This is a genomic window from Thalassotalea profundi (assembly GCF_014653195.1).
Classification (GTDB): Bacteria; Pseudomonadota; Gammaproteobacteria; order Enterobacterales; family Alteromonadaceae; genus Thalassotalea_B; species Thalassotalea_B profundi.
Window position 1 is genome coordinate 1 of record NZ_BNAH01000011.1, and the last position, 115,343, is coordinate 115,343.

General features: G+C 36.8%; 96 protein-coding genes and 2 pseudogenes (1 of these 98 running past the window's edge). 28 read left to right on the forward strand and 70 right to left on the reverse strand.

Annotation, left to right across the window (positions count from 1 at the left end):
* Nucleotides 1-90: 90 nt before the first annotated feature.
* Nucleotides 91-1,098: an alpha/beta hydrolase family protein gene (locus tag IE155_RS13185; RefSeq protein ID WP_189378716.1), complete on the reverse strand. Its 1,008-nt coding sequence runs from the start codon at nt 1,096-1,098 to the stop codon at nt 91-93.
* 300 nt (nt 1,099-1,398) lie between these two features.
* On the opposite strand from IE155_RS13185, the pseudogene IE155_RS13190 reads away from it, so the two are divergent.
* A pseudogene (locus IE155_RS13190) lies at nt 1,399-1,563 on the forward strand (tyrosine-type recombinase/integrase); the annotation flags it as partial.
* A gap of 48 nt (nt 1,564-1,611) precedes the next feature.
* Entirely contained in the window at nt 1,612-2,286 is a 675-nt protein-coding gene (locus IE155_RS13195) for a DUF2982 domain-containing protein (RefSeq protein ID WP_189378717.1), read from the forward strand.
* Nucleotides 2,287-2,362: 76 nt separating this feature from the next.
* Here the strand turns inward: IE155_RS13195 and fre are convergent, their stop codons facing one another.
* The 5 genes from fre to trxA all read right to left on the reverse strand — a co-directional run bounded on the left by fre (nt 2,363) and on the right by trxA (nt 7,300).
* Nucleotides 2,363-3,055: an NAD(P)H-flavin reductase gene (fre, locus tag IE155_RS13200; protein ID WP_189378718.1), complete on the reverse strand. Its 693-nt coding sequence runs from the start codon at nt 3,053-3,055 to the stop codon at nt 2,363-2,365.
* Nucleotides 3,056-3,125: 70 nt separating this feature from the next.
* Complete coding sequence (ubiD, locus tag IE155_RS13205) at nt 3,126-4,610, reverse strand: 4-hydroxy-3-polyprenylbenzoate decarboxylase (RefSeq protein ID WP_189378719.1); 1,485 nt, start codon at nt 4,608-4,610, stop codon at nt 3,126-3,128.
* A gap of 56 nt (nt 4,611-4,666) precedes the next feature.
* Nucleotides 4,667-5,416: a substrate-binding periplasmic protein gene (locus IE155_RS13210; RefSeq protein ID WP_189378720.1), complete on the reverse strand. Its 750-nt coding sequence runs from the start codon at nt 5,414-5,416 to the stop codon at nt 4,667-4,669.
* Between the two features lie 102 nt (nt 5,417-5,518).
* A complete protein-coding gene (gene rho / locus IE155_RS13215) occupies nt 5,519-6,778 on the reverse strand; it encodes a transcription termination factor Rho (RefSeq protein WP_189378721.1) in 1,260 nt (419 codons plus the stop codon).
* Nucleotides 6,779-6,973: 195 nt separating this feature from the next.
* On the reverse strand, nt 6,974-7,300 hold the full coding sequence (gene trxA / locus IE155_RS13220; RefSeq protein ID WP_189378722.1) for a thioredoxin TrxA: 327 nt from the start codon (nt 7,298-7,300) through the stop codon (nt 6,974-6,976).
* A gap of 188 nt (nt 7,301-7,488) precedes the next feature.
* On the opposite strand from trxA, the gene rhlB reads away from it, so the two are divergent.
* Both rhlB and IE155_RS13230 read left to right on the forward strand, forming a co-directional pair.
* Complete coding sequence (gene rhlB, locus IE155_RS13225; RefSeq protein ID WP_189378723.1) at nt 7,489-8,742, forward strand: ATP-dependent RNA helicase RhlB; 1,254 nt, start codon at nt 7,489-7,491, stop codon at nt 8,740-8,742.
* Between the two features lie 20 nt (nt 8,743-8,762).
* Nucleotides 8,763-10,283 (forward strand): Ppx/GppA phosphatase family protein, encoded by a 1,521-nt coding sequence (locus tag IE155_RS13230; RefSeq protein WP_189378724.1) that lies wholly within the window; start codon nt 8,763-8,765, stop codon nt 10,281-10,283.
* A gap of 73 nt (nt 10,284-10,356) precedes the next feature.
* On the opposite strand, the gene hemB is transcribed toward IE155_RS13230, so the two are convergent.
* From hemB to tatA, 6 genes are read right to left on the reverse strand one after another with little or no spacing between them, the layout of a single operon-like run.
* Complete coding sequence (gene hemB / locus IE155_RS13235; protein ID WP_189378725.1) at nt 10,357-11,373, reverse strand: porphobilinogen synthase; 1,017 nt, start codon at nt 11,371-11,373, stop codon at nt 10,357-10,359.
* A 12-nt stretch (nt 11,374-11,385) separates the two neighbouring features.
* A complete protein-coding gene (locus tag IE155_RS13240; protein ID WP_189378726.1) occupies nt 11,386-13,227 on the reverse strand; it encodes a sensor domain-containing diguanylate cyclase in 1,842 nt (613 codons plus the stop codon).
* Nucleotides 13,224-14,015, reverse strand: coding sequence for a TatD family hydrolase (locus tag IE155_RS13245; protein WP_189378727.1), 792 nt, complete (start codon nt 14,013-14,015; stop codon nt 13,224-13,226). Before IE155_RS13245 ends, IE155_RS13240 begins: the two co-directional genes overlap by 4 nt.
* Nucleotides 14,016-14,059: 44 nt before the next feature.
* Nucleotides 14,060-14,815, reverse strand: a complete 756-nt coding sequence (tatC, locus tag IE155_RS13250) for a twin-arginine translocase subunit TatC (RefSeq protein ID WP_189378728.1) — start codon at nt 14,813-14,815, stop codon at nt 14,060-14,062.
* A complete protein-coding gene (gene tatB / locus IE155_RS13255) occupies nt 14,815-15,159 on the reverse strand; it encodes a Sec-independent protein translocase protein TatB (protein ID WP_189378729.1) in 345 nt (114 codons plus the stop codon). Before tatB ends, tatC begins: the two co-directional genes overlap by 1 nt.
* A gap of 3 nt (nt 15,160-15,162) precedes the next feature.
* On the reverse strand, nt 15,163-15,384 hold the full coding sequence (gene tatA / locus IE155_RS13260) for a Sec-independent protein translocase subunit TatA (RefSeq protein WP_189378730.1): 222 nt from the start codon (nt 15,382-15,384) through the stop codon (nt 15,163-15,165).
* 45 nt (nt 15,385-15,429) lie between these two features.
* On the opposite strand from tatA, the gene IE155_RS13265 reads away from it, so the two are divergent.
* Nucleotides 15,430-16,527: a hypothetical protein gene (locus IE155_RS13265; RefSeq protein WP_189378731.1), complete on the forward strand. Its 1,098-nt coding sequence runs from the start codon at nt 15,430-15,432 to the stop codon at nt 16,525-16,527.
* 41 nt (nt 16,528-16,568) lie between these two features.
* On the opposite strand, the gene IE155_RS13270 is transcribed toward IE155_RS13265, so the two are convergent.
* The 6 genes from IE155_RS13270 to ftsY all read right to left on the reverse strand — a co-directional run bounded on the left by IE155_RS13270 (nt 16,569) and on the right by ftsY (nt 23,556).
* Nucleotides 16,569-16,841 (reverse strand): putative quinol monooxygenase, encoded by a 273-nt coding sequence (locus tag IE155_RS13270; RefSeq protein WP_189378732.1) that lies wholly within the window; start codon nt 16,839-16,841, stop codon nt 16,569-16,571.
* A 31-nt stretch (nt 16,842-16,872) separates the two neighbouring features.
* A complete protein-coding gene (locus IE155_RS13275; protein WP_189378733.1) occupies nt 16,873-19,494 on the reverse strand; it encodes a bifunctional diguanylate cyclase/phosphodiesterase in 2,622 nt (873 codons plus the stop codon).
* A 234-nt stretch (nt 19,495-19,728) separates the two neighbouring features.
* The gene (gene rpoH, locus IE155_RS13280) at nt 19,729-20,592 is read right to left on the reverse strand and encodes an RNA polymerase sigma factor RpoH (RefSeq protein ID WP_189378734.1); all 864 of its coding nucleotides are present in this window, start codon (nt 20,590-20,592) and stop codon (nt 19,729-19,731) included.
* Between the two features lie 227 nt (nt 20,593-20,819).
* The gene (gene ftsX / locus IE155_RS13285; RefSeq protein WP_189378735.1) at nt 20,820-21,788 is read right to left on the reverse strand and encodes a permease-like cell division protein FtsX; all 969 of its coding nucleotides are present in this window, start codon (nt 21,786-21,788) and stop codon (nt 20,820-20,822) included.
* Nucleotides 21,781-22,479, reverse strand: a complete 699-nt coding sequence (gene ftsE / locus IE155_RS13290; RefSeq protein WP_189378736.1) for a cell division ATP-binding protein FtsE — start codon at nt 22,477-22,479, stop codon at nt 21,781-21,783. The genes ftsX and ftsE overlap by 8 nt, the downstream gene beginning before the upstream one ends.
* Nucleotides 22,480-22,503: 24 nt before the next feature.
* Nucleotides 22,504-23,556, reverse strand: a complete 1,053-nt coding sequence (gene ftsY, locus IE155_RS13295; RefSeq protein ID WP_506054834.1) for a signal recognition particle-docking protein FtsY — start codon at nt 23,554-23,556, stop codon at nt 22,504-22,506.
* Nucleotides 23,557-23,820: 264 nt separating this feature from the next.
* Between ftsY and rsmD the strand changes: the two genes are divergently transcribed.
* Nucleotides 23,821-24,420 carry a 16S rRNA (guanine(966)-N(2))-methyltransferase RsmD gene (rsmD, locus tag IE155_RS13300; protein WP_189378737.1) on the forward strand — a complete coding sequence of 200 codons (600 nt, stop codon included), beginning with the start codon at nt 23,821-23,823 and terminating at the stop codon, nt 24,418-24,420.
* Here rsmD and IE155_RS13305 read toward each other — a convergent pair.
* From IE155_RS13305 to IE155_RS13325, 5 genes are all read right to left on the reverse strand, one after another.
* Nucleotides 24,417-24,938 (reverse strand): GNAT family N-acetyltransferase, encoded by a 522-nt coding sequence (locus tag IE155_RS13305; RefSeq protein ID WP_229817309.1) that lies wholly within the window; start codon nt 24,936-24,938, stop codon nt 24,417-24,419. The two genes, rsmD and IE155_RS13305, sit on opposite strands and share 4 nt — an antisense overlap.
* Before the next feature lie 72 nt (nt 24,939-25,010).
* Entirely contained in the window at nt 25,011-26,582 is a 1,572-nt protein-coding gene (locus IE155_RS13310) for a serine hydrolase (RefSeq protein ID WP_189378739.1), read from the reverse strand.
* 128 nt (nt 26,583-26,710) lie between these two features.
* Nucleotides 26,711-27,307: a YjaG family protein gene (locus tag IE155_RS13315; RefSeq protein ID WP_189378740.1), complete on the reverse strand. Its 597-nt coding sequence runs from the start codon at nt 27,305-27,307 to the stop codon at nt 26,711-26,713.
* A 69-nt stretch (nt 27,308-27,376) separates the two neighbouring features.
* Nucleotides 27,377-28,876 carry a coiled-coil domain-containing protein gene (locus tag IE155_RS13320; RefSeq protein WP_189378741.1) on the reverse strand — a complete coding sequence of 500 codons (1,500 nt, stop codon included), beginning with the start codon at nt 28,874-28,876 and terminating at the stop codon, nt 27,377-27,379.
* A gap of 220 nt (nt 28,877-29,096) precedes the next feature.
* Nucleotides 29,097-29,852 (reverse strand): SapC family protein, encoded by a 756-nt coding sequence (locus tag IE155_RS13325; RefSeq protein ID WP_189378742.1) that lies wholly within the window; start codon nt 29,850-29,852, stop codon nt 29,097-29,099.
* Between the two features lie 224 nt (nt 29,853-30,076).
* On the opposite strand from IE155_RS13325, the gene IE155_RS13330 reads away from it, so the two are divergent.
* Together IE155_RS13330 and IE155_RS13335 are read left to right on the forward strand one after the other, a co-directional pair.
* Nucleotides 30,077-30,409: a hypothetical protein gene (locus tag IE155_RS13330; protein WP_189378743.1), complete on the forward strand. Its 333-nt coding sequence runs from the start codon at nt 30,077-30,079 to the stop codon at nt 30,407-30,409.
* Between the two features lie 32 nt (nt 30,410-30,441).
* Nucleotides 30,442-30,783 (forward strand): hypothetical protein, encoded by a 342-nt coding sequence (locus IE155_RS13335; RefSeq protein WP_189378744.1) that lies wholly within the window; start codon nt 30,442-30,444, stop codon nt 30,781-30,783.
* A 35-nt stretch (nt 30,784-30,818) separates the two neighbouring features.
* On the opposite strand, the gene IE155_RS13340 is transcribed toward IE155_RS13335, so the two are convergent.
* From IE155_RS13340 to IE155_RS13375, 8 genes are all read right to left on the reverse strand, one after another.
* Nucleotides 30,819-31,664 carry an MBL fold metallo-hydrolase gene (locus tag IE155_RS13340; protein ID WP_189378745.1) on the reverse strand — a complete coding sequence of 282 codons (846 nt, stop codon included), beginning with the start codon at nt 31,662-31,664 and terminating at the stop codon, nt 30,819-30,821.
* A gap of 79 nt (nt 31,665-31,743) precedes the next feature.
* Nucleotides 31,744-32,517, reverse strand: a complete 774-nt coding sequence (locus IE155_RS13345) for a sulfite exporter TauE/SafE family protein (RefSeq protein ID WP_189378746.1) — start codon at nt 32,515-32,517, stop codon at nt 31,744-31,746.
* Nucleotides 32,518-32,747: 230 nt separating this feature from the next.
* Nucleotides 32,748-33,710 carry a sugar kinase gene (locus IE155_RS13350; protein WP_189378747.1) on the reverse strand — a complete coding sequence of 321 codons (963 nt, stop codon included), beginning with the start codon at nt 33,708-33,710 and terminating at the stop codon, nt 32,748-32,750.
* A gap of 66 nt (nt 33,711-33,776) precedes the next feature.
* Nucleotides 33,777-35,075 (reverse strand): MFS transporter, encoded by a 1,299-nt coding sequence (locus IE155_RS13355; protein ID WP_189378748.1) that lies wholly within the window; start codon nt 35,073-35,075, stop codon nt 33,777-33,779.
* 1 nt (nt 35,076) lies between these two features.
* A complete protein-coding gene (locus IE155_RS13360) occupies nt 35,077-35,472 on the reverse strand; it encodes a cupin domain-containing protein (protein ID WP_229817310.1) in 396 nt (131 codons plus the stop codon).
* A 30-nt stretch (nt 35,473-35,502) separates the two neighbouring features.
* A complete protein-coding gene (locus IE155_RS13365; protein ID WP_189378848.1) occupies nt 35,503-37,719 on the reverse strand; it encodes a heparinase II/III domain-containing protein in 2,217 nt (738 codons plus the stop codon).
* 34 nt (nt 37,720-37,753) lie between these two features.
* Nucleotides 37,754-40,024 (reverse strand): polysaccharide lyase 6 family protein, encoded by a 2,271-nt coding sequence (locus tag IE155_RS13370; RefSeq protein ID WP_189378749.1) that lies wholly within the window; start codon nt 40,022-40,024, stop codon nt 37,754-37,756.
* A 99-nt stretch (nt 40,025-40,123) separates the two neighbouring features.
* Nucleotides 40,124-40,360: a hypothetical protein gene (locus IE155_RS13375; protein WP_189378750.1), complete on the reverse strand. Its 237-nt coding sequence runs from the start codon at nt 40,358-40,360 to the stop codon at nt 40,124-40,126.
* 312 nt (nt 40,361-40,672) lie between these two features.
* Between IE155_RS13375 and IE155_RS13380 the strand changes: the two genes are divergently transcribed.
* The gene (locus tag IE155_RS13380) at nt 40,673-41,419 is read left to right on the forward strand and encodes a FadR/GntR family transcriptional regulator (protein WP_189378751.1); all 747 of its coding nucleotides are present in this window, start codon (nt 40,673-40,675) and stop codon (nt 41,417-41,419) included.
* Between the two features lie 402 nt (nt 41,420-41,821).
* Here IE155_RS13380 and IE155_RS13385 read toward each other — a convergent pair whose 3' ends face one another.
* On the reverse strand, nt 41,822-42,700 hold the full coding sequence (locus IE155_RS13385) for an NAD(P)-dependent oxidoreductase (RefSeq protein ID WP_189378752.1): 879 nt from the start codon (nt 42,698-42,700) through the stop codon (nt 41,822-41,824).
* Nucleotides 42,701-43,181: 481 nt separating this feature from the next.
* Nucleotides 43,182-43,985: a crotonase/enoyl-CoA hydratase family protein gene (locus IE155_RS13390; RefSeq protein ID WP_189378753.1), complete on the reverse strand. Its 804-nt coding sequence runs from the start codon at nt 43,983-43,985 to the stop codon at nt 43,182-43,184.
* Nucleotides 43,986-44,138: 153 nt separating this feature from the next.
* On the opposite strand from IE155_RS13390, the pseudogene IE155_RS13395 reads away from it, so the two are divergent.
* Both IE155_RS13395 and IE155_RS13400 read left to right on the forward strand, forming a co-directional pair.
* A pseudogene (locus IE155_RS13395) lies at nt 44,139-44,651 on the forward strand (peroxiredoxin); the annotation flags it as partial.
* Nucleotides 44,652-44,847: 196 nt separating this feature from the next.
* Nucleotides 44,848-45,537 carry a 3-keto-disaccharide hydrolase gene (locus IE155_RS13400; RefSeq protein WP_189378755.1) on the forward strand — a complete coding sequence of 230 codons (690 nt, stop codon included), beginning with the start codon at nt 44,848-44,850 and terminating at the stop codon, nt 45,535-45,537.
* Between the two features lie 38 nt (nt 45,538-45,575).
* Here the strand turns inward: IE155_RS13400 and IE155_RS13405 are convergent, their stop codons facing one another.
* On the reverse strand, nt 45,576-46,574 hold the full coding sequence (locus IE155_RS13405; RefSeq protein WP_189378756.1) for an AraC family transcriptional regulator: 999 nt from the start codon (nt 46,572-46,574) through the stop codon (nt 45,576-45,578).
* Nucleotides 46,575-46,583: 9 nt separating this feature from the next.
* Nucleotides 46,584-47,483 (reverse strand): GGDEF domain-containing protein, encoded by a 900-nt coding sequence (locus IE155_RS13410; protein ID WP_189378757.1) that lies wholly within the window; start codon nt 47,481-47,483, stop codon nt 46,584-46,586.
* A 300-nt stretch (nt 47,484-47,783) separates the two neighbouring features.
* On the opposite strand from IE155_RS13410, the gene IE155_RS13415 reads away from it, so the two are divergent.
* The 10 genes from IE155_RS13415 (at nt 47,784) to IE155_RS13460 (ending at nt 59,828) form a co-directional block, all read left to right on the forward strand.
* A complete protein-coding gene (locus IE155_RS13415; protein WP_189378758.1) occupies nt 47,784-50,477 on the forward strand; it encodes a TonB-dependent receptor in 2,694 nt (897 codons plus the stop codon).
* Between the two features lie 76 nt (nt 50,478-50,553).
* Nucleotides 50,554-51,528 carry a purple acid phosphatase family protein gene (locus tag IE155_RS13420; protein ID WP_189378759.1) on the forward strand — a complete coding sequence of 325 codons (975 nt, stop codon included), beginning with the start codon at nt 50,554-50,556 and terminating at the stop codon, nt 51,526-51,528.
* Between the two features lie 2 nt (nt 51,529-51,530).
* Nucleotides 51,531-52,583: a phytase gene (locus tag IE155_RS13425; RefSeq protein ID WP_189378760.1), complete on the forward strand. Its 1,053-nt coding sequence runs from the start codon at nt 51,531-51,533 to the stop codon at nt 52,581-52,583.
* Between the two features lie 980 nt (nt 52,584-53,563).
* Entirely contained in the window at nt 53,564-53,869 is a 306-nt protein-coding gene (locus IE155_RS13430) for a hypothetical protein (RefSeq protein WP_189378761.1), read from the forward strand.
* A gap of 36 nt (nt 53,870-53,905) precedes the next feature.
* Nucleotides 53,906-54,202 carry a hypothetical protein gene (locus tag IE155_RS13435; RefSeq protein WP_189378762.1) on the forward strand — a complete coding sequence of 99 codons (297 nt, stop codon included), beginning with the start codon at nt 53,906-53,908 and terminating at the stop codon, nt 54,200-54,202.
* Nucleotides 54,203-54,395: 193 nt separating this feature from the next.
* Nucleotides 54,396-55,328: an extracellular catalytic domain type 1 short-chain-length polyhydroxyalkanoate depolymerase gene (locus tag IE155_RS13440; protein ID WP_189378763.1), complete on the forward strand. Its 933-nt coding sequence runs from the start codon at nt 54,396-54,398 to the stop codon at nt 55,326-55,328.
* A gap of 183 nt (nt 55,329-55,511) precedes the next feature.
* Entirely contained in the window at nt 55,512-57,788 is a 2,277-nt protein-coding gene (locus tag IE155_RS13445; RefSeq protein ID WP_189378764.1) for a TonB-dependent receptor, read from the forward strand.
* Nucleotides 57,789-57,899: 111 nt separating this feature from the next.
* Complete coding sequence (locus IE155_RS13450; RefSeq protein ID WP_189378765.1) at nt 57,900-58,565, forward strand: response regulator transcription factor; 666 nt, start codon at nt 57,900-57,902, stop codon at nt 58,563-58,565.
* Between the two features lie 105 nt (nt 58,566-58,670).
* A complete protein-coding gene (locus tag IE155_RS13455) occupies nt 58,671-59,453 on the forward strand; it encodes a 3-hydroxybutyrate dehydrogenase (protein ID WP_189378766.1) in 783 nt (260 codons plus the stop codon).
* A 9-nt stretch (nt 59,454-59,462) separates the two neighbouring features.
* Nucleotides 59,463-59,828 carry a carboxymuconolactone decarboxylase family protein gene (locus tag IE155_RS13460; protein ID WP_189378767.1) on the forward strand — a complete coding sequence of 122 codons (366 nt, stop codon included), beginning with the start codon at nt 59,463-59,465 and terminating at the stop codon, nt 59,826-59,828.
* Between the two features lie 159 nt (nt 59,829-59,987).
* Here IE155_RS13460 and IE155_RS13465 read toward each other — a convergent pair whose 3' ends face one another.
* Together IE155_RS13465 and IE155_RS13470 are read right to left on the reverse strand one after the other, a co-directional pair.
* Complete coding sequence (locus tag IE155_RS13465; RefSeq protein WP_189378768.1) at nt 59,988-60,926, reverse strand: alpha/beta hydrolase; 939 nt, start codon at nt 60,924-60,926, stop codon at nt 59,988-59,990.
* On the reverse strand, nt 60,914-62,107 hold the full coding sequence (locus IE155_RS13470) for an MFS transporter (protein ID WP_189378769.1): 1,194 nt from the start codon (nt 62,105-62,107) through the stop codon (nt 60,914-60,916). The genes IE155_RS13465 and IE155_RS13470 overlap by 13 nt, the downstream gene beginning before the upstream one ends.
* A 234-nt stretch (nt 62,108-62,341) precedes the next feature.
* On the opposite strand from IE155_RS13470, the gene IE155_RS13475 reads away from it, so the two are divergent.
* Nucleotides 62,342-65,803 (forward strand): hybrid sensor histidine kinase/response regulator, encoded by a 3,462-nt coding sequence (locus tag IE155_RS13475; RefSeq protein ID WP_373295374.1) that lies wholly within the window; start codon nt 62,342-62,344, stop codon nt 65,801-65,803.
* 8 nt (nt 65,804-65,811) lie between these two features.
* Here the strand turns inward: IE155_RS13475 and IE155_RS13480 are convergent, their stop codons facing one another.
* From IE155_RS13480 to IE155_RS13500, 5 genes are all read right to left on the reverse strand, one after another.
* The gene (locus IE155_RS13480) at nt 65,812-67,005 is read right to left on the reverse strand and encodes a trans-sulfuration enzyme family protein (protein ID WP_189378771.1); all 1,194 of its coding nucleotides are present in this window, start codon (nt 67,003-67,005) and stop codon (nt 65,812-65,814) included.
* The gene (locus IE155_RS13485) at nt 66,995-68,470 is read right to left on the reverse strand and encodes a Na+/H+ antiporter NhaC family protein (RefSeq protein ID WP_189378772.1); all 1,476 of its coding nucleotides are present in this window, start codon (nt 68,468-68,470) and stop codon (nt 66,995-66,997) included. Before IE155_RS13485 ends, IE155_RS13480 begins: the two co-directional genes overlap by 11 nt.
* Entirely contained in the window at nt 68,463-70,448 is a 1,986-nt protein-coding gene (locus IE155_RS13490; RefSeq protein WP_189378773.1) for a glycoside hydrolase family 97 protein, read from the reverse strand. Before IE155_RS13490 ends, IE155_RS13485 begins: the two co-directional genes overlap by 8 nt.
* A 163-nt stretch (nt 70,449-70,611) precedes the next feature.
* Nucleotides 70,612-72,654 carry a hypothetical protein gene (locus IE155_RS13495; RefSeq protein WP_229817313.1) on the reverse strand — a complete coding sequence of 681 codons (2,043 nt, stop codon included), beginning with the start codon at nt 72,652-72,654 and terminating at the stop codon, nt 70,612-70,614.
* 158 nt (nt 72,655-72,812) lie between these two features.
* Nucleotides 72,813-73,721 (reverse strand): AraC family transcriptional regulator, encoded by a 909-nt coding sequence (locus IE155_RS13500; protein WP_189378774.1) that lies wholly within the window; start codon nt 73,719-73,721, stop codon nt 72,813-72,815.
* A 309-nt stretch (nt 73,722-74,030) separates the two neighbouring features.
* Here IE155_RS13500 and IE155_RS13505 point away from each other — a divergent pair, with 309 nt between their 5' ends.
* The 5 genes from IE155_RS13505 to IE155_RS13525 all read left to right on the forward strand — a co-directional run bounded on the left by IE155_RS13505 (nt 74,031) and on the right by IE155_RS13525 (nt 82,882).
* Nucleotides 74,031-76,811, forward strand: a complete 2,781-nt coding sequence (locus IE155_RS13505) for a TonB-dependent receptor (protein ID WP_189378775.1) — start codon at nt 74,031-74,033, stop codon at nt 76,809-76,811.
* Between the two features lie 159 nt (nt 76,812-76,970).
* Nucleotides 76,971-77,840: a hypothetical protein gene (locus IE155_RS13510; RefSeq protein WP_229817315.1), complete on the forward strand. Its 870-nt coding sequence runs from the start codon at nt 76,971-76,973 to the stop codon at nt 77,838-77,840.
* A 3-nt stretch (nt 77,841-77,843) separates the two neighbouring features.
* Nucleotides 77,844-79,064: a hypothetical protein gene (locus tag IE155_RS13515; RefSeq protein ID WP_189378777.1), complete on the forward strand. Its 1,221-nt coding sequence runs from the start codon at nt 77,844-77,846 to the stop codon at nt 79,062-79,064.
* Between the two features lie 138 nt (nt 79,065-79,202).
* Nucleotides 79,203-81,725: a TonB-dependent receptor gene (locus tag IE155_RS13520; protein ID WP_189378778.1), complete on the forward strand. Its 2,523-nt coding sequence runs from the start codon at nt 79,203-79,205 to the stop codon at nt 81,723-81,725.
* Nucleotides 81,726-81,793: 68 nt separating this feature from the next.
* Nucleotides 81,794-82,882: a tyrosine-protein phosphatase gene (locus tag IE155_RS13525; RefSeq protein ID WP_189378779.1), complete on the forward strand. Its 1,089-nt coding sequence runs from the start codon at nt 81,794-81,796 to the stop codon at nt 82,880-82,882.
* A 122-nt stretch (nt 82,883-83,004) separates the two neighbouring features.
* Here the strand turns inward: IE155_RS13525 and IE155_RS18170 are convergent, their stop codons facing one another.
* The 20 genes from IE155_RS18170 to IE155_RS13625 form a co-directional block, all read right to left on the reverse strand.
* Nucleotides 83,005-83,316, reverse strand: a complete 312-nt coding sequence (locus IE155_RS18170; protein WP_189378780.1) for a DUF3325 domain-containing protein — start codon at nt 83,314-83,316, stop codon at nt 83,005-83,007.
* A gap of 1 nt (nt 83,317) precedes the next feature.
* Complete coding sequence (locus tag IE155_RS13535; RefSeq protein ID WP_229817316.1) at nt 83,318-84,919, reverse strand: PepSY-associated TM helix domain-containing protein; 1,602 nt, start codon at nt 84,917-84,919, stop codon at nt 83,318-83,320.
* Nucleotides 84,919-85,212, reverse strand: a complete 294-nt coding sequence (locus tag IE155_RS13540) for a hypothetical protein (protein ID WP_189378781.1) — start codon at nt 85,210-85,212, stop codon at nt 84,919-84,921. Before IE155_RS13540 ends, IE155_RS13535 begins: the two co-directional genes overlap by 1 nt.
* Before the next feature lie 67 nt (nt 85,213-85,279).
* On the reverse strand, nt 85,280-87,424 hold the full coding sequence (locus IE155_RS13545; protein WP_189378782.1) for a TonB-dependent receptor domain-containing protein: 2,145 nt from the start codon (nt 87,422-87,424) through the stop codon (nt 85,280-85,282).
* A gap of 82 nt (nt 87,425-87,506) precedes the next feature.
* Entirely contained in the window at nt 87,507-88,844 is a 1,338-nt protein-coding gene (locus IE155_RS13550) for a sensor histidine kinase (protein WP_189378783.1), read from the reverse strand.
* The gene (locus tag IE155_RS13555; protein ID WP_189378784.1) at nt 88,841-89,527 is read right to left on the reverse strand and encodes a response regulator transcription factor; all 687 of its coding nucleotides are present in this window, start codon (nt 89,525-89,527) and stop codon (nt 88,841-88,843) included. Before IE155_RS13555 ends, IE155_RS13550 begins: the two co-directional genes overlap by 4 nt.
* A gap of 69 nt (nt 89,528-89,596) precedes the next feature.
* Nucleotides 89,597-89,902: a S24 family peptidase gene (locus tag IE155_RS13560; protein WP_189378785.1), complete on the reverse strand. Its 306-nt coding sequence runs from the start codon at nt 89,900-89,902 to the stop codon at nt 89,597-89,599.
* A gap of 18 nt (nt 89,903-89,920) precedes the next feature.
* Entirely contained in the window at nt 89,921-90,088 is a 168-nt protein-coding gene (locus IE155_RS13565) for a hypothetical protein (protein WP_189378786.1), read from the reverse strand.
* 36 nt (nt 90,089-90,124) lie between these two features.
* On the reverse strand, nt 90,125-90,559 hold the full coding sequence (locus IE155_RS13570; RefSeq protein WP_189378787.1) for a DUF2753 family protein: 435 nt from the start codon (nt 90,557-90,559) through the stop codon (nt 90,125-90,127).
* Between the two features lie 416 nt (nt 90,560-90,975).
* Nucleotides 90,976-91,575, reverse strand: coding sequence for a YceI family protein (locus IE155_RS13575; RefSeq protein ID WP_189378788.1), 600 nt, complete (start codon nt 91,573-91,575; stop codon nt 90,976-90,978).
* Between the two features lie 125 nt (nt 91,576-91,700).
* Nucleotides 91,701-92,258 carry a TnsA endonuclease N-terminal domain-containing protein gene (locus IE155_RS13580; protein ID WP_189378789.1) on the reverse strand — a complete coding sequence of 186 codons (558 nt, stop codon included), beginning with the start codon at nt 92,256-92,258 and terminating at the stop codon, nt 91,701-91,703.
* Between the two features lie 292 nt (nt 92,259-92,550).
* Complete coding sequence (locus IE155_RS13585; RefSeq protein WP_189378790.1) at nt 92,551-92,895, reverse strand: helix-turn-helix transcriptional regulator; 345 nt, start codon at nt 92,893-92,895, stop codon at nt 92,551-92,553.
* 228 nt (nt 92,896-93,123) lie between these two features.
* The gene (locus IE155_RS13590; RefSeq protein ID WP_189378791.1) at nt 93,124-93,276 is read right to left on the reverse strand and encodes a hypothetical protein; all 153 of its coding nucleotides are present in this window, start codon (nt 93,274-93,276) and stop codon (nt 93,124-93,126) included.
* Entirely contained in the window at nt 93,269-94,738 is a 1,470-nt protein-coding gene (locus IE155_RS13595) for an anti-phage dCTP deaminase (protein ID WP_189378792.1), read from the reverse strand. The genes IE155_RS13590 and IE155_RS13595 overlap by 8 nt, the downstream gene beginning before the upstream one ends.
* 12 nt (nt 94,739-94,750) lie before the next feature.
* Entirely contained in the window at nt 94,751-96,232 is a 1,482-nt protein-coding gene (locus IE155_RS13600) for a type I restriction-modification system subunit M (protein WP_189378793.1), read from the reverse strand.
* A gap of 91 nt (nt 96,233-96,323) precedes the next feature.
* On the reverse strand, nt 96,324-97,859 hold the full coding sequence (locus IE155_RS13605) for a restriction endonuclease subunit S (RefSeq protein ID WP_189378794.1): 1,536 nt from the start codon (nt 97,857-97,859) through the stop codon (nt 96,324-96,326).
* Nucleotides 97,859-100,699 carry a type I restriction endonuclease subunit R gene (locus tag IE155_RS13610; protein WP_229817320.1) on the reverse strand — a complete coding sequence of 947 codons (2,841 nt, stop codon included), beginning with the start codon at nt 100,697-100,699 and terminating at the stop codon, nt 97,859-97,861. The genes IE155_RS13605 and IE155_RS13610 overlap by 1 nt, the downstream gene beginning before the upstream one ends.
* 11 nt (nt 100,700-100,710) lie before the next feature.
* Nucleotides 100,711-101,655 (reverse strand): DUF5655 domain-containing protein, encoded by a 945-nt coding sequence (locus tag IE155_RS13615; protein ID WP_189378795.1) that lies wholly within the window; start codon nt 101,653-101,655, stop codon nt 100,711-100,713.
* A 424-nt stretch (nt 101,656-102,079) separates the two neighbouring features.
* Nucleotides 102,080-103,912, reverse strand: coding sequence for a glutamine--fructose-6-phosphate transaminase (isomerizing) (gene glmS / locus IE155_RS13620; protein ID WP_189378796.1), 1,833 nt, complete (start codon nt 103,910-103,912; stop codon nt 102,080-102,082).
* 18 nt (nt 103,913-103,930) lie between these two features.
* Complete coding sequence (locus IE155_RS13625; RefSeq protein WP_189378797.1) at nt 103,931-104,692, reverse strand: DeoR/GlpR family DNA-binding transcription regulator; 762 nt, start codon at nt 104,690-104,692, stop codon at nt 103,931-103,933.
* Between the two features lie 238 nt (nt 104,693-104,930).
* Between IE155_RS13625 and IE155_RS13630 the strand changes: the two genes are divergently transcribed.
* Complete coding sequence (locus IE155_RS13630; protein WP_189378798.1) at nt 104,931-106,565, forward strand: methyl-accepting chemotaxis protein; 1,635 nt, start codon at nt 104,931-104,933, stop codon at nt 106,563-106,565.
* A 28-nt stretch (nt 106,566-106,593) separates the two neighbouring features.
* On the opposite strand, the gene IE155_RS13635 is transcribed toward IE155_RS13630, so the two are convergent.
* The 8 genes from IE155_RS13635 to atpG all read right to left on the reverse strand — a co-directional run.
* Nucleotides 106,594-107,346, reverse strand: a complete 753-nt coding sequence (locus tag IE155_RS13635; RefSeq protein ID WP_189378799.1) for a substrate-binding periplasmic protein — start codon at nt 107,344-107,346, stop codon at nt 106,594-106,596.
* A complete protein-coding gene (glmU, locus tag IE155_RS13640; protein ID WP_189378800.1) occupies nt 107,346-108,707 on the reverse strand; it encodes a bifunctional UDP-N-acetylglucosamine diphosphorylase/glucosamine-1-phosphate N-acetyltransferase GlmU in 1,362 nt (453 codons plus the stop codon). The genes IE155_RS13635 and glmU overlap by 1 nt, the downstream gene beginning before the upstream one ends.
* Nucleotides 108,708-108,805: 98 nt before the next feature.
* A complete protein-coding gene (locus tag IE155_RS13645) occupies nt 108,806-109,546 on the reverse strand; it encodes a hypothetical protein (RefSeq protein WP_189378801.1) in 741 nt (246 codons plus the stop codon).
* Between the two features lie 94 nt (nt 109,547-109,640).
* Complete coding sequence (locus IE155_RS13650) at nt 109,641-111,533, reverse strand: alkaline phosphatase family protein (RefSeq protein ID WP_189378802.1); 1,893 nt, start codon at nt 111,531-111,533, stop codon at nt 109,641-109,643.
* A gap of 29 nt (nt 111,534-111,562) precedes the next feature.
* Nucleotides 111,563-113,143 carry an alkaline phosphatase gene (locus IE155_RS13655; protein ID WP_189378803.1) on the reverse strand — a complete coding sequence of 527 codons (1,581 nt, stop codon included), beginning with the start codon at nt 113,141-113,143 and terminating at the stop codon, nt 111,563-111,565.
* 220 nt (nt 113,144-113,363) lie between these two features.
* The gene (locus tag IE155_RS13660; protein ID WP_189378804.1) at nt 113,364-113,783 is read right to left on the reverse strand and encodes a F0F1 ATP synthase subunit epsilon; all 420 of its coding nucleotides are present in this window, start codon (nt 113,781-113,783) and stop codon (nt 113,364-113,366) included.
* A gap of 69 nt (nt 113,784-113,852) precedes the next feature.
* Nucleotides 113,853-115,238, reverse strand: coding sequence for a F0F1 ATP synthase subunit beta (gene atpD / locus IE155_RS13665; RefSeq protein ID WP_189378805.1), 1,386 nt, complete (start codon nt 115,236-115,238; stop codon nt 113,853-113,855).
* Nucleotides 115,239-115,295: 57 nt separating this feature from the next.
* A protein-coding gene (gene atpG / locus IE155_RS13670; protein WP_189378806.1) for a F0F1 ATP synthase subunit gamma crosses the window boundary here: on the reverse strand, nt 115,296-115,343 show its end. It continues 813 nt past the right edge of the window; 48 of the gene's 861 nt are visible here — the last part of the coding sequence; its start codon lies beyond the right edge, outside the window; the stop codon is at nt 115,296-115,298.

Genomic DNA, 115,343 nt, shown 5'->3' on the forward strand with positions numbered 1-115,343 from the left:
TAAATTCAATGGTGAGAGATGGTGTCTATTGGGATCCAAAAATGAATTAAATATTAGTGTTTGACACCATAGTCACTTGTTAGAAGTTTTTTATAGATACTCTCGAAACCAACTAACAAGCTCTTCATTCGCTTTTTCTTTGTTTTTTATTAAACCGTGATCATCTTTGGGATAGATAACAAGTTTGTGAGGAATACTATTTTTAGCTAGCGCACTTGCTAGTTCAATAGAGTTATTAACTGATACTTTTTTATCATCTTCTCCATGTAAAAGTAAAATGGGGATATTCGGCGATAATTCACTAACCCAATTTAATACTGAACGTTTCTCTAATTCTGCTACTTTATTTTTACCATAGTCAGTGATTCTTTTAGTGTATACCTTTTCCATAGCTGGACGAAAATCGAGCTCTTTTAACAAATCAGTTGCACCAGCAATTGTTGCTATTGCCTTTATTTTACTTGTTTCTTTTAAAACTAAGTGAGTTTGCATACCTCCACGACTAAAGCCATACATGCCAATACGTTTCTCATCAGCACCTTTAATTTTAGGAATGTAATCTAGTAGTGCAATGACATCATTAACGTCTTTTCCACCAAACTCATCAAGTAAAACGCCTTTTGTACGAGATAATCTATATTGACTTCCAATAATCACAAACCCTTCGTTTGCGATAGGAAATAAGTTATGCATCATTGAACCAAATACTACTGAACCATAGCTACCATTGCCACCTCGGTTGTATATTAAAACAGGTAGCTTCTTTTTATTTGATTTGGGCTTAATGACATAACCTGAGACTTCTAGGTCGTCAACGTTGTACTTAAATGTTATACAAGAAAGGTTGTTTTTATACTGATTAAATTTTTCCTCTCCAAACATAGAGTCAAAAGCTGCCATTCCCTTTAATAGTTTTTCTTCAGATTTAATTCTTTTTTGTCGCTTCTCTTTAATAAAACCACGCCATGTGGCGTAGTCTTTGAATATGTGATTAAAGCAGTTTTTTTGATCCTTTATACTTTCGTCATTTATCAAATTTGATGCTTGGGTAGCAAATGATGAAAAAACTAACGTACAGATTAATAGATATTTGTTCACATCAACTCCATTTCGATGATTGAAACTTCTAACAGCTTAATAGGCGGTTACGAGACGCCTTTCTGCAACTGCGAACTAACCACCTAATTTATTTTATTACACTCAAGATTACTCGAATAAACACTAAATTACAAAACCTTATACAATAGATAGTAATTTTACATTTGCGTGAAAGAAGGCAATTTGCCGCCTTTCTTGTGGAAAGACGGATTTAAGCTAAACTGTATTAATATACAGTTTAATGTGTATAAAAAGGACTTTTATATGAAATCACCATTTTTGCTCTAAAAGAGCATCTTACATACGCTACGCCACTCTTTTGCTACGCATTTGTTGCAACGTGGTGCTGATATTCGTACAGTACAAGAACAATTAGGTCATAGTGATATTCGTACCACACAAATTTATACCCATGTTATTGAACATGGTGCGAACGGTGTTCGAAGCCCGCTATCTGACTTATAACAACTTAACTTTACAACTCAACCCTTTACATTTTTTGGATGTTAACTGATGAGCCCGCTTCCTGAAATATTGATTAGTCCCAATACTAAGCGAAATGGCATGACACTTACTGTATTTAGTGTGTTAGCCTTTTTCTTGTTATTAACGCTTGGACAAATATTTTGGCATACGGCTAAGTTGCCGCTTATATTTTTAATATTAGTGTCTTTTGTCGGTTTAGTACTCGGTATAGTTAAGCTTATGGAGCCCGAGTATAGTTTTAAGTTAGATCCTATCGCTTTCAATTTTATTCATCGAAAAGGTGCTTGGTCGCTACCTTGGGCGGTAATAAAAAACGCACGGCCGGTAAAAAATGTAAGTGGTATAGATACCGAAGAATTGGGCTATATTGGCTTGTCGGTCACTCACATCAGTGAGATTGCTTCACGTATTCCACCTAGGTTAGCTAATCATTTAATACATGAACAACGGCCTATTTTACTTTATTGCGTGTCGCGTGGATTGTTATCAATCGAGGAGGCAGTGGTAAATTTCAATGAGTTTGTTGTTGATCAGCATTCATTAAAAGGCCCTGTTGCAGGATTCTTACATCAATGCACTTTGTTGCATGGTGTTTTCGGGGCGCATTTATTTATTCCTCAAACTGATATTGATCGTTCTATGGATGAATTTTCACGTTTACTACTTGATTGTAAAGCAAGTCACCACCGATATAAAACCTAACCTTAATTCGGTATAACTAAAAAAGCCTTAGCTCATTTTCACAAACTAAGGCTTTTACTATGCTTGCTATTTCAGCTTATATAAACGCGAAGGCATCTGCATACATATGATCAATTAATGCGCCTTTACTGACAAAATCGGTACGCACAATGCCTACCATATCGAAACGCCCAGCTAAATAAATATCATAAGACGATAAATCAGTAATATCATTCATAACAACTTGGTGAACAATTCCTGTTTTTCCTTGCCAGTTATCCGTTGCATTTTCAATGACAAGGTTAAACTCGCCATCAATTAACTTACTAATGGTTTCTTGTGTTTTTGTTATTTCATAGCCCGCGCTTTCTTCACGCAATCCCCAATAAACAACAACTTTACGCTTTGAGCCTTGTAATGCTAACTGTTCAAAAATAGATTTAATATAAGAAAAACCTGTACCGCCAGCGATAAGCAGTAATGGGCGATCATTATCTCTTAAAAATGCTTGCCCTAATGGTATTTCAATTTGTACTTGTTGAGACGATTGCATGCGCTCTATGACTTGCATAGGGTAACTATCAGCACCAAAAGCGCCTATTTGCAACTCAATATATTCAGCGTCGGGGGCACTGGCAATAGAAAATGCGCGCTTGTCATCTTCAGACATCATAAAATTTAAATATTGGCCAGGTAAATAATCAACCTTATGTTCAGGCTTTAATAAAACCTTATATACAAACTCCGTTAACGGTTCTAACGAATGTACCTGACAATTAATAATGCTCATTACTTACTCTTACCTTTAAAACTCGGTGTTCAATGCCAAAGCCGACTATTTTATCACGAATATTTTTGTACTACCCAATAATATTCAACTCATCCCAAATATCATCTATTTGTTGTTTAATATTATCATCCATTACTATCGGCTCTCCCCATTCACGAGTCGTTTCGCCAGGCCACTTATTGGTTGCATCCAAGCCCATTTTCGACCCTAAACCAGAAACCGGAGAGGCAAAGTCTAAGTAGTCGATAGGCGTATTTTCAATTAATACGGTGTCCCTACTAGGGTCCATACGCGTGGTCATTGCCCAAATAACATCTTTCCAATCACGTGCATTAACGTCATCGTCACACACGATAACAAATTTGGTATACATGAACTGGCGTAAAAAAGACCAAACCCCCATCATTACGCGTTTAGCATGACCAGCATATTGCTTTTTAATGGTAACAACAGCTAACCGATATGAGCAACCTTCTGGCGGCAAATAAAAGTCCTGAATTTCAGGAAATTGCTTTTGCAAAATAGGGACGAATACTTCATTTAAAGCAACGCCTAAAATTGCAGGTTCATCAGGTGGACGTCCGGTATAAGTGCTATGATAAATAGGATCTTTACGGTGAGTAATATGTGTTACGGTAAATACAGGGAAGTTATCAACTTCATTATAATAACCCGTATGGTCGCCATACGGACCTTCTGGCGCAACTTCATCAGGATCAATATACCCTTCCAAAATAATCTCTGCGGTAGCAGGCACTTCCAAGTCATTACTAATACATTTAGCCACTTCGGTTTTTGCACCACGTAGTAAACCAGCAAAAGCATACTCCGACAATGTATCAGGCACAGGTGTTACTGCGCCTAAAATGGTGGCTGGATCCGCGCCTAACGCTACCGATACGGGGTATTTTTCACCGGGGTTTGTTTTTTTAAACTCTTGAAAATCTAACGCGCCACCACGATGCGACAGCCAACGCATTATCACTTTGTTTTTACTTAACACTTGTTGGCGATAAATACCTAAGTTTTGTCTTTCTTTGTGCGGGCCTTTAGTTACTGTTAGTCCCCATGTAATAAGAGGGGCAACATCACCCGGCCAGCAGGTTTGAATAGGTAGTTTAGCTAAGTCAACATCGTCACCAGTGATAACATCTTGCTGACATAGCGGTTTTTTTATCACCTTAACTGGCATATTTAGTACTTGCTTATAAACCGGTATTTTACCTAATGCGTCGCGAAAACCTTTTGGTGGTTCAGGCTCTTTCAGCATGGCTAATAATTTACCTACATCACGTAATGCGGCTACATCGGTTTGGCCCATCGCTAAGGCCACACGCTCAGGCGTACCAAATAAATTCGTAAGTACAGGCACACTGTGCGCTTTACCATTTTCATCTATCGGGTTTTCAAAGAGCAATGCTGGGCCTTCTTGACGCAAAGTACGATCACTAATTTCAGTCATCGCTAAATGAGTCGAGATGGGTTGCTTAATACGTTTTAGTTGCCCTAACTTTTCAAGTTGAGCAATAAAATCTCTTAAATCATTGTATTTCATATTAGAATTTGACCAAAAATTTGTCTGGCATTATAGCGTGTGTTATTTAAATAGAACTAGTTGATACCAAGATCTATCAATTTTTTTCTTTCACTGATTACTTGATTATATCCGTCTCGCGCTTTTTCTACGAGCGCATCGTCCGTTAACTGACTAAAAGCCATAAAGAGATTAATTGCAGGCATATCTAGCTTATAAACAGGTACTATGTTTTTACAATTTAACGCATGTTCAAGGCACGACTCTTTAAACGTTGATTTGTTCGCCGGAAATAAATCAATTCGCTTGGCGTTTAATAGCATTATATTTTGCATGCCTTTAACCGTAACGGATAAATTTTTAAAATTATTTCTATTAAGGTATTGAAATACCGCACTATCACGAATCGTACCAATGCGATACTCTTTAAGCTCTTCAAGTGTGGTTTGCTGATTAACATGACTATCAACTGAGCCATATAAGTAATACTCTAAAGCCATTATTTCACCAACCCACTTAAATTCGTTGGTTCTTTTCGGCGTTTTTGCCAGCGAATAAATTAAAACGTTAGGCTCATTAAGTGCTACTCGATAAGCTCTTGCCCAAGGCATTATTTCAATCTCATAAGAGATATTTGCAGCGTTTAACACCTGCTCAACAAGTGTGGTTGCCGGGCCAATAATTTTGCCATTTTCAGAATACTGTAACGGATAGCTTTCTTCTGTCACCACTTTAATTTTAATGACATCAGAAGTTGATTGTGTTTCTGCATTGCAGAGTATATGAGTGAATAAGAAGAACAAACCAATGATAGAATAATACCTCACCTTGCCTCCTTTTATTTTCAACTTACTATTAACTTAAAGATAAATGACTAAAGATCAAAAAGCCAGCAAGTGCTGGCTAGTATGAATCAATATATTAAAAAGTTATTGACGCTTCATTGAATCAAAAAATTCATCATTTGTTTTTGTCATGGCAAGTTTATCTATCATAAACTCCATGGCGTCAATTTCACCCATATCATGAACAATTTTACGCAAAATCCACATTTTTTGTAATTCATCAGGCTTAGTTATTAACTCTTCACGACGCGTACCACTACGGTTAAAGTGAATAGCAGGGAATACACGTTTCTCTGCCACTTTACGAGACAAGTGTAATTCCATGTTACCGGTACCTTTAAATTCTTCATAGATAACTTCATCCATTTTAGAACCGGTATCTACTAACGCTGTTGCAATAATAGTTAAACTGCCACCTTCTTCAATATTACGTGCGGCACCAAAAAAACGCTTCGGACGATGTAATGCATTAGCGTCTACACCACCGGTTAATATTTTACCTGATGACGGTATAACCGTATTATATGCACGAGCTAAACGTGTAATCGAATCTAATAAAATAACCACATCTTTTTTATGTTCAACTAAACGTTTAGCTTTTTCAATGACCATTTCAGCTACTTGCACATGTCGGTTTGCTGGCTCATCAAACGTAGAGGCAACAACCTCACCTTTAACTAAGCGCTGCATTTCGGTTACTTCTTCTGGTCGCTCATCAATAAGTAAAACCATAAGTTCACATTCAGGGTGATTATGGGCAATACTTTGCGCAATATTTTGCAGTAATAAGGTTTTACCGGCTTTTGGTGGAGCAACAATTAGTCCTCGTTGCCCTTTACCAATAGGTGATGCTAAATCTAGAACACGCGCGGTAATATCTTCAGTAGAACCATTACCACGTTCCATCACCATGCGTTCATTCGGATGAATTGGCGTTAAGTTTTCAAATAAAATTTTGTTACGCGCATTTTCAGGTTTGTCGAAATTGACTTCATTAACTTTTAATAGAGCAAAATAACGTTCGCCATCTTTCGGCGGGCGAATTTTACCGTTAACCGTATCACCCGTTCGCATACTAAAGCGTCGAATTTGGCTAGGTGATACATATATATCATCAGGTCCAGCCAAGTAAGAAGAATCTGCCGAGCGTAAAAATCCAAAGCCATCTTGAAGGATTTCTAATACGCCGCCACCAAAAATATCTTCACCGCTTTTGGCGTGAGCTTTTAATATGGCAAAAATAATATCTTGTTTACGGTTACGAGCTAAATGCTCAAGTTTCATAGTTTCAGCAAGCTTAATTAACTCGCTAATGGATTTTTGTTTTAATTCGGTAAGATTCATAGTAGAGGTTCTTTAACTATTTTACGTTGTTATGCATTGCCAACATGGCATTTTTGAACGAAAGAGTTGAGTTGAATATAGAAATGTTATTTTCTGTTGAAAGTTAAACTTAACATTAAAAATGACGCTCGTAAAGTCACAGCGGATTATTAATGCCATTAAATACAAAAAGGCCCGTATTACGGACCTTAATATTTAAAGGTGATTATCTAAAAACTCTTTTAACTGTGTTTTAGATAATGCCCCAACTTTAGTGTCGATCACTGCACCGTCTTTAAATAACAATAACGTTGGAATACCACGAATACCATATTTAGGCGGAGTGCCGTCATTTTGATCGATGTTTAATTTACCAACAGTTACTTTATCAGCATATTCTTCAGCAACATCGTTTAACAAAGGTGCTATCATTTTACATGGGCCACACCACTCAGCCCAAAAATCAACTAACACTAACCCCGATGCAGATAATACATCAGCTTCAAAACTGTCATCTGTTAATTGAACAATCTTATCGCTCATTTTATTCTCCGTTAATAATGGCTCTTCGCCAATTGAAAGAAATTATACCTACATCATTTTTAATTACCAATAGAGAAGCTAATATTTATTGATATACCTCATAGCTAAAACTAAGATAGTGCTACCTAATTGCCTTGAACTAGAAGATACTAATTCTTATTAACATCGTAACCTGTTAAGCTAGCGCCATGAATAATACACATTTAACTGAGATCAAGTTCAAAGAGCTTAATTTAGCACCTCAAGTGGTTGCTGGATTAGATGCCATGGGCTTTGAAAATTGCACGTCAATTCAAGCAAAATCGCTACCTGTTCTACTAGAAGGCAAAGATATTGCCGGACAAGCCCAAACAGGTGAAGGCAAAACAATTGCCTTTTTAGCAGCAACTTTCCATCACTTACTTCAAAAACCTAACCCTGAAAATAAACAGCCTAGAGCGCTGATTATGGCTCCAACACGTGAATTAGCCGTTCAAATTCACCGTGATGCTATCGAAATGGCAAAAAGCACAGGATTAAAATTAGGCGTTGTCTATGGCGGTGAAGGCTACGACAGCCAACGCCAAGAGCTTGAAAACGGCGTTGATATTCTTATTGGTACTTGCGGCCGATTAATCGACTACCTCAAGCAAGGAGCATACAACCTCAACAGTATTGAAGTGGTGGTGCTTGATGAAGCCGATCGCATGTTCGATTTAGGGTTTATTAAAGATATTCGTTATATGTTCCGCCGTATGCCGCAAGCAAGTGAACGCTTAAGCATGTTATTTTCTGCCACTTTATCTTTCCGCGTTAAAGAACTTGCATTTGAACACATGAATGACCCTGTAAGTGTAGAAGTAGCCCCTGAACAAAAAACTAATTTACGTATCTCAGAAGAGTTATTTTATCCGTCTAATGAAGACAAGATGACACTTTTGCAAACACTCATTGAAGAAGAGTGGCCCGATAAAGCCATTGTTTTTGCTAATACCAAACATAGTTGTGAAAATGTACATGCTCATTTAATGGCTGACGGTATACGTGTTGGCTTACTTACTGGTGATGTGCCACAGAAAAAACGTTTAAAAGTGCTTGAACAATTTACCAACGGCGAACTTGATATATTAGTTGCCACTGATGTAGCTGCCCGAGGTTTGCATATTCCTTTAGTTACTCATGTATTCAATTACGATTTACCGGACGACTGTGAAGATTATGTGCATCGAATAGGCCGAACTGGCCGTGCTGGTGAAACAGGTCATGCGATCAGTTTCGCCTGTGAAGAATATGTATTTAACTTACCTGCAGTTGAAGAGTATATTTCTCATTCGCTACCTGTGAGTAAGTATAATCAAGACGCACTACTGACTGATTTACCTAAACCCAAACCTAGACAGCGACGTCGTCCGCATAATGCAGGCAACCGCAAGCCTAGTGGCAATAGACAGCGTCGTAATTAATTTAGGAATACTCATTATTAATGTCTGCCGTCATAGAAAATAGTACTTCACCTTTATATGCGGTCATCGATTTAGGATCGAACAGTTTTCATATGCTCATAACGCGACAACTCGCCAATAGTGTGCAAGTTGTCGATAAAGTTAAACGTAAAGTGCGTTTAGCCTCTGGATTAGATCAAAATAACCTACTCAATGAGGCCGCTATTGCTCGTGGACTAGAATGTCTCAGTTTTTTTGCAGAGCGACTACAAGATATTCCCTCTGAAAATATTCGGGTTGTGGCTACTGCTACTGTTAGGCTTGCCACCAATAGAGACACCTTTATTCATGCTGCAAATAAAGTGCTTGGCCATGAAATTACTTTGCTAAGCGGCATACAAGAAGCTGAAAATATTTATTTGGGTGTAGCGCATACTAGCTATTCAGCTAAAGATAAACTGGTATTAGATATTGGTGGTGCAAGCACAGAATTAATTATTGGTAGTGGCTTTACTATTAAACACGCTGTAAGTGTTGATATAGGTTGTGTCACGTTCAATAAATTGTTTTTTGTTGATGGAAAAATCACAAAAAGCAATATTAGCAAAGCCACAGACCATGCAAAAAAAGCATTAGCACCTCATTTAGCTCATTATAAAAAATTGGGCTGGCAAGCGGTTTTAGGGGGGTCAGGCACGATACAAGCATTAGCTGAAATACTAATGTTCGAAAAAAAGCCAGCACTAATAACTCTAGGTTTTTTACATAAAATAAAAGCAGAACTTCAGAAATTTCAACAAGTAGACGACATTAACATTGGTGGTTTAACGAGTGAGAGAGTACCTGTATTTGCCAGTGGCTTGTCGATATTAATTGCTCTATTTGAATCACTCCATATTGACCAATTGCAACTATCTAGCGGTGCATTACGTGAAGGGTTGTTATATGAAATGTTACCTAATAGCCGTAACATAGCGATTCGTACTCGTACCGTAAATGGCCTTTCATTAAAGTTTCATATAGATACTGAGCATGCACAACGAATTCAAACACAAGTTTCTACATTATTAAATAGTTTTGCTCCAGTTTGGCAGCTTGTCGATAAAAACCACATTCAACTATTAAATGCAGCCACATCATTACACGAAATAGGCTTGTTATTAGAATATAAACGACATCAACAACACGGCGCTTATTTACTGAACAATGCAGATATTCCAGGATTTGAACAAGCAGAACGACAATTTATTGCCGCGCTAGTGAAGCTTTATAAAGGCGGAATTGACGTTGCTCTTCTAAAATCGTTATCAATCATGAGTTTTACTCATGCGTGTTATTATTTAGTAATATTGCGCTTAGCAATTATTTTATGCCGCCGCCGACAAGACGATGTTCTGCCAGACTATCAAATCAAAGTTGATGAAAATACCATTTACCTTTGCTTACCTGAATTATGGCTAAAACAACACCCACTTATTGCTGATGAACTACTTCAAGAAAATAAAGAGCTGAAGAAAATAGGCTTCAATTTAACTATTTATTGTGAGTCTAAACACGCCTAATTTGATTATTTCAGTTTATCAATAGGGTTGTAGCAGCAAACTGTACAACCCACAAATGCGATTGGGTAAACAGTTATTCTTCTTTTAACCAACGAGCTACTTGCTTAGCAAAATACGTTAAAATTCCGTCAGCTCCGGCACGTTTGAACGCCAATAAACTTTCCATTATACAAGGTTTTTCAGCCAACCAGCCATTTTGTATAGCCGCCATGTGCATGGCATATTCACCACTTACTTGATATGCATAGGTTGGTACCTGAAAGGTATCTTTAACACGACGAACAATATCTAAATAAGGCATTCCTGGTTTTACCATTACCATGTCAGCCCCCTCATAAATATCTTGTGATATTTCGTGTAACGCCTCATCACTATTAGCGGGGTCCATTTGATAAGAAAATTTGTTTCCGCCTTTAATATTCCCAGACGAACCTACGGCATCTCTAAATGGTCCATAATAACTAGACGCGTATTTAGCTGAATACGCAAGAATTCGAGTGTTTACAAAGCCGTGTGCTTCTAACTCTTGACGAATAGCACCCACTCTTCCATCCATCATATCCGATGGAGCTACGACATCTGCACCCGCTTGAGCATGAGATAATGCCTGTTTTACTAATATATCTTTAGTAATTTCGTTAAGTACATAACCTTCGTCTTTGCCTTCGGTACCAATAATTCCATCTTGTCCATGGGTAGTGAATGGATCTAAAGCAACGTCCGTTATTACCCCAAGTTCAGGAAAATTTGCTTTTAACGCTTTAACAGCACGCTGAGCTAAACCGTCTGGATTATATGCTTCTTCTGCTAATAATGATTTTTTATCCGCAGGTGTCACTGGAAAAATTGCTACCGCTGGAATCCCTAATTCGACTAACTCTTTCGCTTCTTCAAGCAATAAATCAATGCTTAGACGTTCAACATTAGGCATAGATTCTACCGCTTCACGCTGATTTTCACCTTCTAAGACAAATACCGGATAGATAAGGTCGTTAACCGTTAATTGGTTTTCTGCCATTAATCTTCTAGAAAAATCGTCACGGCGCATTCGGCGGAGGCGACGTGCTGGATATTGACCAAACTGGCTCATAATAAATTACTCCTACTCAGTTTCGAGTGTATTTAAATCAAAAACGATAACCCGATCACGGCCTTGATTTTTGGCTTGATAAAGCGCCTTATCTGCTGCTAAAAACAAATCTTCTGGGGTTAAGTCTTTTTGTTGTTTATAAGTGCTAACACCGCAACTAATTGATAAATTTATTGTTTTATCAGACACTGTAAATACCTGATCTTGAACTGCAGCACGAAGCTCTTCAGCGATAGCAATTGCACCTTCAGTGTCTGTTTCGGGCAGAATCAAACAAAATTCTTCTCCTCCGTAGCGACAACCAACATCAGTACTACGGCGTAAGCCTTCTTTAATAATTTTAGCGAGTATAATTAAACAATTATCGCCAGCAATATGGCCGTAGGTATCGTTAACACTTTTAAAATGATCGATATCGATAACCACAATACTCAATGGTGTTAAATTACGACGACTACGACGAAATTCAGCGAGCAGTTTTTGATCATAATAACGACGGTTATATAACCCTGTTAAATCATCAAGGGTATTCTTTTCTGCGAGTTCTCGATTAGCTTCTTCAAGCTCTTGTAGCGCAATATTTAATTCTAACGTTCGCTCTTGCACTCTAACTTCAAGTTGTTCTTGTGTTTCTTGTTGTAATGTCAAAAGCTCTTCTTGTGCTTGACGAGAGAGCATTTCGTTTTCAAGCGATTCTTTTTGAGCTCGTTCACTATCTAAGTTTTGATAATAGTATTGTCTACTCAGCACAAAGGTAATAAGAAATCCATGTAACCAATATGAAATGATGTATAGCGTAGTATTAAAGCCATACCAAGATGTTGTAGCAAGATTTGTTAATAAAAAAACAAGTTGAGAGAAGATAACTATAGTAAAGAGTAATGCAAGTCGCTGTTTATGCTTTATCAAAAATACACCAACACCAATCAATGCGGCGGCAATAACAACATCAATGAGCTTACTGATAACAAGATTAGTATTTAATGTGAATAACATACTTAAGGGTAAGTATGAAAAAAGTAACCAACCGCACACTCTAAGAAGTTTATTTAAGGTCTTAGAATAATTTTTTAAATCAAATAGCTCACGAGTAAACCACATCAATAAAATGGCTGAAAATGAGGTAAGTAGTGGTATTTCTAATCCTCTAAATTCCGACATTTCAGGGAAAAAGCTATATAAGTTAATACCTAATAAGACAGAAAGTGACATAGCTTGTACGGTAAAATAGGCACACAGAATTAATAACCATTTACTTCCATTTGCAGCAAATAACATCAACATAACCAATGCTAATGTAAACATACCACCAATTGCGATACCAGTAACATACTGGCTAGTACTTAAGCTTTCTACAAATTCATTAGAATTTACTATATCAAGATGTATTTTAGAGGCGCCATCAGAATTTGCAGTTAAATATACTCGCCAGGTTTCTTTAGCAGGGATACGCAACCGAGCACTTGATAAGCCATTATAATGAGGGGTAATTGTTGTTGTTTTAATGGTATTACCGTAACCATGCTCATAGAGCATCATGTCTTTTAATTGCAGGTCATTATTTAGCATTATATAAAAATTAGCTTCTTGCTCGCTGCTATTGGTTATATCTATCGCTAGCCAGTTTGTACCGTTGCTTAATATTAAGGGAGACTCTTGTGGGGTCCAAGCTTCTTTAGGTAGATTAAAGACTTGATGAATATTTACCTGAGAAAATTGTGATGACAGCATTGAATATTCACTGGATACCGTAACATCCGGAGTAACAACAATATCGTAAGTAACCGCAAAGGATCGAAATGCCAAAATTTGTAGACACAAAAATAATAAGCCATTGATATAGTTTTTATTCATATAGCCGCATTCCAATTAAATACCTTCTCAGTATTTTGTTTAGTATGATGCTGTATTTCTTCTTCACTATAACCTGTTAATTCAGCTAACTTTTTTACGATTATAGGTAAGTAACAGGGCTCATTACGACTACTCTTAGGTCGAGGTTTTATATTACGAGGTGTTAAATAAGGTGCGTCAGTTTCAATCATTAATTGAGACAATGGGATATGGCGTACTATTTCTTGGAGTTCTTGTCCTCGACGCTCATCACATAACCATCCCGTAATACCAATATACATACCCGCATCCAAGCAGGTCATTAACTCTTTTTTATTGCCAGTAAAACAATGTGATACCATTGCTGGGACCTTATCCAAATATGGTCTAAGTATGGCGAACCATTGTTCAAAAGCATCACGTTGATGTAAAAATAATGGTAAGGATAGTTGGTTGGCTAATGAGACTTGTTGCCTAAAAACCTGTACTTGATTTTCTGGGGTCGAAAAATTGCGATTGTAGTCTAATCCACATTCACCAATAGCTTTAACATGAACTGATTCCGATAATTGGATAAGCGCTTCAATATAATTAGCTGAAACACTATCAGCATCATGAGGGTGTACACCGACAGTACAGTGTAAGAACTTGGGAAATTGCGCGCATAATGCTAGAGCTTTCTGACTTTCAGCAACTGATGTACCTGTCACCAACATACCGGTCACCTGCTCAGCTTCTGCTCTTTCAATAACTAAACTACGATCTTTATCAAAGCGGCTGTTAGTAAAGTTTACGCCTATATCAATCAAGCAACTCACTCTCTATTTAAGACGATTCCGGTTATCGATAAAACTTAATTTGCCGTATCAGTATCATCAATATCGTCAGTTTCTTTTTCCCCAAAATTCATTGAAGCAATAAATACACCTACTTCAAACAAAATTAGCATAGGTATCGCTAATAACGTTTGTGAAATTATATCGGGGGGAGTTAATAACATGCCTATAACGAAAGCGCCCACAACGATATAAGGCCGTTTTGCTTTTAAGCTTTTCGGATCAGTAAACCCTGTCCAACACATTAAAATAATGGCAATTGGGATTTCAAAAGCGATACCAAAAGCAAAAAACAATTTTAAAACAAAATCTAGATAACTTGAAATGTCAGTTGCAATGGAAACACCTTGGGGTGCGACAGAGGTAAAAAATGAAAAAATTAAAGGAAATACCACAAAATAGCTAAAAGCAATACCAGCATAAAACAGAAAGGTACTGCCAAACATCAACGGCGCAACTAAGCGTTTTTCTTTTCGATAGAGCCCAGGAGCAATAAAAGACCAAACCTGATATAGAATAAAAGGCATTGCAAGAAATATAGCTAAAACGATCGTTAACTTAAAGGGGGCAAAAAATGATGAGGCAACATCGGTTGCTATCATCTGCCCACCCTCTGGCATGGTTGCTAACAAAGGCTCTGAAACATATTCATAGATATCATTAGCAAAGTAGATCATTGAACAGAAAATAACTAAAACAGAGAGCACGGCTTTTAACAGACGTGAACGCAACTCAAGTAAATGATCAAATAAAGTATGTGTTGCTTGTGTCATTAATTATTTTCTTTATTTTCAATTGTATTGGCAGTGGTTGTTTCCGTTGTTTTCATATACGGTTTGGTTACTTGTTCCGCCGCTTCTTTTAACGACTTCACCGATTCTGCTACTTCAGGAGACAAATTTTCCATGTTGACTTGTTCTGCTTTTTTTAGGTTTGCATGAAGTTCTTGAATGCGTAATTCTTCATTCAATTCATTTTTTACACTATCACTAAAGCGTCTAACATTACCTATCCATCCACGAACAGTTCGTATTGCAACAGGCAATCTCTCAGGACCTAAAACAATAAGACCAATTATTGCAATTAATAATAGCTCCCAAAAGCCAATATCAAACATAAATTAAACTTTATCTTTTTCTTCAGTAGTTGAAGCAACTTTCTCTTCTACTGATTTTTTTTCATCAATCGCTGCTGATTTTTCGTTCTCATCACTAATCGAATTTTTGAACCCTTTCACTGCACTGCCTAAGTCACTGCCTAAGTTGCGTAGTTTTTTTGTTCCAAATAACAACACTATAATGACGGCAACAATTAATAATTGCCAAATACCTATTCCGCCCATCGAAAAAACTCCTATAATCTAAGTACGTTCATTATAAAGTTTTGTTTGAAAAAAGCATCACTTACCGTATTAAAAGATAAGGACATTGTGAGATTGATTGATCTGCTTCATAGTCGCCTCATAAAAATTACAATTTTTACGCTTTTATTTGTTAGCTTATGTACCGCTGTACGTGCAGATTGCCTATTTATGCATGAAGATGCATCCTTTGAACAAAATAACCACAATTTAGCACAAACAAATCAACAAGAGCTCAAACAAGAAAATAAAGGACAAAAAACACCAGAAAAGAAACAATGGGTAGAAACATTTCATAACTCAGTGTCAAATGGTGTTTATCAATCTGCTGTATGGTTTGACAATTTTTTTACTGATCAAGATTGCCAACAACAAAAACCCAGTACTAATGCAAGAATTCGCTTAGAGTGGGCACCTAAGGCAAGAGACTTACAAGAATTTAAGGCGCGCTTTCGTATTAAAGTTAATCTTCCGCATTTTAGTAATAAAATGGATCTTGTGTTATCGGATGATGACGAAGACTCTCAAAATCAGCTTCCGCTTGAAAGTATGAACACTCAACCTCAAACAGAGAAAGAGCACTTTGCTGCAGCGGTACGCTATGTACATATTAAAAATAGTCAGCAATATACAGATACTCGTTTGGGCATTTCCGGTGGGGATATTTTTACACGCTTTCGATTTGTTAAACGCTATACAGGTGAAGATAATCATAGCCTTAAAATAGAGCCTTCTATTTACTATTTTCTTCAAGATGGCTGGGGCAGTAAATTGTTATTAGAATACGACTATCAGCTTTCTAAAAAATCTCAATTAAGATTTAACTATAGTACTCATGTTTCTCAATCGTTTAGTGGTGTTCGCTGGAAACATGGGGTGTATAAACTTAATCAAATAAACAATACCACTGCGTCATTATTGGGCTTACAGGTTGAAGGAGAACGAAATGGTGAGCGTGGCTTTATTGTTGATAAATACACTTTAAGTTATCGATACCGGTTTAATGCTTATAAAGAATGGTTATATTTTGAAGTAGAACCTTTTGTTGAATGGCCAGAAGAAGATAATTATCACACCATACCGGGAATTGCTTTACGCGTTGAGGGTTTTTTCTATAAAAACTAATCCGAATTTTTAAATTAACATGCCTTCGCTTTATATTTAAGTTAAGTCACTTCATATTCATCAATATTAAAGACTTCTACTAACGAAAATACATCACTTTCGGGACCTGTATTCCTAAATACTTCCAACGCATTTTTAGATGTCCATTTTTCAAAGATATTCACACGGTTTTCATCAACTGGATCAGCTGAGACAGAAAAGTCCTCACATGCGCTATTTTGTCGCGCTAATAATATAGCGGGAATTGATTTTTCAATAAACTCATTACGTGAGTCAGGTTTTAATATCAACTTGCCTGTGACTAAAATTGCCATTGATGCCTCTATTTACTATACGCCCAGCTTGTTAAGCCCTCGCTTGCGGTTTAAGTTGCTGAACATTGCTCTTATTAACAATCTTCTCAGGACGACTAATATGATACCCCTGTCCAAAATCACAACCAACTGTCATCAATTTCTGTAAAACCTCTTCCGACTCTATTCCTTCTGCGACTAAACGATAACCGAACTTGCCGCCTAACTCATGTAGCGCTTTTACTAAAGAAAGATTCTTATCATTGCCATTTAGCGTACGAATAAAACTGCGATCTAGTTTAATAAACTCAAATGGATAATTATGTAAAAAGTTAAATGATGATTGACCTGCACCATAGTCATCAAGTGCCAACTTAACCCCAAGTTCTTTTAATTTACGTAAGCCTTTAAGCGCTAACTCATTATTTTTGCTAAATGCTGATTCATTAAACTCTAAAATTAATCGCTCTGGCTCTACAGTATGATCTTTAATTAACCCAATTAACTTATTCAATTGATTAGCTTGTGTTAAATGTCGGCCAGAGAGATTCACACCAATAAATGCATTTTGATGTTCATCTTCATCATCAAGCCAACTTTTAAGTTGAGAGCACACTTGTGAAATAACCCATGTTTCTATATCTAATATCATGCCGGTTTCTTCCGCCATATATAGAAACTCACTAGGGGTGAGAATACCTTTTGTTGGATGCTTCCAGCGTAATAAAGCTTCAAAGCCAATAGTATTCGTAAGCATTAAATCTGAAATTTGCTGATAATGTAGCTCAAACTGCTCTTCTTTAATTGCAATACGTAATTCCTGCTCTAAGGTCATACTGGCAATTAATTGCTCCCGCATACTTTCATCAAAAAACACATAACGACCACGGCCTAAGCTTTTAGCTTGATACATTGCGGCATCAGCATCACGCAATATTTCATTCGAGTCTTTATAGTGTTGACTACAAAGGGCAATTCCAATGCTCGCATTAGAATATAAACAGTGACCGTCCAATTCAAACGGCTTACTTACCGCATTAATAATACGGCTAGCAACTTCTTCGACGTCATCTTGAGATTGCAACGAATCGAGTAAAATAACAAATTCATCTCCACCCAAGCGCGCTAAAATATCATTATCACGAACACATTCTGATAATCGATTTGCTATTTCAATTAAAAAGTTATCGCCCGCAAGGTGTCCTAACGTATCATTAATTATTTTAAACCGATCTAAATCAATAAAAAGCACCGCAAAGCGATTATTTGGATGACGCTTTAAATGACGTTGCGCAAATGCTAATCGGTCTGAAAACATGGCTCGATTAGGTAATTTAGTAAGGGCATCATGATGCGCTTCATAATAAAGCTGTTCTTCTGCTTTTTTCCGTTCCTCTATTTGCATACGCAAATTTAAATTACTTGCTTGAAGCTCTTCTGTGCGCTGACTAACAATCTTTTCTAATTCAGACTTACTACGTTGAATATTATCTTGTGCCGTTTTACGAAGAATAGCGGTAGCAATGTGCTGACCAACAAAGCGGATAATTTTCAAGTCGCTTAGTTGATAAGCCTCTGAGTCATGATAATGTTGTATCGCTAACACGCCAATTATTTTTCCACGATCAATTAGCGGCGCACCCAACCAAGCTTTAGGTAGTTTTTCAAGGGGATATTTTAAATTAAACGCTTGTTGCTCAAACTCGCCATCATCGCCTAGTGTATGTATTTTCCCTTGGCTAATTAATAAGGGTTTCCCTGTTTTTACTGCTAGTTCTGTTAAACCTGTTGCAAATCGACGGGGCTGAGGGTGAGCAATTTTTTCATCGTGATAATAAGTAAAATGTACCATGTCACCTTTTTCAGATAACAAAGCAATATATAAATTTTTTGCCGGTAATAACGTTTCTATTTGACCATGAATAGTGCGGTAAAACAGGTTAATATCTTCCGACATTGCTGTTAATTCTGAAATTGCCAGTAATGCTTTATGTACCTTAACCACTTTCTGACGCTCTGCAATTTCAAGCTGTAAACGGTGGTTAGTTTCAGTTAATTTTTGTGTACGCTGCCTAATATTTTGTTCTAATAGTTCTCGACTAGTTACTCTGTCTATTGCCGTGACTATATGTTCACCAATAAATTCAAGTAATTGGCAATCCCGGTCATCAAAATAAAGTTTACTGTCATAGCTCTGCAGGGCAATAACACCAATAACCTGATGCCCGCGTTTCAGTGGCACTCCTAACCAGTCAACACAAGCTGAACCATAAAGTACAATTTTTCCTGCCTTAGCTAAGGCCATACGCTCAGCAGAGCTGCAATGCATAGCTTCAGCATTTTCAAACACAATCCCTGTTAAGGTTTGATGCCAATTTTGAGAATCAATTTGCTCAACCAACCTTGAGTTTTCAGTACTATTACAGTAAGTAAGCGTTAACTTTCTTGATTGATTGAGAAGGGCGATATGGAAAGCGTCAGTGATAAATAAATTTTCTATTACCGCATTTAAGGCAGGGTAAAACGAATCCATATCGGTTACTGTACTGGCTAATTCAGACAGTTGCAGCAATCCCGATTGCATTGTTTTAACTTCTCTATACTTTTTTAGTAATGATTTAAGCTTCGGCAACTGCCTTATCGCTTGAGTATCATTTTTTGCCCTTACTTCCATTAAGGCTAAACCATTTATTATGTATTGTTATTTTTGTGCCCGTAGTCTAACAAAATATAAACAGTTATCCAGTACTTTTGCACAATAAACAGTCAACTTTTCAGGTGATAATAAATCAACTGTAAACAAAGTGAGACTGGTAAGGGTATAAGAGGCGTTTGTCTGTCTATTTACAATAAAAATGCCAGCAAGTGCTGGCATTTTATTTAGTGTTCAAATTTAATTAATGATTAACTAAACAGCAATCACCCCTTTCAATTTATTAAGGGCATTTTTCTCTAACTGGCGTACACGCTCTGCAGAAATATCATATTTATTTGCGAGCTCTTGTAACGTACTCTTTTCGTCATCTAACCAGCGTGTTTTAATAATATCTTGGCTACGATCATCTAAACTTATCATCGCATTCGCTAGTTGTTGATTGGCATGAGACTCCCAATTCTGATCTTCAATATCTATGGCGATATCAGATTGTTTATCTTCTAAGTATTGTGCCGGAGAAAAGTTACTTGCACTAGCGTTATCATCATCATCAGAAGAAAGTTCAAATGCTTGATCTTGGTTTGTCATTCGTGACTCCATCTCAAGTACATCTTTCTCACTAACACCTAACGACTCAGCTACTGTGCTCACTTCTTCATTGCTAAACCAACCTAAACGCTTTTTATTTTTACGTAAATTAAAAAATAATTTACGCTGTGCTTTGGTTGTTGCAACTTTAACAATACGCCAATTTCTTAAAACATATTCATGAATTTCTGCTTTTATCCAATGTACAGCAAATGAAACAAGACGCACACCCACTTCAGGGTTAAAACGTTTTACAGCCTTCATTAAGCCAACATTACCTTCTTGGATAAGATCCGCTTGTGGTAAACCATAACCGGCATAACCTTTCGCTACATGTATAACAAAGCGTAAATGCGACATAATCAACTCTTGTGCTGAGCTTAGGTCGTCTTCTTCGTATAAACGAGTAGCAAGCTCATGCTCACGTTCAGCAGAAAGCATTGGAATGCTATAAGCCGATTGCATATATGCTTCAATGCTGCCGCTTTGTGGAACCGTAAGCGCCATCGATTGCATTGTATTACTCATCTAAAAACTCCTCTTTATATCTGCTCATGATTATAACATAAATTTTTATACTTCACGAACTTTGATGGCAAACCTTACCCTAGTAGAAAGGGCTAAACAACCTCTGCTTTCATTTTTTATTTTATTTTTTTAATGTAAATAATTATATGAGCAAGATTTACTTGAAGAAACAAGTTTTTAGGGGTAATTGCAACAAAATATGAATATTTAATGACGCAATAAAATAATCAGTCCGCTGTTGGTTCAATAGCCCGAATATGCTTTCTTACCGAGATGTAGCTACCAGCTAAACCAAGTAAAATAGCCATGGCGATAAGCAGAATTAATTCATTAAAGTTCAAACTCTCTAATTCGAAATTACTTTGGTATAGCTCAGTAAGTTCAATGATGGCCCCTGAAAAGTAATAGGCCAGAAGTGTTACTGATAAACTTGCAATTAAGCCTCCTAAAATGCCATACCAAACTCCAGCATAAAGGAAAGGTCTCTGAATAAAGGCATCGGTTGCCCCTACTAATTTCATAACAGCTATTGCCTCTTTTTGATTAAGTATCGCTAATCGAATGGTGTTGCCAATAATAAGCACCACCGATAGACATAATAAAATACCTAACCCAAAAACAACATTTTCTATTAGTTTAGTGATAGCTTCTAAGCGTGTAAGCCATTCTAAATCAAGTTTTCCTTGTTCTACCTCTCGTTCTTTCACTATTTTTTGTAATAACTCTTCAGCGGCTAAGACTTGGCTAGAGCGTTCAGTTGGCGTCACTAAAACAGTGGCAGGTAATGGGTTTTTATCAAGATAATTTAAGGCTTCACCAAAACCGGACAAGGCTCTGAACTCTTTCAGGGCCTCTTCTGCAGAGATATATTCCACATGATTAATTTCTGGATACAGGCGTAGCCGCTGTACTAACTGTTGAGCCTCTTTATCGGTTACCGACAGTTTTAAAAATAAACTAATTTCAGACGCGGAGCCCCAATGCTCTGAGATACTATTCGCATTTTTTACAAAGACATGTAACGTTGCTGGCAATGTTAAACTAATGCCCAAGACAAGAATGGTCATCATTGAAGTAAACGGAGTACGCCAAAGGTCACCTAAACTACCAACCGCCTGCTGTATATGACGTGTGATACGACCGAATACCTTATCAATAAGACTTCGCTTTAATTTTTGCTCTGGATGATTAAACATAATCACCACCTGGAGTACGCATGCCTTCAATCAAGCCGTCATTAATCATACTGCCTTGCTTTAAGGTTAATGTACGATACCGTAATCGTGCAATTAGGCCTAAGTCATGCGTAGCAATTAAAACGGCCACCCCCATATCATTAAACTCCTCAAATAAACGAATAATTTCTAATGATAATTTAGGGTCCAAGTTACCCGTAGGTTCATCGGCCAGTAAAATAGGGGGTTTATTCACTATAGCACGAGCAATTCCAACGCGTTGTTGTTCACCACCTGAAAGCATACTCGGGAAACTTTTTAATTTATTACCTAAATGTACTTTATCAAGTGCTGCCTCAACACGCTTTTTAGTTTCTTTGTGACTATAACCTTCAATAATTAAGGGTAAGGCGACATTATCAAATACCGTACGATCCATTAGTAAGTTATGATTTTGAAAAATCATGCCTATCCCACGACGCACATAGGGTATTTGTGGGTATGTTACTTCGGATAAACTTTTTCCATTAATGTGAATACTGCCGCTAGTCGATGTTTCCATTAAACTCATCAGCTTTAATAATGTACTTTTACCTGCACCTGAATGCCCAGTAAGGAAAGCCATTTCCCCTGCAGCAAGACTAAAGCTAACATTGTTCAGAGCGATTACACCACCTGAATAGGCTTTACTCACATTATTAAAACGGATCATAAGTTAATTAGAATACCTTTATCACTATTTATGTTCATCACTAAATAAAGCATCGATAAAATCATCACCATTAAATGGACGTAAATCATCAATACCTTCACCCACACCTAAATATCGAATGGGGATACCATACTTATCTGCAATAGCAAAAACAACTCCACCTTTAGCGGTTCCATCTAACTTGGTTAGTGTTAATCCAGTCAAACCTACAGCTTCATTAAATAGTTGAGTTTGACTTAAAGCATTTTGGCCTGTTCCTGCATCGAGTGTTAACATGATTTCATGCGGTGCATTTTCATCTTGTTTTTTCATCACTCTAACCACTTTTTTCAGCTCTTCCATTAAGTGGCCTTTATTTTGTAACCGACCAGCGGTATCTGCAATTAGTACGTCTATCCCACGTGCTTTAGCGGCACTTATTGCATCAAAAATTACAGAAGCACTATCGGCCCCTGTATGCTGAGCAATAACAGGAATGTTGTTACGCTCACCCCAAACCTGTAACTGTTCTACTGCTGCCGCTCTAAAGGTATCACCTGCGGCAAGCATTACTGATTTACCTTCACTTTGGTATTGTTTTGCTAATTTACCAATCGTTGTGGTTTTACCTACACCATTAACACCAACCATTAAGATAACAAAAGGAGTTTGGCTCTGTGTTATTTCTAATGGTGCACTAACAGGTTCAATGACTTGTTTCAGCTCACTTTTCAGTAAGTCATATAACGCCTCAGCATTTTTTAGTTGATTACGCGAAGCTGATTGCGTTAAAGAATTAATAATTTTTGTCGTTGTTTCGACACCGACATCAGCTAAAAGCAAATGCGTTTCTAATTCTTCAAATAGCTCGTCATCTATTTTTTTGTCACGAAAAAGATCAAATAAGCCGCCACCTAAATTCTGGCGAGTTTTACTTAACCCTTGCTTTAGGCGAGAGAAAAAGCCTTTTTTGGGCTCTGGCTCTGGCTCTGGCTCTGGCTCTGGCTCTGGCTCTGGCTCTGGCTCTGGCTCTGGCTCTGGCTCTGGCTCTGGCTCTGGCTCTGGCTCTGGCTCTGGCTCTGGCTCNGAAGTCATCATCTTGAGGTGATTTTTTCTCAACTATTTCTATATTTTCAATAGATTGAGATGGCTCTTCAATTAATGATTCATCAGCTGTTTGCTCTTTAGTTTTTTCTTTTTGGCCACCTAAACCTAACCAAGAAAACATACCTTTCTTTTTTGACATACTCACAATTTCTTTTATTTGCGCAGATTAATGATAGTAATTGCGCGGTAAACAAGGATAGAATTACTTATATAGTAACACCTAAAATGCCGACAAAAAACAAAAGCCTTTAGCAAATGCACAAAGCCAAAAAACAGCAAACAAAATCAAGCAAAAACCAAACTAAAATCGGAGCTATTCGTATCATTTCGGGTAAGTATCGAGGGCGAAAGCTTCCCGTATTAATGGCCGAAGGGCTAAGACCCACAACAGATAGAGTCAAAGAAACGTTGTTCAATTGGTTAATGCCGTATATAAATGCCAGTAATTGTTTAGATTGTTTTGCTGGTGCTGGCAGTTTAGGTTTTGAAGCCTTGTCACGCGGCGCTAGTAATGTCACGTTAATAGAATTAGACAGATCTGCCGCAAAGCAACTGAACGACAATAAAAAATTACTTAATGCTCAAAACCTTAATGTGATAAATACCAATTCACTTCAATATTTAGCTCAACCAGCACCTATGAATTACGATATTGTTTTTATTGACCCGCCATTTCATCAGGGACTAGCAGAAGAAGCTTGCTCCCTAGTTAATAATGGTTGGCTTAATAAAAATGCATTAATTTATTTAGAAGTAGAAAGTAGCGGAACGGCTTTATCACTCCCTGAAAATTGGGATTTGTTAAAAGAAAAGATAGCAGGACAGGTTGCTTACCGTTTATATCAAGCAACCTAAATTTTGCTCAATAACTCAAAATAGCGGCATTTAGGCTCATTTTCATACAATTGCATTGTTTTTAATTGTTTAAATCCTATGCTTTCAAGTAAACCAATAGAGCTAATATTATTAAGGCTAGTAACCGCGGCAATTTTATCTATTTTAAGCTGCTGTTGTGCATATTCTAGTACGGCATTTACGGCTTCCTTAGCATAGCCTTTACGCCAGAACGCTGGTAAGTATGCATAGCCAATATCAGGCAATGTTAATTCAGGCCTTTTTAATAAGCCACACATTCCAATCAACATATTATTTTCAATGAGTTCAACTGCGTACAGTCCAAAGCCATGTGTTTTATAGCTCATTATTGGCCCTGCATTTAAGTACTCAATTGCATCTGCAACCGAGCGTACTCCTTTATCGGTAATATTTTCGATAAAAGAAGGCTCATTAAGTAATTTTACAATAAATTCAGCATCTTGATGAGAAAACCGTCTTATAACCAGTCTTGGTGTTTGGCAAACAATCATCATCATTTTTCCCTCATAATTTACTGTAAATTGATAAAATGGCTTGGAAAAAACCAAGCCATTTATTGCAACAACGGCTTACTTTTTAGGTGTTAATTTAAGATCATGAAAGTCAAAGCTAAAATCTGTTAAGTTAGAAACAGCTTTCATTGTTACGTAGTTAATAGACCCATCGACATCTAAATTGAAATTTACAAAAGCATCCGCTTCTAAAGTACGATCATCCCAACGAACAATAAACGTATTATGTTGATAGTGCTCTAAGGTGCCTCTCAATTCGAGGGTTTTAGTAAAGCTCATATAAAGCTGACCATCTACTTCCTCAATGGCTATATCACCGTACCAATCATCTTGATAAAGCTGTGCATAGTCTTCAAGAGGTAACGAAGGCTTTGAATTTTCGTCAATATTTGCCTTGGCGTCAGCTAAACGCTTACTTTCTTGAGCTAAACGTTTATCTCTACTTACTTGATAATGTGCTACCCAATCTTTTTTAGGCAGATTCAGATACTCATTTAAAATTTGATCTGCAATTGCATTAAAAGCATACCCTGATTGTTGATTAGTCAAAATGACCATACCTAGGTTTTCTTCAGGTACTAAAACAACTTTAGATACCATTCCTAAAATACCTCCTGTGTGATAAACCAATTTAACACCATGGTAGTCTTTCATAAACCAACCTAGTCCATACGCAAGAAAGTGTGTTTTATCTCTTTCAGTTGCTAACGCAGATACAGGTAATAAGGTACGTGCTTGCCATAATTCAGCGCTTTGCGTGGCACTAAATAAACGTTTTTCTTTATGTTCAGCTTTAGCATAAGCCCCTTGATTCAACATCGCTGTGATCCATTTACTCATATCATTTACACTTGAAGCCACTGAGCCTGCTGATGAAAACTTTTCAAGGAAATTACCACCCACAACATTTAATTTCCCGTTAAGTGGCACATGTGCACGAGCAACATTTGTATTGCTTTTATCAATTAAAGAAAACTTAGCTTTAGTATTGTTCATTGCTAACGGTTTAAATATATTTTCAGTAATATTTTCTTGCCATGATTTACCGGTAATACGCGCAATTATCTCGCCAGCCAAAATATACATTAAATTGTCGTAAGCAAATTCACTGCGAAAACTACTTGCTTCGGGCAAATATTTAATCCCTTTTATTATCTCTGCCATGGTATGGCTTGTTTCCGGCCAGATCATCAAATCGCCAGCACCTAAACCTAAACCACTATTGTGTGACAGCAAGTCGATAATAGTGAATTCACGAGTGACATAGGCATCAGGCATTTGAAATTCAGGAATTATATCGATTACACGGGTACGCCAAGTCAACTTACCTTGATCAACAAGTTGTGCAATTAATGCCGCGGTCATCGCTTTAGTATTAGAAGCGACACCAAACAAAGTATCTGCATTAACTTTCAGATCTTTACCATGCTCTATAACACCAAAGCCTTGATTGAGTATAAGTTCTCCATCTTTTACTATAGCAACGGCCACACCTGGCACTTGAAATGTGCTCATAGTGCGTGTAACCGTTTCTTTTATCGTCTCTAATTTGGTATCACTAGGGCCTGCATTAACAAATATTGCTATAGACCATAAAATACTGGCAACAATTAAATGAGTGGGTTTCATTGAGGTTCCTAATTTTTATGCTTTTGTATGTTATAAATGAACATGATCTAAGAAGTTATCATTTACCCAAAACAGCATTAATTAAGTTTACTAAGTCAGGTAAAAAATACATTAAGTCGAAAATTAATTTAAAATTCAATACCTAAGTTAGATATTCCTTCAGATAATGCTATTTTTTTGATTTTTTCGCAGGTTTGTTTATTTTCACTGGAGTCCTTAATAAGATCAAATAATTCATTTTGCATTTCTTTTTCCCACACCATTAACGGATGCTGGTCAATCATTTCATCAGTAATTTCGGTATCATCTTCAGGAAATTCTTGAGCTATCATTAATTCAATATAAAAGCTCACGCTGTTATACGACAGTCTTGAAACCGCACTAAAGCCTTCATCGTTTTCATTATCTTGCATCGCTTGCAAAAGTGACATTAGAGCCATAGAAGTATCTAATGCAGGATATACGCCAAAAGAGTCAAAAGATTCTGGATCCGGAATTTGTTCTTCAAGTTTGGTCAATTGTGCTTGATAGTTAATTTTAATTTTTTGAGACTTATCTAAACGCTGCCAAATTAAGTCAAGTTGGTTACGCAATATAGTTGAATTACCAAATTCAGAGGCCTGCGAAAACATTTGATAATTAGGCAGCATACGCTCAATTAAAACAGCACCAAATGCTATTTTTTGCCAAAGAGAAAGCTTGTTTACGGGTAGATGTATTGTCACTTATATTTCCAATCACTTTGATATAGGTTTAAATTTAATGAGTTTTGCAATGCCTTTGACACAAAAGTACTATTCATTTTGCTGAGCCAATTGCTTTTGAGCATATTCAAATCGTAATCGATATTCCGTTAATTTAGTTTCTAATTCAGCAATTTCAGTAGTTAATTTTTCATTAAGTGCGTTATTTTCATCTCGTAGGTACTTAATTGTTTCACGCGCTTGAGCATATTCAGACTCTTGCTTATCTCTATTATCAACAAAGCGTTGTTGGACACTACTCACTTTCTCACTTGACGCTTTCAACTCTTTATTTAATTGAATTATTTGATTTTTCTGCTGTTCATTTTCTGTCTCAAGTTCAGACAAGCTAGCGGCTATTGTTTTATTATGCTGTTCAAGTTCATCATGCTCATGTGCATTAGCAGCTAACTGCTGTTGTAGATCATTATTATCTTTAGTTAACGTTTGAATACGCTCACGTTCCAATTTTATAGTCTTCGTTTGAGCTTCTAACTCTTGTTCAACACTTTCCAATTTAGATTGCAGTTTTTTCGTTAGTGCCTCACTCTGTCCAAGAGATTCTGCCGCCGTTTTATATTGAGTCAGTTGTTCACTTAATTGACTCATTTTATTTTCGTTGTCTTTTTCTATCTGCGCTTGTTTCTCTTTCAACGACTCAAATGCTTTTGTTTCAACTATTAGTTTTTCTTGCAACGACTTGATTAAAGTTTCATCTTCGCGATTTTTAGTTTCTAAGGTTGAATTTCTCGTTTTTTCTTCATTTACTTCTATAGCTAATGTTTCGACTCGCGCCTTCTCTCCCTTTAACTCTTTAGATAGATCTTCTAACTGAGTTGATAAGGTTTCACATTGCTTGGCAAATTGTATTGCTTGCGTTTGATGCTCTGAAACAGAGTTAGTTGTTGACGCTATTTTGCTGGCAAATTCAGACTTTGCATGAGCCTGCTCAGCCAAAGCATTGTTGAGTTGATCTCTTAATTCGGAAATTTGCTGATTTTGAACGTTTAATGTGGCCGCTTTTGCTTGATCCGTTTTAATTAAGTTTTCTTTAACTTTAGTTAATTGTTCAATTTCTGATGTCAGCGTAGTTAATTGCTGACGTTGTACTTCAAGTGTCTGACTTTGCTCTTGCTCTTTTAAGGTTAGCTTTTTAACTGTGTCAGTTAGCGAGCTATTCTCTTTCAGTTTTTCTTTTAAAACTGACTCTGTATCCGTTAATTTTGCACCATTTAAATCTGTTATATTTTTTAATTCATTTTGCTGGCGGATATTTTCTTGTTGTAATGTGTCGATGAGCATTTGTTGCTCTTTAATCGTCGCTTCAGATTGAGCCTGAGTAAGTGCTATATGTTTAAGTTGTTCACTATTGGTATTTTTAACGGTGATAAAATGCGGGTGTTGTTCTACTTCGTCGATGGTTATTTCTTTATTCTGATGAGACGAACGAACAAGTTCAGCGACCTTTTCTTCTATTTGCACATAGATTTCACCCGCTAAGCTTTGAATACTCTCTTCAATACTGTCTGTGACTTTCTTCTGATCAGCCATATTATCCCCTAATTTAAATACAGCAATAAGATAAACTAGCACAGCTAAGGTGTACTGTTAAATTATATTAAACCAAGTTATTGGTAAATAAACACACTAATAACCTCAATTTTAAGCTACGTTAAGCACGTTTATTTATTCACCTTTAAATTTAGTTTACAAAAAAGGGCTAAAATAGCCCTTTTTACTTAACATTTAATTTACTTTATTTTAAAGCGAATTATTTAGTCTCTTCTACTGGTCTAAAGTGAATACCACTTACTTTAGCTGGATTATCGCTAGTATTACGTAATTGTGCTAAACGATTTACTTGACCAACTGAGACTAACATTGCATGAATTGGGATAAATAATCCACGCTTATGAAAGTCCATTACTTTTTCTTCAGGTAATGCCTGAAGCTTTTTCTCATCGATACCGTATAAACCTACTAACTTTTTATTTTCACCTGTATTCAGTGAAAGTTGTAGTTCCAACTCCATAAGTAATTCATTTTCTAGAAGTACTTTTAAAAAGTTTTCTGTATTAATTTCATCTTCGTAAACACGACCTAATGATTCATGCACGCTTTTTAATAACTCAGTTTCATTACCATCGGCATCAAATAATGCATCGTCTTTATCTTCACCAACAAACGGGCTATCTAAATCAATACAAGCTGTTAATGTTTTTTCTTTTTCAGGATCTAATCCTAACGTAAAAGGGACTAATGAAATGCTTTGAGGGACATAAATAGCATTCCACTTATCTTCGCCGTAATATAAGTTTTCGCCAGCTTCTAAGCCTAACATTGCAACAGAGCGATAGCGTGATGAATCAGGATCTTTTACAATAACAATAGGGTAACTTGTGGCAGCTTGAGCAAATTCACGTGCAGTTACAGGAACGATATGCTGATTTTCAACATGTGCTAAGTTACGTTTTTTAGCAAGTTTTAGATTTTGATGTTGCTCTTTTTTTACTGGTACAATATTCATAAAAGGTCTCGAGTTTTCTGAACTGCGCTTATCGTTATTTTGCAGTCGTTATTTTTTAGTTAAGTAAGTTATGGTGACATTAATAATAGCTTTCAATGGTTCATCCATAAAAAAGTGCTAATTAATCACTACAAAAGCTTGAATGAATTATTGTATATTAAAATTAATTAATAACAATCAATACTATAGTACGTTTAATTCTATAAATTATTAAAGGAAATAAAATGCAACGAACATCATTTCTATTCACCATTTTACTTCCTTTATTACTAATTGGTTTATTATTTTCTTACCCTGTAAGCAGCAAGCCTAAAACAACGACTCTCTTTGCTAAAACCCCAGAAGGATTTATTAAAGCTAAAATTAAAAATGAAACATTTGAAGAATTAGCTTGTTACATTGCCATAGATGGCTTTAAAAAAAAGTTCCGCTTATCTGGAAACATGGAATCTAAATGGGTTGCTGCCACAGATAAACGTTTTGCTTATACGAGTTTCAGTACTTGGTGTGATTATATTGAGTTTTACCCCCAATATAAAAAATATAAACTGGGTTAATACTCGCTAATAAACATGCTAAAGGAGTGGTTTTGTTAATAAAATATATATCACCGATAAAGTTTTTTACTCCTATTCTTATAGGACTTTCCTTATATAACTTTCAAACTTGCGCTGAAAGTAAAAATACGACTAATATTAGCGCCATTATTTCTAAGAAAGAATTTCTATCTTATAAAGATGTTGGTGAGTTTATCGATAACGCACCCAAAGTAACCATTGAAGTTCCTGCTGAAGAAAGTGATATTAAAGAGTATGGTGCGGGCGTAGTTAAAACAATAACGGGCTCTGACTGCGATAGAGACGGCACCATGGATGATAATCAAAAGTGTAATGCGGTATACCTTAAGTTATGGTTAAAATATCAACGCTAGACATTTAATTAAAACGGTCAATTAACAATACATATTTATACACCATGTTCTTTTTGAAGCGTTTTTGTGATCATAAATTCAAAAAAACTTGCAGAAAAGGCTTTAAACTCTTTACTAATTTTTATTAACTCCTCATCTTTTACTATGTCGTCTTTTGTTTGACCTTGATTATGCAACCATTCAATGCGCTGATACCATAAGTTAGCATTGTGTTTAAAGGTAGCAAGCTCTGATTTTGTTGACGAAAAGTGACCATGTGCCGTTACAATTTTCGTTGCATCATTAGCAAGAGAAAGCGCTTTATCAAGAACGCGATTCAAACCTTTGCTTCCAGCAAAAAAAGCATGAGGGTAGGCGTTATGCATATAAGTATCCCCCATAAAAATAACATTACTCTTTTTAAAGTGAATTAAAATATCGTGACTAGAGTGAGACGGAATATGCACAAGTTCAATTTTTTCATTGCCTATATCAATTGAATACGTTTCTTGAAAAGATACAAACTGAGTTGGCTCATGTTTATCATTTTCAGCGTGCACAACAATCACGGCACCTAATTCTGTATAGAAGCTATTGGCGCCACTGTGGTCAATGTGGTTGTGGGAATTAATTACATACTTTATTGGCTTTCCGGTAATGTCAGCTACCGCCTTAGCGAATACAGCATTATTTCCTCTCCCCGCAACAGGATCAATTAACAAAGCGGACTTTTCGCCAATAAATACACCAATATTAGTATTTGAGTTTATTGACTTTAGCACAAATAAGTTCTCTGCTAGTTTTTGGCTACTAAAGTTAGAAAGGGTTTGAAAAGAATTGGCACTTAATGTGGTCGCCCAACAAAGAATAAAAGAAAAGACGAGAATATTTATTGGTTTCATAGCGTACTCCTTTACAGATTTATTCGTTACAGTATTAATCAAATATAAGTGGTTATCTTTAACATAAATGTAACAAACTTTAACCTTGTTTATAAAAAAATACCACTGACATAAAAAGACCAATAGTTACAATAAAATAGCGTAAATGAATTTGTGATAAACGATAGGCGACTGACGCCCCAATATATCCACCAATAACTGCTGCACCTCCTAATAACATAAGGTATTTTAATGATATGCTCCCCCCGATAATATACACACACACGGCAACTGCAGTTAAAATAGCTGACAATATATTTTTTAAGCCATTCATGCCATGTAAATTTGTTTGTCCAATAAAACCCAATACAGCCAAGATAATAATACCTAGACCACCATTAAAGTAGCCGCCATAAACAGAGGTACACAAGAGTATAAATGTCACGCTTGCTCTATAACTCCATGATTCCTGTGTTTGCTTGCCTGTAGTGTTATGTTCTATTGGATGAGACTTAATGAGTGATGGGCCAATGATAAAAGCAAGCGTAGCAAATAAAATCAACCAAGGTATTAGCTGTGAAAATAGTCGTTCACCCGACATTAATAATATAAGCGCACCAACAATACCTCCAGCAATTGCTAATATCGTAAGTTGAAAAAAACTAAAGTTTGCAGGTAATTCAATATCTTTTCTAAAACGCCAAGCGCTGGCAATATAGCCTGGAAGCAATGCTGCGGTTCCTGTCGCATTGGCAATCACAGGGGGTACTCCAACAAAAATTAATGCTGGTAAAGTAATAAAACTCCCCCCGCCAGCTATAGCATTGAGTAATCCGCCAATAAAACCTGCTAGCGCAATAATGAACCAGTCCATTAGTATTTCAACACCCCTTATTTTTTATTTTCACGTGTTACTAAAATATACCTAAGCAATATTAAACTTATGCTTAAAATGATAAATATTTCAGCATTTACGAGTGTTATACACAAAGGAACGCTTGTAAAGAAATGTAGGAAGTTACAATATTGAAATGATAAACACCGTTATTATTCGGACAGTTAACGGTGTTTTTTTATTTGAAATGCCCTTAACCTGATCTCAGGTTAAGGTAATTGTTTTTCGATAAATTGCGTAAATGCAACCTTAGGCACAATAGCACCTTGGTGCTGTATAACAAAACCAGCAGCTTGAGATGCTATTTTTAATGCTGAATCAATATCTTGCTTGTTGATTCTAGCACCTAAATACGCACCATTAAACGAATCTCCTGCTGACGTTGTATCAACAACATTCGTCACTGGAATTACCGAAAACTGGTATTGTTTACCTTGGTGATAACATAAAATTTCTGCCTCACCATTTTTAATAACTAGCTCTTCAAAGTTAAATTGCTGACAAAAATTGTACACCTCATCAGCCGTTTTAATACCATATAATTGTTGAAAGTCATCAACGCCAGGTAATGCTATATCTGAAAGAGAAAATGCTTTTTCAAACTGTTCTTTTGCTTGCTCTGGAGTCTCCCACATACGTGCACGATAATTTGGATCAAACACAATGCTAACGCCAGCAGATTTAAGCTGAGCTAGCATTTTCCAAAATAATGGGCGATCGCTAGCAGTAATCACAGCAAGTGAGATCCCTGAAAAAAAGAACATATCTCCTTCAGCAAGTTTCCCAATAACGTCTTGAGTGATAAATGGCATTACTTCTTTAGCAGCTGAATTTTCACGCCAATAGTTAAAAGTTCTTTCACCAGTTTCATCTGTTTCAATGGCATATAACCCTGGTATTTTATTATCAGACTGAAACACAAAGTCACAACCAATATGCTCTTCTTTTAAAAAGTTGAGCATATCAACACTAAATTTGTCGTGACCTACTGCCGAAACAAAATGAGCATTCAATGCAGGAAACGTACGTTTCAAATAGATAGCGGTATTCAACACATCACCCGCAAATGCCTGTTTTAAAATCTTTGATGATGTATCGTTTTGTGAAGAGTTAAGCGCTTTATCAACCCTTAACTCAATCATGCATTCACCGAATACATAAATATTACTCATTTATCAAACCTTATTAGCTCTAATTCAATTTATCTTTTTACCATATTTACAGTAAATATTACCACGTTACTTTTTAGCTTTTAATGGTTCTATTTTTGGAATAAGCACCCAAACAGATAGCATAGCAATAACAGCTAATGAAGCACCGATAACAAAAGCAGGTGTGTAGTTACCATCAGCCGTTAAATAAGGTACCAAGGCAGTTAACCCTAATGCGCCCAGTTTAGCCGCCATACCAGCAAAACCTGATAATGTACCAACTGCTTTTTTGCCATATAAATCGCTAGGTAATGTTTGCACATTGCCAATAGCCGTTTGAAAACCAAATAAGATTACTGCCATAATAATAACTGCGGTAGTTGGACCGCCAGGGTTAGCCATTGCCAATAAAGCCGGTAACATAATTAAGCAACCCAGAGTAATCGTCAGCTTACGCGTTTTATCCGTATTCCAGCCTGATTTAATCCGGTTCTGTGCAAGCAAGCCACCAAACCAAGCACCAAACATAGCGCCAACATATGGCACCCAACCATAGATACCAATTGATTTAACATCCATAGCATACACTTCGTTTAGGTAAATAGGGATCCAGAAAACAAATAACCACCAAATAGGATCTATTGCTGCCGAGGCAATAATAACCCCCCAGCTTTGCTTACGAGACAATAGCTCCCCCGTTGATGGGTTATATTCATCATCATCACATAGATCTGTCGAATCAGTCGTTCTTTGACCTGTTAAAATATATTCACGCTCTTCATCAGTGATCCAAGGGTGTGTTTTCGGTGGCGCTTTAACCAAAATTATCCACGGAATAAGCCATAACAAACCCACTAAACCGATAACAACAAAAACCATTTGCCAGCTAAAGAATACGGTTAAGTATGCAATCAAAGGAATTGCAACAATACCACCAATAGCAGCGCCAGAGTTAAAAATACCTTGAGCTAATGCACGTTCTTTAGTTGGAAACCAGTCTGCATTACTTTTAGCAGCGCCTGGCCAATTCCCCGCTTCAGCCACACCTAAAATAGCACGAAAAATACTAAAACTAAGCACGCCTTGTGCAAGTGCATGGGCAGCAGTAGCGAGCGACCAAATACCAATTGATAAAACAAAACCTAAACGTGTTCCAACCCAATCAAATATTTTTCCAAATATAGCTTGACCAAAAGCGTAAGAGAGGATGAATACAATAGAAATATTGGCATAGATTTGTTTACGCTCTAATGCAGATTTATCTGGAAATAACTCTTCAACAATGTCAGGCCAAAGCACACTAAGCGCAGATCGATCTATATAGTTAATCACGGTTGCTATTGCAATTAATGCAATAACCCACCAACGTAGATTTTTTACTTTCATGTTATTTCCCTACTGGCTTGCTGTTGAGTTTTTCAAGATCAAGATTCTCGAATGTGCCCGGCGGTACAAAATCTTCGCGCGGAGGACTAAAAGTATCAATTAAAATACCACCGGTTGTACAAGTAGCACCATGATCGGCAAAAGGAGGGATCAAACAGCTGTCACCAGCCTTCATCACCGTTGTAACACCATTAATATTAAAGTGAAATTCACCTTCAACTACGTAAGTGACTTGAGAATGTCTATGGGAATGATTATAGCCAATGGCTCCTTTTTCAAACCAAATTTTTACAGCCATTAACTCATGGTTAAAACCTAACATTTGACGTTTTAAGCCACCACCTATATCTTCAATTTCTGTTTCATTACCAAATAAAAAATGTTCACTTTGACTCATGACTTACCCTTACTCTGTATTCTTAAAAAATTAAATGTCGAACAATTTAAAACGGCCATCAAATTGATATGTAGAGCCATTAAACGAAAATCTATTTACATGCTTATCTTTAATATTTTGCTGAGCGTTATACGCTAATATATATCGCTTGTTATTCGTTAAAGTAATTTCTATTACATCAATATTTTCAATTTTTTGATGAGAAAGTTTATTAACTTTACTGACGGCTTCCAGTGTAAATTCTTTTGATGGATTGTATTCACCGTGAGGCTCTATAAGGCTAACGAATGTATGATTTTTCGCATTAGCTTTACGGTTTATAAACGCATTTTCATTACGTAAATTAAACAATGGATCATTTGCACCTATTTGGCTAAAAATAATTGATGTGTCGCCATCCATAATAGAAGAACTGGTATAAAAGCGACCATTATCATTTAACCAGGTAATTTGTGATAAACCCGCTTTAGGTTTTGCCTGCGCTTTTAACCATAAATGTTGATAGCCATTATCTTTACCTAGTACAGGTAAATTAGTTAACTGAGTATCTAATTCAAAATTCGTACTAATTAAATGTCCTTTATAATGCACAGGTAAGTCATATTGATGTTTATTCTTTGATTGAACATCAAAAACATCAACAACAAAAGACAACTCTGGCGCTTCATTATTTTTAGTAGGAAGGTTAATTAATGCCATAGTACGCTTTAAAGAAACACCTTTATAGGCAGTATCAATTTTGGCAGAGCTCATCACAACATGGTCATTTTTATCAAAAAATAATAACTCTGGATGATTAGCGTTTCCTTTTTTTACATTAGCATTAAAGTGTGAGGTTTCATCCACAACAACCGTATTATGTGCAACAGTTTGCTTAGCCCAACTTTTATTTTCAGGCAAATAGCGCCCACCAAACTTTGCTTCAACATTCAAGAATCGAGCAGCACCGTAGTCTGAAACAATTTCTTCGCCCCGATCGTAAAGCTGCCAAGTTAATTTATCAAAATGACCATGACCTAAGCCTTGCGCTGCAGGCTTGAATAATACGGCTTGCTCACCATTTACATTTTGACGCATTATAACTAATGCACCTTGTTTACCGTCATTCCCATCACCAAAGGCAACTGATTTAAACTGATAAGGCTGTGTTAGTTTATTATCTAGTGCTTGAGCAACTTTTAATCCGTCACCGGTAAGCAAGATTTGATTTTGCTGTTTCGCAATATCAAGTAACCCAGCGTCATTTGTTAAACCATAGGCAACAGCCACACCATTGACGAGTTCAATGGTATCAATACCTTTACTTTTAATAGCATCATTAATTGGGAAGAACAGCTTGTTATAGCTTAATTGTATGGTGGTATCGATTGCTTTTAAAACAATACCATCTCGATATTCAAAAATTTTTCTTTCTGGTTGATTAGTTTGAATGGCTTTTGCAAAAACCACAAAAGGCATTAACGCATAACGTTGATAATAAGGGCCTTCATTGTAATAACCTTGAGGTGAAAACAGTTCATCAAGTTGCTTTAAAAAACCACCTTTTCCTGACTTGTCTAAGCCATATAAGGCTTGTTCAACCCATTCTAATTCACCGAGTACATAACCTGTCATACCAACAGCCGCAGTAGTCCAAGTACCGTGATTATGAACTTTATTAAACGTTTCAGGTGAGTCTACTGATAAAAATTTTGCAATAGGTCGGAACAAACCTTCCTCTATCGTTGTTTTTTCCCCTGCGCTTAATGATGGTAAAATTAAGTCATAAGCTTGGCTGGTGTAAACTAACCAAACAGCCTCGTTCAGACTTTGCCAAAAAAGCTTGCCCGGGTTTTGTTTACCAATTTTTCTTTTAGGGTGAGGCGGCAAAGTAGGGTACAACTGTGCGTATTCAAGTAGCATATCACGCACATAGTTTGCATAACGTTTATCTTGAGTTATTTGATAAACAATGCCCGCATCATACATCAATTGATAATTCTTTTTATGGCGTTCATGTGTATAACCACCGCCACCATCTTTAGGTACAGGCACATCTACTGGTAATAATATTTGTTCATCCAGCATAGCCTTTTGTGCTAAATAAGCCTGCTGGAATAATCCATTACTTTCTACCGCTGCGCGCATAGACGTCACATCATCACTAGTAATATCTAAATTGGGATGCTGAGCAAAAACGTGGTGACTTGATAAGCCTAAACACACTAATAAAAATGCATTGCGTATTTTTTTTGTCACACTTTTCATAATAAAAATAAACAAAGTAAATTCCTTAATTCGGTTATTTCGAGTGATACTGATTATTACTAATATCAGCGGTATGAGGCCCTATCGCCTTAAGTTCTACAGCCGTTGGTTTATCAGTATTAATAAATTTATTGGCATTGATATGAGTAATTGGTTCACCCACAGTATGCTCAACTCGAATAATATTACTTGCTTCAAAAGTATTATTTTTAATGTTACTCACCTGAGTTCCATGAATAAAAACACTAGCACCAGCTTTATTTCGATTACCATTACCCACATTCGCTAATGTGTTATTTATCATCGATAAATGTGGTCCAAATGTGCTTTCATCGGTACCACCGCGATAAAGTTTAACTAAGGCTCCTTCAACATTTTCAAATGAATTATCGATTAATGTGACATATTCTGCGTTATAGATACCTAAATCTTCAATCTCCTTATCTAAACGTAAAATATCTCCGGTGATCGTTGTAAATTTATTGTTGATTAACCGTATATCATCAGCAAATGCACCTTTGCCTGAATCGAAAAAATGAAATGAATGATTAATGTCTAACCCTTGCACTACACTGTTTTTCATTACAAAGCGGTAATTATCGATCATGCCCCATTTTTGAGTACGTATTAGGCTATTCCCATGAGAGTCAGGGCTTTGACTGCCATCTAATAATAAACCTTCAAGTGCTAAACTACCGCCGTTAGCAATTTCAAATAATGACGTGCGTTGAAAGCTAATTTTAGCTGAACCTTGGTTTTTTGCTTTAATAGTTAAGGTTTTATCAATAGAAATAAGTTTGCTTACTTGATAATGACCATCATTTAACACAATAACATCGCCATCATTAGCCTGTTTTATCGCTGTAAAAAGAGTACCTTCCTTGGCGTCGATAATATGTATTGCACCAGATGAAAATTCAGTAGTGGTCGCGCGTTTGGCATACCAACTTGGACCTGTTTTATCTTTACTAATAGGTGTAAGAGAGCGACTTACACCATATTTTTCTTGTTCTTTCTTAGTAGGGTATAATAAACCATTTTCAGCGCGTTTAACTTCTATATTTTGTTGAGCTATACCTGCAGCTAACTCTCCAACAACTTGAGTGTTAGCAATATTGTTAGTGACCTTAATACCACTAACATCATCAAATAATGTAAAAGGTTGTTGTTTGTTGTCGTTAACAATTATATTGCCTTTCATTTGACTATTGATAGGTATAGCGCTTCGCTCTTCATCACTACCAGCAGCTAATTGTATATGCGATACATTATATAAGCTGTTATTTTCGATAATCGCATCATCAACTTGGTGGTAACGATTAATTGACGAATTAGGCACACCATTCATCACGGTAAAGCCACTGCCAAATCGGTATCCCGTTAAGCCTTCCATATAATTGTTAGTGATACGTTGATGCTTATTAATAACGCGGATCCCACCGGTGTGGTCAACACCATTGCCAAAAAACACATTATCTTTCACAACATTATGATTACCATGTCTCAGTGTTAATGTTCCGCGAGATTCAAAAAACACGTTATTCATGATGTTATTTCTGCCTGACTTGACCGAAATAATTTCCACTTCGCCATCACAGCGATCAAAGTAATTATTTTCTACACGAGTGAAAGAGTCAGTTAATGAATAATGACTCGTGCCAATACGTAAGGTTTCACCACCATTTGAACCAAATACCGGACGAGGACCAAAATAGTTATGATCAATTAAGTGATGATTATTTTGACTTTCTTTGCTGTCTAATCGCACCGCCATCGTCACGCCTTTATTACGTTTCCCAACTAAATAGCTATGATCAAAACGGTTATGCTGACCATATAAAGCCACCCAGTAATCAGACTCTTGTTTGTCTGGGTTATTAAAATTATCAATAACAACTTCAGACACTCGCGAATGAAACGCTAAATTTTTCTTGTTTTGGCGAAAAGATATAACAGCACTACTTGGGCTATAGCCATTTTTAAATACCAAGCCCGATACAATTAAATGCTTACCGGCTAAACGTAAGTTTGACTGACCAGAAAGTATGACTTTCCCTTTAGTTTGTGCTGTTAACGTGATTGGAGCTGTTTGAGTACCTTCAGCTTTAAATAAAATTTCAAAATCTTGCCATACGCCGTTGGCAAGTACGATTTGATCACCAGGCTGAACCTGTTTCATAGCCTCTTTATAGGCTTTTGGGGAATCAACTAACCATTCTTTGGCAACAGTATTGTTGCAAACTAAAAGTGTTAAGAGCAACAGCGTTGTACTAATTCGTTGAGTGAGTTCTTTAATTTGATACATAATAAACTTCTTTAAAATTTGATAGACACAAACGGGATTTTCTTTACATCTGTATTAGAAAATCCAAGGAAATCGCCAAAATTTTCTGCAGGAATGGCATCAAAAATAAGTAGCAGTGTACTTATGTTCATCCAATGAGTTTATTGTTAAACCGCGTACTTCGCGAATTTCAACCACTTCATTTTTACTGCTTTTGACTGATAATTTACTCATCTGTACTTCAAATGCATGTGCAGGTATAGTTGCCATAACAGCAAATGCCGAACCAAGCACAATAGCCTTTGATGACGAATTACACGTCATATTTATAGCGCTATTAAGTTTACTTAATCTCACAGTATCTCCCCCAAGATTGTTTTATATGTTTACCGAACTGAATATATAAATTTTATTGTACGGTACTTGACTCAAATTTAACCAATTGTTATTACCGATGTCAACCGTTTTGTTTTACCAATTGTTTGTATGGATGTTTTAATCTTCATTACCAATGGTTTGACATAAATAGTTTTTGTGATAATAATGTGGATATTAAGTAAGCATTTAAACAGTTAATAGAGTAGGCCTTTTAGAATTTATTTTGCCTTGATTGGTATTACTCGTTATTATAGCTACGTTACCAATATAGGCTCTATCCAAGGAAAAATCATGAGTAATCGCCGATTGTTTTGGCAAATAGTCGAAAAAATTGAATCGTCAATAAATCGTGCTGAATATCCAGCAGGTAGTCGCTTGCCCCCTGAACGTGAATTAGCTGAAAAACTTAACGTAAGTCGCCCAACTATCCGTGAAGCAATTATCGCGCTTGAAGTGCGTGGAAGGGTTGAAGTTAAAACAGGCTCAGGTGTTTATGTTTTAGAATCAAAAAATAATAATTCATCATCAACTCAGGTTAATGCCTTTGAAGTTACGCAAGCTAGAGCGTTAATTGAAGGCGAAGTTGCTGCAATGGCTGCAACGACAATAACAGATGATGAGTTAGCACAGCTAAAACAAACTCTTATTGCGATGGAAAATAATACGCATATTGAAAAAGCCGACAAAGAATTTCACCAAATTATAGCCAATGCAACACGCAACAGTGCCATGATTCTATCAGTAGAAAATTTATGGGCTCTCAGATCTTCGACTTCTGAGATCATTAATGATTATGCTAATGTTTGTAATAAAGACAACGCACAAACTATTGCAGAGCATAGTGCCATTTATGAAGCATTAAAGTCGAAAGACTCTACTCAAGCAAGAATTGCAATGCATCAACATTTTAATCGCTTAATTAATACGCTTTTTGATGCGGCAGAAGCTAGAGCTCTTGAAGAAATTCGTCGTAACAATAGTGAAAAACGCGGTTTGTACTCTTTAGAGAACATCTTAAAAACCAGTGCGTCTAATTAAGCTAAAGTCATTTATGTAAAGTTGAATGTTTTTGAGCATCCAACTTTACATAGCTCAATATATAAACTATTTATCAATTCCTCTTATTAATTCAAGCATTACCTTATTAGCACCTAGTTTTTAGCTGGAACTATATACCTCACTGTTCTTTCTCAGCTCTGGCATCCTTGATAATTGCTCCTTACATCATTCTATTTACGTGCATCCATGCTCTAATACTTCGCTCTAACTCGTATTATTAAAGTAAGTCCATTAATGGTCAACATCGTCGCTCCTTGCCATCCATGGCATCGCGCCATACCGTTCTTCCTGAACATAAAAAAGCCTCTCAAGTGAGAGGCTAATTATAAATTCCCGTCAGAGAATTCTTTCTAACTCATACAGCGTGTATTTTGTCTTTATTTACTTCGTTAATTTAAGGAAGTAGTCAAAAATTTCTGGAACGTTACCTTGGCCCATGCCTGCATCTACAGCAGCTTGAAGGTTTGCTGATGTACCTTCTGCGATTTGAGCACGTGTATTAAGGTCTTTAACCATCTCAAGAAAATAACCTAGATCTTTATTTGCATTACCAATTGAGAAACCTAAATCACTAACACCATCTACCGCATAATTTTTACAGAATTGCATAAACGGCGAATTTGATGGACCTGTCGACATAATATTGAAAAGTTGTTGACGATCTACTCCAGCAAGCTCGGCAACAGCAAAAGCTTGTGACATAGCAGTTACTGTAGTCATACCCATAAAGTTATTAATTAACTTAGTTGTGTGACCTGCACCTAATGCACCAAGATAGAATACATTTTCGCCTTGTAATTCAAGAATAGGTTTAACTTTCTCAAAAGTAGCCTGATCACCAGATGCCATAATATTAAGTAAACCATCTTTTGCGTGAGCTGGGGTACGACCTAATGGAGCATCAATCATTCCTGCACCTTTTTTGGCGAGATCTGCTCCAATTTTTCGTGTAGAAGCAGGAATTGATGTACCAAAATCAATTAATACAGCACCTTCTTTTATGCCCGCTAAAATACCATCTTCAGCATAAACTAATTTTTCAACAATAGTAGAAGTAGTAAGGCACAGCATCACAATATCGCTTGCAGCAGCAAGCTCTTTTGCCGAAGTCGCTTCAGTAGCGCCGCGAGCAACAACAGCTGCAACAGCATCTTTGTTTAGGTCCATTACAATTGGCTCAAAGCCTTTCTTTTGTATGTTTTCAACCATGTTACTACCCATAAGGCCAAGGCCGATGAAACCTATAGTAGGTTTTGTCATATCTAACTCCTAAATATTATTGCTGTATATTTATCTGAAAAATAAAAAATCACCTATGGCTCAGATTAATGCCTGACATCAGTAACTCATTACACTACGTTTTTTGTAAACCAACTTAGTTAAAAAGCCCCGAACAACTAGCGACATACGTCTGCTTCTTCTGTAGAAGAATTTACCTGTTAATAGAACAGGCATTTACCAATAACTAATAAAATATTACTTATATTCTTATATGCTTTGTACAAGCAGGTTATCACCTAACCAACCTGTCTAACAAAATGTTAAATAAGTAACAACCAATTGTCAACCAATTATTTAATATTGGTATTACAATAATAAGTTGCAGTGAGATGTAAACGTGATAATGAAGATAATTGAGACAATAAAACTCCTTAATAAAAATATTTTTTATTAATTAAAACAATATGTAAGATGTGTTTTTAAGAAATTTTATGGCGTACTAAATAAGGGAAAAACACATTTATTTAAATTTTCTCTTTTTAAAAGGTTTTGTTTTTTCAGGATTTAATTGGTTGTAGGTTTTAATTTTTTGGTTTTTACCAAAAAGAATACGTATTTGATAATAAGACTCTCTAAACAATGCCATGCCTGGTGAAGAAAACCAACTTTTGTTATAAAGCTTTTTACACCCAGCAATACTGTCAGGCGACTGACTAATCAACGACGTAATTAATGATTGTGCAACCTGTTCAGGCTTTTCATCAACATGACTCACTAAACCTAAGGTATAAGCTTCCATCCCTGAAATTATTTTAGCCGTCATCGCTAACTCTTTTACTGTAGCTAGATTAAGTTTTTCTCTAAAGGCCAATGTTCCTCCCATATCAGGGATCAAACCCCAACGACCTTCCATAATAGAAAACTCCGCATTAGGTTGTGCAATAGCAAAATCAGCCCCCATCGCTATTTGTAAACCTCCACCCCAGCATTTGCCTTTAATGACAGCTATTACGGGTACAGGTAGTTCTCTCCACCCTGTTGAAACTCGTTGAGCTAAATTAGCTTGCCAAGGGAAAAACTTAAATAACAAACGCATTGCATGAAGAGGAGACGAGAACACAGACTTTACATCTAAACCAGAGCAAAAATTCTCACCCTCGGCTGTTAATACAACTGCACGTATATCCCTATTCTTTTTAAGTTGTTTAATTGTTTTATTAATAGCAACAAACATTGCCATATCTATTGCATTCAACTTTTCAGGGCGTGCTAACTTTACATAAGCAATATTATTTTCTATTAATAGTTTAACTCTGTTATCCATATTACATATACCAAGTGGTTAGACCAGAAGACAAGTTAACTAAAAATTGATTAAAATGATAGTTTAGTCTCATATCTAATGGCAAAAATCAGTTCTAAATATTAGACTACAAACCAGACTATCCATTAAACACACATTTACATAGAGGTCATTATGATTAAAAGAGTTCCAAAAGTTACTTTTAAAACCCGTGTTCGCAATGAAGCCCTAGGTGGATCTAATCCATTTGAGTGGAAAGACTTAACCACTGATGAAATCTTTGCCAACAAAAACGTTATTGTTTTTTCTTTACCTGGTGCATTTACACCTACCTGCTCTACATCTCATTTACCAAGATATGAAGAGTTATATGAAGAATTCACGAAATTAGGTGTTGATAAAATCGTGTGTATCTCAGTAAATGATGCATTCGTTATGTATCAATGGGGTAAAAGCCAGAATGCACAGAATGTATTCTTACTACCTGATGGTAATGGCGAATTTACACGTAAAATGGGCATGTTAGTGGATAAATCAAACTTAGGTTTTGGTATGCGTAGCTGGCGCTACTCTATGTATGTTGAAGATGGTGAAGTTAAACAAGCATTCTTAGAAGAGGGCTTTGAAGATAATTGTCCTACAGATCCATTCGATTCTTCTGATGCAGATACTATGTTAGCTTACCTTAAAAATAAATAATTCCCTCCCAGCGTTTAATGATTAATTGAACGCTGTTTTTTCCTTTTAGCTATCACGCTGATTTTGTTGCATTTACAACCGAATAAATATTAACATTTTCTTTACTTATTTTTTATAGTTTAAAGTATTCTGCCTACTTTTATTGCAGCGAAAAAATAAAATATTAAAAATCGGGGAACTACACATGGCAAAGTTTATTTATATCCTGCTATTTTCATCAATAGCATTTTCGTCTATAGCGCAAGATAATCAATTAACATCGGCAGAAAAATCTGAAGGGTGGCAATTGCTATTTAATGGCAAAGATATGTCTCAATGGCGAAATTTTAAAGCATCAAGCATCAATGAAAAATGGGTGATTAAAAACAATGCTATGTATCTTTCAGCGAAAGGTGGCGGCGATTTAATGACAAAAAAAGCATTTAAAAACTTTGAACTCACACTTGATTGGCAAATATCAATCGGTGGCAATAGTGGTATTTTTATTCTTGCCGATGAACTAGGCGAAAAAATTTACTCTCATGCAATAGAAGTGCAAATATTAGATAACGAAAGGCACAGTGACAATAAATACAAAACCCATCTTTCTGGCTCAGTTTATGACTTAATTGGGTCGCCTGCTGCTTCACATAAAATTGCAGGGGAATGGAACAATGTCAGAATATTATTAAAAAACAAGGCACTAAAAGTATGGCAAAACGATGTATTAACTGCCGACATCCATATTCATAGTGATTCATGGAATGACCTTGTTTCAGCAAGTAAATTTAAAAATTGGTCTGGCTTTGCCAAAGCTGAATTAGGGCATATTGGCCTGCAAGACCATGACGACCCTGTGGCATTTAAAAATATAAAAATTAGAGAAATTAACTAAGGCCCAGTTGCTTCACTTAGCAAACAAAAACATAAAATTTACTTAAGCCTTAATTGACTGGGCGTAAGCCCAGTCCAGCGTTTAACCGCTCGACGAAAGTTTGGAATATCATTAAACTTCATTTTCATCGCGCTTTCTTCATTATTCAATCCTTGAAGTTGTAACCAATAAACCGCTTGTTGTTTTCTTAATTGATCTTGTAGCTCTTGGAAGCTACAACCATGTTGTTTTAATTTTCGTTTAAATGTTGCAGGGCTCAAAGCAAATAACTTAGCTGTTTCCTGTAAGGTATGAGAGTACTTGTGCCTTAAACAAAAGCATACAGCTTCTAAAAAACCTTGTTGTGGCCCAAGCTTAAGTTGATGAATAGCATGAGTTTTCAAACTATTACTATGATAGGGAAAGGGTTCTTTTAACCACTTTTTATCAAAACTAATACTCAATATAGGTTGAGAAAAACAAATGCGTTGCCCTAAATTCTCTTCATACTCTTGAATATAACTTGGGCAAGGATATGGAAAGTTGAAATGAAAAGGAATGCGTTTACCAAAAATTAATTTACTCGCTGACACTAAAGCGGTGCTGTAAGCCTCAATTAAAAACTTAAATTGTTCCCCACACCCTAACGCGTCATTAAGAATTAAGTGACACTTATTATTATCCTGATAAATATGACCATAAATAAACGGGCAAATTTTAAGATGAAATAGGCTCAGTAATTTTAATGCTTCACCGAGATTTCTACTATGTTGAACTGCATTCGAAATAGCTCCGTAATTACTAGGAAAAATTCGTCTACCTAACTGAAATGCACAGTCATAACCGGGCATTAACTGCTGTGCTTGATTAACTAACTTTAATAATTGCTGAGCAGTTAATGTGGCAGTTCCTGACTTTATATCTTCATAAAAAATACCTGTGCTACGCAATAGCTTATGACGATCAACACCATGGGAAATAGCTAAATCAATAAGACTTGCCGCTAGCTGATGCGCTGGAAAAAATTTTTCATCACAACATAGATATTGGCGAAGCATAAGCCTTATTTAACCTTCTTTGCACAAGTCGAGCTGTCGATTAACTCGGCCAATAATACTGTCAACTTTATCTCCAGATTGAGCAATATCTGCGGCAAACGTTAGCGTATGATAAACCGCGTTCCCTTTACTCTTTGTTTTGAATGCTAAATGCTTTACTGCCGCACGAATTTGCTCTGCAATTTCATTCGCTAATTCAAGATCTGTGTCGAGTAATAATAAAATAAAACGGTCTCCTGCATATCGACATGCAAGATCAGATTGACGTAAGTTCATAAGAATTAATTCAGATATTTCTCTAAGTAACCGGTCGCCTTCACTCACGCCATACAAACGATTAAATAAATCAAAATCATCCATATCTAACATCACAATAGAAAAATTCGCAGTTTCTGGCGATTTAAGTAAGTTGGCTATTTGTCCACGCATATAATCAGCACGATAAAGTTTAGTAATAAAATCAACTTGATCATGTTCACGCAAACTCACTTCACGACGTTGTAGTTGAGTGTTTAAAATCAACTGTTCCTGATGCCATAGGTATAAGCCCCAAGTCATTACCACCATACCCATTAATGCGGGTATAGACTCAATCATACTTAACCAAGCACTCGCGTCGGCATAGTGAACAAATTCATCGAACATATCTAACAAGGCAGAAAACATATAACAACTTAAGCCAAGCGTAAGTAAACGAGTAACACGACCTGGCGGACGGCTCACTAGTAAGAAAAATACCCAAACTAAGGTTAAAACCGCAATACCACCTTCGCCAACCACATCCAGCCAAGAAATGTCGGCCCACGCTTTTAAGTCTCCCAAACCAAAACTTAATGAAAAGGCAATACTGACCACACCAAATACTATCGAGATCAAATGGTTGTGTTGTGCTAACAAAGAAAAATTCATAACAATTACTGTTTCGAAAAAGTTGATGATATATCAAGCAACTTATTGTCAAAGGGTCATTTTGGCTCAGTGATATGACAATAAAATGAATTTATCGCTAATTAAACGGCTAAAAAAGTAAAATACCAGCTATTTTTACTGACCGTCTTGGGGGTCAAATTAGCTCAATCGACACAAAATTTTAGTTATATGTATGCAATTAAGTTCAATTTGGGTGGCTACAAAATTCGCTGTCATAAAAGAGTCATTTTCTCCTCTTAGTCTTGCCACAACTTTATTATTTAAGATGAGAAACGGACAATGAAAATGGTTAAAAATAAACTTGCACTTGCATGCCTTGTTGGTTCTATCAGTTACCCTTTATTCGCTCAAGAACAAGGTAGTGTTCAGGGGCAACTGAGTAACAAAAGCCATAATAGCTACTTTTCAGGCGCACAAATTCAAATTAAAGAACTAGGTATCACTACAACGTCAAAACGTAATGGTACATTTAGGTTCAATAATGTTCCTGAAGGTCGTTATACCTTAATAGTGCAATACTTAGGTGCACCAACAGTTGAAAAAACAATAGAAGTAAAGCCCGGCCAAACATTAGAACAAGCTATTATTTTAAGTACACAACAAGACTCAATGGAAAATATTGTTGTGTATGGTCAACGTTCTGGACAAGCAAGTGCCATTAACCAACAACGAACGTCAGACAGCATAAAGTCAATTGTATCTGCCGACGCTATCGGCCAATTTCCTGATCAAAATGCTGCCGAAGCGTTACAACGCTTACCTGGCCTTTCAATAGAGCGAGACCAAGGTGAAGGGCGTTTTGTCGGTATTAGAGGTATAGATCCAAACCTAAATAACGTTACTATTAATGGCTTAAACGTACCGTCTCCTGAAGGCGGTGTACGTTCGGTAGCGCTTGACGTGTTGCCATCTGAATTAATCCAAGGTTTAGCTGTATCAAAATCAGTTACCTCAGACATGGATGCCGATGCAATAGGTGGCTCTATTGAAGTGATAAGTTTAAGTGCATTTGATAAAAAAGAAACCAGTGCAAGCCTCACAGTACAAGCGAGTCAAAATCAACTACGAGATGAAACAAGTCCTAAAATTTCAGGTAGCTATAGCCAACTTATTACAGACACTGTTGGTGTAGCAGCAGCGCTTTCATATTACGATCGTGATTTTGGTTCTGACAATATAGAATCAAATGGCGATGATGAAATAGAACAGCGCTTTTATAGCATTAATCGTGAACGTATCGGTGGCGCTGTGAATATTGACATACGCCCTAACTTCAATAATCAGTACTACATTCGTAGCCTATATAGCAAATTCTTAGATGATGAGTTTCGTCAAGCCAATACCTTTACTTTCGATGGTGACGATTCTGAAATAGAACGCGGTAGTAAAGATCGAGCAGAAAGCCAAACCATATTGTCGATTACCGCAGGCGGCGAGCATCAATTAAAAGACTGGTTAATTGAATATCAATTAGGCTATTCAAAAGCTAATGAAGATGAACCCAACTCCCTTTATTACACCTTTGTAGGTGAAGAAATGGCAATAAGCTCTGATATGCAAGGTCAAATACCAAGCATAGTTCAAGACAGTAATGCCATGGACTTAGCAAGCTACGAATTAGATGAAATTAGTTTTGAAGATAATTTCTCCGAAGATATAGAAACCAGTGTTAAAGCCGACTTTACTCGCTTTACTTATTGGAATGGCAATGCGGTTGAACTTAAGTTTGGTGGTAAATACCGAGCTCGTGAAAAACAATCTGACGCCAGTATTTTTATTTATGACGGCGACTTTGATGGTATTGACCCCACAATGTTTGCTACCTCAACCCCAGATTGGAGTTTAGGTGATTTTGGTCCAGGGTTAAATCGTAGCGAAATGCGTAGTCATTTTAATCAACATCGTAATACCTTAGAGCTAGCAGAATTAGATTCAGAGTTAGAATCAAACGGCGCCTCTTATACTAATAACGAAGACATTTTAGCCTTGTACTTTATGACTAAAATTGAAATAGACCAACTAAGAATTGTTGCCGGTTTACGTTATGAAGACACCTCTTTTGATACTACAGGTATGCGCGTTGAGCTTATCGAAAACGAGCAAACAGATATTGAAGAAGTGGTAAACACCAACTGGACAGGTAAAAAAGATTATAACTACTTATTACCTAGCCTTAATGTTCGTTACCAATTCAACGAGCAACTTATTGGCCGTTTTGCTTACACTCAAACCATTTCTCGTCCTAAATTTGAAGATGCCGCTGCGTTCCAAATTGTAGAGTCGAAAACAGAAGAAGATGACGGCGAATTTATCACTGAACGTCAAGCTGAAGTAGGTAACCCGAACCTTAATCCTTATGAAGCTGATAATATTGATTTTTCTTTAGAATATTACCCAGGTGACATTGGTGTGTTATCTGCCGGATATTTCCACAAAGATATAGATAACTTCGTCATTATTGCTGATGTAGCCGGCACAGAAAGCTGGAATGGTTTTGAAGAAGTAATGCAACCTATTAATGGTGAGTCAGCAAGTGTTAGCGGTTTCGAATTTTCATGGGTTAAAGCTTTTGACAACGGATTTTTAATCTCAAGCAACGCAACATTGTCTGATTCAGATGCCACCACCATGTTAGATGGTGAACAATTTAAAACAAGCTTACCAAATCAGTCTGACAAAATAGGTAACGTTACCCTAGGTTATGAAAGCGAAGCACTGAGCTTACGCTTAACACTTTCTTATAAAAGTAAAAACTTAGAAGAAATTGACGGTGACTTAATCCGTATGGAAGATGCACATCAACAAGTTGATTTTATGGGTAAATATTTCTTAAACCCAAATATGTATGTCTACTTGAATGCCATCAATCTTAATGATGAACCTTATTATCATTACTTTGACCAACCTAATAACAACGCTCAGTACGAAAAATATGGCCGTACAGTAGAGTTAGGATTTAATTGGAAGCTTTAGAAAAGTAAACAACTATAAACGCCATAACTTATTGGGGTTAACTTAATAAGTTATGGCTAATTTAACGGAGTTAGTCATGTTTAAATACACGACATTAATCATTAATTTACTCTTCTTAAGTGCTATCTGTTCAGCTGAACAAATTCATGACGAGAGTTTTTATCAAAAAAATCAAATAGAAAATGCTATTCAATTACCAGAAAGTATAAACTTTTTGGTGCTGGGTGATTGGGGCAGAAACGGACATTATGATCAACTAACCGTGGCAAAATGGATGGATATTGCCATGCAAAAATTCGATGGCGACTTTATTGTCACGACCGGCGATAATTTTTATTCCAATGGCATAGCCTCAGTTAACGATCCTTATTGGCAAACATCTTTTGAAGATATATACCGTGGTCCTCACTTATTTGAAGACTGGTATGCCACTTTAGGTAATCATGACTACCGCGGAAACTGGCAAGCTCAAATAGACTATAGCAATATAAGTCGCCGTTGGAATATGCCCGCGCCTTATTACGCAAAAAGCTTCACTTTAGATGACGGTGAAACGGTGCAAATGTTATTTATTGATACTAATCCGCTCAACCCTGAATACAAAAATCGCCCTAAGTATGCAGCAACCCAAATACCCGATGCAGATAAACAATTGGCTTGGATAGAAAGCCAACTACAAGCATCAGATGCTAAATGGAAGATTGTTATTGGTCATCATCCACTTTATTCAAGTGGAAAACGTTACGGAAAAACAGATGGAATACGTGGCGTATTAGAGCCCATATTCGAAAAACATAAGGTCACGGCCTACTTTGCAGGGCATGAACATGACTTACAACACAATCAACCAGAGAACACCACAGTAGCACATTTCGTTTCTGGTGCTGGCTCTGAAATTAGAACCGTTGCACAACGTGAATTTACTAAATTTGCCGCCGCTATTTCAGGTTTTATTGCGGTATCGGTAAATTCAAACGCACTTTTAGTTCAAATGATAAGTGGCGAAGGCAAAGTGCTATATCACACCAAAATTATGCAGGAGTTAAACTAACAATGAACAATGTACACAAACTATTAGTATCATCATTACTAATAATATTAGCCGGCTGTGAGAATACACACGCCCCAAGAGAGTCAATAACAGACGTTTTATATCCGCACGTTGAAACACAACCTGTAGACACCTCGGGCGATGCCGCTGACGACCCTGCAATTTGGATTAATCAACAAACGCCTGAAAAAAGCTTAGTGCTAGGTACCGATAAAAAACAAGGCCTTAATGTTTATAATTTAAAAGGCGAGATACTCCAACAATTAGCCATAGGCCGACTTAATAACGTTGATATACGTTACGGTATTAACCTTGACGGACAAACGATTGACCTTGCTGCTGCCAGTAATCGCAGCAATAACAGCATCAGTTTATTTTCAATAAGCAAACAAGGAAAAGTCAGCCATTTAAACGATATTATGACAACGTTACCAGAAGTTTATGGCTTATGTATGTATCGTGATAATAATGATAACCAATATGTATTTATCAACGATAAAGATGGACGCTTTCAGCAATACCAAGTCATTATTGAAAAGGAAGCCCTTAGCGGAAAACTTGTCAGAGAGTTTGCACTTAATAGCCAGCCTGAAGGTTGTGTTGCAGATGATTTAACAGGACAACTATATATGGGAGAAGAAGCCGCAGGTATTTGGACAACACCAGCGAACCCACAAGCAAGTGAGCTGAAAAAAATTGCTAATTTAGGTGAATTTTTAACGGCTGATGTTGAAGGTATGGGGCTTTACTATTATCAACAAAAGCCTTATTTAGTGGTTTCGAGTCAAGGCAGTAATAGCTATGCCGTATACGATTTAACCGATAACTATAAAGCGATTGGTCATTTTAGAATTGGTACTGACTTAAGCACACAAGTAGATGAAGTCTCTGAAACCGACGGACTCGAAGTAACATCAGTCGCCTTAGGCTCACAATGGCCTGACGGTTTATTAGTGGCACAAGATGGATATAACCAATTACCAGATGCAACACAAAACTTTAAACTGGTATCAGGCACGGGCTTACGTCAACTTATTGAAAAATGGACGAAGTAATCACTTAACTTTATTTCCATATAAGTAAACGAACCAAATAGCCTATAACGCGGCACGCCTTTAAAGGCGTGCTGCTTTTTATTAGGTTTTCATAATACATTGAAAATATGTACATTTATTTGGGCTACCTACGCCAGAGTGCTCTCTTCACACTCTATATTTTTAGAGAAAATCTCTACCAAACTAAAAATAAACGGTATGAAAAATATAAGGGTTGGTATAGATTATTGTATATTCAAGTAGATGGAATTACTGAGAAATCTACATAATAAATTGTTAAAGCGGGAAAAGAGTTTCTGTTTATTGAGTAATGTAAACATAACAAAAAAACAAACAATGAAAGTTATATGAAGTGTCCTCACTGTATGTTAAAAATTAGCGTGTTTTCTAAAGCCATGAATCGCTTCGGTACGCAGAAGAAGTGTCCACATTGATCAAAAATGCTGAATTGTCTCTAAATTATAAAATGGCAGCGATTCTATTCATTCCGACGATAGCATTATCAATTTTTATTATAAACCCCTTAGTAGCTGATCTAGGTTTTTTCGGTTCACTAATTTCAGGGGTTTTATATGGATTTATTATTTCGTTCTCTATGGAGTTGAGGCGTATGAATTAACCTATAAGGGTTTCCAAGTCGGATAAAGGGGAGTGTAAAATTATGAGTATTTTATTGATAGTGGTTATTATGACTAGCATCTGGGTTTTGATTGATGCTAAAACTATAGGCGTAAAAAAGGGCAGATAAAGGGGGTGCGCGATTTAGGTCCTTTAGGTTGGTTTGTTGTTTGCCTTGACTTATGGATTGTTTCTTTTCCATACTATCTGGCAAAACGTGGAGAATACAAGCGTATTAATAAGGTAAATAGTGACACTTAAAAACATACAAGCCAATTAAGCAGGGCACATTTTAGCCACTTAATAAGGCGCTAGATGTACAAATGTAGATTTAAGCTAATAAGAATAAAAAGGATTTTAACATGTTAAACTTTATAATTTTTCTAGTTATAATAATAAATGTAAGCTCAATTTATTATTATCGAAACTATTCTAATGAAGATGAAAAAACGGCATTCTTTAGTGGTGTTTTTACATTATCTCTTTTACCCGTTGTAGTGAAAGGCCTATTTTTAAGTGCCACTAACATTCAAAATATCTATGGTGACTTAAGTGGATATTCTTGGATATATTTTATTGTGTTTTTTACAACTTTATATTCAGCAATATATGTTTCTAAAGTGTTGGTAGCAAAAATATCAAATAAATTTTTTAATAAGTCAAACTAACAAGAACATCAAAATAACAGCTGGGAGTTTTTAATAATGGCACTTTTTTCGATTTCTCTCGGAGCCGTTTTCTTTTTAATATCTATCGCCTGGTTTGGATTCGTAGCTTTGTCTTCCCAAGTAGAAAACTCAGGATTCGCTTTTGGTTTTATTTTGGGTGTGTTTCCAGCGTTACTTGGTATGTTACTTATAGTTCCTAGTTCACTGTATAGGGCTATTTTTGTATTTACACAGAAACCAAAACAAACTTCGAAAGATAAAGTTACTTTAATAGCTGGGCTGTTAATCACATTCCTTTATAGTGTTGCTCTTATTAAGCTAATTTCCACATAACATGAGACTATCGCGTCAATAGTTAATTTTTAACCATTGGCACTTCACATTTAATTAAGCCGACTCTTTACCAATTTTATGCACTAATTTTCCTTTTAACTTTCTAATAGTTACCGTTAGCACTAAAGTACCATACTGCTATCAGCTAGATTACGTCATGCTAATAACACTAACTTAACCTTTAGGAAGTTCTATGCGCCTACTTTCAACAACACTACTCCTAACGTTGTTTTCTACTTTGTATTTACACTCTCAGTACGCTTTTGCTGATTTTACAAATTTGAACGACTTTGGTGAAAACCCTGGTGAACTAACAGCTAGTTATTATGCCAATAGCAAGACAAGTGACAATGTGGTGGTGCTGTTACATGGGTGTGTACAAAACGGTGAAACACTGGCCAAACAAAGTGGTTTTTTAGGGCTAGCGAAAGCACATAACTTCACGATTTTACTACCTCAACAAAGCGAAAATAATAATATAAAAACTTGTTTTAATTGGTTTTCTCCCCAAGACACCACCAAAGATCAAGGTGAAAGCTTGTCTTTAATTAATATGGTCAAGCATGTAAAAAATAAGATGAAAGCCAATAATGTTTATATTGTTGGCTTATCTGCCGGTGGCGCTATGGCAAGTGCCATGCTGGTTAACTATCCTGAACTATTCAAGTCTGGCGCAATAATCGCAGGTGTACCTTATCCTTGTGCAGATAATTTAATTAAAGCTATTTCTTGTATGCGCAGCGGCCCTTCTCAATCGCCCGAAGAATTAACGAAATTAGTTAAACAAATTAATAGCGCCTCTTCACATTGGCCAACATTAACGATTTGGACCGGGAAAGAAGACAAAGTTGTTAATGCACATAATTCAATAGCACTCGCTCAACATTGGGCGATGCTAAGTAAAGCCAATGAAAATCCTGTCACTGAAACTAAAGAGTTATACCAAATCAGTCGTTGGAATGATGAAAAAAATAATACGCTCGTTGAGTTAATTGAAATTGAAACAATGGGACATGGCATGCCGGTAAATCCTCAAAAAGATAATGGCGGTTCCGAGGCTCCGTTTGTGCTAAAAGGGCCAGTAAGTGCCGCATTAAACATCATTAAATATTGGGATTTACAGTAATAACCACAAATAAAAACTTAAAATAAAGCATTTAAATCAAAAGCTTAAAGATAATAACACTCGTATACTACTATAGTACAAATTATCTTTTTACAAAATTACTATAGAGTTCTTGCATACCAATAAGATCAAAAATTAATACTAAAGCAACACTATAATAATTAATGAAAAGTGGGGAAATTTATGAAATCACGCATCAATAAAGTTAGCGGTATCGCAATTGCGGTAGCAACAGCACTAACTAGCAATATATCTATCGCACAAGAAACTACAGAAACCGCTAATACTGGACTAGAGCGCATTGAAGTGACTGCTCGTAAGTCTGTTGAAAGCTTACAAGAAGTGCCAGTAGCCGTTACCTCAATTAGTGCTGACGAACTTTCTGAAAAAGGTATCAGTGTTATTACAGAGGTACAGCAATTCTCTCCTAACACCACATTACAAAGCAGTCGTGGTACTAACTCAACGATTACGGCGTTTATCCGTGGTGTTGGTCAGCAAGATCCTTTATGGGGTTATGAAGCAGGCGTCGGTATTTATATTAACGATGTCTACGTGGCTAGACCTCAAGGCGCGGTGCTAGACTTATTAGATATTGAACGTGTTGAAGTACTACGTGGCCCACAAGGTACGCTTTATGGTAAAAACACCATTGGTGGCGCAATTAAGTATGTAACAAAAGCCATGTCTGGCGACGGTGAATTTAAAATACAAGGTACTGTGGGTAGCTACGGTCAAAAAGACTTAAAACTAACAGGTCAGTTCCCACTTATCGAAGATAAACTTTTTGTTGGCTTTGGTGTGGCAAGCCTAGAGCGTGATGGGTTTGGCGAATTCTTAATTTCGGCAATACCTGGAGAAGATAAAGAAAACTACAATAAAGACTTAACCGCAAGCCGTATAACGCTAGAGTATCATGCGACTGACGATTTATTTTTCAGCCTAAATTGGGATAAAACAAAAGATAAGTCTAATTCAAAAGGTGGTTACAGATTACTGCCTAGTATATTAACTGATGCGCCAGTGCCTGATAGCGTATTTGACTCGTATACCAGCTTACCTACATGGAACGAAGTAGAACTTGAAGGTATTAGTTTTACCGCAAACTGGAGTGTGTCAGACAATACCACATTAAAATATGTGTATTCAGCGCGCGAAAGCTACTCGCCCACAAACATTGATTTTGACAACACTGCATTACAGATTTTTGACGTACCGGCTATTTATGATGATGAACAAAGCACGCATGAATTACAGCTAAACAACTATGGTGACAACTATAAGTTTGTTTCGGGTCTTTACTATTACGATGGTGAGTCTTGTGGACAATTCCAAGCAATTTTAACTGTGTTAGGAAATACCGCATTCGGCGCTCCTGGGTTAACTAGGGAAACAGGAGGTTGTAGTGACTCACAAAGTACCGCTGCTTATGCACAATTAAGCTATGACCTATCGGATAAGTGGTCTGTTACCGCAGGTGCTCGTTATACAAAAGATAAAAAACAAGCCAATGTATATAACGGTCTTGTTTTTGATGTTGTATATCCTGAATCAGGTTGGGTTTCTGGTTATGTAAGACCTGACGGTCAGTTAGTACCAACGGTGCTTGATGCTGAAGATGATTGGTCTAAATTTACCCCTCGTATCGGCGTTGAATATCAAGCAAGTGACGATTTAATGTTCTTTACCAGTTTTGCACAAGGCTTTAAGTCGGGAACCTTTAACCCAAGAGCAACCACTACCGAGCCAGCAGCAAACCCTGAAGATGTAGATTCTTTCGAATTAGGTATGAAAAGTGAATGGTTAGAAAATCGTTTACGTGCAAACGTTACTTTATTTTCGTTAGATCATAAAGATCGCCAATATATTTCAGTATTACCCGGCGCAACTACAGCTGATCTTAACCAACGTTTAGGTAATATTGGTTCGTCTGAAGGCCAAGGTGTTGAAGCTGAATTCACTTATCTAGCGACAGACAACTTAATGCTATCAGCTAACATTGGTTATATTGATTCAAGCTTTAAAGAAGTGTTTGATACTGACCCAGTAACAGGCGTGCAATTTGATAAATCAGACAGATTTTCCATCTCTAATACGCCTGAATATACTTATAACTTAGGGGCTAACTATACCATAGAGTCGGACATTGGTGATTTTATTCTAAATGCTAGTTACTACTATCGTGACGACTATGTATTATTTGAAGAAGACAGCTTATTAACACAAGACGGCTATGGTTTAGCGAATGTCAGTGTTAAATGGTACAGCACCGAAGGTAATTGGAGTGCTAGCTTACACGTTAAAAACTTAACAGATGAAGAGTATATGATCGGCGGTTATCAATTTGTTGCACCACAAGCTGACGGTAGTTACTTACCAGGTTTAGGCGGAGATAACACCTTAATTGGTTATTTCGGTGACCCTAGAACAGTTTCATTAACTGTGGGTTATCAGTTTTAATTAAATTGAGTATAAAAGAAATTAATTAGCAATTTCGCTAAGTTGACAAAAAGAGCTGGCATTAGTCGGCTCTTTTTTTCATACTGGTTTGTCACTGTTTGAGGAGTAGTTATGTCGAACGCAAAAGTTATTATTGCTGATGATCATCCGTTGTTTCGTACCGCATTAAAACAAGCCATTGTTGAATGCATTGAAGATGCTGGCACACTTGAAGCTGATAACTTCAACGAGTTACTTTCAAGCATCGAAGAAAACCCAAGCTTAGAAATTGTTTTTCTTGATTTACATATGCCCGGCAATAATGGTTTTACCGGCTTAACCCAATTACAAAACCATTACCCCGATCTTATTGTGATTATGGTGTCGTCTGACGATAGTGACGAAACTATGCAAAAAGCGATCAACTTCGGCGCGGCCGCTTTTATTCCTAAATCAGCTGATTTAAGTACCATTGCCAGCGCTATAGACAGTGTACTAGGTGGCGGCATTTGGTTACCTGAACATGTTGAAATGAATACCGATCAACAAACCATGATATCTCATCAAAAACTGGCAAAACAGTTAGCTCAGCTAACTCCACAGCAATACATTGTCTTAACTCAAATTGCAGACGGCCAATTAAATAAGCAAATAGCTTACGATTTAAACATTAAAGAAACTACCGTTAAAAAGCATGTTTCTGCCATTTTAATGAAATTAGAAGTGAATAATAGAACCTTAGCTGGCCTTGCTTATCAGCAACTTATGTTAGCGCCACCTGAAAACGTAGCTGACTAATTCATTTCTCTATTAGTTTACATGGTACTAAGGTACTAAATAAACTAACGCCAACATAACATAAGATATCTCCACTATTTTTATTTACGAAGTGGAAGTATTCTTATGCTAAAAGGTAAAGTGGCATTAATTACAGGGTCAACCAGCGGCATTGGTTTAGCTGCGGCTCATGTGTTAGCAGAACAAGGCATTAATTTAATTCTACATGGACTTATGTCTGATCAAGAAGGGCAAGCCTTGGCGCAAGAGTTTGCACAACAATATAATATAAAAACCGTATTTGATAACGCCGACCTAAGAGATCCTGAAAGTATTTCATCTTTTATGGATGCGGCAATGCAAGAAATTGGCACCATTGATATTTTAATCAACAATGCCGGTATTCAACATACCGAAAATGCAGTTAATTTTCCGCTAAACAAGTGGAATGACATTATCGCCATTAATTTATCGGCAGCCTTTCATACAATTCAAAAATCATTACCTGGCATGCAAAAAAACAATTGGGGCCGCATAATTAACATAGCCTCTGTGCATGGCTTAGTCGGCTCTGTAAATAAGTCAGCTTATTGTGCGGCAAAACATGGCATTGTTGGTTTAACTAAAGTTATCGCTTTAGAGTCAGCTGAGCAGGGCATTACCGCCAACGCTATTTGCCCAGGCTGGGTAGACACACCACTTATTAACGACCAAATAAAAGCTATTGCAGAGAAGGAGAATGTTGATTTTAATACGGCTAAATATAATTTAGTTACCGCAAAGCAACCTTTGCCTGAAATGATGGACCCGCGTCAAATTGGCGAATTTATTTTATTTTTATGTAGTGACAGTGCTCGTAGTATTACTGGCTCTGCACTACCAATGGATGGTGCGTGGACAGCTCAATAGGCCAACATAATGGACAATAAAGGTGAAATAATACGCCGCCAAGTAATGGGCGATGAGTTTGTTAATAAGGCATTAGCAAACAGTGATGAATTTACCCAACCCATGCAACATTATATTAATCAGCATGGGTGGGGCGCAACATGGCAACGTGAAGGTATTGATTTAAAAACCAGAAGCTTAGTTACCATTGCCATGCTAACCGCCCTTAAAGCCTCAACAGAGCTAACAGGTCATCTTAGAGGCGCGATAAATAACGGTGCCACTCAATCCGAAATACAAGAAGTATTATTACACAGCGCTGTTTATTGCGGCGCGCCTGCCGCACAAGAAGCCTTTAGAACCGCAAAGGCATTTTTTGATAGTATTGAAAAATAACGATAAACAGCCACAACCTTATCACTGTTCCACCTATTTAAAGTAGTACTATTAAGGCGCTACTTATTTCCTTTCTTAAATTATCTACAGTATCTCTTGCGTAAAAAAACAGCCGATAAAGGCTGCTTTTAAAAATTCAACAATGATTATTATTTAGCTCTAGCGTAGAAACTGCCCAATAAGTTGATAACTACGTTCACACTCTTCTTCAACTAAACTTTGTAGCAACATATACGCATGGGGCAAATCTGGAAAGTGGTGCTCTTCTACTGTTACGCCAGCAGCTTTTAATTTATTTAGATAGGCTAAGCCTTCATCTCTTAACGGATCACAACCACCTGTAATAATAAATGTTTCGGGCATTTTATTGGAAAACTCACCAAACAACGGCGAAGCTTTTTTAACAAGATCATCATGTAAATTTTCAACTTGAAAATATTGCTGAAAATACCAGGTAACTTTGTCTTTTTCGAGTAAGTAGCCTTGACCATTTTCATCAATTGAAGCAGAAGTCATGGTGTAGTCTACACTTGGATAAATCAGCACTTGCTTATCAATTTTTACGGCTTTATTTTCCACGTTATTCATTACCAATGTGGTACAAATTGCACCACCAGCACTATCGCCTGCAATGTAAAGTTTATCATTATAATTCAAACCATTAAGTAACGTTTTATAGTGAGTAAGTAGATACTGACAATCATCAATTCCAGCAGGATAAGGGTGCTCAGGTGCTAAACGATAATCAACACAAATTACAATACAGTTTGTGTGTTGAGCTAATTGTCGACTAATAGGGTCATACAATTCAACGCTACCGCACATATGACCACCGCCATGAAAATGCAATAATACTGGCAGTTTTTCAGTAGGCGCCGGGTGATAAATACGCACGGGTATTTTACGATCAGTAAGTACAAGTTCATCATTACGAACAAGCTCAATATCAGGTTTATTATCAAGAAGTGCTGACAAATTATTTAACCCAGTACGTACAGCTTCGGCACTGAATGGAATACCTTGTTGCTTTGCATCAGCAATAGCGGTATTAACTTGCATTAAAAAAACGTCAAGCTTTGGCGTAATTATTCCGCGCATAGTTCTTCCTTATTTTCTTTTTTCCCTGTTTCAGGCAAAAAGAAACTACCGATAAAAAAGGTTACACTGACAATAGAGATTAAAATAAATGACACCGTATAATCACCTTGGTTAATATCCACTAATTTACCAAAAACCCATAAAACAACCGTGGAGACTAAGTAACTAATCGAATAAAAAAGGCTAAATACTACCGTAATGCGTTGACCTGTCATTTTAGGTAATTCATGAGGAATAGAAACTAACGCAGTTATAGGGAAGAAAACAAAGAAGCCCAATAAAATAGCCGACACGGTTTGTAAGGTACTGTTCGTGCTAAATGAAACACCAATAATGGTAAGAACTATCATTGCACCTGACCAGCGAATTACTGGTAGTCGTAAGGGGACCTTTTTACTGTAAATCATACCGGCAAGGGTGCCTACAATCCCAAAGCCTATTACCCACGTACTTTGCGTAATGCCGGCCTTAGGGTAAAAAGTAAATAAACAAATATAAAACGCTAATAAGCCTGAATATGTTAACCCATAAATCCAATTAAACTTATCTTTAAGGCCATCTAAATAACTATAGTTATTATTTTTTTCTTCTTCCGCGGTTTGCTGAGTATCTGTTGCCTGAGGCTCAAACTTTACCAATAACCAAGCTAAGGCAAAAAACAAACTGGCTAGCGAGAAAACAACCAAGCTCATTTTCCAACCACCAGAGATCTGATTAATAGCATCCATTTGCCATAAAATAATGCCAGTACCCACATTAAATGCCACCGCATTTAAACCATTGATGACAGCACGTTCTTTTACAGGAAACCAGTGCATAACAATAGGATTAAAATACACCACCATAAAAGCGCCACCTAAGCCCATTAAAAATCGACTTATCAGTAACAGTTCATAATTAGGTGCGTACGGGGTTAATATGCCAATAACAATAAGGATACTTGAGATAAAAAAAGCGTATTTAATACCAAACTTTATCGCAATCCATGCCGCACCAAACGTACCTACTATTTTAGCTAAAGTCACCATGCCACTAATAAAACTTGCCGATGCTAAACTATCAACATGCATTGAAGACATTATTTGCTGCATGCTTGCAGCACCACCAACCCAAGCCATAGCAAACAGTACATAGCTAATAAAAACGATGGCCTCAACCAAGTATTTGTGACTAATTTTCATATAGGAAATTTCTAATCTAAAAAGATATTTGAACTCAGATTACCGTATGACACCATTTAAATAACTACTACCTTAGTTCACTATATTAGCTCTGTACATTAGTACACTATAATACTCACTAAACCATGTTATGCTTAATTCGTTTTTTAAATGCATAAAACCTAATAGCTTTTAAAGCGATTTAGTAAAAATTATTAATAGCCTCCACAGCATATACAACATAAATAAGTAAGGGTGGATCAATTGTTAGTTTGGCTTTCTTTAGATACATGGTTTATAACCTTACTCTCTATTGCCTATCTCGTATTGCTTTTCATTGTAGCTCATTGGGGGCAAAAGCAATCACCTGAAAACTGGTCAAGAAAACCGTGGATTTATAGTTTATCTTTAGGGGTTAGTTGTACCTCTTGGGCATTTTATGGAACGGTTGGCCAAGCTGCGACTACTGGCGCTTGGTTAGCGCCTATTTATATTGGCACCATTTTTTGTTTAGTGTTTGCTTGGCCAATGCTTTACAAAACCTTGCTTATTATTAAACAACAAAACCTAACCTCTATCGCCGACTTTATCGCCTTTCGTTATGACCGGTCACCTAAAATTGCAGCCACGGTTTCTATCATTGCTTTATTAGGTACAGTGCCTTATATCGCCTTGCAGTTACGCGCGATTAGCGGAAGTTTTGATTTGTTAACAGGTACTTATCAATCAGGTATTAGTACTGCATTTATTGTCACTATTGTGCTAATTGTGTTTAGCGTTTTTTTTGGTACTCGGCAAGTCGCGGCAAACAAACAAAACCAAGGCTTAGTATTAGCTATTGTCTTTAGTTCGATAGTGAAGCTATTCGCTTTAACTGCCGTAGGTATTTTTGCCACATTTTTTGTGTTTGACGGTTTTGGCGATTTACTCAATCAACGAGAGACAATTAATCCGCAAACAGTTGGTCAATCAACTTACCTGATTACCGCACAGGCTATTTTGGGTGCTATTACGATTTTTATTCTGCCACAACAGTTTCATATGATGATGATTGAAAATCATAATGAACAAGAGTTGAAAACAGCGCGCTGGTTATTTCCTCTGTATTTAATATTAATTAATCTCTTTATTTTACCTATTGCTATAGCAGGGCAATTAACCTTTCCAGGTGGCAGTGTTGACGCAGACACCTACGTATTAACCTTGCCATTATTTTATCAGCAAGCATGGTTAGGTGTAGTGGTGTACATTGGTGGTTTGGCCGCGGCAACCAGTATGGTTATTGTATGTGCCATCGTATTAAGCACCATGTTTTCTACTGAAGTATTAAACCCACTGGTTTTAAAGTTCCGCTTATTTAATACTAAAAAAACATCACAGCTGTCAGGCTTATTACTTAATTTAAGACGTTTTTCCATCGCCATTATTTTACTGTTTGGTTTTCTATTTGAACGTTTCATTAATCAACAAAGTCACCTTGCTTCTATTGGCTTACTGTCTTTTGTTTTATTATCGCAATTTGCTCCTGCAACCGTTGGCGCACTTTATTGGCGTAAAGCTAATACTAAAGGGGCATTAATAGGGTTAATTGCTGGCAGCTTCGTTTGGTTTTACACTTTGTTATTACCCGCTTTAATACCTGAAAGTACCTGGGTTGAATATGGCCTATGGAATATCTATTGGTTAAAGCCTACCGCGTTATTTGGCATTACTTTTTTAGATGCTACCAGTCACGGTGTATTTCTTAGCTTGATAACCAATCTTGCCTGTTATGTACTGGTATCACTTTTAACCCATCGTAGTGTTGGCGAAAAATTACAAGCAGAACTCTTTGTTAATAAAACTCAAAATCAATTTGAACGCCATCTCTCTATTGATGACCTTTATAGCTTATTACACCGCTTTATTGATAAAGAGGCTGCTGAAGAATTACTGAACTTTGCTAAACAAAACACGCGCAATAACCAACTAAAAAATGAAGCATTAATTGAATATACTAGATTACAGCTTTCAGGAGTTTTAGGTTCAGCTTCCACCCGCATGGTAATGAAAGCCGCTTCTACCTCACAAAAAATGCCGCTTGAAGATGTCGTCAGTATTGTTGATGAAGCTAGCCAAATGTTTCGTTTTAACCGTGAACTTTTGCAGTCTGGCGTAGAAAACATTGAGCAAGGTATTAGTATTGTTGATGCAGATATGCGCTTAGTTGCATGGAATCAACGCTATATTGAACTATTAGATTACCCCGAAGGGTTAGTTACAGCAGGCAAGTCAATTGAAGACTTGCTGCGATTTAACATAGCCAAAGGTATTATTACCGGGGCAGAAAGCGAAGGGCTAATAGAGCGTAGAATTGAACATATGCGCTCGGGCAATAGTCATTACTTTCAACGCACTATGCCTAATGGCATTGTTATAGAAATACGTGGACAATCAATGCCTGGTGGAGGCTTTGTTAGTACCTTTACCGATATAACCGCGCATATTGAAGCTGAAAAAGCCTTAAAAAGAGCCAATGAAGATCTTGAAAAACGTGTTGAAGAAAGAACACAGGCATTAAGACAGGCCATAGCTGAAGCTGAAGCGGCTAACAGTAGTAAAACCCGATTTTTAGCGGCCGCCAGTCATGATTTAATGCAACCATTTAATGCGTTATCTTTATTTACTTCTATGTTAAAAAAGAAAGTAAAAGACGATGAATTAGCCTTACTAGCGAATCACATAGACGACTCTCTTAATGTCGTTGAAGCGTTATTATCTGACTTAGTTGAAATATCTCGTCTTGATAACAGCTCAGAGAAAATTGAAAAAAGCCATTTTGCTTTAGACGAATTACTCAGCCCGCTGAAAAATGAATTTATCTTATTAGCCGAACAAGAAAACATTAGTTTTCATTACCAAAAAACAACGTGCTGGGTTAATACTGACAAAAGAATGTTGCGTCGCATTATTCAAAATTTTTTATCTAATGCGGTACATTACTGTAAAGACAAAACCGGCAATAAAGCCAATATTCGCAGCAAAATACTATTAGGTGTTCGTCACACAAATACCCATATTCGTATTGAAGTTTGGGATAACGGCCCAGGTATCCCTGTTGATAAACAACAAACTATTTTTCAAGAATTTGAACGCCTAGAACAAACACGTGAAGTGCCTGGATTAGGGCTAGGACTAGCCATAGCTGAACGAATGTCTTCATTATTAGGGTTATCCATTTCATTGAAATCTACTGTAGGTAAGGGCACAGGATTTATGATTGAGGTGCCCCGCATTCAACGTAAAGCTGCGGTGGAAGTTAATAACCTTGAGCTCACCTTAGACAAACAAGTAGATAAATTTTCTAATATGTCAGTTATCGTCATTGATAACGATGCATTAATGTTAACGGCTTTGTCCTCACAACTTACCGAATGGGGTTGCCAAGTCTTTATGGCAAAAGATGAAGTTGCCTTAATGAAGCACGTATTAACCACGATGAAAACAAAACCTCGCTTAATTATTGCTGATTATCACCTAGACAATAATAAAAATGGCGTAGATCTCGTACTAGAATTATTAAATAACCAACACTGGGATATTCCTTGCGTGATCTGTTCAGCAGATCCATCAGAGCAAGTACGCCAACATACCAGTGAAGCCAACTTTCTCTTTTTAAGAAAGCCAATTAAAGCTTTGGCATTAAAGCGTTTAATACGACAGCTGATCACATCTTAGCTATTAATTTATGCATTAATTAACTTCAATGCGTTAGACAAGTCTGCGAGTAAATCGTCTACATTTTCTAAGCCCACAGAGATACGCATATCACCAAGTGATATGCCCATTTTTTCAAATTGTTCTGGGCTTTGTTCTTTCATACAGCTTATCGCTGGTGCATAAATTAAACTTTCATGTCCCCCCCAACTCACGCCTATTTTGAATAATTCTAGTGAATTAAAGAAGGTTTTAATCTCTTTCGGGTTGTCCGTTTTTAACCTAAAGCTCATTAAACCACTAAAACCTGACATCTGCTGACGAGCCAACTCTGCTTGAGGGAAACTTGATAAACCCGGATAGTTAACTTCTTCTATCAATGGGTGAGCGCTTAAATACTCTGCGATACACATAGCACTTTTTTGATGGCGCGCCATGCGTAAGTCTAAAGTACGCAAACTTCGCAGTAGTAAAGAGGCTTCTACTGGTGCCATTTTTGCCCCAAGTAGTTCATATTCTCTCACATGAATAGCATCGATAAGTTTATTGCTCCCTATTACTACTCCAGACACTATATCGCTATGCCCTCCCAAATACTTAGAACAAGAATGTATTTCAAGATCAATTCCTAACGCTAAAGGCTTTTGAAATAAAGGTGTAGCCCAAGTGTTATCAATAGCGGTAGCAATATTATGTTTTTTAGCTATTTCAGCTATTGCCGATAAATTTTGTAAACTAAAGATCACTGAAGATGGGCTTTCTAAATAAATTAAGCGCGTATTAGCTTTAATTGCTTTTGCTATTTCATCAACATCAGAGCCAGAAACGTAAGTCACCTCAATATTCATTTTTGGGATCAAAAAGTCATTAATCAGACTGATGGACGGGCCATAAATATTTTTTAAGGTGATAATATGATCGCCCGCAGATAAACAATGTAACATCGCTGCCGAAACTGCCGCCATACCAGAAGAGAACAATTTACTTTTATCGCCCCCTGCTAGCGTGGCAATTTTTTGCTCGACTAAAGCAACCGTCGGGTTTTTTCCTCGACTATATATTGAGTTGTTAATTTTATCTTCAAATGCCTTTTCTATCGCTTCCCAACTAGAGAAAGTAAAAAGTGAATTCTGATAAATAGGCGGAACAACAGCACCAAACTGGTCTTGATATTGATCATTATCATGCATCATTAACGTTTCAATATGCCGCTTATTGGCCATAAATAGATTCTCCAGTTTGTTCGTCTTTAAAAAAGCCAATAGCAAAAAAAGCACAAATAAACGCTATTGGGATGTTAATTAATGAAAGTAATTGCCAGTGCCAATAATCTTGAATAGCGACACCTAAAGATGCATAAATAAAGACAGCGGTAGTACTCCATGGCACTAAGCTTTCTATCATTGTGCCAGTGTCTTCGAGTGACCGAGATAATACTTTTCTAGAGATATTCAATTGGTCATATTTTTTGCCAAAGGCTTCACCAACAATAAAACTATTCGCATATTGACTTGAGGTGATGGCATTTACTATCGCAGACGAAAACAACGACGCGGCAACCAAAGAAAATTGACGCTTAATACCACTTAATAATTTGTTCACTAATACCGACATTGCGGATATGCAATCTATAGCGCCTACATAGATAAACACTAAAATAGTAATAATAATCGGCTCATTCAAAGCGTATAAACCACCACGATTAAATAAAACACCTATATGCTCAGGAATGTGGGTGGCTATTTCTGATCCAGTACCAATCATGGCGATATCAAAACCTTTATAAAGCGTTTGTACTACATCATCTAACTGAATTGATTGAAAAATAAGTGCTAAGAAACAAGCAATTAATGAAGATAGTATGAGTATAGGTAAAGGTGGTTTTCGTGTGATAGAGCCATATAAAATGACAATTGGCGGTAACATTAATAAATAATGGAAATTAAACAGTGATGAAATGGCAGAAAGAGTTTGTTGAAATAATGTAATACTTTCAATATGAGTAACAGCGCTATTCATTTGTGCAGGGTAAATATAATCTAAGGCGAAAAAACCTAAAGCCGCCAACACTGCAGAAGGCAATGTTGTAAATAGCATTGATTTTATATGTTGGTATAGCTCTACATTCGAAGCCATGGCCGCAATATTTGTGGTATCAGATAGCGGCGACATTTTATCACCAAAGTAAGCCCCTCCGACAATAGCACCCGTTACAATACCAAGATCGGCATTAATCACCTGTGCAACCGTTATAATGACTAAACCAATTGTTGCTATAGATCCCCAAGATGTTCCTGTACACATTGAGAAAAAAATAGGCACTAAGAATGCGATTATATAGATATGCTCAGGCGACACTATTTTTAAGGCATAATAAACCAACATAGGAATAGTGCCAGATATCAACCAACTGCCAATTAATAATCCGATAGCAAACAGCAATAAAATAGTTGGGATCGCTTTACTCAACTTATTAGTCACTGCCATTTGAATACTTGACCAACTAAAACCTAAATAGAATAGCTGACCAATAGCAATTATTGCGGCTAATAAAAAAACTATTTCAAGCGGAAATGGTGATTGCTCCAGCAATAATGGTCTTAGCATTAACCCATAAAGTACTAAAACCAATAATGTTCCTACCGAAAATAGGGATTGTGAGAAGCTAGCTTTTTTAACATTATCCATTGGTAGGAGTTAACCTTGCTACCCAGCCACCACTTGGCGCCAGCTTAATATTTACTTTACTTTGAGGTGTAACTTTGTGCTTATACATTTGATAATCACTGGCAAATTTATCGGCATTCACCCCATCAGCGAAGCTTTCTAACTCATATTCACCTTTAGGTAAAAATGATAAATCCACAGTAAAATCACGCGCCATGCTATTACCCATAACCCCAATAAACCAATGTTCACCTGAACGTCGAGCTGTAATAATGTGATCGCTTATTTTCGCTGACAGTATAATAGTTTCATCCCATACCGTTGGAATAGTGCTAATAAATTGTGTCGTTTCATGTTCTTTCAAATAGTTTGACGGGCTATCCGCTAACATTTGTAATGGGCTTTCAAAAACAACATACATAGCCACTTGGTGTGCTCGAGTAGTCTTACTCATAGGGCGATCAAAAACAATGTTAAAATTTTCTGGCTGAGCATTAACCATAGCACCCGGTGTATAATCCATAGGACCAGCCAGCATACGGATAAATGGCAATGTTAGATTATGCTCTGCGGTAATATAGTCAGCCCATTTGTTATGCTCTAACCCCCTTACACCTTCACGCGTAATGACATTAGGATAAGCACGTCGCAATCCTGCTGGTTTATATGAACCATGAAAATTAACTAACAGCTGACGCTTTGCCGCTTGCTCTGCAACTCTCCAATAATAGTTAACCATCGCCTGATCATCTCGTTGCATAAAGTCAACTTTAATGCCTGCTGCACCCCACTTTTGATAAGTATCAAGAGCCAGCTCTAATTGTTGATCAAGCGTTTCCCAAATAACCCATAAAATAACATCAACATTTTTTGACTTGCCATAATTGATAATCTCTTCAACATTGATATTAGGAACAACATCAAGCACATTACCTAATTTATACCAACCTTCATCAAGAACAATATATTCAAGACCGTATTTTGCAGCAAAGTCTATATAGTATTTATATGTTTGCGTATTTATTCCCGACTTAAAATCGACACCGTAAATGTTATTTGCATTCCACCAATCCCAAGCCACTTTACCGGGTTTTATCCAACTAGGATCATCTATTTCAAGTTCATCAGCTAATAAATAAGACAGTTCATTGGTTAACAATTCTGCATCGTTCTGAGCTATTGCAATCACCCGCCATGGGAAATCTCGGCCACCTTGCTGCGGGGTAATTTGATGGCTTGATAAGTAAGGGGCTCTTTTAGTAATAAGTTCATTACGATCTGAGTCTTTTTTTAGCTCGCTTTCCAATACGTGTTTTGGAAAAATAGCACTTAGCGAGTTATTGCCATCACCTTTTAACCACATACCAGGATAATCACGTAAACCTGTTTCTGTTATAACAACCTTCGCCTTAGCTGTATCAACTAATAGCGGCAGACTCGCAAATTGTTTAGACGCAATCTCACTTAATTTTTTGGGTAAATAAAGTCGTTCATTATGGGAGATAAAGCTATTTTCCTCAGGAAATAGTACCTGATGATCATCTGCAAAATTAAAAATAGCTTGTTCATCTATAACCTCAAGATTACCCGACATTTTAATCCCAAAGCGATACGCAATGCCCTGATCAAAAACTCGAAAAGTAATACTCTGATGATTATCATAAAATAATGTGATTTCATTGTAATGCTCAATAATTTCTTTCGACTTTTGTTTAACTGTAGGGTGTAAAACACGACTAATACTACGACGTTTTATATTAACTACCTTTTTTGCAGATCTAACATCTTTAATCGAAAGCTGTGCAACGGCGTTGTTAATGACAGCTTTGTCATTAACACTAAGTATATAAGTTAATGTTTTGCCTTGATTAATAGACAAATTGAGGCTGCCATTAGGCGATGATAAATTATACGTTTGTGCGTTGAGCTGCCCTGATATACAACAAACAGCAAACATCACCCACCATAAAAATGGCTTTAAATCTAAATTTATTTTCATTACTTATACTCTCAATAATGGAGCTATCGAATGGGTATTTTCAAAAGTTTTTAACTGTAGCTGCTAAGCTTTCATGTTAGTCCACACTATAAAATGAAAGCTCAACAACCCTACCAATCAGAGAAAATAAGCATTTACTTTCTCCGATAGTAGCTCTAGAAAACTAAAAGCTAACACTTACGGGTGACTTACCATCCCAATTGATTCTTTGAGAATGACCATTAATTTGAGTTATTTTTATTGTATAATCTTCACCATCTCGTTCTACACACAGATTAAAATCATTATTAAATGCGCGTATATGTTTTAAACACATATTATTCCAAGAACTAGGTAAATAAGGCGCAAGATTAAAGCGTTTAAAGCCGGTTGGTTCAATACCAAATAAACCTTCTGTTACCGTACGTGCATATAAAGCACTTTCAGCCGACAAGTGGCGTTGATTACCCTCGGGCCAAGCCTCTACTGCATATGGTACATGCTCACCCAATAACCTTTTACGTGAATAGTATTTAAAATAACGCATAGCAGTATCAGTTTCCTGTGCGGAAAATATCCCCCTAAATGCATATAAAGTAGCGCGATCCCAAAACGTTTTATTACCAGCTTCACTATAAATGCCATCTGCACTCCATAAATGCTCAGATAAGAGGGCATCCAATGTTTCTTCTTTACGCTCAAAAATACCAAATGTTAAAGGCAATGCAATCCAGGCACGTAGCTTGTCATTTCCTTCATAATATTGATAAGTATCAAAACCCTGCACGTTAGCACCAAAATAGCTCTCAATAGCAGTCCGCAATGCTAAAGCTTTATTGTAATACTCATCAGCAATGCTTTTTCGATCTAGTTCATTATTTAAATAATTTGCTGAAATTAATGCCCCATAGGTCAACATATTGGTACTTAAGTTATAGTCGCCAGCAGGAAAACGACCTTCTAGCTCATCACTATCTGAGCCGATAACTCCATCCTTGTTTATTTTTTTATAACTATAATCAAGACACCAATCGATCAGAGGTAATAACTCAGTCGCTTGATCTTTATCTGCTATAGCTAGCGCATATCTACTAGCTCCATATGCGATCATGGCACAATCACCACGGTCTCCAGCACCATCCCAAATATCATCTCCCTCTGCAATAATTGAAGACGGGATATGCTTACCTTCATCATTCATAAAACGTGCAAAATGACGGAAGCTATTTATTGCAGACTCGTTTCCTCTTTGATTACCAAGAAAAGGGAAGAAAGGGTTAATATATTCAGCTTGGTCATTTGCCCAGATTGCCGCGTAGTAACGCCCCCCCCCAGGGGCATGCATTAATCCGCCTTTGGTACGAAAAATACTTTCCGCAGAGCGTAACTTAGCAAAATCAAACATCTTATTAATAACAGGATCTGGTGTTTTTAATTGCAACACTTGCTGTAAACTTGCGACGTAATTTCGACGTTTTTCAATTTCAAGTGAACTATTAAATACAGTATTTTGGCCTTGCTTCGTCGCAAAGTAATTAACGAACACACTTGCTGATTCACCCGGTTTTATCGTTATATCTTCCGACTTATCGCTGCGTGCCTCAATAGTATAAACACCATATATACCCTTATCGGCAGGTGTTTGAACTTGATAATTTAACGGTTCAGTCGTAATTGTGGCACTTTGGTTACCCTTGTTAACAAAATGCAGTTGTTCGATCATCACCGCTTGTGTAGTACTTGGGGAAAGCGTGCGAGTAAGGCTAATATCATTTTTTAATTGACTTGTTAAAGCAAGTACACCATCAATACGTACATGCTTTAATTGCTCTTTACTACTTTTCTCGTTATTAATTTTTATTACTGGCGTAATCGAAAGCGGAAAGTCATGAATTAAACTGGCATGAGTATCGTTAGGGATAGTTCGTAACATGGGCCAAACTAATTTGCGATTTAACGTTAAATTTCCATTTTCATCGCTACCATAGTAAATAATGGTCGAAATTTGCTCACCGCTCATCTCTATATGGTCTTCATGTGAGTCTGATACTTGCCATTCAATACCTTGGTTTGTTAATTTCCAACGATCTGATAATGTATCAGCCAGACTATTGATATCAACTGACGAAACAGCATTATCGGCACTTCTACTATCGATAGAATTACAAGCACCAATCGTTGCAACCAAGCCAGAAAACACAATAACTTTTGAAAATAGCTTAAGCAAAATAATTACTCCCTAACAATTTGAAGCGTCAATAGTTAACGCAGAATAATTTAAATATTGGGCTTATTGGAACACCAAGCTAGGCAAATAACTTATCGAAATTTAAGAAAATACTCCTGAAAAATAACTTTTATTCTAAAAAGTGAAGACATTACTTACTAATTTGTCGCTATAGCATCATTCGTTCTTGAATTAAAAATATTTTGCCTAAACTGTAATGGAGTCATTGCAAACTCTCGTTGGAAAATATCATAAAATCGACTTGTCGAACCAAAGCCAGCTTCCAGTGCAATATTCAAAACAGCATTATTAGTATCTATTAATAATGCTTGAGCATGTTGTAACCTTAGTTTATTAATATATTGTTTTATTGATATTTTCATTACCTGACTAAAAATCTTCATCGCATAATTAGGGTGTAACCCTGTATGTTGAGCGACATCATCAACGGTAATTTTTTTATCATAATTATCAGCAATATAGCGAAGAATTAATTGAATATGATGTAGTCCAGAAACTAATGATTTATGCCCTGACTTTCTTTCTGCATATGATAAGTTAAAAGTACTGAAAGGTTCTAATGACATTCTACGAATACGATTTCTAATTTCATCAATGACTTGAAACATTAATGGGGCTTGTTTTTTTATTAAGTTTTCTTCCCACATTAATGTTAACGGTTGGTCTGTTGGGTGCAAACTATCGGCAACTAAAACTTCACCGTGCAATATCTGTTCAATAAATTCATTAGGAAACTTCCAACTTAAAAATGCTTGAAGCGGTATATAAATATTAACCATATAACCATCTCCATCACTTGCGATCATTTGATGTGGAATCGATGCCCAAAACAAAATCATTCGTCCTTCGGGGACGCTAATTTTTTTTCCATTAATTAAATAATCAGCTGAGCAATTAAATAAATAATTAATTTCAATATGCCCATGCCAGTGGCTGCTCGCCATAATTTCAGGTTGGTGTCTTTGAAAACCAAAGTTATTTTCATGTCCTTGTACTTCTAAGGGACTACTTTCATCAAATCGAATTCTATTTACCCAATCAAACATACTCTCACCAAAAAATTATTTATTAGGAAAAAATACGCGATAAATAGGAACTTAACAACAACACCTTATTTATCGAGAATATTTTATTTATTTTCGAGAGTCACGATCTTAACCTTTATATTCAAGATAATGATTAGGATTTTTACTCGAATATATGTTTTTTGATAATAAAAAGGAGTTTTTCAGGAAGTATATTTCCCTGACCTAACGCTATAAATCATCATGCAAATTTAATTAATAAGTCGGGATTTGCAAAATAGTAAACGATAAAAATAATACAGGTCACCTTCAAAAAGTTGGGGTAATAACATGAAAATAAAACACATTGCGCTGCTCATAAGTACTGCTTTAGCTACTTCACTGTCAACATATGCTGCTCAAGAAGAAGATAATAATGATGAAACTGAAATTATTGAAGTTAGAGGAGTACTTAGTAGTTTAAAAGAAGCACAAGAAATAAAAAAATTATCGAACAATATTCTTGATGCATTGGTGGCAGAAGATATTGGTAAATTCCCTGATGCTAATGTTGCCGAAGCTTTACAACGTATTCCAGGAGTCAGTGTCTCACGCGTTCATGGCGAGGGTCAAAAGGTCACTGTGCGTGGTTTAACAGGGGATTACAACGTGACCACTTTAAACGGTCGAAAAATAGCTTCAGAAACTGTGGGCCGAGATTTTAATTATGATTTAATTGCTTCAGAACTTATTGGTGGCGTTCAAATAAATAAAACACAGCAAGCAAAACTCTCAGAAGGAGGAATAGGCGCAATTATTAATATTGATACACTTAAACCCCTAAATATTGGCAGCTTAGTTGCGGGGTCATTAGAAGGATATTATAACGAACGTTCAGAAGAAACTAGCCCCCAAGCTTCATTTTTAATTAGTGAAAGTTTTAACGATGATACCTTTGGTATTTTATTTTCAATGAACCACACAGAATCAAAAACACGATTTGATAGTCATTCTGCACAATGGGGCTGGGGTCAATGGAATATGAAAGATCTACTACCCAATGATGGCTATACCGATGAAACGGTGCGTTTCCCTAATTGGCCTAATATTACAGTAAGTACCGATGATAGAAAGCGTACTGGTGGAACATTTGCTCTACAATGGCGTCCATCTGCAAACTTAGACATTAACTTTGATGCGCTTTATACCAAGTATGAAATTTTATCTACTGGCCATATGATTTCGCTCGCACTTTTTGAAGGTACTAACCTTGATAATATTCAAGAGGTCACAGTAGGTGAAGACGGCTTAGGTAATAGTATAACCATAGGTGAGCCAGGGAATATGGACTCGCCAGCAATTGCCGAGTTACTAGAAGATCAGCATCCTCGTGAAAGCGATACCTTTCAAATAGGTTTAAATGTTAATTATATTTATGACCAGTTTAACTTTAATTTTGATGTGGCATATTCTGAAGCAGAGGATGCTTCAGCAGAAGAAAGTTGGATTGTTGTTCGCACAGCCATTGATACTTTATCAATGAACTGGGATAACGGTGAACAAGTGCCAGATATTACCTTCGGTGACACCGTACTTGATGAAAATACTGATTATGGTGCATGGTACGCTCGCCTACAAGGTGACAAAGTAAAAGATAAAACGGGTCGCTTTGTTTTTGATGGTGAGTATGAGCCTACGGATGGCATTATTACACAGGTACTATTTGGTACGGGTTATAACATGCAAGATAAAGGTAAAACCTTTTGGAGCCAGAAAAATGCCAGTGCATTTACTTCAGATGATATGTCCATTATCAATGCGCCTGAGAGTGAACAATTTGAGATCAATGGCAACACTATGTGGGGCCCATTACCAGCTTCCGCATTAAGTCCAAGTTCGTTCAGTAACTTCATGGGTAACTCAGGTGCAAACTTACCTAGTGCATGGGCAGGTATTAATGTAAATGGTTTATTTGATTACTACCGTTCATTAGACAATGAGGCATTTGAAGAATATTTAGTACCTCGCCCTTCGCTAGAAGGTGGAAATACTTATGGTGTTAAAGAAGAAACCATTCATGCATACGCTGAAATAATCATCGAAGATGAAATAGTAAATATGCCGTATATGCTAGATTTAGGTGTTCGTTATATTAAAACTGATGTTTCATCTTGGGGCTACTCTCAATCTCCTAGCAATATAGCCTTTGATTCAGAAGGAAAAATAACTGACAGTCACAAGCAAGTCGGTTATGTATCATTTAATGGTAGTTACGATAAAATATTGCCTAGCGCTAACTTTAAATTATCTTTAACAGATAAATTAGTATTACGCTTAGCCTTATCTCAAGCAATGTCACGCCCACCATTAACAAATTTATCGCCAGTAACCTCTATTTCACAAGATGAAACAACTTTACAAAACTTCATGTATGAAAATGATCCGGGATTAGAGCCGTACTACGCAGATCAATTTGATACCTCTATTGAATGGTACTATAGCGACTCAGGTAACTTAAACTTTGCCACTTTCTACAAAGAATTACATGGCTTTATTATTTATGAACCAACTCAACAAAATATTGCGGGTAAATCATTCGAAGTAACTAGCCCATTCAATGATGATGATAACTCATCACGTATTCGTGGTTATGAACTGAACTGGTTGCAAACCTTCGATGATTTTTTACCTGCTTCATTAGCTGGTTTTGGTGTGTCAGCAAATTACACCTACAACAATAGTACTTCTGGACAATATGATGGTGATAATAACGAGCTACCATTTAAAGGCTTATCTGAGCACCAATACAACATTGTTGCCTTTTATGAAAACAATGGCTTAATGATTAACCTTGCCTATAACTATCGTTCAGAATACAGCTTAGGCACAGTTTGGAGCCCATTAATGCCAAGTTGGGGTGAAGCCGCAATTGAAACATTAGAAGTGGATGAATGGGGAGCGCTTGATTTAAGTGCAAGTTACGCCATGAATGATAATGTCACTCTCACTTTTGATGCTAACAATATTTTAGACCCAGATTTTGTCCAATATATCGATGGCGATAAGAGTTTTGTTGATTACATCTCAAGTTGGGGTAGTAGCTATCGTGCAGGTGTTCGTATTAAGTTTTAAAGTTTAAATAACGCCTTTCTATAATAAAACAGCCTTAGGTATTAATAATACTTAAGGCTGTTCTACTTTCAGTCAATATACTATTAACCATCGGCATGTCATTAAGTTGTCATATTTTTGTCTTATAGTAAAAATTCAAGTAGTGGTGTGGCTAGATTAGTGAATTCATTATTTACCATAATCCCCTATAACTTTTTTAGTTATAGGTTGATTCAAATTACAATTTTTATCTTTTCTTGCTTTCTGATTATTGTCTTAACTTGGCAAAAGCCGCCTCTTCTTCAAATTTCGACTATAGACCATTATCAATGTGAAATTAAAAATACATTAGTATCGAATAAAACCTTTAATATCTTACTTCCTTTATCTGATTACGCTAAGGAATTTGCTGAACGCCTCTGTAGTAATACGGAAATAGGTAAGCAGTTTTCTCAAGTCAATATTAATTGGCGCAATCGTTCTGCCCTTACTGCAGATGATTTATTAAAAGAAAAATATCAGCTTATTTGGGCACGGAAAGACACATTAAAGGGCATGGTTTTACATTTTGATGATATCTATCAGATGTTGCTACCTAGCCAAAAAGTACAAATTTTTTGGCTTAGTCATAATAAAGCCGCAGAACTGAGTCCACATTTTTTAACCGATAAAATTATTGGCTTAATTAACGATCAAAAAAGCTTTTCTTCTTATTTAGTACCAATAGATTCACTAAAAAAGCAAGGTATCGATATCAGTAAATTACACATAAACTATTACAACTCATATAAGTCACTTTATGATGCTTTTAATCGACATGAAATAGATTTAATACCAGGCCAAAACTGGTTTGATTCTATAATTGATATAGATCAGCTAACTCAAATTCCAATCCAGCACCAATTAGAATCTGGTGAATTGTATGCTGCAAAGTCTATCATCACTCCAGAGTTAACCTGTTCATTTATTGCTGCTTTTCATGTGTATATACCTCTATTTGAGGCGAGTAATACAACTCTAACTTCTCCTAAATATTGTAAGAATATTTAATTTATGAAGATTAAAAGACAACAATTTAACTACCTAATTTATTGGCTCATTAGCACCATTGTTTTCTTAATCGTCCTATTGGTAATCAACCAGCTATCATTTAAAAATCAAGTATCTACACAATTAAATAAGCATTTATCGCCTGAACTAACAAAAGCTTTTCAGCAACATATTATTGATAAAAACTATAAAAATTTAGTGAAAAGTAACCTTAATCAACAATTAGCATTAACTAACGCTTTAACACATTTCAATATTTTTAAACGATACTCTTTAACAATAGAGGCGTTGTTTTCTGAAAGTGACCACTCCAACTTACACACAATTTATGTTCCTTGGCAATTTGGTCTTGAAGCTAAACAAGCAAAAGTGATACTTGATTATCAAATTCGATGGTGGTTGATTATCTGTATATGTAGCATCAGTACATTTATCATCTTAGTATTAATACATTTAGTACCTAAGCCTGTATCAAGCCACTATAAACAGTGGTTAAACTTACTAAAATCTCTGCAAGTAGAAGATGATATAGCTAAAGCTTTAAGCGATAAAATAGAAATTACTGATACCTCAAAAAAAGACTGGCTAAAATCCTTATTAACAAAAATTTTAGAAGACAATCAACTAACTGAAAATGTTAATATCAATGACTTAGTTATTTGGTTTCTTAATAAAACAACAGATGATTTGCAGCAAATATCACAGATAAAGTTCATAGATGCCTTATATCAATCAACAATAAACATTGATCAAGCATACCAATTAGCAAAAAAAACCTGCGTACTCAGTTTTAACATAGACACTTTCACTATCAACATCAATAACTTCGAAATCAAGTTAGCTAAAACACCTTTCTTTTATTATTTATGGTACGCCTATCTTAAAGTTAATAATGTTGACGCCGGCTGGCTAATCAACCCATCGATTAATCACCCCGACACTCAATCAGCAAATACCATTACAACTTTAATGAAAGAAAATCACGGCCATAGTAAATCAATTAACGAATTAGAAACCCACGGTTTAAGAGCTAAAACCTTAGATCAAAATCGCAATAAAATTAAAGAAACGTTAATTTCTCAATTAGGCGAGGAATTAAGCCAACCTTATTTATTCGATTTGTTACGAGACACTAAAACAGGTCGCTTTAAATATCGTTTAAAATTAGATGCCGAGTCAATTAAATTACCACAAGCAATAAAAAACACCTTGACACAAAAATAAAAAAAACATTTAAAATCAGGCGATTAAATTTTAGAGATATCTAATTCTCTTTAAAGATATCTCTGTCACTTTCCAGTAATAAATTAAATTGAGAATAGCGATGTTTTCTATTTAAGCCAATAATTCATGGAAATAAAGATGTTTAATTACCCTAAAAAAAAGTTAGCCCTATCGATTACTTTAGCTATTAGTTCTGTAACTATGTTTCCAGCGTTAGCTGAAGAAAATGATCAACAAATTGAAGAGGTGGTTGTAAAAGCCTCTCCAATTCTTGATAGTCAAAAAGCCGCTTTAGAAGCCAAAAAGCAAGCAACAAACTTTGTTGATATTATCGCTGCCGATACTATCGGTCGCTTCCCCGATCAGAACTTGGCCGATTCATTAGGTCGTGTTCCTGGGGTAGCAATTGAACGAGACCAAGGTCAAGCACGATATATTAACTTTCGAGGTGCTCCGTTTAAATATTCACCTATAGCCATTGATGGTGTTGTAATTCCAGGTGCTGAAAATGGTCGAGTAGCGCGCTTTGATTCTTTCCCTTCGGTAATTACCAGCCGCTTAATTGCGAACAAAACAATTACTCCTAATATGCCAGGAGATGCTGTAGCAGGCTTTATTAACATTGAAACTCATGACCCTTTCAAATTTGATGGCTTTGCGTTTAATGCTGATTTAGGTTTTGGTCAGCAAGATTTAGGTGAAGGTGATATAGAAAAAACAGCACTAAAAGCCTCTTATTCCAATGAAAATTGGGGAGCGATGATTTATACCTCGAAAAATTCTCGTGAACAAATTACCGATAATCGCGAATACGATTGGTTATCAGAGAATCAATTAGGTGGCGTTGAGTTTCGTAGTTATGAAATAACTCGTGAAGATGAAGCCTTCGGTGGAAAATTAGAATACCGGTTTAACAAGGGTTCAGGCCGTGTTTTTGTATCCCTTTTAGAAAGCGAGTTTAATGATCATGAATTAAGAAACCAATTCGTTTTTGATATTCAAGGTGGTATGGAACAATTTGGACAAAACGCGCCAACAGGCACAGATAATTACGTACCATTAGCTTTAGTAGAACGTTGGTTACAAGACGGTGATTATAAAAGTGCAACTTCCACTAAAACATTAGGCTTCGAATACAACCTTAAAGGTTGGTTGTTAGAAGGGCGAGTAAGCATAACTGATACAGAAAATCTTACCCATATACCGTTATTACGAGGTGTAGGTGGAGCAGGGGCATTCGCCTATGACCTAACAGACTTAGAAGACCCACAAGCCGAGTTATTCGAAGTAAACAGTACAACTCCACTTGCACTCAGTAGCCTTAATTACGCAGCAAACGTAGTTCTTAATGCTAAAAGTGAAATGGATATTGAAGCGACACAAATTAAGTTTGATGTGACAAAAGACATGAACTTATTTGGTTTAAATAGCGAAATAAAGTTTGGCTTTAATTCAGATAGTCGTGAAGCAGATGGCTATGGGTTTTATATGGATTTTAGCGATGCTTCATTATATGGCTTTATGGCTACTGGTATAAACCCTAATGATTATGATACTGGCGTTGCATGGGATTCTGACTTTACACATGGTGTTGGTGGTACCTATTACGATAATGTAGCACTTCGTAATGATTGGGAAGCTCAAGTTGGTGATTTAGGTAATATTGATATTCCAGCTGGTGACTTAATCATTATTGATGAAACAGTTACTGCTGTTTATGCCATGGCTACAAGCTATTTTGATTGGGGTAATTTGGTCTATGGTGCACGTATTGAACAAACAGATTACACCTCAGAAGGCCCTACAGGTACTTTTGAAGATGACTACATTAACGTTTTACCTAGCTTGCACGTAAATTACGACCTAGGACAAGATAAAAAATTACGTTGGTCAGTAACAACAGGTGTCAGTCGTCCTAATTATGGTGAATGGCGGGCAACTACGTCTGTTATACCAATTTCCAGCACAATTTCTGCGGGTAACCCAGAGTTAGACGCTGAAAAAACGATTGGTACTGATATTTCTTATGAGTGGTACATAGGTGATGCAAGTATGTTCTCTGCAGCTGCATTTTACCGCTCAATCGATAATGTAATTTATGTCAGTTCAAGTAATGTAGATGGCGGTGCTTTCGACCCATCACTTTCAGGTTCGACTTGGTCATATACTCAATCAGTAAATGGTAAAGATGGTAACCTAAGCGGCGCTGAAGTTAACTTTATTGCATACGCTTCTGACTTTTTAGACGTAATGGACGGTTTCGGATTCAGCATGAATTACACCATGTTAGATAGCGAATTCACAACATTAACAGGTGAAAAATACTCTTTGCCTGGCACCTCAGACACTATCTATAACGCTTCCGTATTCTATGAAGCTCACGGTTTTTCAGCTCGCTTGAATTATCAATACCGAGATGACTGGTTCTCTACTACTGAAAATGCCTCAGAACCTGAATATTGGTCAGGACAAAAACGTGCTGATCTAGCATTAAGTTATGCGCTCCCTTCAGATATTTACGGTGCGGAAGTCTCTTTTTACTTTAATGCAAACAACTTAACCGATGCCGTTGATACTCGCTATGTAGGTACAGCGGCTACGCCAAACCAAGTAGAGCGATACGGTAAGCGCTACATGGCTGGTGTACGTATTAACTACTAATTACAACTTTTTAACAACAAACTTATTATTAGCAGAGAGGCTATCTCTCTGCTCTCAAGGATATTATGATGAAAAAATTATCAATATTAACTTCCGCATTAATTTTTGCCGGTTGTACAACAACGCCACCACAAAACAATATAAGTGATTTGACCGTGACTTATGACGAAAGTAAAAATCTATATCAATTAAACTGGCAAGCAACTCAAGCTAAACAAGATGTTGAAATATTAGTGGCTTCTGACGAACAAGGTTCTGATGCTAAAGTTATTGCCAGTGCAAATGATGATCAGTATCAATGGCAATCAACAGGTGCAAAAGGTCGTAAATACTTCACAGTAAAACCTGCTAATGGTCAAGCAGACAATGCTGCTAGTCGTTTATTACCTTTAGAAAAAGGCCGTAACTTTCGTGAATTAGGTGGATATGAAACGGTTGACGGTAAAACAGTTAAATGGGGTAAGTTATTCCGCTCAGGTGCATTAGCTAATTTAACAAATAATGACTATCAATATATTGATAACCTAGGCATAAAAACCGTTGTTGATTTTCGAGATAACAATGAAAGAGCTACAGAAGTTACTGATTGGAAAGCAAGTGACGTTGAAGTGATATCCAAAGACTATGGTCAAGTGCTAGACATGAAAAAATTTGCTAAAGCCCTAATGGATCCAAGTTTAAATGAAGAAAAAGCAACCATGTTATTTGCGCAAATGTATCCAAGCTTAACTGAAACGCAAAAAGAAAATTACACTGCAATGTTTAACCGTTTAGCCACAAAAGATGATGGCTTACTTTTTCATTGTACCGCAGGTAAAGATAGAACAGGGGTTGCTGGCGTATTAATTCTAACCGCTCTGGGTGTCGATAAAGAAGTTGCGATACAAGACTACTTACTATCCGAGCAATATTTAGATCCAAAAGAATTGTTCCATGTACCTGAAAATATGTCACCAGAGCAAGAAAAAATGTACGCTTTTTTTAGCAAGTTACCTGAAGAAATTGTACAAGTATTTGCGGGGACTCGCCGCCCAATGATCGAAGCAGCGATAAGTCATATGGAAACAAAATCAGGTTCTATATTAAATTACATACAGCAAGAGTTGAATGTTTCAGAACAAGACTTAGCTAATATCCGTAAGCATTACTTAAATTAGCCTTTAAAAAATATCCATTTTTTAGTCTCTCTATTTAAAACAGCGATAACTTAATAAGTCATCGCTGTTTTATTGTTTACAATCTATAACTTCAGTTTTTAAATACAAACAAACCATTAATATTATTTAGTGCGAAGTGAAATAACCTTCATAATAGCAAGCCACCTAGGCTTAAACGTTAATGTAAGCGTAATAAGCAAACTAACTATTGTGGCAATAGCACACCAATATACTAATCCTAATGTAAAACCCCATTCATATACGGCATATATGCCAGCAAGTAGTAGCAAAATATAGCCACTTATTCTGTAAAGCCACAAATTACGTGTCGACAGGCGTTTTTTTGGGGCCACTTGGTTATAGTGACGAGACAAAGAAAGGCTTAAGCAGAGAAAACCTAAAAATAAAATTAAAGTTTCTATCAGAATTAACATGTTAGTACGCCGACTCTTTTAATTTTTGTTGTATAACTATGTGTTCCTCATTTGCTTGCGCTTTGGCGTTTTTTCGTTGAACAATAATTGCGGCTAATGCAAAACATCCTGCAAAAAATAACATACTGAGATCAAACCCTAGCATTAACCAATCGTTTCGTTTAATGCTGCCAATAATACTATGTTCAGTAGTTACCATATTAACTAATGGTGTTAACAAATAAACACCGGCTGTAAACCAAAGTAGATTCAACCATGATTTTTTTACTGAGCGGCATAAACAAAAGCAAATACTCGCTAAAAGGGCAATAAAAAAACAATGTACTTCCCAATCAGCCCTGTGTTCTATATTAACGGGTAACAAGCGATTACCCCAAAAATATCCCGCTATAGCGATAGGCAAGCCAAGAATAATCCCAATATTAATGCGCTCAATAATTGAAATGACACTGAAGGGTCTAGCGGATGCACCATTTATTTGTCGTTTTTTTATCCATAAAATCATACCTGTAGCTACCATTGCCGCACCTAATAGCCCCGATATAAAGTACAACCAACGCAGATAAATATTGGCAAAAAGCCCTTCATGTAAATGTTCAAATAGATCGTAGATTCGAGCTGCACTTCCTGCTTTTTCTGTCGCTATTTCAATTTCCACTTTGTCGCCATTAACACGATACTCTACAGCCGATACTAAGTGGATGCCTTCGTATTTATCAAACCATATTTCATAATGTTCATTTTCACTACCCCGTTCAATAAAACCGATAAAACTGACGTTTTGATCTTTATAACGTACAGCCACGTCCGCAAGCACTGTTTCTATTGATAATGCTTCGGGAGCTAAATCAATAAATTGCACTTCCTTTATGTCTAACTGGGCCTCATCATAAAACTTTTTATGGTTTTCTCGACCTTCGCCGTAACGCACATCGATGATAGATGACATGGTAACCCCCATTAAAAGTAGCAAGCCACTGTAGGTGATCATTAAATGAAAAGGTAAAGGTAAAACGCTGAAAATATTATGAATATCTAGCCAGGAACGAATACCTTTTTTAGCACGAAAGGTAAAAAATTCAATAAATATTTTCTTGTGGATAACCACCCCTGTCACTAATCCTATGAGCATTAGCATGGTGGCTAAACTTGTTAATATATAACCAACAAGTTCAGGTACATAATGCAGGTTGTAGTGCATTCTGTATAAGGTTTCTCCGCCAGCGGTTTCTCTAACACTGTTGGTCACACCGCTTGAAACATCAAGGTATTTTTCTTGCCAGCCTCTTGGGGTGTTTGTCTCTTTATTCGCTAATTGTAGCCATTGAATTTGTACAAATGGCATTCGTGCCGTTGGTAGACTGATGTACCATTGTGAAGATTCAGGAGCTAATTGTTGAAGCTGAAGTTCTGCCGCTGAAAGTACTGAACTTTGGTTATCTAATTGTTCGACGACGGTAATTTCTGGTTTCATCCAGCGATCGATTTCGCTGTCAAAATATCCGACAGTACCTGTAACAAAAATAAAATATAATAGCCAGCCAAAAGAAAAACCAGCCCAGGTATGTAACCAATTCATTGATTGGCGAAAACGTGGTTTCATTAGTTAACTGCCGTATTAAGGTAAAACATTATTGCGTAAGCAACTAAACAACTACTACCAACCACTAGTCCGGCCTTGCCAGCTGTTTTAGTAGAAAATACATACATCACAACCGTAGTGTAAGCAATAAAGCCAATCATCATGCCTTTAACAATACCGTCTACTTTATTGTCTGCTGGTAGGTATGAAATAATAATGCCAATTAAATTAGCTAAAACAAAACCACCGATCAGTGCAATCAATACTCTGATGGTTATGCCGATAGGTTTAACGTTCTTTTTAAAAAATGTCATAGCGTTACTTACTTGTAGAGACTAAAAAGCACGACTCGATATCGTGCTTTTTAATTAACAAAGTGAATTAAAATTGATATGAGGCGGTTAACCTAATATCTCGGCCCGCTTCTTTAATGCCAACTACACTTTGATATCCGGCTATGTGGCCATAATCTGCAACACTACCATGGCTTCTATAAGATTCGTCTAAGAGGTTTTGAATCGCTATATCTAGAGTGAGATTTTCTATCGGAGAATACTTTACATAAGCGTCAACAACGGTATAACTGGGTTTATCAACCGTTTCTAATTGTGTTTGCCACCCTAACTCGATGGAGCGATGAAATACGTCAATATCATTCAAGCTAGCAACATAATTAACATTAAAGCCCATTTCCAACGCATCATTCATTTCATAATTTACGTTTACATTTAATGAATCACCTACTGCATTTCCTAAACCACCGTATTCATAAGCGGCTAAATCTACACCATTTAAAACAACGGTACTAAATCCTGAGGCACTACTTGCATCTGGCCAAACAAATGGCGCATTATTTAGTTCGACATCATTACTGTTATAGCTAACAACGACGTCAAAGTTATGCGCTTGGTATCCTGCAACTAATTCAAAACCTGTGGATTCTAAATCACCAATGTTTTCATAAAAAACGCCTTCTGCACCCTTAAACTTATCAAAAACAACGTCACTAATTTCACTATTATAAACCGATGCTTCAAAAATAAATGTGCCATCGTTATATTGTAAGCCAAGTTCTTTGTTAGCCACATTTTCAGGAGATAAATTCGGGTTATGGGTTAATTCACCCACAGTAAATGCATCAGCCACTTGTCTGCCACGTAAAGCTTCTGCATAACTAACCGATAACTTTAAATACTCGGTTAAGTTGTAAACAAGCCCTAAGTTAGTGCTAAAGTCATCCTGCTTTTTAGTAGAAAATGAATCACTTGTTGTTACTGGAGCGCCACTACTGTCAGTTTCTACAACCCATTTACCATTAACTTGTATCCAGTTTGCTGACTCGCCAGTGTGATCAAGTTCATAGGTATCATGGCGAACACCATAACTAAGCAATAGGTCATCAGTTAATTGCCAATGATCTTGAATATATAACCCGGTAACAGTACCTTCTTCATTGTAAATACCACCAAAATCTTCATAAGATTGTGAGTTAACTTTATCAACTTTACGTTCAATACCATAAGTGAATGAATGATCACCGACATCACTCGTATTTCGAATATCAAAGCCAGTTGTTTCAATGGCAGCATCCCAGGTATATAGCTCACGTTTAAATGATGAGTCCGTTTGATACAATGTTGTTTCTAAATTTATCAGTGAGCTTAGATACCAAGTGTGATTGAGGACTATAGTTTCTCTATCTCCCCATGACTGAAACAAGGGATCATCTTCTAAAGGTGCCCAGTTGGTTTGTTTGCCGAACTTACCTTCTTCTTTACGTCTTTCATAACTTACAGACACATTTTGATTATCAGTGAGTTCTGCATTCAATTTAACAAAGGCAAGGGTTTGATCAGCCGCTGTTCCTGGAATTTCCACACCGTCGCCATCTTCCATATTATCGCGACTCACATTCACATAAGACGCAAGAATGCCAATTTGTTCTGTTGCTTTACCATATAATGTAAGACTTTCTTTATGACCACTATTTGAGAAATAGCTCGCTTTTGCGATACCACCAAACTGCTCATCATTTGACAGTAAATCTGCTGCTGTTTTCGTTTTAAAACGAATAGCACCACCAACCGCACCTGTTCCTGCGGTAGCTTCACCGGCACCCCCCTGAACCTCAACACTTTGTAATAATTCAGGCTCTATTGATACACGCCCAATATGATGAAATAGCGTACTTGTTTGTGGTGCACCATCAACAGTTACATTTACCATTGAGTCTTCTAAACCACGAACATAAACCTTCTGTGCAACACCTAATGAGCCACCTACAGTAACAGAAGGTGTTTGACGGAAAATATCGGCTAAATCATTTGCTTGATATTTATTAAGCTGATCAGGTGTGATTTTTGTGTTGGTTGTGGCACCAACAACAACAATTTTTTCAACTTTCTTTACTTTTTCTGTATTTTCATCTGTATTAGCATAAGCGCTAGTATTTGCGCACGCCGCAATAACACTCGCGCTAATAAGTGCTGTTTTAAATAACGGCTTATTTCTTGATTTACGTGACATGATTATCTTCTCAATTAACTTCATTAATGAGAATTATTACCATTTAGACTGAGTATTTATACTACTTTTACAATTGTTACATTTACGTAATAGGAATCATTATCACTACCTTTAAGCCACCGTTATCATTATTTAATGCTTTTACATCAGCTCTAACACTATTTAAAAGGCGCTTAGCAAGTGCTAATCCCAACCCAAAGCTATCACTGCCATCTTCATTAGTATTATTAACTCGAAAAAAAGGCAGAAATATTTTCTCTAAATATTCTGGTGCGATACCAGGACCTTGATCAATCACCTCAATACAATAACTTCCAACTTGTTGAGATAAGGTAACGGTAACCTTTTTGCCTATAGGGGTATAACGTAAGGCATTTCTAATGATGTTTTCAAGGGCAGGGCAAAGGGCTTGATGACTACTATTGCTGATCACCGCATGATTAGGCGTTTCGAGTATTAATTCCCGATCAGAGAACTCAAATTTAGCATCGTCTATCACAACATCAAGCAAATCGACTAAATCCACCTTCTCCTGCTGGATAATTGGTTTTTCATTATCAAGCCACGCCAACGTTAGTGTGTCTTCTACTAGTTTTCGAATGTAGGTAGACTCCCTAGAAATACGCTCAAGGTGTTGATGACTTTTTTCAATTTCAAAATTATTGACTGCAATATCTAATCGAGTGAGTGGCGTACGCAATTCATGAGATAAATCTGAAATAAGTTGCCGTTGTTTTGCAATTAACTCGCCGATTCTTGCCGCCATTTGGTCAAAAGTAGAGGCTAAATGAGAGAGTTCATCATTTCGATTACCTAGCGAAGCTCTTACTCTTACGTCAAAATTTCCTTGGCTAAAAGCGGTTGTTGCTTGTTCAAGTTGTTGTAGAGGCGTAATAATATGTCTATATATCCAGGTAGCAAGTAGTACTAATAGCACGAGGGGAAATATAATTTGCAATAGTATTCGCGTGGTAAGCCAGTAAGTCCCTGGTCTCATCCGCTCAGGTAATTTTATGAGAAAGCTACCTTTAGCTTGTGAAAATGGTAGTTCCATTATGGGGTTGTGCTCAAAGTATAAATGTATCTTCCAGTCTACGCTGCGACCAAAGTGATAGGCTTCTTCAGCATCAACGTTAATCTCTTCACCCGCTATATTCTCAATAGTAAAGCTAACAACGGATACCCGTACATTTTCTTTTTGTTTTAACTCAGTTAACCATTGATTTAATGCTATTTTATCTCCCGACAAATAGAGTTCTTCTGCAGTTTTAGCCCACGATTTCAATTGCTGGCGATCAGACTCCGCAATAAAACTCATGCCTTCTTCTGTTTTTAACGTTAAAACACTTAACACATAAAAAAATACCACTAAGCCTGTCGCAATAATCAAGCATGACTTCCACAAAAATTGACGATTCACTTAAAGCAATACCCTTTACCATGCACAGTCTGTAAACGTTCACCGAGCCAATGTGCTTCATTAAGTTTCCTGCGTACTCGACTTAAATGCATGTCTAAACTTCGATCATACATACCTAACTTTTTATTCAACACCTTTTGGTATAAATCAGCTTTACTCACAATACAATTTTGATGAGAAAGTAACTCCCAAAGCAATTTAAATTGAATAGAGGTGAATTCAACGTCTATCTCATCAACGGTTATTTTCTGCTTAGTGGCATCTAGTGTTAGTCCGTCAATACTGATTATCGTTTGCTTTTTAAATTCAACTTGAGGTTGGCTTCTTCTAATTAAACCTTCAATTCTTAACAGTAATTCTTGGCTGTTGAAAGGTTTAGCCACATAATCATCGGCACCATGAATTAAACCTAAAATTCTTTCCTCTTCCGCACCTTTCGCTGAGATCATGATCACAGGTTGCTGGCTTGTTTCTCTGAGAGTTTTTAATAACGATACACCATCTAATTTAGGTAGCATTTTATCTAATAACACTAATTGATGTTGATGTGACTGTGCCAATTTTAACCCTGTAACACCGTCAAAACATTTTTCAACGATATACCCTGTTTTAGTGAGCAAATCGGCTAAATATGTATTTAGTGTTTTGTCGTCTTCAATTAAAAGAATTTTTTTAGTTAGCACATTCTCTATCCTGTGAATAATACATACTTACAACATGACTATGGTTATTTAAACAAACCAAATAAAATGTTAATTACGTTTCTTAGGGGTAAATATACCGATAACTCGCCCTAACAATTGAGATTTATCGACAGGACCTAACTCTTCAACTGATAAACTGTTGAAGCTTTCCCCCTTACTCCAGATAAAACCGTTTCTATCAACAATGGCAACGGTTTTCACAATAACCCCATAATTTGGATGATTAATGACTAAGCGTTGCTCAGGCTTAATAGGAAATATTAATAACCATTTAACTACCAATATAAAGCAATCATCTGGAATTATTGGTTCCATACTGTCACCTTTTACCTTTAAGAACTTTATGCCAAACATAGTCGTGGTTTTGTTACTTTATGTTGATAATAGCTGGCTTATGCCACTATTAGATAACACTTCATTTTGTAATGAATGAGGGTAATTGACTTGCTGTTTTAAATTTAACATTCGAATACCACAATGAGCGATAGCAAGATCAAACGGATACTTTTTATCAATTTTTTCTAATATTTCGAATATCATTTTCAACTCCTTGTTTACTGTCAACACCACTTAAAATTAATGAATAGTATTTTTTTGTAGTTCTAATAATTGCTTAAGTGATTTAAATTTCTCAATACAATTATTGCAAATAGGGTGTTTATTATTAAAAGATAATATTGGTGGCAGCGTGAATGATAGTGCTTTAAAAGCAATTAACTTTACATCTTCATCGTCTATAATTGATTGCGTTATAGATAACAAATATTCATGCGGCACCATTAAAAACTTCAATGCTAACGTTAGATTACCCTTATATTCATATAACTTAGATAAGTTATGACACGAACAAACCCACGCCATTAACGTATCAGCACACATTGGATTTTTTCTGTAAGAAAAAGCCAATAAATCATAAGCTTCGCTATAAAAATATTCAGCTTTCTTCCATTCCTTCTCATGAAAGGACTCATTACCAAGCTTTAATAATGATTGCCATTGCTGATTTTCCATTGAACATCCCTCTACACCAAACAATCAAATAATAATCATTATCATTTGTGTTTACAAGTTATTATTAGATGTAAATAAAATAGAAGTGTTAGCCCAATAATTTTTCAGTAGAGGTAGGTAATTGCCATGTTTAGATAGTTGAGCATAAAAAAACCAGCTACTGGAGAATAGCTGGTTTTCTTATCGTATATAGCATTATTAAACTATTTACTTTTATAACTGAAACACGTCCCAAGTCATAACAGTTAAACGCTATACTTGTATCAACTAGTCTTAGTAGTAGTGCGCCCACCTCAACCAAGAAGACGATACAAATGATAATCATTATCATTTGTATCGTCAAGCTTTTATTTAGCTTTCTTAATAAATAATATTAAGAGTCAAAATGTAGGCTCATCTTAAAAGCATTGTTCAATTTACTGTTTGAACACCAATTTAGCTGTAACAGGCACGGCTGATGCGATAGAAGGTAAGCCTGCTATTTTACGTAAAGCTTCTATACCTTCTAATAGTTTAAAGTCTGCCGCATTAACAATAATAGGCGCTACCGTGGATGCTATTAATGTTGCCTCATCAGTTTTAGTTATTTCAATATCACTTGAGTAGGTGTGTGCTTCACCATGTAGTGATATCATTAAATCCACTTTTTTAAGTGTAGTTTTACCAACGGGCAAAGCGTCAATTTCTTCTACATTTATCATTGTAGAAATAGTTGCAGAAGGAAATTTATCGGTATTAAATAGCATTGATTGCATACGTTCATTACGAATAGGAATCAAAGTTTCAACACTATTTAATGCAATTGTAACCGTTACACTGTTATTTGGACTTAATTCCCCTGTTAACTTTTTAAAATGATGAACTTCACCAATAGCGTCTTTTTTAATTGAAATAAAATACAAGCTAGATTTATCATTATCAAGGACCCACTGAGCATTTACCATGGTTGAAAATAAACAGGCAAATACAACAGTCCCTAATTTGTAATATATGTTTCCAATGAATGAACGACTCATTTTAATACCTTTTGATTGAGTTAAAGTGACTTTCTTGCTCAATAGAATAACGATAAAAGAATAAATATTATAGTTATTCTAAGATTAATGTAGGGGGAGTAATAAAGTATCATACTTTGTATATATTAGCGTAGCTCATAGCACTCCAGGGTACGATGAGTTTTCCTACAAATTTGCTCTTCCGTAACTACATACAAAGGTATACCAAGTCTAGCCAACGAAGTCCGCTCTAATTGAAGCTTTTCAATTGTTCGCCAGCCCTCTAAGCCTTCTACATATTTCACGTAAACCCCAAGCTTTTCATTCTCTGGTCCAGCAAGAGTAATGACAAAATCTGTAGTTAAAGGCTTCTTCTCTGCGTCCTTCTGCGGTGGGTGGTTAATGCCCAGATCAAAGGCTAGCTTTAATGTCGTTGATAAGTCATGCGAGTATTGAGATTGGATATCCACAACTCTAGGATCCAAGTCAAAAATGATAAACGTCATGTATTCAAGTAAAGACAGCGTATATTCAATACGCCCAGTTGTGCGACTTTTCACTCGTCGCATTTGGCCTTTAGAAGAAACTGAGTGAACAGTGGCGCCAGACTGGTAATCTTTGTCTGGTACATAAGCTTCTTCTACAATTTCATTTAACTGAAGACTCATTTGAGCCTCACCACTCATATTTGTGGTACTTAACATCGTCAATATCCTTATCAACATAAGACTCTTTGAAGCATCATCCTGATGCCCTTAGCTACACGTTAATTTTAACAGATCTTGACCACATTGATTTTAACTAATTGTTTTTTATTAATTTAATCGAATATAACCAAGCTAAAAGCAAACTTTTTAAGTTGTTTTTTGTTGTTTATGAAGGAGATGGAGGAAATGAAAAAAATTAAAATTTTTTCTTCGTGGCTGAAGGTTTATATAGTTTTTAAGCTGGTTGAGTTCGTCTTATCCAGACTAATTGCTAGTGGGATGTAATGCGTTAGTCAAAATGTGTGTCATCAAACTTACGCTGAATACGCAACCAGAAGTCGTGAGGTATGCCAGTAGTATCTCCAAGTTTTTTGGCGAAGTCTAAGTTAACAGTCACCTTTCCTTGAAGAAATTCGTTAAAAAAGGTTTCTGTAATACCTAATCGATTGATTATATCTTCTCTACTAACACCATTAGCATTACTCTTGAGTAAAAATAAATGGGCGAAAAACACCGATGGGTGGAGCGAGCCCTTGTGATGAGGAACACTGACGAAACCTTCCTGAGTAAGATCATCAAGAGATATTTCGCCCTCAACTAAAGCATCGATATTGAGTCGTCTATTATGCCGCATGCTAATCCACCTATAACTACAATCTAGCCTTAAGACTGTTCTTTATTTTAGTTCAAGCTTTTACAAAAGTGACAATTAAAGACGGCTAGCCATATGTTTAAATCAGATATATGTTTAAAGCCAAATTGTTTCAAAAGAAGTTTTGATGGAAAACAACTTTAGCTTTATCTAAAAAAACCAAAGATGTGAGCGACAAAAATGTATGTCGCTAATATTTAACTAAAAAAGTTATCCACATTGCAGCTGTGGTTGCTTTTGAGTGGCTTGAGTGTTTTCTTTTGAAGCAGATTTATACTTGGTTAGCTGAATATTTTTCTTCCATGTAGGCCAACTATCAACGACTTGTTTTGCTCTTGTAATGTTTTTCTCTGTACTAGTCATTTTTATTTTCCTTCGCTGATTCTTTAATTTCATCGAGCTGCTCTATTAACATAACCTCTGCATCTAAATAAGACAAGGGAGTCATAGGAACTCGTAGCTCTGAGTCTCTCCGGTTCCATTCTTTTAACAGACCATTTTCCTTACGTTTCAACTTCCTGCCACTGCTTAAATTCATTGAAAATAAATCAACAAACCTTCTTGGCCCTATGCCAACAAATGGTTCAAACATCACTTTTTCTGACTCACCTGGGCTGCCTTCAGCATTGATAGAGTCATTGTGAAGTATAGTCGCAAAGCTCTTTGGATAAGGTTCTATGTATAAAACTCTTTTCACGCCGGAAGCTACAATGTGTTTAGCACAATTATGACAAGGGTAAGTTGTTGTATATAAATTAGCATCTCTAGTCGAAATTCCATTTCTTGCTGAGGATAAAAGTGCTTCCATCTCAGCATGAACAGCTCGTCCATACTCGGTAATATCTAATAACCCCGTGTCTTTAAGCTTCTTTTTGCCTTCTTTTAATAACTCCTCGTCAGTTGTTTCTTCAGGGTTACTAAACTTTTTCATGATGTTTAATATGATTTTATTTTTTTGCTCTTCGTTTGAGTCTTTACCTAATTCATAATCTCTATTATCTTCACCATCAACAGGCCAATATAAGCCACCTCCTGATTTGGGCACATCATTAGCACCTGTAGCTAAAATATCTGACTCTTGATTAGTTAAAACAGCTCCCACTTGTCTAGATAAATCGGCAGAACGAAGAGATGCAGCATATGCCATAAACATCGCATATTCATCAGCTGTCGGAGGGACTACGGGTTTGGAATATAATAAGTCGAGCGTTCTGCCTATTTGTGTTGATAAAGAGTCTGCGTCATCTGATGTCACAAATGCGTCAGCCGTTTGGAATACATCTCTTGTACTTTGTCCAAATGAATCAGATTCTTTATCGTCCCTCTCAATTAACCTTTCCAGCTCCTCTTCAGGAACTCCTTTCTCATCTTTTAAATAGCGCTTCCTGCTTTCTATACTGGAAGATATACCCAAAAGGATAAAACCTGGGCCGTAGACCTGCCTCAAAGTTTCAACTTCATCTGGATGCTTGAGTGATCTAATAATGTGAACGTGCCTAGGTAAAGGCTCAGGTGTTTCACCTGAACGCTTTTTATTAATTTCATTTATCGCTAACAGAGCAAGTAAATCTCCTCGCTTACTCGATTGTCTTAGGGCATTACCTGTATTCATGGCAGTGTCTAAACGACTTTGCTCAGTGTGTGGGCCTGTTGCTGTACCTTGAAACTCCTTTGCAACTTGAGAAAGGTGAATATAGTTAACTTCGTATCTGAATTGATTGAAATATGAAGCGAAGCGGTTATGTACATCATCTAAGTTAACACCAACAGGTGCAACTAACCCGATAACTATTTCACAATCGTTTGAAAAGTTCTCAATTTGCATCTTATATCCTTATTATTGTAATGCGGCCAATACTTGGCGGAAGCTATCTAGCCCTGCTTCCATGTTTTCAATTATTTCACCAGCTAATTCTTCCGGCTCAGGCAGGTTTTCTAAGTCGGTTAACGATTTATCTTTTAACCAGAAGATGTCTAGGCTAGTTTTATCACGCGATAAAATTTCTTCGTGAGTGTATTTGCGCCAACGACCTTCAGGGTTTGTTTCTTCGTTCCATGTTTCTGTTCGGTCATGTCTGTTCTCAGGGTTATAACAATCAACAAACTCTTGAAGGTCAACCATTGTCATTGGCTTTTTCTTCAAGGTGTGATGAACATTGGTGCGATAATCGAAGAACCAGATGTCTTTTGTCCATGCGCCTTTTTGTGCAGGTTTGTTGTCGAAGAATAATACATTCGCCTTTACACCATTTGCGTAGAAGATACCTGTTGGTAAACGTAAAATGGTATGAAGTTCAGTGCTCTCCATTAGCTTCTTACGGACGGTTTCACCTGCTCCTCCTTCAAACAGTACATTATCCGGCAATACAACAGCGGCACGGCCTGTTGTTTTTAACATGCTGCGAATATGCTGAACGAAGTTTACCTGTTTGTTTGAGGTAGTCGCCCAGAAATCTTGTCGATTGTAGGTTAGGCTGTCTTTTTCTTGTTCACCTTCTTCATTGGTAAACGTCATGCTACTTTTCTTGCCAAATGGTGGGTTAGCAAGAACCATATCTACGGTTCGAGACGGTTGAGATATTAATGAGTCATCTCCACTGACGAGACTTTCACCGTCAATTTCACCGATGTTATGTAAAAACATGTTCATTAAACATAGGCGGCGAGTATTGGCGACAATTTCGTTGCCAAAGAAGGTTTCATTTTTAAGAAACGCTTTTTGCTGTTTATCTAGTTTGTAGTTTTTCGGATCAGTAATAAAATCATATGCATGTAAAAAGAATCCCCCTGTACCACAGGCAGGATCAGCAATAGTTTGATTTGGTGCTGGTCTCATACATAAAACTATCGTTTTGATGAGATCGCGAGGTGTAAAGTATTGGCCTGCACCAGATTTAGTATCTTCGGCGTTCTTTTCTAATAAGCCTTCATAGATGGTGCCTTTAGTGTCGGATCCCATCATCACCCAATTTACATCATCAACCATTTCAACTAAGCGCTTTAGTTTTGACGGGTCTTGGATGTAGTTTTGAGCCTTAGTAAATATTTGCCCTAACATGCCAGGTTTTTTAGCTAGCTCTCTCAGTGTGGTTACATAATGCACTTCAAGATCTGAGCCTGTTTCATTTTTGAGACTCTGCCAATTAAACTCTTCAGGTATACCGACATCACGGTTATAAGGTGGTTTACTGTACTCATCTGCCATTTTAAGGAAGATAAGGTAAGTTAGTTGGGTAAGGTAGTCACCATAACCGACACCATCATCACGTAAGGTAGTACAAAAACTCCAAACTTTAGATACTATACTTTGTGCGTTCATTATTTTTCACTTAATTCTTTTTTGGGATAGTCGCTTATTCATGAATACTCATATTTAGCGTGACCTATCGTAATATTATGCTTTTGCTTTTTTAGCAATAGCTTTTGCTTTTTCGGGCAGCCTCTTTTTCGGCTTTTAGTTTTTCAGCTAGTTCTAGTTTTTCAATCGCAATTTTCTTTAACAGCTCACTCGCGGGTTCATCACCAGAATCTTGAGGTACTATTTGACCTGAGAAAGCTTTCTTTAAAATTGATTGTCGTAAAATGTCAGACTTTTTGAGGTTAATTTCAATATTGGATAATTCATGCTCAACTACGGTTAACTTTTGTTCGAGAATATCTGCAATTTGATTTTGCTCGTTGATACAACAAATGGGAACGGGCGTCATCCCAACATCAGTCTGATTTATACTTGCTTGATTAACAGCATGTTTTGCATTGTCGCAAATACGGTTTTTACCTGAAAAACTGGAAAGGTAAGACGTTAAAAAACTTCCTTTTAGAAAGTCATTTAGTACCTTAAACTTCATTATGTTGCTTTCAAAAACTATTGGTTCATCAAGCTTTGGTATCTCACAGCACTTACCTAAATACTCAATACTATTAACTCTATTAACTAGTATATCGCTAGGCTCAAGAGCATAAGTTTTCAGCTCTTCCTTAGTAAGTGTTAGCCTTTTAAAGCCATCTTTCTTTACCAAACTTCCATCATAGAAATCATCAATTCGTACTATATAGTTACCCTGACCATAGTCACTACTTGGCTTGTAAATTCCGTTTTGAGCTGAACCGTTAATTAAATTACCTAATCTAATCCACTGCCAGTTCTTTGGTAATACAGGAAGAGCACCGATTTCTTTCTCTTCAAGAGCCGGAAATATCTTAGGCTTTTTAGGTTTTGTTGGTTTTTTACCTTCTTTACCATCAGCTTTCCATTTTTCTACTTCCTGTTTCCAGTCGTCAAACTGCTCTTGATAACGAGCTTCGCGCTCTTGTTGAATGTGCTGGAGAAGCTGTTCCGGCGATTCAAGCTTGTCAGCATTATCCTTCCGCCATTCTTCGGTTAATTTGCCTTCAAAAGCATGTTTTAACAACGCTTGGCGATAAACAGCAAGTTGTGCCTTAGCGGTTTTTAGACTTTCAATTCCTTTATCTAATTCAGAGAATAGCTCTTCTATTTTTTCAACAATACGGATTTGTTCATTTTCTGGTGGAATGCCAATAAGCTCTTTAGCAACCCACTGGTAATGTCGTGCATACCCTTTATCTTTGATTGATATCGCTAGATATTGGGTGAAATAAAATAAAAGCTTCGGTGTAATTGCTCCACTAGGCTGAAGAACTTTTACGCCATCAGCTCCGGCCACAAAGGGATTATTGATTGATTTAACAGCCCTAGTGTGATCTCCAAAAACCAAGATAGGGAAGTTTGCATCTATGACTTTTTCTTCATCGTTACAATACCCACTACAATCTTCTTTACCTTGATCTATAACTGGATATTTCCCTGATACTTCATACTGTTTCTGATTAACTTTTTTCCCATTTGTAGAAATAGTTGTAACTATATTTGCATAGTCATCTATCTCCCAACCAACAGGTAAGTTATTTTTATTTAAGTCACTCACTAAGCTACTAACTCACTATTTAATTCATCTATAATTTTATTCATATCATCACCAAAGAGTTGATACATCTTGCCTAAACCACCTTGTGCATCAAATGGTGACATTTCCAGATCATCTAATTCAAAATGGAATGAATTAACAAAGTGTTCACGGATCATATGTAGCCACGCCATTTGTTCTTTAGTGAACTTTTGGTTGCTACCTGAGTGGTGCTTCATGATCCACGTTTGGAAATTCTTGCTGACGGTGGTATTAAAGGTCGAGAGTTTATCATCAATGCCTACTATACGGCGAATTAATGCGACTAAAGCGGTTAACTCATTAATTGGCTTATTACCCTGTTCTTTTTTATTGTCAGGGTCTTCGAGTAATTCATACGCTTGCCATACATTTAGTGGGGCTAGTTTAGGTTTATCTGATTTGAGTTTTTCGAGCACTTCTTTGACCATATCAAAGGTGATTTCACGACGACGATGTGGTTGGTCGTAGAATATTTCCAACGCGGTAATCTCATCTTTGTTTTGCTCTAGATATTCAACGAACTCTTTGCAAATATCTGATGCTTGCTCAGTGGTCGCCTTTTCCCAATCGGCTATTTGTACTTCATCAATGTTGTCATGATCTATCTTTTGGTCTTTATCTCGGCGGATGGTATCGATAAGCTCAATTAACTCGCCGTTAAAGACATTGGCAGCTTTACTTACCATCTCAGCCTGAGCTTTATTTCGATTATCTTCGCCTGGGTCTGTGCCTTTTGGCTGTTTTGCCAGTATTAACGCTTGCTCTTCTACTTTGTCGCCATCAATGGCCGAGAATAAATCAACTACCATTTGAGTAATTGAAACACCACCTGATACCTTTTCAATTCGCTTCTTATCGTTGGCATCTAGCTGCTTGTTCAATCGTGCTAACCTGCCAGCAAGTGAACTTACCGAGTCAGTATCACTAGCCCCCATCATAATGCCCATAGCCAAATCTTTGAGTGGTACAGATGGTTTAGTGATTAAAGGCTGACTCGCTGTTTTAAGTGATTTAGTAACGCCAATTGCATCAACAATAACATAGTGCGTTTTTGCAGACTTTGCATCTGGCGTTACCTTGATTAATTCATCATGGTCAAAAGTGCGTGTTCCGCGACCTTTCATTTGCTCGAAATAGTTTCGGCTTTTAACATCACGCATGAACACAAGGCACTCAAGTGGTTTTATATCTGTACCTGTTGCTATCATATCCACGGTCACTGCAATGCGAGGTTCGTATAAATTTCTAAAGCTAGAGAGTACCGATTTAGGATCTTCACCTTGCTCGATAATATTACCGTCTTTATCTGTTTTATCTTTCTTTACACGGTAGGTGATTTTTTTACAAAAAGAATTACCTTCGTCAAACTCTTCTCGAACCGTTTGAATAATATCGTCGGCATGGCTGTCGGTTTTTGCAAAAATTAATGTTTTAGGCACATGCTCCCTGTCAGGGAAAATGACAGGTAAACTCTCTTTGAAGGTTTTTATGACTGTACGAATTTGGCTAGGGTTTACGATATCTTTATCTAGCTGCTTTGCACTGTAATTTTCGTCTTCGTCTTGTTGTTCCCAGCGCTTTTTACGTGTTACACGTTCACGGTGCTCTACTTGCTGTTTAGCCTTTAACGTTTCACCTTCTTTAGTAATTCTGGTTTGAATAGTAAAGATTTCATTACCTACGTTTACACCATCAGCAACGGCTTTCTCGTGACTGTAGTCACTGACAACGTTTTGCTTAAAGAAACCATAAGTGCGGTTATCTGGTGTTGCTGTTAGACCAATTAGGAAAGCATCAAAGTAATCTAATACTTGTTGCCATAAGTTATAGATTGAGCGGTGACATTCATCGATAAAAATGAAGTCAAAATGCTCGATTGGTACTTTAGGGTTGTAAACAACAGGAACAGGCTCTTTAGGTTTGGTAAGTTGCTCTGCTGGGTTTTGTTCTTCTAATGTTTCGTCTAACTCTTCATCTTTTAAAATGGAGTACATTCGCTGGATGGTACTAATACACACCTCAGCATCTTTAGGCACAAACTTTGATTTTAAGCGCTGAACAACATGTAGTTCGGTGAACTTACGGCTATCGTCGCTCGGCGTAAAGTTGAGCATTTCTTGCTCGGCTTGCTCACCCAAGTTTTTAGTATCTACTAAAAAGAGAATACGCTTACCTTTGGCATGTTTAAGAATGCGATACATGGATGTAATGGCGGTATAAGTTTTACCAGCGCCTGTTGCCATTTGAATCAGCGCTCTTGGCCTTGCTTTTTGAAGCGAGTCTTCAAGGTTTGTTATCGCTATTTCTTGGCAATCACGCAGCCCTAAATCCTTTGCAGGTAGCTTTGCTGGGTTTAACGGTGGAATATCTTGCAGCCGAGCACGAAGAGAGTTTCCTTGATCAACCCAAGCCTTTAACGTTTCAGGTCGATGAAAGCTAAAAACTTCACGGGAGCGAGGCTTGGGATCTCTACCATCTGTAAAGCGTGTAATAACACCAGTGCTTTCATATAAAAAAGGGAGTGGCTTGCTATTGTTTACCCATTTAAGCTTTGCTTTGGCGTAACCTTTGGTTTGATCTTCTACGGCAGTGATTTTCTCACCTGCTTCTTCTCGTTTAGCTTCTATGACACCAACAGCTTTTTTATTAACGAAAAGAACATAATCGGCGGGGCCTACATCTGTTTGGTATTCACGAATAGCTTGCCCAATACCGTCGTTAAGATTGATTTTGTTTTTACCTTGCACAGTCCAACCAGCAAGTTTGAGCATCTCATCAATTTTATCGCGGGCTATTTGTTCTGCGTTTTGATTTACCAACTTTACTCTCCCTAGTTTTGTTCGAAGCTTAGCTTTATTAATTGCTTTGCTATATCCAGTTCTTCAATATTTCGGACGATAACCTCTAGATCACCAGTTCCCCAATGCCCTTTACCTCTAACATCACTGACCATACCTTTTTTAAGCTCTACAGATTCAGGATTTAGGTTTAGATAAATTCTTAATGAAGGGTCTTGTAATGGTGCCCATACTTGAACGCTTGCGAAATTTTTAATCTTTTTAAGTGCTGTGTAAAACTTTAGTTCCTTGCGTTGCACGTCGTCACCGAGTGACAGGCCAAACTCACAAATATGCTCATAAAGCTTTAAAAGCTCTTCACTTGCGGCAGCGATTCGATTTTGATGATAATCCTTGCGCTCTTTTTTTGAAGTTTCTTCAACAGTTTTCTCTGGTAGAGCAACGGCTGCGGGGTTAGGAGAATAACGGTTGGATGAGTGGCTGTTTACCAACTCTAATAAAAACAAATCCTCTCCGAAATACTTGTATCTCATCAACTCAATGTTTTTATCAATTTGTTTTATCGCGTGCTCATCATACTTGGTAAAGTCAGAAGCGATACAAATTAAGCGTGCACCTTCCCATTCAAGATTGTCAGCGGCTTCACTGCTGAGCTTTTCCATTACGAGTAACTTGAATTCAGCCTTATGGTCGATAAGCCAATCATAATAAAACAGCCCTTGATTAATTACGTTTTCATTGGTGTGTCGTTTGTATTCTATGATGACTGGGCAACCATTTTCATCTACACCAAGTGAATCAATTCGACCACCGTTTGAGGTAGTAAATTCTGAAGCAAGGAACTTTACATTCAGGAAGGTTCCCATCTGTGACTCGACGAGCTGCTGCAAGTCTTTCTCAAGCTTAGCTTGTGCTCGTACTAGTTCTAGTGCAGAGCCTTTTGCTTGGTCTAATTGGAATAACTTTATATCGCTCATTTGCGTCCTGCGTAACTACCCAAAGTTTATAACTCTTCAATATAAATAATTTTGACCTTTAAATCATTAAAACTTTTGTTTTGATTGAATAAAGTGGTAACAACTGTTAGTCAGGCGTAAATATTAAGGTGGTGATGATAAGTATCCTTTGAGGTTAATTAAAAACTTCAATCTAACTTCTGTTATTCGCTCGCATTTCAACTCTGATTTTCGCAAAGATATCCATCTGACAATTCAATATCAGTGAAAGTGCATACATCCTTGATCAACTAAATATGCAAACGGCCACATATCGTGACCGTTTTGTTTCGTACTCTATACCAGGCGCGAACTTATAAGTTTCGTACTTTCAATTAAGTTGCGCACATTAAATACTGTTTCGAACATTATTTAACGTGCACACTTTTCACTTGTATGATTTCGATCATTCCACCGTCACTGATTTTGCAAGATTTCTTGGTTGATCCACATCTGTACCTTTGATAATGGCAACATAATATGAAAGTAATTGTAACGGTAGGGTATAAACAATAGGAGCGATAATATCATCACAATGCGGTACGTTTATTACTGTCATTGTTTCATCACTATCAAATTTAGCGTCGGTATCTGCAAATACATACATTAAACCACCACGGGCGCGAACTTCTTCAACATTTGATTTTAATTTTTCAATTAAATCATTCTGCGGCGCTACCACAATAACTGGCATTTCAGCATCAATTAAGGCTAAAGGACCATGTTTTAATTCACCAGCGGCATAGGCTTCAGCATGAATATAAGAAATTTCTTTTAACTTTAATGCGCCTTCCATTGCGATAGGGTATTGATCTCCACGACCTAAAAATAAAGCATGGTGCTTATCAGCAAAGTCTTCTGCTAACTCTTCAATAGAATCAGCTAGGGCTAATACTTCATCAAGTTTATTAGGTAGCATCATTAACGATTGAGCAATATCTTGTTGCTCTTTTTCAGTCATACCATGATGTTTACCTATAGCTAAAGTCATCATTAATAAACCGACTAATTGAGTAGTAAAGGCTTTCGTTGAAGCAACGCCAATTTCAACACCAGCTTTAGTCATAAAAGCTAAATCTGATTCTCGTACTAATGAAGAACCTTTTACGTTACATATAGTTAAACTAGCGCGATAACCTAAATCTTTCGCTAAACGTAGCGCAGCTAATGTATCTGCTGTTTCACCTGATTGTGAAATTGTAACAATTAGTGCGTTTTTAGGGACATGGGATTTGCGATATCGAAATTCGCTCGCAATCTCAATATTACAAGAAACGCCAGCTATAGCTTCTAACCAGTAGCGAGCAACCATACCAGAATGATAGCTAGTACCACAGGCAATTATTTGAACATGTTCAATTTCTTTAAATATATCATCCGCGTTTTCACCAAATGCATTATTATCAAGCTTTCCACCCACTAAACGCCCTTCTAATGTGTTGCGTATAGCTGTAGGTTGCTCATAGGTTTCTTTAAGCATGTAGTGACGATATTCACCTTTATCACCGCTTTCTTGGCTAACATCATGCTCTTTAGCTTCACGAATAACCGCTTCGCCGTTAGCTGCAAAAACATTAACTTCATATCGCGTGACTTCTGCAACATCACCTTCTTCAAGAAAGGCAAATTTACGGGTAACCGGTAATAATGCCATCATATCTGAGGCAATAAAGTTTTCACCTAAACCGTAACCAATAACTAACGGGCTACCCGAACGAGCTACCACAATACGACTGTTATCATTGCTATCCATTACTACTGTGCCATAGGCACCTTCTAATTGTTTAACAGTTGTTTGTACGGCAGCTAAAAGCGTATCAGCCGTTTTTAATTCATGATGAACTAAATGCGCAATAACTTCTGTATCAGTTTCAGAAGTAAAGATATAACCTAGAGCTTGTAATTTTTCTCTAAGCATTTGATGATTTTCAATAATACCGTTGTGAACAACTGCAATATTGTCACTAGACACATGTGGATGCGCATTTATTTCACTAGGTGCCCCATGTGTAGCCCAGCGTGTATGAGCTATACCAGTACCACCCAGTAATGGATCAGTTTTTAATGCGTCAGCTAATTCTTGTACTTTTCCTAAGCGTCGCGCCCGCTGTAATTTTTGATCATTACCGATAATAGCTACACCAGCAGAATCATAACCTCGATATTCTAGCCGCTTTAAGCCTTCAACTAATATTTCTGCCACATCACGTTGTGCAACCGCACCTACTATTCCACACATATTATTAATCCTTAATTATTACTTAGCACACACTAAATTAACGCCTTGCGTTATAAGTTTTTGTTTTATTTCTTCTGATAAATCGTCGTCGGTTATCAGCGTATGAACTTGTGTCCATGGAATTTCTAAGTTCGGTATTTTTCTATTAAACTTATCAGATTCAATCATTACAATTACTTCTCGAGAGACAGCCGCCATAACTTGGCTAAGACCCAAAAGTTCATTAAAGGTCGTAGTACCTCGCTCAATGTCTATGCCATCAGCACCGATAAATAATTGATCAAAGTCATACGATCGCAATACACTTTCAGCTACTTTACCTTGAAAAGATTCTGAATGGGGGTCCCATGTACCCCCGGTCATCAATAAGGTGGGCTCGTCTTCTAAGGCGTGAATATCAGAGGCAATAGCAAGAGAGTTAGTCATAACCACTAAACCGTCTTTTTTACCAAGCTCTTTAACTAACGCTGATGTAGTGCTGCCACTGTCGATAATAATACGGTTATGATCTCTAATTAAGCTGGCTGCCTTTTTCGCTATAGCAATCTTTCGTTTCGAAACTTTGTCGTTTTTTGGCTCTATTAATTCTGTTGGTAATGGCACAGCACCACCATATCTTCTAAGTAATAAGCCGCTATTTTCTAGTGCAGCTAAATCTTTTCTTATAGTAACTTCAGAAGTTTCAAACTTTTTTGCCAATTGATCAACGCTAACTTCACCATGTTGATTAAGTTCGGTGATAATAATATTTCGACGTTGCTTGGTATTTCTTTTTGACATATCTTTCGATTGACCAGTTTAAATTTCAAAACGAAAGATATTATAGGTTTTCTACTAATTTAATCAATAATTTATTTTTTGCGCATTTTGTTAATTATTTACTATATTAAGTAAGTAATAACATTCCTAAAGTTTGGTTGCATATAAAGAAAATAAATAACTATCGCAATTGGTTAGGGGGTTGTAGGTTTGTGTAATTCAAACTTACTTTAAAATATTTACTAGAAGGAATTGTAAAATGAATTTTAATAGTATCCGGGTTAGATATACAGCCGCATTTGGTATTATCGCGATATTTTTTATTGTTTTAGTTTTGATGAATTTTAATTTAATTAATAAAACCCAAAGTGGGATGAACTTATTTGGTCAAACATTTAACCCTGGTATTTCTGCTATTTTAAATGCCGATAGAGATTTATACCAAGCGAGAGTTGCAGAACTTCAAGCAATATCAAGTGAGGGTAATACAGAACAAATCAATCAAAACTTTGCTGATTTTAAAGAGAATGCTCAACAAGCATTTGATCGCATGCAAAAATACAATCAATTACTTTCTGTATTTCCAGACGTTGCCTCTTCACTTAGTGGTTTTAAGGCTTCTTATGACCAATGGGTAGTTTCATCAACTGAGGTATTTAACTTAATTAAAAGGGGTGAAATTGCTCAAGCTAAGGCATTAAGTAATGGCGAATCAAACACCCTGTTTGAAGAACTTAGAGTTTTCTATAATTTGGCGGGAGAAATTGCCGATAAAAAGAGCGCCGTTATTCATCAAGAAACACTAGAGGTAGTAGATCGTGGGCAGTTTATTTTAACTATTGTTAGTATCATTGTTATTATTTTAACTGTTACCCTCGGTATTTTTGCACCGAAAACGATGGCAGATGCATTAGAAAATTTATCTGCAAAACTCAGTGCATTAAACACCAGTGATGGTGACTTAACTAAGCGTATTAACAGTAAGCGTAAAGATGAAATTGGTGATGTTGCCAATAATTTTGACAACTTTATCGATGGTTTAGCCCAATTAATAAACTCAATTGTTACTCAGTCTAACGCTGTAATAGACGGAGTAAACAAGTTAAACGCTGGTGCACAGCAAATAGAAGGCACTAGTATGCAGCAAACAGACTCTGTTGATGCCATTGCTACCGCCATTAATGAAATGTCTTATGCTATAAAGGAAGTCGCTCAAAATGCTAATTTAACCGCAGAAGAAGTAAACAAAGTCAATTTACTAACAACAGATGGTACTGAAATAACAGGAAGAGCTGTAAAAGAAATTCAAGGGCTATCTGAAACGGTAAGTAAAGCCACTGAAGTTATTTTAAAATTATCTGAAAACTCTACCGATATTGCCTCTGTGTTAGATGTTATTCGTAGCATTGCGGAGCAAACAAATTTATTAGCGTTAAATGCTGCAATAGAAGCAGCCCGTGCAGGCGAACAAGGTAGGGGATTTGCTGTTGTTGCTGATGAGGTTAGAACATTAGCTGCACGTACTCAACAGTCTACCGAAGATATTCAAGTGATGATTGAAACCCTACAAAAAGGCGTTAAAGAAGCAGTTACAGCAATAAATTTAGGCAATGAAGCCACACAAAGCAGCGTTGATTTATCAGAAAAAACCCTTGATGCTTTTGCTAAAATTGCGACTGCATCACAGAATGTTATAGAAGCCTCTTCTCAAACAGCTACAGCTACTGAAGAACAAAGCCAAGTTGCTGAAGATGTGAGTAGAAATATTACCGAGCTGTCTGATCAAACATCAAGTAATTATCAAATGGCAAAAGATAATGGAAGTGATGCAACTGCTATTTTAAGTTTAGCTCAAGACCTTAATAACTCAGTTTCTCGATTTAAGTTAAATTAAGTTATTTCACTTTATGGATATGCTTTAATTAAAATTTTAGTGACTTAAAATCGATAAGCTCATGATACTCATTGGTTAACTCTATACTTTCTTGAGCATTTACGAGCTTTTTTAAGAGGTTATCATCAGAAGGCTTGCTAAGCGCAATATAGCTTTCTTTCGAACTATCTTTGATAGGGCTATAGTTAACAAAATCATTACTGTTTAAGTTTTTTAATAAATAGTAATTACTAAAAACGGCAGGGCTTGTGAAAGCCAAATCTACTTTTTTATTAACCAGCAATTTTGTCATATCCTCAATACTACTTACTAAATATAGATTTTTCTTTTCACTAAAACCTTTTTCAATTAAGTAAGCATGAGCACTAGAACCTCTTACAGTCACAGTAATCTTTGATTGAGCTTCTGCTAATGTATAGTTAGTTCTATTTACATCATCTTTTAAAGATATAAACGCATAAAAGGTGTTACTGACTTTAGTTATCCAATGAAACTTATTCTCTCTTTCAGGTGTCCTTATCATTGACATAATCAAGGTATTAGGTTTTTCGAGTGCAATTTTATATGCTCTAGTCCATGGCATAAATTCAATTTCACTTTCAAGGTCTGCCTGTGTTAATAACATCCTTAAGATATCTACACTTGGTCCTTGAGCTTCACCATCAACTAAATATTGGAGTAGTTTTCTTTCGTCAGTTACCACTCGAATACTATTACTCTGAGCATTTATATGAACACTCAGAGTAATACAAACTAATAGCCATTTTACCAAATTTAACATTATTGTTTTTTAACAGGACGTTGCCAACCAATAATATTTTTTTGCTTGCCTCTAGCTATTGCAAGCTCTTTATTTTCGACATCTTTGGTTACTACAGAGCCTGCACCAACTGTCGCAAATGACCCAACAAAAACAGGCGCAACCAATGAACTATTTGAACCGATAAAAGCATTGTCATCAATAATTGTCTGAGATTTATTAACGCCATCGTAGTTACAGGTAATTGTTCCTGCACCAATATTAACATTTTTACCAATAGTGGTGTCACCTAAGTAAGTTAAATGCCCAGATTTACTACCTTCACCTAATACTGTTTTTTTCATTTCAACGAAATTCCCAACGTGAGAATCTTTATTCATCACACTGTCTGGTCGAATACGAGCAAAGGGACCAACCGAACACTCATCTCCAATGACGGCACCTTCAATAATAGTATTGGGCTTGATGACGGTATTCTCACCAATGGTGCAATCTTTCAAGATACAATTTGCGCCAACACTAACGTTATTGGCCAAAACCACTTCACCTTCAAAGATACAATTTACATCTATTTTGACTTCTTCGCCGATAAGCATACGACCACGTATATCTATTCTATTAGGGTCTCTAAGGCTTGCGCCTGCTAACATTAATGCTTCAGCTTCTCTTAATTGAAAGGCTCGCTCTAAAGCGGCTAATTGTACTCTATTATTAGCACCTTCAACTTCAATAGCTGAATCAGGATGTGCTGTACTAATTACCTTACCTTCGTTATGACAGGCTGCAATAATATCTGTTAAGTAATATTCGCCTTGTGCATTATCATTTGAAAGATTGGCTAACCAATTCTTTAAATCTTTGCCATTGGCTAACAATATTCCTGTATTTACCTCGGGTATTTTGTGCTGTTCGGCACTAGCGTCTTTATGCTCAACAATTCCCACCACTTGATCATCAACTCTTACAATTCGACCATAACCCGTAGGATCGGTTAATTCAACTGTAAGTAGCGACATACCTTTATCTGGTTTTGCGGTAATTAATCGTTCAAGTGTTGAAACTTGAGTTAAAGGTACATCACCATAAAGAACTAAGACATCTTCATCATCTTTTAAGTAGGGTGCAGCCATGTTAACTGCATGCCCAGTACCTAATTGTTCTTTCTGCTCAACAAATGTTAAGTCATCGCCGTTAATCGATGCTTTTAAAACGTCACCACCAAAACCATAAACAAGATAAATGTTTTCTGCATTTAATGCTCTTGCTGCATCTATCACATGGCTAACCATTGCCTTATCTGCGATAGGATGAAGTACTTTAGGAAGAGATGAACGCATGCGAGTACCTTTACCCGCCGCAAGAATAACAACTGAAAGAGACATAAAAATTCCGTTAATTACTTTTTCATTGAGGTACGTTGATATTATTGTACCCTTGTTATTTACCTATGGGCTAGTCCTAAATAGTGATAAGTTTCTAGTTAATGCTGATGCTTAGTCGATAACTGATTACCTTGTGCATCATAAAAGCCACTATTTCCATGCGCAACAAATCCTAAATGAATCATCTTTCTTAAAAAAGGGTCAGATTCATTATCACCAATATCTGCGTAGTCGGTCATTTGATAATGTTCATTTTTATTAAAAACATTAGCTATAGTATCTTTTGATACTATTTTATTTTTTAATAACCATGTTGTTGAATTATTTTTATCAGTATAAATTATTTTTTGGGCAAGTTTTAATGACGGAAACCACCATAAATCAATAGAAGTCGTTTCATTTTTCAACTGGTAATGTTCAGTACGTTCACAGCCTTTACCTTTTGTCGCTGATAATGTCATTTTTTCTATTTGCTTATCTGAAACTAATTGTTGTTTCAGTTGCCAATTTTCCTTAGAAATTTTTATTGGTTCAAATTCAATGCCTCGTTCATATTGATCAAAAAAATTCACTTTACGAACATCTCCATTAATCAACTTATGCCATTTAATTGTCATTTCTTTTTGAGGAGTAATGTGAAGTAACTCATTACCTTTTCGCCATAATTCAAATGTTGTCCCTTCATCTATACTATTGTTTTTATGGTGTTCGGTATTTAAAACTGAGTTTGTTATGTTATAAATTGCTCCTAGATTTTCAAAACAAGTTTCTGCTGCATTTAAGCTAAAGCTATTTATTTGACTGATAATTGTAATTAAAAAGATAAGGCTTTTTTTCATTTTCTTTCCGTATTTGAGTCTGGTCATCTTGATGGTATAAATTTAATTAAAATAAAAGGGGGCTAAGCCCCCATTTTTGCTATTTAATACATATTTACTGTGTATTACTTAAATCCCCAGCAAACTCCATAATATGAAATATTAAGCTTTGTTCATTAGTTCCAGTAACAAGTTGAGCACCTGGCCCCATCGCATAAACGCCAACATCTTCACCAGCATGTGTTTCTGAACCTAAGGGTACTAGCGCTTCTTGATGAAAGCCTGGCGCTTGAGTGTTTACATTAGAGAGGTCAACTCGACCTGTTACAGGGCCAGTTGCATACGCTGCATCAGCATCGGTTTCATCACCTAAATCTCTGTAACCTAATCCATTGGTATAACCTACCGTGGTATAAGGCATGCCATCACTTGCTAAAGACGCTTCTTCAGATCCAACCCCTACCACTTTACCTAAAATTGGGTTACCGCGTTTAGGGTAGCCTGCAATAGTAAATACATGGCTATGATCGGCTGTAACAATTATCAAAGTATCTTCATCATCCGTTGCATCTACAGCAACTTGTACAGCCTTTGAAAGCTCAATAGCATCCTTTAACGCATTATATGCATTACCTGCATGATGAGCATGGTCAATTCGACCTGACTCAACTGATAAGAAGAATCCTTTCTCGTTATTATCAAGAATATCAATTGCTTTTGCTGTCATTTCAGCCAAACTTGGTTCACCAGCAATATCATTTTCACGATCTGCTTCATATTGCATATGAGACTCATTAAATAGACCAAATAACCGTGAAGTAGTGCTAGTATTTAAGCTATCAAACCCCGCTTTATCCATTATGTATGAACCCTGCGGATATTGTCCTTGCCACTCGGTAATTAAATTACGACTATCCGTTCGATCTCCCTCTACACTACTCACAGCATCCGCACTGTTAAATGCAGCATCTTTAGGTAAAAAGTGACGTCTACCGCCCCCCATAACCACTTCAATGCCATCAACATTTATCCCTGCGTATCGTGCTTCTAAATTTGCTTCAAAGTTAACTAATTGAGAAGCGATATCTTCACAACCACCATCAATAGCACTTTGTGGCATATCAGAAACATCTTCCCAATTTCGATTAGCTGATTTTGCATAAGTAGCCGCAGGTGTTGCATGAGTTATACGTGCTGTTGAAATAATGCCTGTTGATTTACCTGCTATTTCCGCTAATTCTAATGCGGTTATCATCTCATTACCTGATACAGTTGAACAATCACCATAAACAATATTTTCATCTACACCTATAACACCTACATCACTTTTGACACCTGACATCATCGCAGTCATAGTACCTGCTGAATCTGGTGTTTGCGCATCAACATTATAAGTTTTTACAAGACCTGCAAACGGAAATTTATCAAAGCTTAATTGGTTTTCTTCCCCCATCAAACCTTTAGTTTGGCCTTCTAAAATTCGAGCCGCTGTAACGGTTGAAACACCCATACCATCACCTACAAATAAAATAACGTTCTTTGCTTTTCCGCGAAGGCTTTCTACTTCAGCTTGTGTTTTTGCAAATGCTACTTTTGTTGCTGACGCTGATTTATTTACTTGAGCTGTCACTTTTTCCCATACGGCTTCAGCTTTTGTAATTTCCGCTGCTCCGTCTACATACCATGGATTGTAGCTGTTAGAAGCAATATCGGCTGCTGTAATTTCAGTTATTGTTGGCGCACAAACATACTGAGTATCACTCACTTCATTCTCATCCAAGACATTATTACTGTTTGTATCAAGTCCTGATTCTATTCTAACGCCACTATTTAAACAGTTATTATCGCCTATAGGTAAAGCCGTTTGCTTTATTAAGCTAATTAAGCCATTTTCACCGTCGCTACCATTAATACCATTGACACCATCTTTGCCATCATCACCGTCACCACATGCACTCAATGCTAATGTTAGTGAGACTGTTATTGCTGATATAATAAATTTTTTCATGTTCTTAAATCCTTAAATTCTTTTACAGACTACTCAACTAAACCAAGTGCGCGGTTAATTAAATGAAAAATGACACTTTGTTCTACGGTACCTTGGATAAGATGTGCGCTAGGGCCTATTGCGTGAACTGAAATATCTTCACCTGCATGGGTTTCTGAGCCAAGCGGAACAGTAGTTTCTTGATGAAATCCGTTAGCCGTCGTATCAACAGCGCTCAGATCAACTCGACCTGCCATCGCACCTTCGCTATAAGCAGCATCTGAATCAGTTTCATTACCTAAATCCCTATAACCTAAGCCATTTGCATAACCTACTGTGGTATAAGGCATACCATCACTCGCCAAAGATGGCTCTTCGGAACCAACTGCAACTACCTTGCCTAAAATAGGGTTACCTCGCTTAGGATAGCCAGCGATAGTAAATACATGACTATGATCAGCCGTCACTATAATTAAGGTGTCTTCTTCGTTTGTTGCATCAACTGCAGCCTGTACTGCTTTAGACAATTCAATGGTATCTAATAAAGCACCTTTTGCATTTCCTGCATGATGTGCATGGTCAATACGACCTGATTCTATAGTTAGAAAAAATCCTTTTTCATTATTATCTAACACATCTATCGCTTTACTTGTCATTTCTGCCAAGCTTGGTTCACCAGCAATATCATTTTCACGATCTGCTTCATATTGCATGTGCGATTCATTAAATAAAGCAAATACTTGTTTGGTTGAATCTGCGTCAATACTATCAAACCCTGCTTTATCTACTATATAAGTACCCTCGGGATATTTCTCTTGCCATTCAGTTACTAAGTTACGATCATCTGTACGGTCGCCTTCAATTGAACTAACAGCATCAATGCTATTAAATGTAGCGTCTTTCGGTAAAAAGTGACGACGTCCACCACCCATTACTACTTCTATTCCATTAACATCAACACCTTTAAAACGGCTTTCTAGATTTGATTCAAAGTTAATAAGTTGAGAAGCAATATCTTCACATTCTGCACGTTCTGGGTTTTCAGTTATTGACATATCTGAAATATCTTCCCAATTGCGATCCGCAGATTTAGCATATACAGCGGCAGGGGTTGCATGTGTAATACGAGCTGTAGAAATAATGCCTGTTGATAAGCCACGAATTTCAGCTAACTCTAATGCAGTAACAACTTCATTCCCTTTTGTTGAAGCACAATTACCTCGAACGACATCCTCATTCACACCGATAACACCCGCATCACTTTTCAATCCAGAGATCATTGCTGTCATTGTCCCTGCAGAATCTGGTGTCTGTGCATCTACATTATATGTTTTAACTAATGCTGAATAAGGGAATTTTTCAAAACTCAAATAACCTTCTTCACCCATTTCACCTTTAAGCTGTCCATCCAATATTCGAGCCGCGGTTAATGTAGAAACCCCCATGCCATCACCTACAAATAAAATGACATTTTTTGCTTTTACAGATCGTTGTTGTTGTAATTTTTCTATTATTTTTTCTTGGCCTTGCTTGTACCAAGTATTAGAGGTTTGTTTAGCAGGTACCGTCTGAGCTAACGCTCCAGACGATAGTAAACTGGCTATTACAAGTGATAATCCTTGCTTAATCATTTAATGTTACTCCAGATTCAGTTATATAAAGTAAAAGACTGAACTAAAGTAAGGTGTATTGATTAAATTTAGGTTACATAATAATTACGTTAAACTTACACTTATGTGATAGATATATTTCAGTAATTTTTGATGAAATTATTGCATAAAAAAAGCGACATTATCTAAGGATAAGGTCGCTTTTTAATCACTAAAACTAATGTAAGTTATAGAATGACTGTTATTTTTTGCTTGTTGCTTGAATTACACGTAATTGAGCTACTGCTCGAGCTAATTCAGCAGCTGCTTCAGCATAATTAACATCATCGCTATGAGCATTTAATTTCTCTTCAGCGCGTTGTTTTGCTTCTGTTGCAGCTTGTTCATCTAAGTCATCACCACGTACAGCTATATCAGCAAGTACCGTTACGTTATTAGGTTGAACTTCAAGTATACCGCCAGAAAGGTAAATAACTTCTTCAGTTCCACCTTTCTTAACGATTCTAACCATACCAGGTTTTAGTGAGGTCAGCAAAGGTGCGTGACCAGGCATAATACCTAATTCACCTTCGCTACCTGTGATCTGTAATGACTCTATGCTACCAGAGAATAAGCTCTCTTCTGCACTAACGACACTCAGATTTACAGAAAGTATTGCCATGTTGACCTCCAAAATAGGCGATTAAAATTTACTAAAAATGACTTCTAGAAAACTAACCGCCAGCCTTCATTACATATTTTTAGCTTTTTCAGTTGCTTCTTCGATAGAACCAACCATGTAGAAAGCTTGCTCAGGTAAGTCATCATATTCACCAGCAAGAATACCTTTAAAGCCATCAATTGTGTCTTTAAGCGGTACATACTTGCCTGGTGAACCTGTGAATACTTCAGCAACAAAGAACGGTTGTGATAAGAAACGTTGAATCTTACGAGCACGGTTAACCGCTAACTTGTCTTCTTCAGATAACTCATCCATACCTAAGATAGCAATGATATCTTTAAGTTCTTTGTAACGTTGTAATGTTGATTGAACACCACGAGCTGTTTCGTAATGCTCAGCACCAACTACTAACGGATCTAATTGACGCGAAGTAGAATCAAGTGGATCGATAGCAGGGTAGATACCTTGCGATGCGATATCACGAGAAAGTACAACAGTTGCATCTAAGTGAGCAAAGGTTGTTGCTGGAGATGGATCGGTCAAATCATCTGCTGGTACGTATACCGCTTGAATTGATGTGATTGAACCTTTCTTCGTTGACGTAATACGTTCTTGAAGAACACCCATTTCTTCAGCAAGTGTTGGTTGATAACCAACCGCTGACGGCATACGACCTAACAATGCTGATACTTCAGTACCCGCAAGTGTGTAACGGTAGATGTTATCTACGAAAAATAATACGTCACGACCTTCGTCACGGAATTTTTCAGCCATCGTCAAACCAGTCATCGCAACACGAAGACGGTTTCCTGGAGGCTCGTTCATTTGGCCGTAAACTAACGATACTTTATCAAGTACGTTAGAGTCGTTCATTTCATGGTAAAAATCGTTACCTTCACGAGTACGCTCACCTACACCAGCAAATACTGAGTAGCCGCTATGCTCAATCGCGATGTTACGAATAAGTTCCATCATGTTAACGGTTTTACCAACACCAGCACCACCGAATAAACCAACTTTACCACCCTTAGCGAATGGACATACCAAGTCGATTACTTTGATACCAGTTTCAAGAAGTTCATTAGACATCGCTTGCTCAGCATATGCTGGTGCCGCGCGATGAATTGACCATTTTTCTTCTTCACCGATTGGGCCCGCTTCATCGATAGGCTCACCCAATACATTCATGATACGACCCAAAGTTGCAGTACCTACTGGAACTTGAATATTATCACCTGTGTTTACTACGTTCAGACCACGACGCAAACCATCTGAAGATCCCATAGCGATAGTACGAACTACGCCACCACCTAATTGCTGTTGTACTTCTAGTACTAAGCCACTTAGGTCACCTTCGGTTATATTTAATGCGTCATATACCTGAGGTACAGCATTTTGTGGGAATTCTACATCCACAACTGCGCCAATGATTTGGACGACTTTACCTGTACTCATGTTTAATCCTCTAATCTGTGCTCTTATTTACTGTTAAAATAAACAAAGAACCTTTGCTTATACCGCTGCTGCACCTGCACAAATCTCACTCAATTCTTGAGTAAT

Coding starts and splice junctions, on each gene's coding strand:
- IE155_RS13195 (WP_189378717.1), top strand. CDS start 1,612: ATGAGCCCGCTTCCTGAAATATTGATTAGTCCCAATACTAAGCGAAAT.
- fre (WP_189378718.1), bottom strand. CDS start 3,055: ATGAGCATTATTAATTGTCAGGTACATTCGTTAGAACCGTTAACGGAG.
- ubiD (WP_189378719.1), bottom strand. CDS start 4,610: ATGAAATACAATGATTTAAGAGATTTTATTGCTCAACTTGAAAAGTTA.
- rho (WP_189378721.1), bottom strand. CDS start 6,778: ATGAATCTTACCGAATTAAAACAAAAATCCATTAGCGAGTTAATTAAG.
- trxA (WP_189378722.1), bottom strand. CDS start 7,300: ATGAGCGATAAGATTGTTCAATTAACAGATGACAGTTTTGAAGCTGAT.
- rhlB (WP_189378723.1), top strand. CDS start 7,489: ATGAATAATACACATTTAACTGAGATCAAGTTCAAAGAGCTTAATTTA.
- IE155_RS13230 (WP_189378724.1), top strand. CDS start 8,763: ATGTCTGCCGTCATAGAAAATAGTACTTCACCTTTATATGCGGTCATC.
- hemB (WP_189378725.1), bottom strand. CDS start 11,373: ATGAGCCAGTTTGGTCAATATCCAGCACGTCGCCTCCGCCGAATGCGC.
- IE155_RS13240 (WP_189378726.1), bottom strand. CDS start 13,227: ATGAATAAAAACTATATCAATGGCTTATTATTTTTGTGTCTACAAATT.
- tatC (WP_189378728.1), bottom strand. CDS start 14,815: ATGACACAAGCAACACATACTTTATTTGATCATTTACTTGAGTTGCGT.
- tatB (WP_189378729.1), bottom strand. CDS start 15,159: ATGTTTGATATTGGCTTTTGGGAGCTATTATTAATTGCAATAATTGGT.
- tatA (WP_189378730.1), bottom strand. CDS start 15,384: ATGGGCGGAATAGGTATTTGGCAATTATTAATTGTTGCCGTCATTATA.
- IE155_RS13270 (WP_189378732.1), bottom strand. CDS start 16,841: ATGGCAATTTTAGTCACAGGCAAGTTGATATTAAAACCTGACTCACGT.
- IE155_RS13275 (WP_189378733.1), bottom strand. CDS start 19,494: ATGGAAGTAAGGGCAAAAAATGATACTCAAGCGATAAGGCAGTTGCCG.
- rpoH (WP_189378734.1), bottom strand. CDS start 20,592: ATGAGTAATACAATGCAATCGATGGCGCTTACGGTTCCACAAAGCGGC.
- ftsX (WP_189378735.1), bottom strand. CDS start 21,788: ATGTTTAATCATCCAGAGCAAAAATTAAAGCGAAGTCTTATTGATAAG.
- ftsE (WP_189378736.1), bottom strand. CDS start 22,479: ATGATCCGTTTTAATAATGTGAGTAAAGCCTATTCAGGTGGTGTAATC.
- rsmD (WP_189378737.1), top strand. CDS start 23,821: ATGCACAAAGCCAAAAAACAGCAAACAAAATCAAGCAAAAACCAAACT.
- IE155_RS13305 (WP_229817309.1), bottom strand. CDS start 24,938: ATGATGATGATTGTTTGCCAAACACCAAGACTGGTTATAAGACGGTTT.
- IE155_RS13310 (WP_189378739.1), bottom strand. CDS start 26,582: ATGAAACCCACTCATTTAATTGTTGCCAGTATTTTATGGTCTATAGCA.
- IE155_RS13320 (WP_189378741.1), bottom strand. CDS start 28,876: ATGGCTGATCAGAAGAAAGTCACAGACAGTATTGAAGAGAGTATTCAA.
- IE155_RS13325 (WP_189378742.1), bottom strand. CDS start 29,852: ATGAATATTGTACCAGTAAAAAAAGAGCAACATCAAAATCTAAAACTT.
- IE155_RS13330 (WP_189378743.1), top strand. CDS start 30,077: ATGCAACGAACATCATTTCTATTCACCATTTTACTTCCTTTATTACTA.
- IE155_RS13340 (WP_189378745.1), bottom strand. CDS start 31,664: ATGAAACCAATAAATATTCTCGTCTTTTCTTTTATTCTTTGTTGGGCG.
- IE155_RS13345 (WP_189378746.1), bottom strand. CDS start 32,517: ATGGACTGGTTCATTATTGCGCTAGCAGGTTTTATTGGCGGATTACTC.
- IE155_RS13350 (WP_189378747.1), bottom strand. CDS start 33,710: ATGAGTAATATTTATGTATTCGGTGAATGCATGATTGAGTTAAGGGTT.
- IE155_RS13355 (WP_189378748.1), bottom strand. CDS start 35,075: ATGAAAGTAAAAAATCTACGTTGGTGGGTTATTGCATTAATTGCAATA.
- IE155_RS13360 (WP_229817310.1), bottom strand. CDS start 35,472: ATGAGTCAAAGTGAACATTTTTTATTTGGTAATGAAACAGAAATTGAA.
- IE155_RS13365 (WP_189378848.1), bottom strand. CDS start 37,719: ATGAAAAGTGTGACAAAAAAAATACGCAATGCATTTTTATTAGTGTGT.
- IE155_RS13370 (WP_189378749.1), bottom strand. CDS start 40,024: ATGTATCAAATTAAAGAACTCACTCAACGAATTAGTACAACGCTGTTG.
- IE155_RS13380 (WP_189378751.1), top strand. CDS start 40,673: ATGAGTAATCGCCGATTGTTTTGGCAAATAGTCGAAAAAATTGAATCG.
- IE155_RS13385 (WP_189378752.1), bottom strand. CDS start 42,700: ATGACAAAACCTACTATAGGTTTCATCGGCCTTGGCCTTATGGGTAGT.
- IE155_RS13390 (WP_189378753.1), bottom strand. CDS start 43,985: ATGGATAACAGAGTTAAACTATTAATAGAAAATAATATTGCTTATGTA.
- IE155_RS13400 (WP_189378755.1), top strand. CDS start 44,848: ATGGCAAAGTTTATTTATATCCTGCTATTTTCATCAATAGCATTTTCG.
- IE155_RS13405 (WP_189378756.1), bottom strand. CDS start 46,574: ATGCTTCGCCAATATCTATGTTGTGATGAAAAATTTTTTCCAGCGCAT.
- IE155_RS13410 (WP_189378757.1), bottom strand. CDS start 47,483: ATGAATTTTTCTTTGTTAGCACAACACAACCATTTGATCTCGATAGTA.
- IE155_RS13415 (WP_189378758.1), top strand. CDS start 47,784: ATGAAAATGGTTAAAAATAAACTTGCACTTGCATGCCTTGTTGGTTCT.
- IE155_RS13420 (WP_189378759.1), top strand. CDS start 50,554: ATGTTTAAATACACGACATTAATCATTAATTTACTCTTCTTAAGTGCT.
- IE155_RS13425 (WP_189378760.1), top strand. CDS start 51,531: ATGAACAATGTACACAAACTATTAGTATCATCATTACTAATAATATTA.
- IE155_RS13430 (WP_189378761.1), top strand. CDS start 53,564: ATGTTAAACTTTATAATTTTTCTAGTTATAATAATAAATGTAAGCTCA.
- IE155_RS13435 (WP_189378762.1), top strand. CDS start 53,906: ATGGCACTTTTTTCGATTTCTCTCGGAGCCGTTTTCTTTTTAATATCT.
- IE155_RS13440 (WP_189378763.1), top strand. CDS start 54,396: ATGCGCCTACTTTCAACAACACTACTCCTAACGTTGTTTTCTACTTTG.
- IE155_RS13445 (WP_189378764.1), top strand. CDS start 55,512: ATGAAATCACGCATCAATAAAGTTAGCGGTATCGCAATTGCGGTAGCA.
- IE155_RS13450 (WP_189378765.1), top strand. CDS start 57,900: ATGTCGAACGCAAAAGTTATTATTGCTGATGATCATCCGTTGTTTCGT.
- IE155_RS13455 (WP_189378766.1), top strand. CDS start 58,671: ATGCTAAAAGGTAAAGTGGCATTAATTACAGGGTCAACCAGCGGCATT.
- IE155_RS13460 (WP_189378767.1), top strand. CDS start 59,463: ATGGACAATAAAGGTGAAATAATACGCCGCCAAGTAATGGGCGATGAG.
- IE155_RS13465 (WP_189378768.1), bottom strand. CDS start 60,926: ATGCGCGGAATAATTACGCCAAAGCTTGACGTTTTTTTAATGCAAGTT.
- IE155_RS13470 (WP_189378769.1), bottom strand. CDS start 62,107: ATGAAAATTAGTCACAAATACTTGGTTGAGGCCATCGTTTTTATTAGC.
- IE155_RS13480 (WP_189378771.1), bottom strand. CDS start 67,005: ATGGCCAATAAGCGGCATATTGAAACGTTAATGATGCATGATAATGAT.
- IE155_RS13485 (WP_189378772.1), bottom strand. CDS start 68,470: ATGGATAATGTTAAAAAAGCTAGCTTCTCACAATCCCTATTTTCGGTA.
- IE155_RS13490 (WP_189378773.1), bottom strand. CDS start 70,448: ATGAAAATAAATTTAGATTTAAAGCCATTTTTATGGTGGGTGATGTTT.
- IE155_RS13500 (WP_189378774.1), bottom strand. CDS start 73,721: ATGTTTGATTGGGTAAATAGAATTCGATTTGATGAAAGTAGTCCCTTA.
- IE155_RS13505 (WP_189378775.1), top strand. CDS start 74,031: ATGAAAATAAAACACATTGCGCTGCTCATAAGTACTGCTTTAGCTACT.
- IE155_RS13515 (WP_189378777.1), top strand. CDS start 77,844: ATGAAGATTAAAAGACAACAATTTAACTACCTAATTTATTGGCTCATT.
- IE155_RS13520 (WP_189378778.1), top strand. CDS start 79,203: ATGTTTAATTACCCTAAAAAAAAGTTAGCCCTATCGATTACTTTAGCT.
- IE155_RS13525 (WP_189378779.1), top strand. CDS start 81,794: ATGAAAAAATTATCAATATTAACTTCCGCATTAATTTTTGCCGGTTGT.
- IE155_RS18170 (WP_189378780.1), bottom strand. CDS start 83,316: ATGTTAATTCTGATAGAAACTTTAATTTTATTTTTAGGTTTTCTCTGC.
- IE155_RS13535 (WP_229817316.1), bottom strand. CDS start 84,919: ATGAAACCACGTTTTCGCCAATCAATGAATTGGTTACATACCTGGGCT.
- IE155_RS13540 (WP_189378781.1), bottom strand. CDS start 85,212: ATGACATTTTTTAAAAAGAACGTTAAACCTATCGGCATAACCATCAGA.
- IE155_RS13545 (WP_189378782.1), bottom strand. CDS start 87,424: ATGTCACGTAAATCAAGAAATAAGCCGTTATTTAAAACAGCACTTATT.
- IE155_RS13560 (WP_189378785.1), bottom strand. CDS start 89,902: ATGTTTGGCATAAAGTTCTTAAAGGTAAAAGGTGACAGTATGGAACCA.
- IE155_RS13565 (WP_189378786.1), bottom strand. CDS start 90,088: ATGATATTCGAAATATTAGAAAAAATTGATAAAAAGTATCCGTTTGAT.
- IE155_RS13570 (WP_189378787.1), bottom strand. CDS start 90,559: ATGGAAAATCAGCAATGGCAATCATTATTAAAGCTTGGTAATGAGTCC.
- IE155_RS13575 (WP_189378788.1), bottom strand. CDS start 91,575: ATGAGTCGTTCATTCATTGGAAACATATATTACAAATTAGGGACTGTT.
- IE155_RS13580 (WP_189378789.1), bottom strand. CDS start 92,258: ATGTTAAGTACCACAAATATGAGTGGTGAGGCTCAAATGAGTCTTCAG.
- IE155_RS13585 (WP_189378790.1), bottom strand. CDS start 92,895: ATGCGGCATAATAGACGACTCAATATCGATGCTTTAGTTGAGGGCGAA.
- IE155_RS13590 (WP_189378791.1), bottom strand. CDS start 93,276: ATGACTAGTACAGAGAAAAACATTACAAGAGCAAAACAAGTCGTTGAT.
- IE155_RS13595 (WP_189378792.1), bottom strand. CDS start 94,738: ATGCAAATTGAGAACTTTTCAAACGATTGTGAAATAGTTATCGGGTTA.
- IE155_RS13600 (WP_189378793.1), bottom strand. CDS start 96,232: ATGAACGCACAAAGTATAGTATCTAAAGTTTGGAGTTTTTGTACTACC.
- IE155_RS13615 (WP_189378795.1), bottom strand. CDS start 101,655: ATGAGCGATATAAAGTTATTCCAATTAGACCAAGCAAAAGGCTCTGCA.
- glmS (WP_189378796.1), bottom strand. CDS start 103,912: ATGTGTGGAATAGTAGGTGCGGTTGCACAACGTGATGTGGCAGAAATA.
- IE155_RS13625 (WP_189378797.1), bottom strand. CDS start 104,692: ATGTCAAAAAGAAATACCAAGCAACGTCGAAATATTATTATCACCGAA.
- IE155_RS13630 (WP_189378798.1), top strand. CDS start 104,931: ATGAATTTTAATAGTATCCGGGTTAGATATACAGCCGCATTTGGTATT.
- IE155_RS13635 (WP_189378799.1), bottom strand. CDS start 107,346: ATGTTAAATTTGGTAAAATGGCTATTAGTTTGTATTACTCTGAGTGTT.
- glmU (WP_189378800.1), bottom strand. CDS start 108,707: ATGTCTCTTTCAGTTGTTATTCTTGCGGCGGGTAAAGGTACTCGCATG.
- IE155_RS13645 (WP_189378801.1), bottom strand. CDS start 109,546: ATGAAAAAAAGCCTTATCTTTTTAATTACAATTATCAGTCAAATAAAT.
- IE155_RS13650 (WP_189378802.1), bottom strand. CDS start 111,533: ATGAAAAAATTTATTATATCAGCAATAACAGTCTCACTAACATTAGCA.
- IE155_RS13655 (WP_189378803.1), bottom strand. CDS start 113,143: ATGATTAAGCAAGGATTATCACTTGTAATAGCCAGTTTACTATCGTCT.
- IE155_RS13660 (WP_189378804.1), bottom strand. CDS start 113,783: ATGGCAATACTTTCTGTAAATCTGAGTGTCGTTAGTGCAGAAGAGAGC.
- atpD (WP_189378805.1), bottom strand. CDS start 115,238: ATGAGTACAGGTAAAGTCGTCCAAATCATTGGCGCAGTTGTGGATGTA.